Source organism: Sulfurospirillum sp. hDNRA2 (assembly GCF_024206095.2).
GTDB lineage: Bacteria > Campylobacterota > Campylobacteria > Campylobacterales > Sulfurospirillaceae > Sulfurospirillum.
In genome coordinates this window covers 2,066,363-2,181,705 of record NZ_CP159800.1, presented here as the reverse complement: position 1 = coordinate 2,181,705, position 115,343 = coordinate 2,066,363, and the positions used below count along the sequence as shown (strand labels likewise).

General features: G+C 43.3%; 118 protein-coding genes, 6 tRNA genes, 1 other RNA gene and 1 riboswitch (2 of these 126 running past the window's edge). Of the genes, 86 read left to right on the top strand and 39 right to left on the bottom strand.

Going from position 1 to position 115,343, the window contains the following annotated elements; all coding sequences use genetic code 11:
• From NL930_RS10725 to NL930_RS10685, 9 genes are all read right to left on the bottom strand, one after another.
• Positions 1–815, bottom strand: partial view of a sce7725 family protein gene (locus NL930_RS10725; RefSeq protein ID WP_254376672.1) — the 5' portion only. 121 nt of this gene lie to the left of the window's left edge; 815 of the gene's 936 nt are visible here — the first part of the coding sequence; the start codon lies at positions 813–815; the stop codon falls past the left edge of the window.
• A 4-nt stretch (positions 816–819) separates the two neighbouring features.
• Positions 820–1,701: a sce7726 family protein gene (locus tag NL930_RS10720; RefSeq protein WP_254376671.1), complete on the bottom strand. Its 882-nt coding sequence runs from the start codon at positions 1,699–1,701 to the stop codon at positions 820–822.
• 99 nt (positions 1,702–1,800) lie between these two features.
• The gene (locus NL930_RS10715; protein WP_254376670.1) at positions 1,801–2,553 is read right to left on the bottom strand and encodes an NERD domain-containing protein; all 753 of its coding nucleotides are present in this window, start codon (positions 2,551–2,553) and stop codon (positions 1,801–1,803) included.
• A gap of 50 nt (positions 2,554–2,603) precedes the next feature.
• On the bottom strand, positions 2,604–2,810 hold the full coding sequence (locus NL930_RS10710) for an RNA-binding S4 domain-containing protein (protein ID WP_254376669.1): 207 nt from the start codon (positions 2,808–2,810) through the stop codon (positions 2,604–2,606).
• A gap of 21 nt (positions 2,811–2,831) precedes the next feature.
• Entirely contained in the window at positions 2,832–3,500 is a 669-nt protein-coding gene (locus NL930_RS10705; RefSeq protein WP_254376668.1) for a nucleotidyl transferase AbiEii/AbiGii toxin family protein, read from the bottom strand.
• A complete protein-coding gene (locus NL930_RS10700) occupies positions 3,493–3,942 on the bottom strand; it encodes a hypothetical protein (RefSeq protein WP_254376667.1) in 450 nt (149 codons plus the stop codon). The genes NL930_RS10705 and NL930_RS10700 overlap by 8 nt, the downstream gene beginning before the upstream one ends.
• A gap of 228 nt (positions 3,943–4,170) precedes the next feature.
• Positions 4,171–4,545 carry a nuclear transport factor 2 family protein gene (locus NL930_RS10695; RefSeq protein WP_254376666.1) on the bottom strand — a complete coding sequence of 125 codons (375 nt, stop codon included), beginning with the start codon at positions 4,543–4,545 and terminating at the stop codon, positions 4,171–4,173.
• 111 nt (positions 4,546–4,656) lie between these two features.
• Entirely contained in the window at positions 4,657–5,943 is a 1,287-nt protein-coding gene (locus NL930_RS10690; RefSeq protein WP_254376665.1) for a cytidylate kinase family protein, read from the bottom strand.
• A 137-nt stretch (positions 5,944–6,080) separates the two neighbouring features.
• Positions 6,081–6,296 carry an RNA-binding S4 domain-containing protein gene (locus NL930_RS10685; protein WP_254376664.1) on the bottom strand — a complete coding sequence of 72 codons (216 nt, stop codon included), beginning with the start codon at positions 6,294–6,296 and terminating at the stop codon, positions 6,081–6,083.
• A 115-nt stretch (positions 6,297–6,411) separates the two neighbouring features.
• On the opposite strand from NL930_RS10685, the gene NL930_RS10680 reads away from it, so the two are divergent.
• The gene (locus tag NL930_RS10680; protein ID WP_254376663.1) at positions 6,412–7,647 is read left to right on the top strand and encodes a DEAD/DEAH box helicase; all 1,236 of its coding nucleotides are present in this window, start codon (positions 6,412–6,414) and stop codon (positions 7,645–7,647) included.
• 20 nt (positions 7,648–7,667) lie between these two features.
• Here the strand turns inward: NL930_RS10680 and NL930_RS10675 are convergent, their stop codons facing one another.
• Complete coding sequence (locus NL930_RS10675; RefSeq protein WP_254376662.1) at positions 7,668–9,290, bottom strand: YcaO-like family protein; 1,623 nt, start codon at positions 9,288–9,290, stop codon at positions 7,668–7,670.
• Between the two features lie 166 nt (positions 9,291–9,456).
• Between NL930_RS10675 and NL930_RS10670 the strand changes: the two genes are divergently transcribed.
• Positions 9,457–10,743: a hypothetical protein gene (locus tag NL930_RS10670; RefSeq protein WP_254376661.1), complete on the top strand. Its 1,287-nt coding sequence runs from the start codon at positions 9,457–9,459 to the stop codon at positions 10,741–10,743.
• Positions 10,744–10,790: 47 nt separating this feature from the next.
• Here NL930_RS10670 and NL930_RS10665 read toward each other — a convergent pair whose 3' ends face one another.
• The 3 genes from NL930_RS10665 to ssrA form a co-directional block, all read right to left on the bottom strand.
• Positions 10,791–11,708, bottom strand: a complete 918-nt coding sequence (locus NL930_RS10665) for an SPFH domain-containing protein (RefSeq protein ID WP_039672237.1) — start codon at positions 11,706–11,708, stop codon at positions 10,791–10,793.
• Between the two features lie 10 nt (positions 11,709–11,718).
• Complete coding sequence (locus NL930_RS10660; RefSeq protein ID WP_039672238.1) at positions 11,719–12,162, bottom strand: NfeD family protein; 444 nt, start codon at positions 12,160–12,162, stop codon at positions 11,719–11,721.
• A gap of 54 nt (positions 12,163–12,216) precedes the next feature.
• Positions 12,217–12,594: a transfer-messenger RNA gene (gene ssrA, locus NL930_RS10655) on the bottom strand.
• A 68-nt stretch (positions 12,595–12,662) separates the two neighbouring features.
• Between ssrA and NL930_RS10650 the strand changes: the two genes are divergently transcribed.
• On the top strand, positions 12,663–13,202 hold the full coding sequence (locus tag NL930_RS10650) for a hypothetical protein (protein ID WP_060826547.1): 540 nt from the start codon (positions 12,663–12,665) through the stop codon (positions 13,200–13,202).
• 92 nt (positions 13,203–13,294) lie between these two features.
• Here the strand turns inward: NL930_RS10650 and NL930_RS10645 are convergent, their stop codons facing one another.
• On the bottom strand, positions 13,295–14,893 hold the full coding sequence (locus NL930_RS10645; RefSeq protein ID WP_254376660.1) for a cache domain-containing protein: 1,599 nt from the start codon (positions 14,891–14,893) through the stop codon (positions 13,295–13,297).
• 95 nt (positions 14,894–14,988) lie between these two features.
• On the opposite strand from NL930_RS10645, the gene NL930_RS10640 reads away from it, so the two are divergent.
• The 13 genes from NL930_RS10640 to NL930_RS10580 all read left to right on the top strand — a co-directional run bounded on the left by NL930_RS10640 (position 14,989) and on the right by NL930_RS10580 (position 30,037).
• Positions 14,989–15,663, top strand: a complete 675-nt coding sequence (locus NL930_RS10640) for a response regulator transcription factor (protein WP_254376659.1) — start codon at positions 14,989–14,991, stop codon at positions 15,661–15,663.
• Between the two features lie 162 nt (positions 15,664–15,825).
• On the top strand, positions 15,826–16,812 hold the full coding sequence (locus NL930_RS10635; RefSeq protein WP_254376658.1) for a TRAP transporter substrate-binding protein: 987 nt from the start codon (positions 15,826–15,828) through the stop codon (positions 16,810–16,812).
• 11 nt (positions 16,813–16,823) lie between these two features.
• A complete protein-coding gene (locus tag NL930_RS10630; RefSeq protein ID WP_041962116.1) occupies positions 16,824–17,390 on the top strand; it encodes a TRAP transporter small permease in 567 nt (188 codons plus the stop codon).
• Positions 17,377–18,660, top strand: coding sequence for a TRAP transporter large permease (locus NL930_RS10625; RefSeq protein ID WP_041962115.1), 1,284 nt, complete (start codon positions 17,377–17,379; stop codon positions 18,658–18,660). Before NL930_RS10630 ends, NL930_RS10625 begins: the two co-directional genes overlap by 14 nt.
• A gap of 202 nt (positions 18,661–18,862) precedes the next feature.
• Positions 18,863–20,107 carry an OprD family outer membrane porin gene (locus NL930_RS10620; protein WP_254376657.1) on the top strand — a complete coding sequence of 415 codons (1,245 nt, stop codon included), beginning with the start codon at positions 18,863–18,865 and terminating at the stop codon, positions 20,105–20,107.
• Between the two features lie 175 nt (positions 20,108–20,282).
• Complete coding sequence (locus NL930_RS10615) at positions 20,283–21,497, top strand: OprD family outer membrane porin (protein ID WP_254376656.1); 1,215 nt, start codon at positions 20,283–20,285, stop codon at positions 21,495–21,497.
• 155 nt (positions 21,498–21,652) lie between these two features.
• Positions 21,653–22,771: an ABC transporter substrate-binding protein gene (locus tag NL930_RS10610; RefSeq protein WP_254376655.1), complete on the top strand. Its 1,119-nt coding sequence runs from the start codon at positions 21,653–21,655 to the stop codon at positions 22,769–22,771.
• Positions 22,772–22,875: 104 nt separating this feature from the next.
• Positions 22,876–23,772, top strand: coding sequence for a branched-chain amino acid ABC transporter permease (locus NL930_RS10605; protein WP_231563851.1), 897 nt, complete (start codon positions 22,876–22,878; stop codon positions 23,770–23,772).
• A 1-nt stretch (position 23,773) separates the two neighbouring features.
• Positions 23,774–24,805: a branched-chain amino acid ABC transporter permease gene (locus NL930_RS10600; RefSeq protein ID WP_060826541.1), complete on the top strand. Its 1,032-nt coding sequence runs from the start codon at positions 23,774–23,776 to the stop codon at positions 24,803–24,805.
• Positions 24,802–25,569: an ABC transporter ATP-binding protein gene (locus tag NL930_RS10595; RefSeq protein WP_254376654.1), complete on the top strand. Its 768-nt coding sequence runs from the start codon at positions 24,802–24,804 to the stop codon at positions 25,567–25,569. The genes NL930_RS10600 and NL930_RS10595 overlap by 4 nt, the downstream gene beginning before the upstream one ends.
• Positions 25,562–26,257 carry an ABC transporter ATP-binding protein gene (locus NL930_RS10590; protein ID WP_060826539.1) on the top strand — a complete coding sequence of 232 codons (696 nt, stop codon included), beginning with the start codon at positions 25,562–25,564 and terminating at the stop codon, positions 26,255–26,257. Before NL930_RS10595 ends, NL930_RS10590 begins: the two co-directional genes overlap by 8 nt.
• Before the next feature lie 119 nt (positions 26,258–26,376).
• Positions 26,377–29,529 (top strand): cytochrome c biogenesis protein CcsA, encoded by a 3,153-nt coding sequence (gene ccsA / locus NL930_RS10585; protein WP_254376653.1) that lies wholly within the window; start codon positions 26,377–26,379, stop codon positions 29,527–29,529.
• A gap of 64 nt (positions 29,530–29,593) precedes the next feature.
• The gene (locus NL930_RS10580; protein ID WP_254376652.1) at positions 29,594–30,037 is read left to right on the top strand and encodes a hypothetical protein; all 444 of its coding nucleotides are present in this window, start codon (positions 29,594–29,596) and stop codon (positions 30,035–30,037) included.
• Positions 30,038–30,051: 14 nt separating this feature from the next.
• Here the strand turns inward: NL930_RS10580 and NL930_RS10575 are convergent.
• The 7 genes from NL930_RS10575 to NL930_RS10545 all read right to left on the bottom strand — a co-directional run bounded on the left by NL930_RS10575 (position 30,052) and on the right by NL930_RS10545 (position 31,802).
• Positions 30,052–30,126 (bottom strand) — tRNA-Glu (locus tag NL930_RS10575).
• Between the two features lie 25 nt (positions 30,127–30,151).
• Positions 30,152–30,227 (bottom strand) — tRNA-Lys (locus NL930_RS10570).
• Positions 30,228–30,280: 53 nt separating this feature from the next.
• Positions 30,281–30,357, bottom strand: a tRNA-Asp gene (locus NL930_RS10565).
• An 8-nt stretch (positions 30,358–30,365) separates the two neighbouring features.
• Positions 30,366–30,441, bottom strand: a tRNA-Val gene (locus NL930_RS10560).
• Between the two features lie 28 nt (positions 30,442–30,469).
• A tRNA-Glu gene (locus NL930_RS10555) sits at positions 30,470–30,545 on the bottom strand.
• 15 nt (positions 30,546–30,560) lie between these two features.
• A tRNA-Lys gene (locus tag NL930_RS10550) sits at positions 30,561–30,636 on the bottom strand.
• A 71-nt stretch (positions 30,637–30,707) separates the two neighbouring features.
• On the bottom strand, positions 30,708–31,802 hold the full coding sequence (locus NL930_RS10545) for a CinA family protein (RefSeq protein WP_041962109.1): 1,095 nt from the start codon (positions 31,800–31,802) through the stop codon (positions 30,708–30,710).
• Between the two features lie 131 nt (positions 31,803–31,933).
• On the opposite strand from NL930_RS10545, the gene ileS reads away from it, so the two are divergent.
• From ileS to NL930_RS10460, 17 genes are all read left to right on the top strand, one after another.
• Positions 31,934–34,696: an isoleucine--tRNA ligase gene (gene ileS / locus NL930_RS10540; protein WP_254376651.1), complete on the top strand. Its 2,763-nt coding sequence runs from the start codon at positions 31,934–31,936 to the stop codon at positions 34,694–34,696.
• Positions 34,689–34,817 (top strand): hypothetical protein, encoded by a 129-nt coding sequence (locus NL930_RS10535; RefSeq protein WP_256497245.1) that lies wholly within the window; start codon positions 34,689–34,691, stop codon positions 34,815–34,817. The genes ileS and NL930_RS10535 overlap by 8 nt, the downstream gene beginning before the upstream one ends.
• Positions 34,814–36,172: an Asp-tRNA(Asn)/Glu-tRNA(Gln) amidotransferase subunit GatA gene (gatA, locus tag NL930_RS10530; protein ID WP_254376650.1), complete on the top strand. Its 1,359-nt coding sequence runs from the start codon at positions 34,814–34,816 to the stop codon at positions 36,170–36,172. The genes NL930_RS10535 and gatA overlap by 4 nt, the downstream gene beginning before the upstream one ends.
• 11 nt (positions 36,173–36,183) lie before the next feature.
• The gene (gene guaB / locus NL930_RS10525) at positions 36,184–37,632 is read left to right on the top strand and encodes an IMP dehydrogenase (protein WP_254376649.1); all 1,449 of its coding nucleotides are present in this window, start codon (positions 36,184–36,186) and stop codon (positions 37,630–37,632) included.
• A gap of 40 nt (positions 37,633–37,672) precedes the next feature.
• Positions 37,673–38,782: a homoserine O-acetyltransferase gene (locus tag NL930_RS10520; RefSeq protein ID WP_254376648.1), complete on the top strand. Its 1,110-nt coding sequence runs from the start codon at positions 37,673–37,675 to the stop codon at positions 38,780–38,782.
• 2 nt (positions 38,783–38,784) lie between these two features.
• Positions 38,785–38,988 carry an exodeoxyribonuclease VII small subunit gene (gene xseB / locus NL930_RS10515; RefSeq protein ID WP_041962105.1) on the top strand — a complete coding sequence of 68 codons (204 nt, stop codon included), beginning with the start codon at positions 38,785–38,787 and terminating at the stop codon, positions 38,986–38,988.
• Positions 38,985–39,776 carry a carbon-nitrogen hydrolase family protein gene (locus tag NL930_RS10510; RefSeq protein ID WP_039672258.1) on the top strand — a complete coding sequence of 264 codons (792 nt, stop codon included), beginning with the start codon at positions 38,985–38,987 and terminating at the stop codon, positions 39,774–39,776. Before xseB ends, NL930_RS10510 begins: the two co-directional genes overlap by 4 nt.
• A complete protein-coding gene (locus NL930_RS10505) occupies positions 39,773–40,459 on the top strand; it encodes a ThiF family adenylyltransferase (protein ID WP_254376647.1) in 687 nt (228 codons plus the stop codon). The genes NL930_RS10510 and NL930_RS10505 overlap by 4 nt, the downstream gene beginning before the upstream one ends.
• A 12-nt stretch (positions 40,460–40,471) precedes the next feature.
• Positions 40,472–41,425 (top strand): HTH domain-containing protein, encoded by a 954-nt coding sequence (locus NL930_RS10500; protein WP_254376646.1) that lies wholly within the window; start codon positions 40,472–40,474, stop codon positions 41,423–41,425.
• 31 nt (positions 41,426–41,456) lie between these two features.
• Positions 41,457–42,587, top strand: a complete 1,131-nt coding sequence (locus NL930_RS10495; RefSeq protein ID WP_254376645.1) for a succinyldiaminopimelate transaminase — start codon at positions 41,457–41,459, stop codon at positions 42,585–42,587.
• A 37-nt stretch (positions 42,588–42,624) separates the two neighbouring features.
• Positions 42,625–43,935: a UDP-N-acetylmuramate--L-alanine ligase gene (gene murC, locus NL930_RS10490; protein ID WP_254376644.1), complete on the top strand. Its 1,311-nt coding sequence runs from the start codon at positions 42,625–42,627 to the stop codon at positions 43,933–43,935.
• The gene (locus NL930_RS10485; protein ID WP_254376643.1) at positions 43,935–44,282 is read left to right on the top strand and encodes a hypothetical protein; all 348 of its coding nucleotides are present in this window, start codon (positions 43,935–43,937) and stop codon (positions 44,280–44,282) included. Before murC ends, NL930_RS10485 begins: the two co-directional genes overlap by 1 nt.
• Complete coding sequence (locus tag NL930_RS10480; protein ID WP_254376642.1) at positions 44,282–46,489, top strand: endonuclease MutS2; 2,208 nt, start codon at positions 44,282–44,284, stop codon at positions 46,487–46,489. Before NL930_RS10485 ends, NL930_RS10480 begins: the two co-directional genes overlap by 1 nt.
• 73 nt (positions 46,490–46,562) lie before the next feature.
• Entirely contained in the window at positions 46,563–47,675 is a 1,113-nt protein-coding gene (dapE, locus tag NL930_RS10475; RefSeq protein WP_254376641.1) for a succinyl-diaminopimelate desuccinylase, read from the top strand.
• Positions 47,672–48,043, top strand: coding sequence for a RidA family protein (locus NL930_RS10470; protein WP_254376640.1), 372 nt, complete (start codon positions 47,672–47,674; stop codon positions 48,041–48,043). Before dapE ends, NL930_RS10470 begins: the two co-directional genes overlap by 4 nt.
• 88 nt (positions 48,044–48,131) lie before the next feature.
• The gene (locus NL930_RS10465; RefSeq protein WP_039672266.1) at positions 48,132–49,472 is read left to right on the top strand and encodes an FAD-dependent oxidoreductase; all 1,341 of its coding nucleotides are present in this window, start codon (positions 48,132–48,134) and stop codon (positions 49,470–49,472) included.
• 37 nt (positions 49,473–49,509) lie between these two features.
• The gene (locus NL930_RS10460; RefSeq protein ID WP_254376639.1) at positions 49,510–50,196 is read left to right on the top strand and encodes a class I SAM-dependent methyltransferase; all 687 of its coding nucleotides are present in this window, start codon (positions 49,510–49,512) and stop codon (positions 50,194–50,196) included.
• Here NL930_RS10460 and NL930_RS10455 read toward each other — a convergent pair.
• Positions 50,193–50,681 (bottom strand): hypothetical protein, encoded by a 489-nt coding sequence (locus tag NL930_RS10455; protein ID WP_041962097.1) that lies wholly within the window; start codon positions 50,679–50,681, stop codon positions 50,193–50,195. The genes NL930_RS10460 and NL930_RS10455 overlap by 4 nt on opposite strands.
• An 84-nt stretch (positions 50,682–50,765) precedes the next feature.
• Here NL930_RS10455 and NL930_RS10450 point away from each other — a divergent pair, with 84 nt between their 5' ends.
• A complete protein-coding gene (locus tag NL930_RS10450) occupies positions 50,766–51,227 on the top strand; it encodes a GNAT family N-acetyltransferase (RefSeq protein ID WP_254376638.1) in 462 nt (153 codons plus the stop codon).
• A 49-nt stretch (positions 51,228–51,276) separates the two neighbouring features.
• Complete coding sequence (locus NL930_RS10445; protein ID WP_254376637.1) at positions 51,277–52,446, top strand: S41 family peptidase; 1,170 nt, start codon at positions 51,277–51,279, stop codon at positions 52,444–52,446.
• Between the two features lie 46 nt (positions 52,447–52,492).
• On the opposite strand, the gene NL930_RS10440 is transcribed toward NL930_RS10445, so the two are convergent.
• On the bottom strand, positions 52,493–53,530 hold the full coding sequence (locus tag NL930_RS10440) for a chemotaxis protein CheX (RefSeq protein ID WP_039672271.1): 1,038 nt from the start codon (positions 53,528–53,530) through the stop codon (positions 52,493–52,495).
• A gap of 135 nt (positions 53,531–53,665) precedes the next feature.
• On the opposite strand from NL930_RS10440, the gene NL930_RS10435 reads away from it, so the two are divergent.
• The 28 genes from NL930_RS10435 (at position 53,666) to NL930_RS10300 (ending at position 76,000) form a co-directional block, all read left to right on the top strand.
• Positions 53,666–54,109 (top strand): hypothetical protein, encoded by a 444-nt coding sequence (locus NL930_RS10435; protein WP_254376636.1) that lies wholly within the window; start codon positions 53,666–53,668, stop codon positions 54,107–54,109.
• A 79-nt stretch (positions 54,110–54,188) separates the two neighbouring features.
• Complete coding sequence (gene pyk, locus NL930_RS10430) at positions 54,189–55,634, top strand: pyruvate kinase (RefSeq protein ID WP_060826523.1); 1,446 nt, start codon at positions 54,189–54,191, stop codon at positions 55,632–55,634.
• 85 nt (positions 55,635–55,719) lie between these two features.
• Positions 55,720–56,028, top strand: a complete 309-nt coding sequence (gene rplU, locus NL930_RS10425; protein ID WP_039672274.1) for a 50S ribosomal protein L21 — start codon at positions 55,720–55,722, stop codon at positions 56,026–56,028.
• A 35-nt stretch (positions 56,029–56,063) separates the two neighbouring features.
• On the top strand, positions 56,064–56,324 hold the full coding sequence (gene rpmA / locus NL930_RS10420; protein WP_039672275.1) for a 50S ribosomal protein L27: 261 nt from the start codon (positions 56,064–56,066) through the stop codon (positions 56,322–56,324).
• Between the two features lie 142 nt (positions 56,325–56,466).
• Positions 56,467–57,573, top strand: coding sequence for a GTPase ObgE (gene obgE, locus NL930_RS10415; protein WP_254376635.1), 1,107 nt, complete (start codon positions 56,467–56,469; stop codon positions 57,571–57,573).
• A complete protein-coding gene (gene proB, locus NL930_RS10410) occupies positions 57,554–58,321 on the top strand; it encodes a glutamate 5-kinase (RefSeq protein WP_039672277.1) in 768 nt (255 codons plus the stop codon). The genes obgE and proB overlap by 20 nt, the downstream gene beginning before the upstream one ends.
• A gap of 79 nt (positions 58,322–58,400) precedes the next feature.
• Positions 58,401–59,321 carry a methionyl-tRNA formyltransferase gene (fmt, locus tag NL930_RS10405; RefSeq protein ID WP_254376634.1) on the top strand — a complete coding sequence of 307 codons (921 nt, stop codon included), beginning with the start codon at positions 58,401–58,403 and terminating at the stop codon, positions 59,319–59,321.
• A complete protein-coding gene (locus NL930_RS10400) occupies positions 59,302–59,937 on the top strand; it encodes a biotin--[acetyl-CoA-carboxylase] ligase (RefSeq protein ID WP_039672483.1) in 636 nt (211 codons plus the stop codon). The genes fmt and NL930_RS10400 overlap by 20 nt, the downstream gene beginning before the upstream one ends.
• Positions 59,934–60,719: a ParA family protein gene (locus NL930_RS10395; protein WP_039672279.1), complete on the top strand. Its 786-nt coding sequence runs from the start codon at positions 59,934–59,936 to the stop codon at positions 60,717–60,719. Before NL930_RS10400 ends, NL930_RS10395 begins: the two co-directional genes overlap by 4 nt.
• A 1-nt stretch (position 60,720) precedes the next feature.
• A complete protein-coding gene (locus NL930_RS10390) occupies positions 60,721–61,575 on the top strand; it encodes a ParB/RepB/Spo0J family partition protein (protein WP_039672280.1) in 855 nt (284 codons plus the stop codon).
• A 142-nt stretch (positions 61,576–61,717) separates the two neighbouring features.
• Positions 61,718–62,140: an ATPase gene (locus tag NL930_RS10385; protein ID WP_039672281.1), complete on the top strand. Its 423-nt coding sequence runs from the start codon at positions 61,718–61,720 to the stop codon at positions 62,138–62,140.
• Between the two features lie 9 nt (positions 62,141–62,149).
• Complete coding sequence (locus tag NL930_RS10380) at positions 62,150–62,662, top strand: F0F1 ATP synthase subunit B (protein ID WP_039672282.1); 513 nt, start codon at positions 62,150–62,152, stop codon at positions 62,660–62,662.
• On the top strand, positions 62,662–63,192 hold the full coding sequence (locus tag NL930_RS10375) for a F0F1 ATP synthase subunit delta (RefSeq protein WP_039672283.1): 531 nt from the start codon (positions 62,662–62,664) through the stop codon (positions 63,190–63,192). Before NL930_RS10380 ends, NL930_RS10375 begins: the two co-directional genes overlap by 1 nt.
• A gap of 57 nt (positions 63,193–63,249) precedes the next feature.
• Positions 63,250–64,755, top strand: coding sequence for a F0F1 ATP synthase subunit alpha (gene atpA / locus NL930_RS10370; protein ID WP_039672485.1), 1,506 nt, complete (start codon positions 63,250–63,252; stop codon positions 64,753–64,755).
• A gap of 9 nt (positions 64,756–64,764) precedes the next feature.
• Positions 64,765–65,649, top strand: coding sequence for an ATP synthase F1 subunit gamma (gene atpG / locus NL930_RS10365; RefSeq protein WP_254376633.1), 885 nt, complete (start codon positions 64,765–64,767; stop codon positions 65,647–65,649).
• A 34-nt stretch (positions 65,650–65,683) separates the two neighbouring features.
• Positions 65,684–67,081, top strand: a complete 1,398-nt coding sequence (gene atpD / locus NL930_RS10360; protein ID WP_039672285.1) for a F0F1 ATP synthase subunit beta — start codon at positions 65,684–65,686, stop codon at positions 67,079–67,081.
• Between the two features lie 16 nt (positions 67,082–67,097).
• The gene (gene atpC / locus NL930_RS10355; protein ID WP_039672286.1) at positions 67,098–67,493 is read left to right on the top strand and encodes an ATP synthase F1 subunit epsilon; all 396 of its coding nucleotides are present in this window, start codon (positions 67,098–67,100) and stop codon (positions 67,491–67,493) included.
• Between the two features lie 5 nt (positions 67,494–67,498).
• Positions 67,499–68,086, top strand: coding sequence for a MotA/TolQ/ExbB proton channel family protein (locus NL930_RS10350; RefSeq protein ID WP_039672287.1), 588 nt, complete (start codon positions 67,499–67,501; stop codon positions 68,084–68,086).
• A gap of 2 nt (positions 68,087–68,088) precedes the next feature.
• Complete coding sequence (locus NL930_RS10345; RefSeq protein WP_370695876.1) at positions 68,089–68,478, top strand: ExbD/TolR family protein; 390 nt, start codon at positions 68,089–68,091, stop codon at positions 68,476–68,478.
• Between the two features lie 43 nt (positions 68,479–68,521).
• A complete protein-coding gene (locus NL930_RS10340; protein ID WP_039672289.1) occupies positions 68,522–69,262 on the top strand; it encodes a TonB C-terminal domain-containing protein in 741 nt (246 codons plus the stop codon).
• A gap of 4 nt (positions 69,263–69,266) precedes the next feature.
• Positions 69,267–70,535: a Tol-Pal system protein TolB gene (gene tolB / locus NL930_RS10335; protein ID WP_254376631.1), complete on the top strand. Its 1,269-nt coding sequence runs from the start codon at positions 69,267–69,269 to the stop codon at positions 70,533–70,535.
• Positions 70,536–70,601: 66 nt separating this feature from the next.
• Positions 70,602–71,105 carry an OmpA family protein gene (locus tag NL930_RS10330; RefSeq protein WP_039672291.1) on the top strand — a complete coding sequence of 168 codons (504 nt, stop codon included), beginning with the start codon at positions 70,602–70,604 and terminating at the stop codon, positions 71,103–71,105.
• 134 nt (positions 71,106–71,239) lie between these two features.
• Entirely contained in the window at positions 71,240–72,091 is an 852-nt protein-coding gene (locus NL930_RS10325; RefSeq protein ID WP_354672755.1) for a tetratricopeptide repeat protein, read from the top strand.
• Between the two features lie 113 nt (positions 72,092–72,204).
• Entirely contained in the window at positions 72,205–72,822 is a 618-nt protein-coding gene (locus NL930_RS10320; RefSeq protein WP_254376629.1) for a peptidylprolyl isomerase, read from the top strand.
• Positions 72,716–73,573 carry a Fis family transcriptional regulator gene (locus tag NL930_RS10315; RefSeq protein ID WP_254376628.1) on the top strand — a complete coding sequence of 286 codons (858 nt, stop codon included), beginning with the start codon at positions 72,716–72,718 and terminating at the stop codon, positions 73,571–73,573. The genes NL930_RS10320 and NL930_RS10315 overlap by 107 nt, the downstream gene beginning before the upstream one ends.
• Before the next feature lie 47 nt (positions 73,574–73,620).
• Positions 73,621–74,559: an ACP S-malonyltransferase gene (fabD, locus tag NL930_RS10310; protein ID WP_254376627.1), complete on the top strand. Its 939-nt coding sequence runs from the start codon at positions 73,621–73,623 to the stop codon at positions 74,557–74,559.
• Positions 74,556–75,248, top strand: a complete 693-nt coding sequence (locus NL930_RS10305; protein ID WP_254376626.1) for a 5'-methylthioadenosine/adenosylhomocysteine nucleosidase — start codon at positions 74,556–74,558, stop codon at positions 75,246–75,248. Before fabD ends, NL930_RS10305 begins: the two co-directional genes overlap by 4 nt.
• A complete protein-coding gene (locus NL930_RS10300; RefSeq protein WP_254376625.1) occupies positions 75,245–76,000 on the top strand; it encodes an ATP-binding protein in 756 nt (251 codons plus the stop codon). The genes NL930_RS10305 and NL930_RS10300 overlap by 4 nt, the downstream gene beginning before the upstream one ends.
• On the opposite strand, the gene recO is transcribed toward NL930_RS10300, so the two are convergent.
• Positions 75,997–76,614, bottom strand: coding sequence for a recombination protein RecO (recO, locus tag NL930_RS10295; RefSeq protein WP_254376624.1), 618 nt, complete (start codon positions 76,612–76,614; stop codon positions 75,997–75,999). The two genes, NL930_RS10300 and recO, sit on opposite strands and share 4 nt — an antisense overlap.
• A gap of 228 nt (positions 76,615–76,842) precedes the next feature.
• Here recO and gltB point away from each other — a divergent pair, with 228 nt between their 5' ends.
• Genes gltB through NL930_RS10250 form a run of 9 tightly spaced genes read left to right on the top strand, consistent with a single transcriptional unit; the run spans position 76,843 to position 89,224 of the window.
• A complete protein-coding gene (gltB, locus tag NL930_RS10290) occupies positions 76,843–81,267 on the top strand; it encodes a glutamate synthase large subunit (protein WP_254376623.1) in 4,425 nt (1,474 codons plus the stop codon).
• Position 81,268: 1 nt separating this feature from the next.
• Positions 81,269–82,651, top strand: coding sequence for a glutamate synthase subunit beta (locus NL930_RS10285; protein ID WP_060826509.1), 1,383 nt, complete (start codon positions 81,269–81,271; stop codon positions 82,649–82,651).
• A 6-nt stretch (positions 82,652–82,657) separates the two neighbouring features.
• A complete protein-coding gene (locus tag NL930_RS10280) occupies positions 82,658–83,383 on the top strand; it encodes an inositol monophosphatase family protein (protein WP_254376622.1) in 726 nt (241 codons plus the stop codon).
• A 22-nt stretch (positions 83,384–83,405) separates the two neighbouring features.
• Positions 83,406–84,284: an acetyl-CoA carboxylase, carboxyltransferase subunit beta gene (accD, locus tag NL930_RS10275; RefSeq protein ID WP_060826507.1), complete on the top strand. Its 879-nt coding sequence runs from the start codon at positions 83,406–83,408 to the stop codon at positions 84,282–84,284.
• Complete coding sequence (locus NL930_RS10270; RefSeq protein ID WP_041962077.1) at positions 84,281–84,736, top strand: 23S rRNA (pseudouridine(1915)-N(3))-methyltransferase RlmH; 456 nt, start codon at positions 84,281–84,283, stop codon at positions 84,734–84,736. Before accD ends, NL930_RS10270 begins: the two co-directional genes overlap by 4 nt.
• A gap of 41 nt (positions 84,737–84,777) precedes the next feature.
• Positions 84,778–85,137: an RNA polymerase-binding protein DksA gene (gene dksA / locus NL930_RS10265; protein ID WP_039672304.1), complete on the top strand. Its 360-nt coding sequence runs from the start codon at positions 84,778–84,780 to the stop codon at positions 85,135–85,137.
• A 30-nt stretch (positions 85,138–85,167) separates the two neighbouring features.
• Positions 85,168–86,178, top strand: coding sequence for a fatty-acid--CoA ligase (locus NL930_RS10260; RefSeq protein ID WP_254376621.1), 1,011 nt, complete (start codon positions 85,168–85,170; stop codon positions 86,176–86,178).
• Positions 86,175–87,122, top strand: coding sequence for a tRNA-dihydrouridine synthase (locus NL930_RS10255; RefSeq protein ID WP_060826504.1), 948 nt, complete (start codon positions 86,175–86,177; stop codon positions 87,120–87,122). The genes NL930_RS10260 and NL930_RS10255 overlap by 4 nt, the downstream gene beginning before the upstream one ends.
• A 35-nt stretch (positions 87,123–87,157) precedes the next feature.
• Entirely contained in the window at positions 87,158–89,224 is a 2,067-nt protein-coding gene (locus NL930_RS10250) for a diguanylate cyclase domain-containing protein (RefSeq protein ID WP_254376620.1), read from the top strand.
• Position 89,225: 1 nt separating this feature from the next.
• On the opposite strand, the gene NL930_RS10245 is transcribed toward NL930_RS10250, so the two are convergent.
• The 5 genes from NL930_RS10245 to NL930_RS10225 form a co-directional block, all read right to left on the bottom strand.
• Positions 89,226–89,579: a hypothetical protein gene (locus NL930_RS10245; protein WP_254376619.1), complete on the bottom strand. Its 354-nt coding sequence runs from the start codon at positions 89,577–89,579 to the stop codon at positions 89,226–89,228.
• Positions 89,576–90,502, bottom strand: a complete 927-nt coding sequence (locus tag NL930_RS10240) for an AEC family transporter (RefSeq protein WP_254376618.1) — start codon at positions 90,500–90,502, stop codon at positions 89,576–89,578. Before NL930_RS10240 ends, NL930_RS10245 begins: the two co-directional genes overlap by 4 nt.
• A 6-nt stretch (positions 90,503–90,508) precedes the next feature.
• Positions 90,509–91,378: a hypothetical protein gene (locus tag NL930_RS10235; protein ID WP_254376617.1), complete on the bottom strand. Its 870-nt coding sequence runs from the start codon at positions 91,376–91,378 to the stop codon at positions 90,509–90,511.
• A complete protein-coding gene (gene fliN / locus NL930_RS10230) occupies positions 91,375–91,686 on the bottom strand; it encodes a flagellar motor switch protein FliN (protein WP_039672309.1) in 312 nt (103 codons plus the stop codon). Before fliN ends, NL930_RS10235 begins: the two co-directional genes overlap by 4 nt.
• A 98-nt stretch (positions 91,687–91,784) precedes the next feature.
• Positions 91,785–92,549 (bottom strand): exodeoxyribonuclease III, encoded by a 765-nt coding sequence (locus tag NL930_RS10225; RefSeq protein WP_254376616.1) that lies wholly within the window; start codon positions 92,547–92,549, stop codon positions 91,785–91,787.
• Between the two features lie 106 nt (positions 92,550–92,655).
• Here NL930_RS10225 and NL930_RS10220 point away from each other — a divergent pair, with 106 nt between their 5' ends.
• Positions 92,656–93,081 (top strand): ArsC/Spx/MgsR family protein, encoded by a 426-nt coding sequence (locus NL930_RS10220; protein WP_039672311.1) that lies wholly within the window; start codon positions 92,656–92,658, stop codon positions 93,079–93,081.
• Positions 93,066–93,365 (top strand): hypothetical protein, encoded by a 300-nt coding sequence (locus NL930_RS10215; protein ID WP_039672312.1) that lies wholly within the window; start codon positions 93,066–93,068, stop codon positions 93,363–93,365. The genes NL930_RS10220 and NL930_RS10215 overlap by 16 nt, the downstream gene beginning before the upstream one ends.
• On the opposite strand, the gene NL930_RS10210 is transcribed toward NL930_RS10215, so the two are convergent.
• On the bottom strand, positions 93,362–94,288 hold the full coding sequence (locus NL930_RS10210) for an AEC family transporter (RefSeq protein WP_254376615.1): 927 nt from the start codon (positions 94,286–94,288) through the stop codon (positions 93,362–93,364). The two genes, NL930_RS10215 and NL930_RS10210, sit on opposite strands and share 4 nt — an antisense overlap.
• Positions 94,289–94,390: 102 nt before the next feature.
• On the opposite strand from NL930_RS10210, the gene NL930_RS10205 reads away from it, so the two are divergent.
• Complete coding sequence (locus tag NL930_RS10205; protein ID WP_254376614.1) at positions 94,391–94,873, top strand: HugZ family protein; 483 nt, start codon at positions 94,391–94,393, stop codon at positions 94,871–94,873.
• 54 nt (positions 94,874–94,927) lie between these two features.
• On the opposite strand, the gene NL930_RS10200 is transcribed toward NL930_RS10205, so the two are convergent.
• Both NL930_RS10200 and NL930_RS10195 read right to left on the bottom strand, forming a co-directional pair.
• Positions 94,928–95,455, bottom strand: coding sequence for a GNAT family N-acetyltransferase (locus tag NL930_RS10200; RefSeq protein WP_254376613.1), 528 nt, complete (start codon positions 95,453–95,455; stop codon positions 94,928–94,930).
• A 269-nt stretch (positions 95,456–95,724) separates the two neighbouring features.
• Positions 95,725–96,651 (bottom strand): AEC family transporter, encoded by a 927-nt coding sequence (locus NL930_RS10195; RefSeq protein ID WP_254376612.1) that lies wholly within the window; start codon positions 96,649–96,651, stop codon positions 95,725–95,727.
• 130 nt (positions 96,652–96,781) lie between these two features.
• On the opposite strand from NL930_RS10195, the gene NL930_RS10190 reads away from it, so the two are divergent.
• The 4 genes from NL930_RS10190 to NL930_RS10175 all read left to right on the top strand — a co-directional run bounded on the left by NL930_RS10190 (position 96,782) and on the right by NL930_RS10175 (position 98,629).
• Positions 96,782–97,396, top strand: coding sequence for a LysE family translocator (locus NL930_RS10190; protein ID WP_254376611.1), 615 nt, complete (start codon positions 96,782–96,784; stop codon positions 97,394–97,396).
• A gap of 120 nt (positions 97,397–97,516) precedes the next feature.
• The gene (locus tag NL930_RS10185; protein ID WP_254376610.1) at positions 97,517–98,002 is read left to right on the top strand and encodes a HugZ family protein; all 486 of its coding nucleotides are present in this window, start codon (positions 97,517–97,519) and stop codon (positions 98,000–98,002) included.
• Between the two features lie 58 nt (positions 98,003–98,060).
• Positions 98,061–98,342 carry a BrnT family toxin gene (locus NL930_RS10180; RefSeq protein ID WP_254376609.1) on the top strand — a complete coding sequence of 94 codons (282 nt, stop codon included), beginning with the start codon at positions 98,061–98,063 and terminating at the stop codon, positions 98,340–98,342.
• Positions 98,339–98,629, top strand: a complete 291-nt coding sequence (locus NL930_RS10175; protein WP_254376608.1) for a hypothetical protein — start codon at positions 98,339–98,341, stop codon at positions 98,627–98,629. The genes NL930_RS10180 and NL930_RS10175 overlap by 4 nt, the downstream gene beginning before the upstream one ends.
• Before the next feature lie 93 nt (positions 98,630–98,722).
• Here the strand turns inward: NL930_RS10175 and NL930_RS10170 are convergent, their stop codons facing one another.
• The 4 genes from NL930_RS10170 to thiC all read right to left on the bottom strand — a co-directional run bounded on the left by NL930_RS10170 (position 98,723) and on the right by thiC (position 102,469).
• A complete protein-coding gene (locus tag NL930_RS10170) occupies positions 98,723–99,385 on the bottom strand; it encodes a hypothetical protein (protein WP_254376607.1) in 663 nt (220 codons plus the stop codon).
• A gap of 10 nt (positions 99,386–99,395) precedes the next feature.
• Positions 99,396–99,827 (bottom strand): DUF488 family protein, encoded by a 432-nt coding sequence (locus NL930_RS10165; RefSeq protein ID WP_254376606.1) that lies wholly within the window; start codon positions 99,825–99,827, stop codon positions 99,396–99,398.
• Positions 99,827–100,444, bottom strand: a complete 618-nt coding sequence (locus NL930_RS10160) for a DUF488 family protein (protein WP_254376605.1) — start codon at positions 100,442–100,444, stop codon at positions 99,827–99,829. Before NL930_RS10160 ends, NL930_RS10165 begins: the two co-directional genes overlap by 1 nt.
• Positions 100,445–100,600: 156 nt before the next feature.
• Complete coding sequence (gene thiC, locus NL930_RS10155) at positions 100,601–102,469, bottom strand: phosphomethylpyrimidine synthase ThiC (protein ID WP_254376604.1); 1,869 nt, start codon at positions 102,467–102,469, stop codon at positions 100,601–100,603.
• Positions 102,468–102,583: riboswitch (TPP riboswitch) on the bottom strand. Its footprint overlaps the gene before it by 2 nt.
• Before the next feature lie 173 nt (positions 102,584–102,756).
• Here thiC and NL930_RS10150 point away from each other — a divergent pair.
• From NL930_RS10150 to NL930_RS10120, 7 genes are all read left to right on the top strand, one after another.
• Positions 102,757–103,506, top strand: coding sequence for a sulfite exporter TauE/SafE family protein (locus tag NL930_RS10150; RefSeq protein WP_254376603.1), 750 nt, complete (start codon positions 102,757–102,759; stop codon positions 103,504–103,506).
• Complete coding sequence (gene uvrA, locus NL930_RS10145; protein ID WP_254376602.1) at positions 103,503–106,325, top strand: excinuclease ABC subunit UvrA; 2,823 nt, start codon at positions 103,503–103,505, stop codon at positions 106,323–106,325. Before NL930_RS10150 ends, uvrA begins: the two co-directional genes overlap by 4 nt.
• A gap of 146 nt (positions 106,326–106,471) precedes the next feature.
• Positions 106,472–107,806: a cation:dicarboxylate symporter family transporter gene (locus NL930_RS10140; RefSeq protein ID WP_254376973.1), complete on the top strand. Its 1,335-nt coding sequence runs from the start codon at positions 106,472–106,474 to the stop codon at positions 107,804–107,806.
• 158 nt (positions 107,807–107,964) lie between these two features.
• Positions 107,965–109,281 carry a cation:dicarboxylate symporter family transporter gene (locus tag NL930_RS10135; protein WP_254376601.1) on the top strand — a complete coding sequence of 439 codons (1,317 nt, stop codon included), beginning with the start codon at positions 107,965–107,967 and terminating at the stop codon, positions 109,279–109,281.
• Positions 109,282–109,371: 90 nt separating this feature from the next.
• Positions 109,372–110,181, top strand: coding sequence for an HDOD domain-containing protein (locus NL930_RS10130; protein ID WP_254376600.1), 810 nt, complete (start codon positions 109,372–109,374; stop codon positions 110,179–110,181).
• Between the two features lie 24 nt (positions 110,182–110,205).
• Entirely contained in the window at positions 110,206–112,863 is a 2,658-nt protein-coding gene (polA, locus tag NL930_RS10125) for a DNA polymerase I (RefSeq protein ID WP_254376599.1), read from the top strand.
• The gene (locus NL930_RS10120) at positions 112,860–113,399 is read left to right on the top strand and encodes a manganese efflux pump MntP family protein (protein ID WP_254376598.1); all 540 of its coding nucleotides are present in this window, start codon (positions 112,860–112,862) and stop codon (positions 113,397–113,399) included. Before polA ends, NL930_RS10120 begins: the two co-directional genes overlap by 4 nt.
• A 32-nt stretch (positions 113,400–113,431) precedes the next feature.
• Here the strand turns inward: NL930_RS10120 and NL930_RS10115 are convergent, their stop codons facing one another.
• From NL930_RS10115 to dnaJ, 3 genes are all read right to left on the bottom strand, one after another.
• Positions 113,432–114,046, bottom strand: a complete 615-nt coding sequence (locus tag NL930_RS10115) for an outer membrane beta-barrel protein (protein ID WP_254376597.1) — start codon at positions 114,044–114,046, stop codon at positions 113,432–113,434.
• Positions 114,047–114,134: 88 nt separating this feature from the next.
• The gene (locus tag NL930_RS10110; RefSeq protein WP_254376596.1) at positions 114,135–114,749 is read right to left on the bottom strand and encodes a M48 family metallopeptidase; all 615 of its coding nucleotides are present in this window, start codon (positions 114,747–114,749) and stop codon (positions 114,135–114,137) included.
• Positions 114,742–115,343, bottom strand: the 3' portion of a protein-coding gene (dnaJ, locus tag NL930_RS10105) for a molecular chaperone DnaJ (RefSeq protein ID WP_039672324.1). The gene runs 532 nt beyond the window's last position; only the last 602 of its 1,134 coding nucleotides appear in the window; its start codon lies off the right edge, out of view; the stop codon is at positions 114,742–114,744. The genes NL930_RS10110 and dnaJ overlap by 8 nt, the downstream gene beginning before the upstream one ends.

Here is a 115,343-nt window from a genome sequence, read left to right as displayed (position 1 = left end):
CTTGCTTTGGTATTAAAAAATTTATTTTTATTTTCATCTGCTACCAAATAATTGAGAGCTTCTAAAAATTTACCGCCAGCATCTTTATTGTCATCTTGTCTATCAGATACGTAATGATTAATAAACATATTTTGTTCTTTATCCAAATATGTCATATGAATTGCCACCGACCACGCAGGTCCACCGCTCTCAGAATAATCATTTCCAACAGTTAAAAAATCGCCAAAACCATCAACATTTTCTTCTTCATATGTGATATGTAAATCAGAAAAATGCTCATTTTTGGGGTAATGTGCATTTTTTAGTTGCTTTTTGAATCCATCTCTTATTAAAATTCTTTCTCCTAATCCTTTGAAATGTTTCTGATATAGCTTGTTAGGTTCTTGGGAGACAAAAATGTTGTATTTTATATTTGAGAAGTTACTACATAAGGCAGCTAAGTCTTTGCCGTTACTAAATCCATGATGAAGTATTGCAAGCGGAAACTCGTCGTACATGTTTAATAATCGTTCAAATTCAGATAAGGAACTATCTTCTTTGACTATCAATCCAACAGCAATTGATTCTTTATCTAAGGTTTGTATAAAATCAAAAAGAGGTGTACTGTTTCTTGTAAAATCTCCATTAGTAGGGTTGGCAATTAAAATGTAATTTGCATTAGCTTCATTCAATGATACTAATGCTCTTTCAAGAGGGTTTAAATTTAATTTTACAGGTTCAATAATAGGTATAATCTTATTATCAGTTAATAATTGTGCTTGTTCTTTAATCAACACTAACTCGTATTGTTTTCCTCTAAAATAAGGATAGTACATATATTTACCCCTTGTGAATCAAATGTTCAATGTCTTTTTCCAAAATTTCTAAAAATTTTATTCTTTCTCGTGATGATAAAATATTGTTAATTGCCCTAGCTTTAAGTGATTTTGGTACTTTCATAATAAAATCTTTTAAAGCTTGTTTATTGCCTCTTTGTTTAAGATGAAAAATCACCTCATTATATGCCTTACTTTTATCTATATTACAAAACAATTCTTTACATGTAAGATATATTTTTGTATTTGGAACATTTGGAAGATAACCATAGAAATCTTTAATAATTTTTGTATATTCAGATTGGCGGAGAGAATCAAAAATTATTCCTAAATCCAACGATTCAAATTGTGATTGAGCATCAAAAAGCGTTGAAATTTGACCATTTTGGTTATACCGCATAATCCCAATACCTTGATTTTTCAGGTAATCAAGTTTATCAACATGCTTGTCAGCAGTAATAATATATATTTTCTCAAATACTTTTTTATAATCGTCTAATTGTTTATCTAATCGTTTAAAATTATCATAGGCTGTTTTTATTTCATAAACGGTCAACGTACCATTTACAACTACACAATCAACTTTTGATTTATTTGCTCTAAATTCATTAAGCATAAAAGACGTATTTAAATTATGTTTTCCTAACAAAATTTTATTTGTAATTGCATTTTTATATACATACTCATTTGGATAGTTTTTTGCTAATAATTCATAGCTATAATCGAAGAATGATTTTAAATTTTTTGATTTTACACTATCGAGTAAATCTGTATCTCGTAAAATTCTATACAATTTTTCCGAATAATCAAATTTGAGTAATTCTTTAATGATGGTCGGTGAAAATATATTCGATAAAATATTTAATTGGTTTTTTGATATTTCCACAATAAACTTTCCCTTGGTTACTTTTTAATTTAAATATTATACTGGATAATAGCAAAAACTAAAAAGGCAAATGGTACGATTTTAATTTTTACCGATTCATTAGCCATATATCTTAACAACATTCCGACACTTCGGATACCCACTACACCCGTAAAATGCTTCTCCCGTTTGTCTATTGTGTCTTAAAACCATCTTTTTGCCGCAACGTGAGCATGTTTTTGTTAATGATGTGTGAGCTGGTTTTGCGTTGTGTCGTTCTTGTATGTTAGCAACATGTTCTCTATCGGTTGCAAAGCTTTGTTTGAGGCGCTTTTGGTTTAGGGTTTCTATCGTCATGTCAAATTGATAGGCAGAGAGTTTTTCTTCTTTGAAAGATTCGATGTAAGACGTGTATTTTGCATTGACAAAAACATTATTTGGCATAGCGGTTTTAAATTTGCAATCACCGATGAAAACAACGATGGGGATAAGGCTTTCTGAGGGCAATGCCAATATCTCCTCTAAGGCTTTGCTATGTCGATAGTTTTGGCGTAAAGGGTTTTGAAAGCGATGCTTTTCTTTGAAGATTTGCTGTGTCCACATGCTTTGGTGTTCATCGCCAAAAATCCATCCTTTCATATTTTTTGTCTCAATCACAAAAACACCATAGCGAGAGACAATGACATGGTCTATTTGCGTGGTTGATCCGTCATTGAGTTGTAACGTGATGTTTTTAATATTGACATATTCGTCTTTGTTGAGATGCAAAGAAGTCGCAACATTGACCGTAAATTCGCCAACTTTGCCTTTCATCCACGGCGTTTTGAATAAAACACCTAGCACAAAAACCGAACCAATTAGCCAAAAAATCATTTTATTTTCCTTTACATGTAAAAAATAAAATTACGCTATTGTATCTTTTTTCAATCCTCAACCTCTATCACTTCACCACCCATTTCAATTCTCTCACCTGAAATTATCTTTGCGCGTTTCCTTGTCTCGACTTCACCGTTTCGTTTCACTGCTCTCTCTTCGATGAGCATCTTCGCGTGTGCGCCACTCTCTGCTACGCCCATGACTTTGAGCAGTTTAAACAACTCGATGTATTCTTCGTCCAGTTCAAATTTCATTTTATTCCTTTATTTGTGCAATCATGCCCTAAAAGCCTGCAAGAGCTTTTCAAGTAAAAATTTTGGTGCATTGAGTGCTAGTTCTTTGTACTGTGGCGCAGGGTCGATGAAGTCTATCTCCATCTCATAGATCTGCATCAAATCTTGAGATATGACAATAGCTTCAAGCGTCTTTATTAAAGCGTTGATATGCTCTTTTGAAAATGCACCATACTCGAAAGCTTCTTGAATGAACAAAGGGTTTTTCGCCACGCCTAAAGCAATGTCAAAGATGTCACGGGTATTGCCTTTGTCGCCTCTGAAACGAATCTTTTTGGTAAGAATTTCTTCAACACTCTCGATGTAAACATTTTCAAATCCCCACAAATTGGTGCAAATACGAGGTGATTTTGTGCGTGGCGATGTTTCAAAAAACTGTATCTTTTCACTCGGGCTAAGATGTACCTCTACATAATGCCCAGGAAAACGGATGTCATACTTTACATGTAAAGATGCAAAGTAGGTGCGTATGTCGTTTAAGGTATTGGAATTGTCGATGAACAGGTCGATGTCAGTGGAGTAGCGATGCTCCCAATAATAAGCACTTAGTGCCGTTCCTCCTCCCAAACTGGCATCTTCATAAATACCTATAGATTTTAACGCGTCAATAGCAAGGGCTAACATTCGTGCTTGTTTGGAAAAGTCATACATGTGAAAGTTCCTGAGTAAGTCTTGCTTCAAACGAAGAAAATGCGTCAAGCTTCGCAAACGGTGAACCGTGAAAGAGATGTAAAAATGCCTTTTGTGTGGTGACTTTGTGTGAGAAGAGTTGTGCTAGTGTTTCATCATCGTCTAGTTCACGCACTAATTTGGCAAAGGCTACGCGTTCTCTTGGGCTTAGTTTGGCGTAACTTTTTTTGGAGAAAAGCTTGAAGATCTCATCATTTTTAAACTGCTCTGTCTCTTTAATATTGCGATTAAGAAGCGTCAAGATGGGCGTTGGGATGCTTTGTGTTATGGCTTGAAGGGCACGTTTGGCATCGGTGTGTTTGATGAGCAAGTAGAGTTTATGCTTGGCATGTTCAGGCTTACTCCACTCTTTGAGCGTACTTCTAGGAATGTTTAAAAGTTTCAGGGCTTCACTCTCTTGCATGAACTACTCCTTTTTTGTAAAATTATAGCCTATTATCGGCTATTAATCAATGAATATATTAATCTTGTGAATAAAGTAAAAGCACCCAAGGTGTGCGGGCATTCCGCCGAGGAAAACTTAGCGTTAGCGTAGCTTGTCGAGCTTTGCTTGAAAAGAAAAATAGGGGTCAGAAAAATAGGAAGGTTAAACTTTTTACTTCTCCGCTTATCTCTTTACATGTAAAACCCATCAAGCCCTATCGACAATGCTTACGATCTTTCCATCGCGAAAGGTAAACTCTGAGTTTCCTTGGAGTTGGAGGAGCTCGCCTGCTTTGAGTCCGTTGGGGAGGTCGACGGCGAGGATGGCTTCAAATGTGACGTCGATGCGTGTTTGGGACTCGTTGGTTTCGACATTGGTGATGGTCTGTTTGCGAGATGCAAAAAGCCCTTTGGACTGTTCGGCGAGGGTGCGGAAAGCTTCCATACCGTGTGTTTCGGCGTTGATTTCGCCGTTGGAAATGTTTTGAAATGCGATGTCAGGGTGAAGTGTGCTCATCATCGTTTCGATGTCAAAGGTGTTGTATGCTTCGATGTAGCGTTTTATCAGCTCTAAATCGTTCATGATCGGTTCCTCAAATAATTGTTAAGAGCCAATTATATCAAATGTGATGCGTGAGTAAGCGGTTAAACGCTCAAGCTTTCGCCCCTTATCTACTCTTTACATGTAAAGACGTTAATGCTCAAAATCCTTCAACAGTTCGATGATCTTTTGAGCCGCTTTTTCGGAACCATACAAAGAAGCATCAAGGCTGACATGGTAGTTGGTCGCATCTTTCCAGTCGTGTTTGGTGTAGTGTAGGCAGTAGTTGGCACGATTTTTATCGGACATCTCCAAGTCTTTGTCGCTGCACGGTGGGGTGGCTCCGTATTTTTCATTGACTTTTGTTTTACGGTACGCCATGTTAGCGTGAATGAAAACATTGAAACAATTGGGGTCATCTTTTAAGATAAAATTGGCACAACGACCGACGATCACGCATGCCCCTTTAGCACAAATATCGCGGATAATCTTACTTTGCACCATAAACAAAACATCGGCAGGCGGAAGTTGGTTATCTACATAGGCGTAGTTTTGCTCGTAAAGTTCATAAAGGAGTTCACTGGCTAAATGTTGTTCGTTGGCTTGAATGTATTCAGTCGTGTAGCCCGTCTCTTCGGCGGTCAGTTTGATAAGCTCTTTGTCGTAAAAAGGAATGCCAAGCTTTTGGGCGATCATCGCTCCTATCTCATGCCCGCCGCTACCGTACTCTCTTGAAATGGTAATGACCAGAGAGTTGAGCGCTGTTTCTTGGGTGCTTTGTGTTTGAGGTGCGGTGTATGTTCCTAGCCATCGCTCGACAAACACCAATTTTGTACTGTAAAATTTAATCAACGCTCCAACAAGCAATGCCGCAACAACACTGCCTTCGCGTATGCCCTCCAAGCGATTTAAAAAAGCAAAAGAGCTGATGACACCGATGATGACCATGGTGCTGTCTAAACTGATTTTGACTTTGCCAAATTCTTTATGATACGTGTGTGAAATGGCAACTGCCAAACCGTCGAGCGGTAAATAGGTCAGACGTGTTTTTAAGAGCAAAAAGATACCAAATGCCAACACACAACACGCCACTAAACACCAAAAAACTTGCGCGACATACGATGTGGGAGAGAGCGAGGAGAGCAGATGCATCGTAAAGTCAATGCAGTACCCAAAAACGATGACGGAGGGGAGTTGAACCAGTTGTGCCCATTGGTAATTTTTGCGTAAAACCGCCATTTGTGAGACAATAAAAACAAGGTTGAGCAAAATGGTCAATTCGCCCAAACTGAGTGACATCGTTAAGCTGTACACATACGGTACACACGAGATTGGCGAAACTCCGAGGTTAGCTTTAACCGAGAGTGAGACACCTAACGCCATAATGAATTGCCCTAAGATAAAAACGACAATTCGCTTCGTTTTGTTTAAACTGAGCATCGTTGAGTCATCCTTTATGAATGCAGTAGCGACAAAAAACATTTTGAGGGTGCATAGGAGTGTGTAAAATGAAGAAGGTACTATACTCCACATTACATTAGAGAAACAAAAGTTTTTTAAAGTAGGTGTGTCCTATTTCAGCTAGAAATGGCTTCAACTTCGATGATTTCACCACACGCTTCGATCTTTTCTCCTGAAACGATCTTCGCGCGTTTTCTCGTCTCCACTTCACCGTTTCGCCTCACCTGTCCTTCTTCGATAAGCATCTTCGCATGTGCGCCACTTTCGGCAACTCCCATCACTTTGAGCAGTTTATACAACTCGATGTAATCTTCGTCTAGTTCAAATGTCATCTTTTCTCCTTTATTAACGCGCCATCATAGCCGAAAATGTCTTTACATGTAAATCTCAAACCTCGGCTAAAGTGAGATTATCTTACAATGGCATAAAGACTTAAAGGACGCATGTATGCCATTTTCAAAACTCTCTTTGCCTCTTCAAAAAGCGCTTGTGGAAGCACGCTTTAGCACAGCGACGCCGATTCAGAAAAAGGTGATTCCGCTTGTGTTGGAGCGTAAAGACATCATGGCACGAGCGCAAACGGGAAGTGGCAAGAGTGCTTCGTTTGTATTGCCCATTTTGGAGTTGTGGAGTGCGAGCAAAAATGAAGGCAAAGCGAAGATCAAGGCATTGGTTTTAACGCCTACGAGGGAGCTTACGGTACAAGTCTCTGAGGCGTTTGCGAGCTTTGGAAAATGTTTACATGTAAAGCCAAAAGTGGTCAGTGTCATCGGTGGCGAGAAGATCGGCGAGCAACTCTATGACATCCAACAAGGGTGCGACATTGTGGTGGCGACTTCAGGGCGATTGCTAGACATCATGCGTAAAAAACAGATCGATCTTTCGCGCGTGGAGTTCTTTGTACTCGATGAGGCAGACAAGATGCTCGACCTTGGGTTTGAGCAAGAGTTACGTTCTATTCTCGAAGTATTGCCAGAAAAACGCCAAAATCTTCTCTTTTCCGCAACCTATCCTGAAAAGATGCAAGCCATCGCTTCTAAGATAACCAAAAGTGCGGTGGAAGTGAGCATTGAAGCGGAAGCGCCAACGGTGGAACGCATACACCAGCGTGTCATTGAAGTGAGTCGTGAAAACCGAGCGCCACTATTGCGCCAACTGCTTCGTGAAAACAACTGGGAATTGGTGTTGGTCTTTATGGCAAACAAACGCGCGTGTGACAACATTGCCGTCAAATTTCGCAAGCACGGTTTTTTAGCCGAATCGTTTCATGGCGATCTCATTCAAGAAGACAGAGCATGGACATTGAAGTCCTTTAAAGAGCGCAAGATTCGTGTGTTATTTGCCACGGACATCGCCGCGCGGGGACTGGACATCGAAGATGTAAGTTGCGTGATCAACTTTGACCTTCCTCGCTCCACCGAAGATTACATTCACCGCATCGGACGAACGGGGCGTGCGGGCAAAGAGGGGTTGGCGATCTCGTTTATCGACCATGAAGACAAGGCGCATTTTGCACTCATTGAAAAACGGTGTCGCATCAAGCTTGAAAAAGAGCAAGTCAAAGGGTTTGAACTTGAAGGTACTGCTCCTCAAAAAGAAAAAGGCAGTGCGCCCATCAAAGGCAAACGCAAAAGTAAAAAAGATAAGTTGAGAGAGCAGGCGGCCTCACAACCTGCTTCTTAACTCTTTACATGTCAAAGTGTTTAAGCCACCATTGCCGCTTTTTTAACGTCCAATCTGTCGTACATATCAAGGATATTGACATAGTGTTGGTGTAAGCTTACATCTATGAAGTAAGCTTTACCGTCTAAAATATTGAGGGCGTGTTCAACGTTCGCTTTACCAAAAATGTCCCCAAAGGCACTTTCGTAGTCACTCCAAAGATGTTCTTGAGCTTTGAGGGAGAGGATTTCACATAAAAGTTTACTGATAGGTTTTTCACTCAAGGCAAGTAGCATTTGAGCCTCTTCATAATTTTCCAAAAGCAGATGCATTTGCGCCTTAAGGTCGATCATCTGAAAGTTTTGCTCGAAAATGACACCGATGTATTTTTCCATATTGAGTGAATCTTCGAGCGGTTCGATAATTTCTAACAGTGCCTCATGGTTTTCTTCTTTGAAATTGAGTACGAAGGAGCGAATGAATTTGCCGCTGTTGCGGTTTTGATAGACCATATCTTCGATAGGATAGACTTCTGAGACACTAGGGATGATCATCTGACACGAATAAAAATTTAAGTAGGTGTATTCACGCAAATAAATTTCTTTGCCCATGGACTGCACGATGTCGCATAAAAAGACGTATTCGTCGCTACTTCCTTCACCCTTATACTGCCACGGTGCATACTCAAAACTTTTGGCGGCACTTAGAAAACCAAAGCCCATTTTGCCGTTCGAGTCGATGAAATGCGCCTCAAGGTTGAAGCTATCTCCTACCAGAGCCATGTCAAAGGTTGGCATTTCAAACGTGTCAAGATTGTCAATGCCCCTTCCTTGCATCAGCTCGCTCATGGTGCGCTCCAAAGAAACCTCTAAAATCGGATGAGCCCCGAATGAGACAAACAGCGTGCCGTTACGCGGGTTAATAAGAGAAATGGCGGTGACGGGAAACTTTCCGCCCAAGGAGGCGTCTAAAATTTCGATGATAAACCCTTCTTTTCTAAGTTCAAGTACGTCTGCATGAAGTTTAGGGAATGATGCGATGGTGTCCTCTGGGTATTTAGGGAGCGCGTAAGCGTTTTTGATGATCTCCATTTTGGCATAACGCTCGAAGATTTCGCTGAGTGCTTGCACTTTGGCTTCATCAGGTGTATTTCCGCTGGCAAGTCCATTACTCACGTAAAGATTGCTTAAAATATTGAGGGGAATATAAACCTTTTCTTTGCCAAAAACACTTTGAAACGGAAGCGCTACGATTTTGTCATGGTAATCGCTGTTAAAATCCACCCAGTCTTCACGGCTCATTTCATTGGACGGATTGTAAATGACATGTAAAGAAGGACTCAGATATTCACCGCCAAACTCAAACACTTTTTGGTCTGGGTAGTACGCGCGATTGGGAAGATGAAAGTCGATGAAACAGTTATTGGTTTGAAGTCGTTCGATGTATTCGCCAAGCGCACTCGCTTTGGAAGAGAGCGAAAGAGTGCCTTTCCCGTTAGAATAAATATGATGAGGTGCCTCAACGGAAGCAAGATTGACGGAGTAGCAGTTTCTTAGCGGATTTTTTTCGCTTGCAAAGGTAACGGCACAGCCCAGATCGTCTAAAATCGTTTGCATTTTTGCGATGGAAGTGCTTAAGGGTGCATTTTTGGAGAGCGGATTCATGAATGAGGATGTCCTTTGGAGAATTGGGCATTGTAACATAATAAACGCGTGAAGCGCAAAAGTGGGCTTTGAAAACATTTGGTAACTTTTTATCGTCAGCCCTAAGTACGATCGTAGAATATTTTGGTAAAATAGGCACAACGAACCTTTTTTATTGACGGATAAAATGAATAATTTTCTCGAGAACCCCAATGACGGTAGCCTTAGATTTAGCGATGTGGAAGTGCGATTAGCCGAATTTTTAAAGACGTTTGATCCCGAACCCTACAAGGTGCATCTTAGTTTATATTATTTTGAAGAGAACGTTTTCGGTGAAATCGTCGCGTCGTTGCGTAATTGCAAGTTGCCCAAACATTTTCTCTCCTACAAGGACGTTTTGCGGGAAAAACTGATCGAAAAGCTCGGTTTTAGCACGCAAGATTTGATTTTGTGTACCGACGGCATCGTTTACGCCAAACGCTTTTTTGCCGTCGAAGCTTTGGGCGAAGGTGCCGAAAGACGCGCATGCGGACTCGATCCTGCCGGACTGGAAGCGTATAAGCAAAAATTTTTTCCCAACGAGTTACATGTCGAAAAAACGTTAGAGCTTTTGCCCTATCTGGTTGAAGAGGTTTTAAATTTTCGCAAAATCACGCCGATCAAATTTAAAAAACTGTTTATCACGTCGTTTATCAACCTGATGGATATTATCGTTTTGGCGTACACGGACATCAGCGATCCTAAAGTCGTGCGCGGCTTGAGCTTGTATCTGTTGCGTGAAGTGTTCGATCGTTTGATGCTTTTCATCGCATCGGATATTTTATTTCACTTTTCCAACGCCGATCGCAAGGCCATCGAATTTTTAAGCTTTTTTAGCGTTAACGAGAGTATCGACGCGCGCGGCAATCGCTACAAGGCCAATCCGATTTTGGATGAAAGCAATCATGCGTGGAATATTACGACGATTCGCTCGACCTTGCTTCAGCACAAAAAAGCCAAACAAGCCGTTTACGATAAAAGAAATGCGCTCATTAGCATCAAAACGAAATTAGAAGGCTTTAAACTAGACCAACAAGAGTATGCCTTGCAAAAGGCCAAGATTAACGAGCAATGGTCTCATACGGAAGCCGTGATAAACGGAATTCATAAAACATTGCGAAAAGTCCAAGAGTCCGAAGACGAAGAGGTACGTTTTAACGAAGACGGCGAAGAGAAAGTTTTTCCTCGAAAAGTCTTGATTACGCGCTTATTTAAGAAAGAAGACAAGTTGCTAAGCGAGAGGACGAAGTGCCAAAAAGCCATTGACGAGATTGAACTAAGAATCGCCAATAAACAAAAAGATATCGATATTTGGGAAAAAAAATATGCTGAAAATCAAGAGGTTTTAACGGCATTTGAGGCGAAAGGTCATCCGATGGATAAGCAGTACGAGCGAATTCAACGGGCTTTGGCAAAAACTTTGGCATCGAGGTAGCACGCCAAAAAGACCGTTTAAAGTCTCTTTTTGGCGTGAAATTGCACTTATTTGACCGCGGAAAAAAGTGTGCTAAGATTGCCTGCGACGCCTTCTAACGAGTGTTTGAGATCGGATGGAACAAAGACGACTTTACTGTTGGCGGAGTTTGCCAACGCTTGAACGCTGTCGATGTAGCGTTGCGCTAAAAGGTAACTCGGCGCATCGCCGTTTTTAATTTGTGATGCTATCGCTTCCATAGCCGCTTGGTCGCCATTTGCAAGTGCGACTTTGGCTTCAGCTTCTCTACGAGCAGCTTCGAGTTTTCCTTCTGCTTCTAAAATCATAGACTGTTTAAAACCCTCTGCTTTTGCGATGGCAGCTTGTTTCTCGCCTTCGGCTTTCATAATGAGTGCTTTTTTCTCACGTTCGGCGGCGGCTTGTTTTTCCATCGCTTCTTGTAAACTGTCGCTTGGGCGAATATCTTGGACTTCGACCGCGGTCAACGATAATCCCCATTGTTCCAAATGGTCGCTGATCTTTTCCGAAACGGAGGCTTTGATGGCTTCTCGGCCTGAAAGCGAAGCGTCGAGTTCCATATTACCGATGACGGAGCGAAGCGTCGTTGCCGCCATATTGGCGACGGCAAGCTCAAAATCGTCGATCGAATAAACCGCTTTTGCCGGATCGCTGATTTTATAAAAGACCACTGCACTGATAATCACGACGGCATTGTCTTTTGTGATGACTTCTTGGGCTTTCATTTGTTGAATCAACTCTTTGGTGTTGAGTTTCACTTGAACTTGATCGAGTACGGGAATGAGAAAGTTGAGTCCCGGTTTTAAGATGGAGTGAAACTTCCCGAGTCGCTCGACGACCCACTCTTCGCCTTGCGGTACGATGCGCACCATTTGGTAGAGAAGGTAACCGCCCGCTAAGAGCAAAATAATAAAAAACGAAAGGCTAAGGTCGATAGAGGTATGCACGCAAACTCCTTTAGTTTGAAATAGGTTTGACGATTAAAAAATGACCGTGGATAGAGACGATTTCAATATTTGTGCCGATCGCGATCGTTGCGTCGGTTGCACTTTGCGCGTTCCATTCGCTGCTACCCAAAACGGGAGCTTGCAACTTTACGCGCCCTTGCGCATCGGGCAGGATTTCGTTGAGGACTTTACCTTTCGTGCCGATAAATTCGTCGGATTGTCCGATTTTTGAAGCGGGTGCATTGGCGACTCTTTGACGTTTAAAAACGACCGCGCCGACGAACATACCTAAAAGGGCTACGAGGATTTGAAGAATAAGAGAGTTTTCCGTGAAATACGCCAAGAAAGAAGAACCAAAAAACCCAAGACCGATAAAAAGAGCAAAAAACGAGGGACTCGCGATCTCGAAAACGATAGCAAAAACGCCTAAGATCGCCCAAAGATACCATACCATCAAAACTCCTTTGCGAAGAGGATGGGGTATTATACTGAAAACACCTACAAATTATGGTGGAGCTGTGGGGGATTGAACCCCAGTCCAAAAATAGCCGCCTATGACGTCTACATGCTTAGATATTGTTGATAGTGTTTAATTTTGCTTCGTACAACAATCAGAAAACTACGCAAAACGAGCCTTTAACTTCGCTACATGTAAAGGCGTTCATGTAGTATAGCTATCGAAGCTATGATACTCTCCGAGACCTCCTAAGATAGCATCGAAGGGGAGAGCAGTCCGTTATTTATTAAACTTACGCAGCTAGAGCGTAAGCAGGACGATAGTTACTGTTGTTAGCAGTTATTGTTTGAGGGTTGTCTAACGCAAGACCCTCACTCGCGACATGCAGCCATAAACTAAAACTACTCCTGTCGAAGCCATGTCAGCCCCATAGATAGTAGGAGCGTAAGTTTAGCATATTTTGCTATAATTCGCAAAAAGTATTGAAGGAAACTATTTTGAAAAGAATTATTTCGTATCTTTGCGTAGCATTTTTCGTCTTTTGGATACAAGGATGTGCATTTAACCAACAACCGCAAAAACCGCAAGCCAATACGCAAAACGTCTCCGCACAATCGGCGCAAGATACCAATCCTAAACTTTCGCGTTTGGTCGGCAAAAACTATATTAAAGGCGTTGTATTGCATTTGACGTATGATCCTAACACGCTTTTATGGAACTACGAAATCGACGGCATTGAAACGACCAACGGAAAATTACCGTACGTGAACTTTAACCATAAAACGGTACTTGCCAACGAAGGCGATTTGGTCTATGCGTCGTTTAACGGGATGCGTTTGGAAGAGCTTTTCGTCATCAAAGCCGGTTATTTTAAAAACGGTAAGATTTCGCAAACGGCTCCTGCGTCAAAGCCGATAACAAGTGCAAGCAGAAAGAAAAATACGAACGCTAAGACATCTGAACCGGACGAACCGGGCGTACGCAATAAAGCACATCAGGTCATTAGCGTTCCGCAAGAAGAGACGATTCGTTTCTAGTGTTAAAAGGTTTACTATTGTTAACCGATCGTTTACTTTGAATTCCTATACTTTCAGTAGCAAATTTCATATTTTCTTCCGAAAGTATCTTCTCAAAGAGGTGTTCCGCCAAGCGCCTCTTTGAACTCTTTTTCTATTTCAATCGTAAAAATAGCCCCTTCTTTTTCGTTCCGAGCACTTAGCTTTCCGCGCATACTTTTTTCGATAATCAACTTTGACATGTAAAGTCCGATGCCCGTTCCTTCGTTTTGCTCTTTCGTACTGACGTAAGGTTCGAAAATACGCTCGATCGGCTCTATTTTAATGCCTCCGCCGTTATCTTCCACCCTCAAGTAAATGCTTTTTTCGTCGCTTTCCAACGTAATGCGAATATACCCCTCGGCTCTTCCCGATGCGAGAATGGCGTCTTTGGCGTTAGAAAGAAGGTTTAAAACGACTTGTTCGTATTCGCTTTTGTAACCGACGATACTTTCATCGGATTCGATGCGTACGTCCACGACGATGTTGTGATGAATAATCGCCTCTTGAATGATGCGCAACACCTCGTCGACGGAATTTTGAATCGAAAAACGTTTTTTGTCTTTATTGGGCATAAAAAAATTACGAAAATCGTCAATCGTATGCGACATGTACTCGACGATGTTTTCCGCTTCGACGCATTTGATCTCCATCGAGCTTTTATCGAGCATATCTCGATTGTATTTGAGTTTGAGGGTCATTAAAAGCGCGGAGAGTTGGGAGAGCGGTTGTCGCCACTGATGCGCGATATTGCTAATCATCTCTCCTAAAGCGATAAATTTGGATTTTTGGATGAGGAGTTGTTCTTGCTCCCTGTTTTTTTGAATCTCTTCTTGCACGCGGCTTTCGAGTGTATGGTTGAGTGTTTCGAGTTCTTGGGCTTTTTGTTGCACTTGCGCGTGGTAGCTTTTTAAAAAACGCTCGATGCGTTTTCCGAGCATCAGCGCAAACGCATTGGCGACGAGAGCGAAGAGCAGAAAGATAATGATTGCGGAGGTTGCTTCCATCTTCACTTTTTCTTGAAATTGTGTTTTTGCCGCTTCAATCTCTTGGTCGATGTCGTCTAGATAAACGCCTGCGGCGATGATGATATTCCACGGTTGGTACAATTTAAAGTACGAAACTTTGGGGCGAGCGAGCTTTGTTCCGGGTTTTTTGTAGAGGTACTCTACAAATGAATAACCGTGATCGAGGATGTCGTGCAAAAAGATTTTGCGAAATGCCTTGCCGTTTTCGTCGGTGTACGCATCGGAGATATACTCGCCTTCCAAGTCGGGACGGTTGGGGTTAATTAACATTTTGGCAAAGCGATCGCCGCCGCCGATATGGTTGATCTCGTAAACGAAAATATAATTATGTTCTTGTCCGCCGTAGCGAATATGCCGAATCCACTCAAAAGCCTCCTGCTTGAGCGCGGCTAGGTCGTTTGGTGTATCGGAAGCGGCGCGATGCAGTTTAAATTCGATAAAGCTGATAATCGAATCGACTTCGCGCTGAAGTAAAGCGCGTTTATTCGTCTCAAACGTTTTTCGCGTATCTTCGATTTGCGCGTCTAGCAGTTCGTATTGCTTGGTAATAAAAAAATAACCGTTAAAAAGCATTAAAGAGGTAATGATAAAAACGGTACTTAACGTAATGATTTTCGAGATATTGCTCTCTTTAATAATTTTCACAAAAAACTCCCGTTGCAACTGCTATAATATAAAAGTAAGAAATTTTAGAAAGAGAGTAGCGTATCTCTTCTTTTAAGAAACGTAAAGGTTCGGTTATGGATGAAAAAATGATGAAAAAGCTTTCAAATTACCGCGTTTTGTATGCCGAAGACGATGTGGGCGTACGCAAAAACGTTTACGAGCTTTTATGCTTGCTTTTTCAAGAAGTCTATTTGGCAAGCGACGGCGAAGAGGCGTATGCGCTTTTCGTGAAATATGCACCCGATTTGGTGATTACCGATATTAAAATGCCCCATCTCGGCGGCATCGACTTGGTGAAGAAGATTCGCGAACATGACGAAAAAGCCCATGTGATTATTATCACGGCGTATACCGAAGTCGATTACATGTTAGAAGCTATCGAACTCTCTTTACTACGCTACATCGTCAAACCCATTACCGAGCCGAAATTGTTTGACGCATTGGAAAAATTTTTACAGTCTAAAGAAAAAAGCCATCTGCAAGAAATTGCCTCGGGATGGTATTACGATGCTTCGCAAAAGAGCATCACGGACGGCACGGAAGCGTATGAGTTAACCAAAAAAGAAGCCAAGCTCATCGAACTTTTATTGGAAAAAGATTCCATCATCACGTACGAAGAGATTGAGACCTATTTGTGGGAAAACGAGTATATGAGCTTGAACGCGCTTCGTTTGATGATTAAAAACTTAAGAAAGAAACTTCCTGAGGGAACTTTAAAAAATATTCAAGGTATAGGTTACAAATTGTAACTTAGTAAAACCATAAAAAGCCTTTACATGGCGCAAAGGTTACTAAAAGAAACTTTTACGCCTAAAATCTGACTTCGAACGAATCCTAACGCTTTTATTACATAATTTTGACATAACTTTCACCTATAATCGACACAGAAATACATCGATAAAGGAGTTGACATGACAAAATTACTCAAAGTGGTAGCGGCCGCTACGCTCTTAGTTTCATCTGCGATTGCCGCAGAGTATACGATTAAGCTCACGCACGTCGTAAGCCCGAATACACCCAAAGGTATGGGTGCCGACTTCTTTGCAAAACGCGTCGGCGAATTGACAGGCGGTAAAGTTGAAGTCGTCGTTTTCCCTAACTCACAACTTTACGGAGACGGCGAAGAGATGAAAGCGTTGAAGCTAGGAAACGCACACATTGCGATGCCGAGCTTTTCAAAATTTACGAGTATCGTTCCGGAGATGCAGCTTTTCGACTTACCGTTTTTGTTTAGAGACAAAGACCATCTTTACAAAGTTCTCGACGGTGAAGTAGGTAAAATCTTGAAAGACAAAGTGACGGCAAAAGGCTTTGTCGCACTGGATTATTGGGATGCCGGATTTAAACACCTTTCCGCCAATAAGCCGCTTTTGAAACCCGAAGACGCTTCCGGACTCAAATTTCGTATTATGAGTTCACATGTACTCGAAGCACAGTTTAAAGCAGTCAATGCCAATCCGCAAGTATTACCGTTTTCGGAAGTCTATTCCGCATTGCAACAAGGCGTCGTCGACGGTGCGGAAAATCCGCTTTCCAATTTTTATACTAAAAAATTCAACGAAGTTCAAAGCGATTTAACCCTCTCAGATCACGGTTATTTAGGGTATTTGGTCATTATGAGCGAGAGTTTCTGGAAAAAATTCCCGAACGATCTTAAACCGATGGTGCTTCAAGCAATGAAAGAGGCAACGGAATATGAGCGCAAACTTGCGTCCGAAGACGATGAGGCGATCTTGGCAAAACTCAAAGAGTATGCTAAAACGTCCGGCAATCTCAAAATTCATACGTTAAACGCGGAGCAAAAAGCGGCATGGCAAAAAGCGATGGAAGCGATTTATCCCAAGTTTTATAGCGTGATCGGCGAAGATTTGATTAAAAAAGCGCAAGCCGCTAAATAGAAAGCAAGGCAATGAAAAAGTACTTTACAATTTTAGACCTCGGCGTCATGGCGATTAATAAAAATATCGCCGTGTTCGGCATATCGCTGGGCGTTCTTCTTGCCTTCGCCAACGTTGTGCTACGTTATTTTTTTGATATGAGCATTACGTGGGCGGGAGAGCTGACCAACTATCTTTTTATGTGGTCGGCACTCTTCGGGGCGGCATACGGTTTTAAAAAAGGGGTGCATATCTCCGTTACGATGCTTTTGGAAAAACTGCCCGTTATGTTGGCAAAAATCATCTTGATGGCGGCGCACCTTTTTAGTTGTTTGTATCTTGTGCTAATGGCGTATCTAGGGTACGAATTGGTGTTGATGCTGATTGATTTCGGCGAAATGAGCATCGATTTGCGCGTACCGATGTGGATACCGCATTTGGTTTTACCTTTTGCCTTTATCGGCGCGGCGTTTCGTGCCGGAGAAAAAGTGTTTGAAGTCGCCGCGACCGATGCCGACAAAGTTATCGTCAACAGCGAACTTGAAACGCTTCACGATTCTTTGGAAATGAGAGGAGTAAACTCACATGTTGATGCTTAGTCTTTTCGGTTTACTCTTCCTTTTAATGTTTTTGGGCGTTCCCGTTTCGGTAGCCTTAGGGTCGAGTACCTTGATAACGGCGTATTTTTTTACCGATATGGATTTGATGGGCATCACGTCGCACGTCTTCGACGGGCTCAATAAATATTCGCTGATGGCGATTCCGATGTTTATTTTAGCGGGATCGTTTCTCTCCAAAGGCGGTGCGGCACATCGTATCATCGAGTTTGCGAAGTCTATCGTCGGGCATTTGCCCGGAGGTCTTCCGATCTCGGCGATTTTTGCGGCGATGATTTTTGCGGCGGTCAGCGGAAGCTCTCCGGCAACCGTTGCGGCTATCGGCTCGGTTATGTTCGGAGCGATTCAAGAAGCGGGCTATCCCAAAGGCTATGCTATAGGAACGATCGCAACTTCGGGGAGCTTGGGTATTTTGATTCCTCCGTCCATCGTGTTTATCGTGTACGGCGTTACGGCGGATCTTTCCATCGGAAAACTCTTTATGGCGGGCGTCGTTCCGGGGCTTTTGATCGGCTTTATGTTGATGGGATTGACCTATGTCGGCGCGGTGCGTTTAGGCTTTAAAAAAGGCACGCCGGCAAGTTTTAAAGAACGACTGGTCAAATTTAAAGAGGCGTTTTGGGCGTTGATGCTTATCGTCATCGTTATCGGCGGTATTTACGGCGGTTTGTTTACGCCGACCGAAGCGGGTGCGGCAAGTGCCGTCTACGCTTTCATCGTCTCCGTTTTTGTCTACAAAGACCTTAAAATGAAAGACGTCTATAAGATCGTTTTAGAGTCGGCATTGACAAGTTCGATGATATTTTTCGTCATTGCAAACGCGATGATTTTCGCGCACTTTTTAACCGATGAGACGATTCCGCAACAAATCACGAAGCTGATTATGGATGCGAACGTCGGACCGATTATGTTCTTGGTTATCGTCAACGTTTTGTTGCTCTTGATGGGGCAGTTTATGGAACCGAGTTCCATCGTTATGATTACCGTTCCTTTGCTTTTACCGCTCATTGTGGCACTCGGCATCGATCCGATTCATTTCGGCGTCGTCTTAGTCGTCAATATGGAAATCGGTATGATAACCCCGCCCGTGGGCCTCAACCTTTTTGTCGCCGCGGGTATGACGGGACTTAGCCTTAAAGAGGTTGTCGTTGCCTCGCTTCCGTGGGTCGGCGTCTTGTTCGTCGGATTGTTGATCGTCACTTATATTCCGATCATTTCGTTGTGGTTACCGCAACTGATGTACGGAATGTAAAATCTTTACATGTAAGACTGCTCGGGAATGCTACAATGCCTTCCCGACGCTCTTTTAGAGCCCAAACACCTCTTCCTTCGGATTCTTTTAATCGCGTGAACCGAAAATCGGACTTTGCGTGACATTTTCCCCCTAATTTATTGTAATTTTCTCGTTTTTGTGATAGACTTATCTCGCCTTCAAAAAATTCAAAGGAGAAAATATGAAATTAGCTAAACTTAGCTTGGCGGCTATGGTAGTTGCTGGTCTTGCATCCAGCTCTTTTGCGGCAGACACATTGGCTGACGCATTTAAAAACGGTAAAGTATCAGGCGAATTAAGAGCATGGTATTTCGACAGAGAAGGTTCAGCAACCGCTGCTGAAAATTCAGCTTCTTCAACATCTGTTAATGCCGACATCTTCAACGTAGGCGTTATTCTTGGTTACGTAACGGATTCTTTCTACGGTTTTAAATTGGGTGCAACGGTTCAATCTAACTATGCGCCGTTTGCCGACAGCGATGCAAAAGCAGATTTCAAAGGTGACGAATACGGTTCAGGTGCCGTTCTTTCTGAAGCGTATATCCAATACTCTATCGGCAACACGACGGCAAAAGTCGGTCGCCAATTTATCTCTACGCCATTGGTTAACGGTTCTGGTTCACGTATGATCAAACAAGCGTTTGAAGGTGCCGTATTATTGAATACCGATCTTCCTCAAACAACTTTGGCAGCGGGTGTTGTAACAAAATACCAAGCAAGAACAACCAATAGTCTATATTCAAAATACGGCGTAGGTAGTTCAACCGGTGGTGATGTTGCTGATTTTGTAAACTTAGAGACATTAGCTGATGCATATGCTTATACATTGCTTGCTATCAATAAATCAATCCCCGGTACAACTTTAACGGCACAATGGGCAGGACTTGATAATTTTGCTGACTTCTACTATTTAGAAGCAGCATATGCCGGTAAAGCAGGCGAAATCTCTTACGGTTTGGCGGCAAACTACGAGTTAAAATCTCCTGATGCAGGCGAAGACGGTAAAATGTACGGTGCAAAAGTTGACTTAGGTTACGGCGATTTGAAAACATACGTAGCCTATACAAAAATTACCGATGATGCAGATGTAGACGGTTTTGACGGCGGTGCCGGTTTCGGCGGCGGTGCACAAACGGCGTTTGCAAAAGCATACTCAAGCAAAACGGGAACGTATGATAAAGACTCAAAAGCATACTCAGTTGACGCAAACTACAACTTCAAAGCTATCGGTTTGTTAGCAGGTGCTAGATATACGGGCGTTAAAGTAGATTCTTCAGCTGTACAAGACAGAGGTTATACCGATGTTTATATGCAATATGCATTTTCAGGCGCACTTAAAGGTTTTTCAACAGACGTTTCTTACCAAGACTGGTCAAAAGATGTTGACGGACACGATTTCTGGTTCAAAGCAAACTATAAATTCTAATTTATACGTTGCCTAATCGTCGAACAGCGGTATTTTTACCGCTGTTTCTCTTCTTAAATCTGCATTTTTCTTAAAAAGCTTACTTTTTCATCACTTTTTTTAGTTGACTTTCTATTTTTTTTTTGTATACTTCGCTTTGTAATCATTTAGTAATCTAAATTTTCAAGGAGAAAATATGAAATTAGCTAAACTTAGCTTGGCGGCTATGGTAGTTGCTGGTCTTGCATCCAGCTCTTTCGCGGCAGACACATTGGCTGACGCATTTAAACAAGGTTCTGTAAACGGTGAGTTAAAAGCTTACTATTTTTCACACGATGACGATAGCATGGATAGAGCGGATATTTTTAGTACGGGTATCATGCTTGGTTATAAAACGGCTTCATTTTACGGTTTTAGCTTAGGTTTAACAGCTCAAGGAAGTGCTTCTCCATTTGCCGATTCTGATGGTAAAGCTTATTATAATAGTGATATGTACGGTTCAGGTGCTGTATTGTCTGAGTCTTATCTTGCATATTCTGCCGGTAAAACAACGGCAATGGTCGGTCGTATGTTCTTAGATACGCCTCTTGTAAGCGGAAGCGGTTCAAGAATTATCAAAGAAGCATTTGAAGGTGCTGCTATTATCAATACGGATCTTCCAAATACGACATTGATTGCCGGTTATGTTCAAAAATGGCAATCTCGAACAGACGGTGATGGTAATGTAGGCAAGTTCTCACGAAAAAATGTTTCAACTAATACAGCAAGTGTTGATATTAATGATGGAGCATATACAGTTGCTGCTATTAATAAATCAATTCCGGGTTTAACGTTAACCGGTGCTTATGCTTATGCTGAAGCTTTTGATACGGTCGATGTAAATATCGTATATGTCGAAGCTCTTTATGAAGGCAAAGCAGGCGAGATTGGCTATACGTTAGGTGTTCAAGATTACTACAATGCATTTGACAATGCCGGTACACCAGACGATACAATCAATCTATACGCTGTTAAAGCAGGCTTAAGCTTTAAAGGCATCAACGGAACGGTTGCATTCTCTCAAGTAAGTGACGATGCAGTTTTCGGTAATACTATTGCTTCCGGTTTAGGCAACGGCGCAGATCTTCTTTATACCGATCCTGTTATTGCTATGAACGGCTATCATAGAGATACGAAATCTTACCTTATCGACTTAAACTATGACATTACAGCTGCTGCAAATATCGGTGCTCGCTATGTTTTAGCTGAAATGGGTACAGGTATTAATGAAGATGTATCTTCAACCGCAGTATACGGTACTTACAAATTTGACGCGGCTCTTAAAGGTTTTAGCCTCGGTGCTCAATATGAGAAACAAGGTCAAGACGGCGACGGCAATGACGTTTGGGTAAAAGCTAACTATAAATTCTAATCATGCCTTGATAACTTCGCCTCGTTATGAGGCGGAGTTTCTTTTTTACTCCTTTTCTTAACTGTCTATTTTTTATACACAACTTCACTTCTTTTAGATTCTTGCTTAAGTAACTTTTCTGTAATATTGTTTGATTACTACTACAAGGAGTATACATGAGAAAACTATCTGTTCTAGCCGCTTCCGCTCTTCTTTTAGCAAGCTCTTCTTTTGCGAAAGAGATTAACGTCGGTGTCGTTATGTCGATGAGCGGCCCGCTTGCCGCATACGGACAAACGTGCAACGAGGGTATCGAATTTGCACATTCGTTACAACCGAAACTTAAAAACGGAGATACCGTCAAATTGGTATTGATCGACACGAAAGGCGATAAAGTCGAGTCTGCCAACGCAACGACGCGTTTGATTAGTTCCGATAAAGTCGTCGGTATCATCGGCGAATTGACCAGCACGAATACCGCGCAAGTCATGGCTATTGCCGATAAAAAAGAGATTCCCGTCATTGCTCCCGTTGCAACGAACGACAAATTGACCGAAGGTAAAAAATTTGCTAACCGCGTTTGTTTTACCGATTCATTCCAAGGTGCAGTCGTTGCCAACTATGCGGCAAAAGACTTGAAACTTAAAACGGCGGTCATCGTAGTCGATCAAGCGCAAGTGTACTCTTTAGGCCTTGCCAAAGCTTTCAAAGACGCATTTAGCGCTGCCGGCGGTAAAATCGTTAAAGAGATCAAAGTGAGCTCCGGCGATAAAGACTTTAAAGCCGTCGTTTCTCAAATCAAAGCGGCAAATCCTGATTTTATGTTCTTGCCGATGTATCACCCCGAAGTTTCTATGATTGCACGTCAAGCAAAACAAATCGGGCTTAATAAACCGATGTTCTCGGGAGACGGCGTTGCCAATCAAACCTTTATCGACTTAGGCGGCGATGCGGTTGAAGGCTACATGTTTACGGATTTCTTTGATTACGGTGCTCCTCCGACAGAACGTTCAAAAGAATTCATCAAAGCGTATGCCGCCAAAACCGGTAAACAAGAAGTCAACTCGTTTGTCGCCCTTGGTGCAGATGCCTACAACTTAATGGTAGACGCAATGAACCGTTGTGCTAATCCCGAAGACAATATTTGCGTCAATAACGAAATCAAAAAAACCAAAGGTTTTGAGGGCGTTTCCGGCGTGATCTCCATGGACGAACTCGGTAACTCTACGCGTTCAGCGGTTATCAAAGTCGTTCAAAACGCAAAAGCCGTTTACAAAGCAACCGTCAATCCTTAAAAGAACGACGTTTTTCTCTCCTCGTTTCGGGGAGAGAATTTTAGACAAGTTACCATACATGTCAGAGTATGGTAAGTTTTTTAAAATTTTTTAGGAGCATCTATTTGGATTTTACAATGTTTATGCAACAGATGATCAACGGCTTTAGCCTTGGTAGTATGTATGCGCTGATCGCAATCGGGTATACGATGGTGTACGGCGTACTTCGCTTGATCAATTTCGCGCACGGCGATATTATGATGGTCGGCGGATTTTTAGGATTTTTCGGTGTAGCCGTTTTGGAACTCCCGTTCCTTGCCGCCGTTTTATTGGCGATCGTCGGTTCAGCACTCTTAGGTATGGCAAGCGATAGAATCGCCTATCGACCGCTTCGAAGCGCCCCCAAAATTTCTTTGTTGATTACGGCGATCGGCGTCAGCTTTTTTTTAGAAAACGCATTTAACGTTTTTTTCGGCGGCGTTCCAAGAGCTTTCCCCGTTCCGAGCGTTTTGGAAGATATCTTAGAATTCGGTGGACTTACGATTCCCGTATCGGCCTTGATCGTACCGATTTTGACGGCTATGTTATTAGCGATTATCTTGTGGGTTTTGTTTAAAACCAAGTATGGCATGGCGATTCGCGCCCTTGCGTTCGACGTCGATACGGTCAATCTTATGGGGATTGACGCCAATCGTATCATCACCATTGTTTTTGGGATGGGCTCGGCACTGGCGGCGGTCGGCGGTATATTTTGGGTCGTAAATTATCCTTCCGTTGATCCGATGATGGGTGTTTTAGTCGGGCTTAAAGCGTTTGCGGCGGCGGTAGTCGGTGGCATCGGAAGCGTCGGCGGTGCCGTTTTAGGAGGGTTGATTATCGGATTTACCGAAGTGGTCGTGATTGCTTTTTTCCCGGAGTTGGGCGGATACAAAGATGCATTTGCGTTTATCTTTCTGATCTTAATTTTATTGTTCAAACCGACCGGTATTTTAGGAATTGATTTTGAAAAGAGTAGGTTTTAAGATGACGGTAAAAAAAGATCAATGGATTAACCTTTCATTCGTGTTCGGCGTTATCGGATTTATCGGTATCGCCAATAGTTTTTTTGACGAATATACGATTCGTATTTTAAACAATATCGCTATTTTTACGATTTTGGCGGTCAGTTACAATCTGATTAACGGCGTTACGGGGCAGTTTTCGCTCGAGCCGAACGGTTTTGTCGCTATCGGCGCTTACGTCACCGCGCTTTTATTGGTTTCTCCCGAAGCCAAACAGTACCAATACGCGATCGTCGATCCGTATCCTTTCGTGTTAAGCTTGCATGCCAATTTCGTGGTTGCGTTAGTGTTGTCGGGATTTTTTGCGACATGTTTGGCGTTGGTACTCTCTTTCCCGGTTTTTAGGGTTCGAGGAGACTATTTGGCGATCGTAACGCTTGGTTTTGGATTTATCATCAAAATATTTGCGATCAATTATCCCGAAGTAACCAACGGTTCTTTAGGGCTAAACGATATTCCCGAATTTTCTAATCTGTATTGGACGGGCGGTATTGCGATTATCGCGGTTATAACGGTTTTGAACATCGTCAATTCTAAATTCGGACGTGCTATGAAAGCGGTACGCGACGATGAAGATGCGGCGATTGCGATGGGTGTCAATACTTTTAAAGCCAAAACCTTTGCCTTTTGCACGAGTGCTTTTTTTGAAGGCGTCGGCGGCGGGCTTTTGGCGGCATTGCTAACAAGCATTTCACCTGATCTTTTTGACTTTTTCTTTACGTTTCAATTGTTGATTATTATCGTGCTCGGAGGACTCGGCAGTACGACGGGTGCGATTGTCGGAACGATTTTAGTGATGGGCGGAAGCGAATGGATGCGCTTTTTGGACGAACCGATGAAATTTTTCGGTTATACGACGCCGGCAATGCCCGGATTGCGTATGGTCGTCTTTTCGTTAATCTTAATTTTTATTATGCTCTTTGCCCGAGAAGGCATTATGGGTAAGAAAGAGCTAAAAGATCTTTTCAAAGGCCGTAAAAGGAGTGCGAAATGATCTTACATGTCAATAACGTCACTAAAAATTTCGGCGGCGTAACGGCGATTAAAGAGACGAGTTTTAGCGTCGATCGAAAAGAGATTTTCGGACTGATCGGGCCTAACGGCGCAGGTAAAACGACGATGTTTAACATCATCACGGGAAATTACGAACCAAGTTCAGGAGAAGTCATTTTTCGAAATGAGATGATTCACGGATTGAAACCGCATTTAATCGTTCGCCGCGGTATTGCTCGAACGTTTCAAAACATTCGTCTTTTTTCGAGCATGAGCGTTTTGGATAACGTTTTGATCGGATTTGACTTCCAAGCACGCTACAGTTTCTTTGAAGCTATTTCGCGTTTTCCGCGTTTTATCGGCGAAGAAAAACGCATCAAAAAACGCGCATTCGAGATTTTGGATTATTTTGGAATGAGTGCGTTTGCCTATGCCAAAGCGGTCGATTTGAGTTACGGACAGCAACGTAAAGTCGAGATTGCACGTGCATTGGCGACCAATCCGGAATTGTTATTACTCGATGAACCCGCAGCGGGTATGAATCCTTCCGAGACGGAAGAGTTGGGAAACATCATCAAAAAAGCGCGTGAAGATTTCGACTTAACGGTACTTTTGATCGAACACGATATGAAATTCGTCAATCAATTGTGCGACAAAGTGTTGGTGCTTGATTACGGTAAAACCATTTTCGAAGGAAAGCCCAGCGACGCGATTCAAGATTCTGAAGTGATTTCGGCGTATTTAGGAGATTTTCATCATGATTAACGTTAAAAACCTACATGTCTATTACGGACTGATCGAAGCGGTCAAAGGGATCGATTTTGACGTGAAAGAGGGGGAAATCGTCTCGTTGATCGGTAGCAACGGTGCGGGTAAAAGTTCGACCTTGAAAGCACTGCTCAACAGCGTCAAAAAAACGGGAGATATTAATTTTTTAGGTTTCGATACCAAACACCATAAAACGCATACGCTCGTTCAACACGGACTTTCGCTGGTTCCGGAAGGTCGTAAAATCTTTATCAACCTAACGGTTGAAGAAAATTTACGTATGGGCGCGTTTAATAACGACGAAAATTACGAACATCTGCGCGATGCGATGTACGGGCTTTTCCCTCGTATCAAAGACAAACGCTATCAACTCGCGGGAACGATGAGCGGGGGAGAGCAACAAATGTTGGCGATTTCGCGAGCCTTGATGGGCGAACCGAAACTCTTGATGTTGGATGAACCGAGCCTCGGTCTTGCCCCTAAAATCGTCGGAGAGGTTTTTGAGACGATACTTCGCCTGAGAGACGAGGGCATTACAATCCTCCTCGTAGAACAAAATGCTTTTGCTGCGTTGAAAATTTCCGATAAAGCCTACGTTTTAGAAAACGGCAAAATCGTGATGAGCGGTAAAGCTTCCGAGATGATCGGAGACGACACGATCCGCAAAAAATACCTCGGTGGATAAGATTAAAACTGCTTACATGTAGCCTCTGAAACGATGAGGCTACCGCTTCTTTAATGATTTATAAATTATTTACTCTAAAAAGGTAACATACCCCTATTTTGTTACGAAGGAAATTTGGAATGAACGGTGTATTGAAGCAACTTTTATCGATGAAAGTTGCGATTGTTTTGCTCTTGCTTTTTGGCTTTTTTAGTGCCGTTGCGACTTTTGTGGAGAACGATTTCGGTGCCGAGACGAGTTGGGCGCTGATTTATACGTCATGGTGGTTTGAACTTCTGCAAATAGCTCTTGGTATCGTACTCATTTACAATATAATCCATTATAAAATCTACACACGCGATAAACTTCCTTCTTTGATGTTTCATTTTAGTTTTCTTTTGATTCTTATCGGTTCGGGGATGACGCGTTATTTCGGTTTTGAAGGCTCTTTGCACATTCGAAACGGTATGGAAGAAAACCGCGTACTCTCTTCGGAAGCGTTTGTACAAGCTTCCGCACTCAAAGAGGGGAAAAGCTATAGTTATGCGCATCCTCTGTTGCTTTCCCAAATGGGCGGGAATCATTTTAATTTTGGCTTGGACGTCGGCGGCGAAAAAGCACATGTAAGTTTTAAAGAGTATTTTCCGCGGGCGACTAAAAAAGTTGTTGACGATCCTAACGGCGTTGCGATGATTTCCATGATACTCAGTGCTTACGGGGAGAGTTTAAGTATTGCACTCAAAGAAGGCGAATTTTACGAAACACCCGATTATATTTTTAGTTTCAATGCGAAACTTGATAAACCGAGTAAGCCGATAGTACGCTTTTTTAGGGAAAACGAAAGCTTTTACATGCTCTCAGACGAAAACGTATCGTGGTTTAAAATGGCGGAAAATACGCGCGGAACGTTTGAGGCAAACCGTAAAGAAGCGTTCACGACGGGACAGCTTTATACCGTCGGTACTATGAATTTTGCACCGCGTTATATCGGCTTAAAAGGAAAAGAGAAAGTCGTTGAAGATAAAAATCCGATGATTCAAGCAGGTGTTGAGTCCGCGTTGGTCGTGACGGTCGAATTTAAAGGCGAACGACACGATGTTGCGATGTTCGGACAAGGCAAAGGTGCTAAAGGCGAGCCGACGAAGATAATAATTGCAGGCATTCCGTTTGTATTTGAATGGGGTTCGAAGACGTTTACGTTGCCTTTTTCCATTCAGTTGAACGAATTTCAATTAGATCGATACCCAGGTTCCATGTCGCCGATGTCATATGCCAGCGAAGTTGAAGTCGTCGATAAAGATCAAAACGTACGTTTGCCGTTTCGTATCTATATGAATCACGTCTTGGACTACCGAGGATTCCGTTTTTTCCAATCATCGTACGATAAAGACGAAAAGGGTACGATTTTATCGGTCAATAACGATCCGGGAAAAATTCCGACTTATTTAGGATACTTTTTGTTAAGTTTAGGACTTTTTTTAAACCTGCTCAATCCCCAAAGCCGTTTTCGCAAATTAGCGTTTATGATTCAGCGCGACACGGTTAAGATGAAATCGGTGCTTGTACTCGTAAGCGCGATGCTTTTAACGTGGACACAGCCTTTACATGCGTATACTACAGAAGAGTATTTAAGCTTTTTGAAACAGTACGACGTCAAACATGCCGATCGTTTCGGTAAAGTGTTGGTGCAAAGCGTGGACGGGCGTATCAAACCGATCGATACCGTTGCATTCGAAGTGCTTAACAAAGTATACGGTGGTTCGACGTATCAAGGTATGAATGCCAATCAAGTCGTTTTGAGCATGATGAGTTCTCCGGCGGAGTGGCAATCGCTTCCGATTATCAAAGTGTTTCATCCCGAACTCAAAAAGATGATCGGGATTCCCGACAATCAAAAATACGCGTCCTTTAACGACTTTTTTGAAAAAGAGGGTGATCACGGCTTTAAACTGGCGAAGTTTTCCGAAGAAGCCAACCGAAAAAAACCCGCATTACGCAACCAGTTTGATAAAGACGTCTTAAAAGTCGACGAACGCGTTAACATCTGTTATATGGTCTATACCGGAGAAATTTTTAAAATGATCCCGAAACAAAACGACCTCTCGAAACGATGGTTTGCACCTCAAGAAGCCGTAATGAATTTTTCAAAACAAGAGGGCGATGAAGTGCGGGCATTGTTGGGCGGTTATTTTGAAGCGATCGGAGAAGGCTTGGAAAAAAGCAACTGGGACAATGCCGACAAAGCACTGGATAAACTTCAGTCTTACCAAGAACAATACGGAGCCGACATTATTCCCGCATCAAGCCGCATTAAAGCGGAAATCTTTTTTAACCATGCAAAAATTTTCGATCGTTTGACGCCGCTTTATCTCTTAAGCGGGTTGATACTCTTATGCTTTATTTTCGCCAAAATGGTTAAACCAAAACTCTCTATCCAATGGATAGCCCAAGCAGTGTTAACGCTGACGGTTATCGGCTTTTTAGTTCACAGTGCCGGACTCGGTCTTCGCTGGTACATCGCACAGCATGCACCGTGGAGTGACGGATACGAATCCATGATCTATATCGCGTGGGCTATTGCGTTAGCGGGTATTTTCTTCGCACGCCAATCGGTGGTTTCTTTATCGTTAACGTCGATCTTAGCCGGTATTACGCTTTTTGTGGCGCATTTAAGTTGGATGGATCCGCAAATTACCAATCTGGTTCCGGTTTTAAAATCGTATTGGCTCAATATTCATGTCTCCGTCATTACGGCAAGCTACGGCTTTTTCGGTTTGTGCGCACTTTTGGGCTTTTTTACGCTCGTCTTATTTACTTTGCGTAGCGGTAACCAAGCCAAACATAACCGCAATCAAGAGTTGGATCGCAATATTATCGAAGCGACGCGTATCAATGAAATGGCGATGATTTTAGGACTTAGCCTTTTAACGGTCGGTAACTTTTTGGGAGGCGTATGGGCGAACGAGTCGTGGGGGAGGTACTGGGGTTGGGATCCGAAAGAGACGTGGGCGTTGGTTTCCATCTTAGTATACGCGGCCGTCGTACATTTTCGCTTCGTGCCGAAGCTCAATACGCCGTTTGTATTTGCCGTAGCATCGACCGTTTCGTTTGCTTCGATTATTATGACTTATTTCGGAGTTAACTTTTACCTTTCCGGTATGCATTCGTATGCGGCAGGCGATCCGATACCCGTACCGAGCTTCGTTTACTATACGATTGCTATCGTTGCATTAACGATTGCGCTTGCGTATCCTAAGCGAACGTTATATCAAGGAACGAAACCTTCCGCTTGAAAGAGGCCTAAGGCCTTTTTCAAGTTGTGCTATAATAGCCCCAAAAATCAGGAAGGCTATAGGTATGCAAGAGAATTATCTGATTCTTGCCATTGTTGCGGTTATCGCAATTGTCATTATCTCTTTATTTATCGTTGTCGCGAATCTTCAAAAAACCGTTGTGATCGAAACGATTCCCAGTCAAGTCGAACAAGAAAAAGCTCGCAAAATTGCTATCGAAGCGATGGTGGAAATTGCAGCTAAACGTAATTCGACGCGCAACGATCTAACCAATGCTATTTTACAAGTTGCCAAAGATTGTCCTTTCCCCGAAAAGCAAAAAGGAATGACTCCCAAAATAGCCAAAGTGTATCTCAATTTCGTCTTGTTGGTTGCGAGTCATCGCAATGCGGACGCGAAGTTAATCGCGTTTATGGACGAAGAGCTTAAAAAAGCCAATCCCGAATACAAACACGAAATCGATATTTATGAAAATGAGGGAATCAATCAACGAGGAAAAAGAATTTAATATAGGAAGGAAAATGGCGACCCCAGGGGGACTTGAACCCCCGTTCCCGCCTTGAGAGGGCGGTGTCCTAACCACTAGACGATGGGGTCGCACACGTGATTTTGTTTAGGACAATGGTGACCCGTGATGGATTCGAACCATCGACCACCTCCTTAAAAGGGAGATGCTCTACCTGCTGAGCTAACGAGTCATGCTCAGACGGTTTCATCGTAACGATAAGAAAGAGCTGAGGGAAATAAATCGTGGCGCGGCGGACGGGGCTCGAACCCGCGACCCCCGGCGTGACAGGCCGATATTCTAACCAACTGAACTACCGCCGCACACGAAATGGTGGTCGCTATAAGACTCGAACTTATGACATCCACCTTGTAAGGGTGGCGCTCTACCAACTGAGCTAAGCGACCAAAGGGACACTACGTAAAAAGAATTAAATGGCGACCCCAAGGGGATTTGAACCCCTGTAACCGCCGTGAAAGGGCGGGATCCTGGACCACTAGACGATGGGGTCGCACAAATAAAAAAGTGGTGACCCGTGATGGATTCGAACCATCGACCACCTCCTTAAAAGGGAGATGCTCTACCGGCTGAGCTAACGAGTCATTCACCGTTCTTCTCGTAATGAGGCTGAAATTATAGAGAAAAAAATTTCATTTGTCAAGAGAAATTTGCACTATTTTAAAAAAAGTGTTTCTCCGACATGTAAAAGAAGTTTAAAGGCGTGATACGCGCTTTGACGTTGGATATAGTGTCGATCGCCTTCTAAAAGGAGCCTTTCGATTAGGACGTTTCCTTCTTTGTCGCGGGCACCCACAAAAACCGTTCCGACGGGTTTTTCGATGCTTCCGCCGGTTGGTCCCGCGATACCGCTTGTGGCAATCGCATAGTCGGCCAAGCTAGCGTTTAAAACGCCCTCTAACATCTCCCTAACGCACAATTCGCTCACCGCACCGTGGCGTTCGAGGGTCTCTTCGTTGACGCCGAGCCATGATGCTTTGATTTCGTTGGCGTAGGAAACAATGCCGCCTTTAAAAACGGCGGAGACTCCCGAATGTTCGGTTAACATCGAAGCGATCAATCCTCCGGTGCAACTTTCCGCAACGCTTAAGGTCTTACCGTGCGTTTCTAAACAGGTACAAATATGTTCGATAACATCGGGATGCTGAATGACTTTTTGAGGTAAGAGCGATTTAACGGCTTTGAAAAAACTCTCCAAATTGCCGTATTTGTTTGAAACGGCTTCGACGCTTATCCATCCGTCGATGATTGTCGTCGGAGTGATGCGGATTTCGTAATTTTGTGCTAAGGGTTCGACGAGAATTTTCAAGGAATCTTCATCGATATTGATGATGGAAAAAAGGGACGATTCGTTGGTGTTATCGATAAAAATAGGCGGAAGTTTTTTATTTTCCGTCGCTTTTATGACGTTGATATATTTGCCCTCCCGCGCTAAAAGGTAGCTGTCGGTTTCATAACGAACGGCCTTAGAGGGGATCAACATACCGCCTTTGAGTTCCAACGTCTCTTCACCGAGCGTCGCGATAACTTTGTTGACTAGATTAAAACTGTCGTTGGAGGTGACGATAACGATTTCGTCGGCATGCGAAATCGATTCTTCTAACACAAAAAAGAGGTCTTTGTCGTTTTTATCGATATAGACGGTTTGATCGGGAAGATTCAAATGTTTCGTGATCGTGGAATGGATATAATTTAAAAACGGCAGATTGTATCGCAAGGCTTTTCCTACGACGATCAAAGAGCTTTTCATGCACAACCTTTTTTAGTTTGTATTATAGCATCTTGCGATGCGTAAGTGCTTCTTAAATCGTTTTTAGGTAAACTTGCCTCATTTTAAGATGCTTACATGTAAGAGTCTTAGCTTCCAAGGAGAGAGACTAAATGGACTATAAAGAGACCTTGCTTCTTCCTCAAACGGCGTTCCCGATGAGAGGCAATCTACCCCAAAACGAACCCGCTCGTTACGCTAAGTGGTTTTCAAAAGAGGAAAGCGCTTACGCACGCATGATCAAGAATCGCGAAAACAGTTCCAAGACGTTTATTTTGCACGACGGGCCTCCGTATGCGAACGGGCATATTCATATCGGACATGCACTCAATAAAATTCTCAAAGACGTTATTGTTAAGACGCACTATTTTTTCGGTGAGAAAGTTCGTTACGTTCCGGGTTGGGATTGTCACGGTTTGCCGATAGAGCAGCAAGTCGAAAAAAATCTCGGTAAAGAGAAAAAAGATACGCTTGCTAAAAGCGAAATCAGGGAATTGTGCCGTGAACACGCACGCAAATTTATCGATATTCAACGTGACGAATTTAAATCCTTGGGTGTTATCGGCGATTGGGATAACCCGTATATGACGATGAAATTTAAATTTGAAGCGGATATTTACCGTGCTTTGTGCGGCGTTGCGCATCAAGGATTACTCGTAGAACGCAGCAAACCCGTTTACTGGTCGTGGGCGGCGCGCAGTGCGTTAGCCGAAGCCGAAGTCGAATACGAAGATAAAGAGGATTACTCCATTTTCGTAGCGTTTGGGCTTAGCGACGAGGCGAAAGCCGCATTGAACGTGAGCGGCGACGTCTCGGTCATTATTTGGACGACGACGCCGTGGACCTTGCCCGCCAACGTCGGTATTGCGTTGAATCCTGAAGAAAATTACGTCGTGACGAGCGACGGCTATATCGTTGCCGAAGCCTTACATGTCAAGCTTTTGGAACAAGGCGTTTTGAGCGGAAAAATCGTTCAAACGTTTCGAGCTTCACTTTTGGAAAACACCTTGGCGATCAATCCGCTTAACGGACGCCCTTCTCGAATCGTTTTAGGCGAACATGTCACGATGGACGGCGGTAGCGGCTGTGTTCATACCGCTCCGGGGCACGGCGACGATGACTATAAAGTCGGACTGAAATACGCCCTAGAGGTTATTATGCCGGTAGACGAACGCGGCTGTTACGACGAGACGGTAGTTCGATTAGGCTTATTGCCCGATGCGCAGAGTTTCGTCGGCGAGCATATTTTTAAATGCAATGAGCGTATTTTAGAGCTTTTAGGCAAACATTTGCTCAAATGTTCCAAGTTTACCCACTCTTATCCGTTTTGCTGGCGTACGCATCAGCCGATCATCTACCGTGCGACTAAACAGTGGTTTGTTGCAATGGACGAAGCGGTCGGCGGACGCGCGAGCCTTCGTAAAATGGCGATGGATGAGCTTCAAAAGGTTCGTTTTTACCCCAAATCAGGTATCAACCGCTTGGGTTCGATGATCGAAAATCGACCCGATTGGTGTATCTCACGACAACGTGATTGGGGTGTTCCTATTGCATTTTTTAGGGATAAAACGACGGGTAAACCGATTTTTGATGCCAAAGTCGTCAACCATATTGCCAACATCTTTGAAGAAAAAGGTGCCGATGCGTGGTGGGATTTGGAGATTGCAGACCTTTTAGTCGAAAATAGCGGCTATAAAGCGGAAAACCTTGAAAAAGTCATGGATATTTTGGATGTTTGGTTTGACAGCGGCAGTACGTGGAAAGCCGTTTTACAGTCCGAAGAGTACGATGCTGGCGATTATCCGGCGTCGATGTATTTGGAAGGAAGCGACCAACACCGCGGTTGGTTCCAAAGCTCGCTTTTAGTCAGCACCGCCAATAACGGCATCGCTCCGTACGGTAAAATTTTAACGCACGGCTTTACCATGGACGAAAAAGGCGAGAAGATGAGCAAGTCCAAAGGTAACGTCGTCTCTCCGATCGATGTCGCCAAAAGCCACGGTGTCGAGATTTTACGTTTGTGGGTCGGAACAAGCGAATACACGACCGATTTGAAAATTAGCGATAATATTTTAAAACAAGTCAGCGAGCAGTATCGAAAAATCCGTAATACGTTTCGTTTTTTACTTGCCAATATCAACGACTTGGAAACGCTTTTGCCCTACGAGCAGATGGGGGCGTTGGATCGTTGGATATTATCCCATGCCAAAGCCGTTTTCGATGAGGCGGAAGGCTATTTTAGGGAGTACGAATTTTCCAAAGGCTTTGCGCTTTTGAACCATTTTATTGCGGTGGAACTCAGCGGTATTTACCTCGATATTTCCAAAGACAGGCTCTATTGTAACGCCAAAAACGACACGATCCGCCTCTCCGCACAAAGCGCGATGGCACTGATTACCGAGCGTATGATGGCTTTATTTGCGCCGACGCTTACGTATACGATCGACGAAATGATGGAGTATGCGCCGAACATCGTGAAACAAGGCGGTACCGGTGTTTTTGATCTGGTCTATCAACCGCTACCGGATCATACGTCTTCGTTTGACGAAGCTTACATGATCGAAGCACGAGAGAAATTTTTTGAAATCGTCGATAGTTTGAAGAAAGAAAAAGTGATTAAATCGACGTTGGAATTGGTCATACAAACGGCGTCCGCAAAAATCATCGCACTCGATAAGGTCGATGCGGAAGATTGGTTTACGGTCAGCCGCGTGATCGAGCATGAAGAAAGCGGCGAAATCGGCGTTTTTGAAGTCGAAAAAGATCGTTTTAAAATTTTAAAAGCTCCTAAATGCAAATGTCCACGTTGTTGGAAATACCGATCAAAAAGCGAAGAAGAGCTATGCCACCGATGCGCCGAGGCTCTCAATGGTTGATTTGAGCGCTCCCGTACAGCTTAGCTTTATTTTCGAAACCGTCGGCGCTATTTTTATCGTCATCGGCGTGTGCGTTTACCTCGTCAATCGACGAACGAAACAGTTAAAGGAACATCATTGATTACGCTAAAAGAAGCATTAACCCTTCCTGCCGAAGCTTTGAAAGAGATTCGAGACGACTTAAAAAAAGAGATTGCAGCCAAAAAAGAGCTGGGTGCATACGTTGAACAACTTACCAATCAACCGATCGGCGAGTACGGCGAGGGAATTCCTATCGCGTTGAAAGACAATATTCAAGTCAAAGGCTGGGGAGTCACCAGCGGTTCGAATATTTTGCAAGGCTACGTCGCTCCTTACAACGCAACCGTCGTCGATAACATGTTACGTCACGGTCTTGCACCGTTTGGGCGTACGAATATGGATGAATTTGCGATGGGAAGCTCCACGGAATCGTCTTTTTACGGCAAAACCTTGAATCCGCATAATCCCAAATGCGTTCCGGGCGGCAGTAGCGGCGGAAGCGCGGCGGCCGTTGCGGCGGGCATTGCTATTGCGGCTCTTGGCAGCGATACGGGCGGAAGTATCCGTCAGCCCGCGGCTTTTTGCGGTTGCGTCGGGCTCAAACCCACTTACGGAAAAGTGAGCCGTTACGGTTTGGGTGCCTATTCGAGCTCTTTGGATCAAATCGGACCGATTACGCAAAACGTCGAAGACGCCGCAATTTTGTACGATATTATCGCGGGACACGAACCTAAAGATTCTACGAGTGCCGCTATGGCGCATGAGAGCGTTGCCGATAAACTCAATCCCGATCGTAAAATGACGATTGCCGTCATCGAAAATTACCTCAATGAAGCAAGTCCCGAAGTACGCGAGAAGATGTTAGAGGGGATTAAAGCACTGCAAAGTGCCGGACATACGATCGTGTATCGCAATTTTATCAACTCCAAATACGACATCGCAACCTATTACGTGATCGCAACCGCGGAAGCGAGCGCGAACTTAAGCCGTTATGACGGCGTACGTTACGGCAATCGACACAACAGCGATTCGTTAAAAGAGATGTTCATTCAAAGCCGAAGTTTGGGTTTCGGCGAAGAGGTCAAACGAAGAATTTTACTCGGAACGTTTGTCTTGAGTAGCGGTTACTACGACGCGTATTATATTAAAGCGCAACGTGCACGCCACTTTATCAAAGCACAATACGAAGCGATTTTTCAAGAAGCGGATCTGATTTTTATGCCGGTGACGCCTACCGCGGCGTTTGAGTTCGGCTCTAAAGCGGATCCTTTAGAGATGTACTTAAGCGATATTTATACGATTTCACTGAATCTTGCCGGATTACCCGGTATTTCGGTTCCTTTGGGTAAAAATCAAGAAGGGCTACCCATCGGCGGACAATTGATAGGACAAGCCTACGGTGAGCAAGCGTTACTGGATGGTGCGCTGAGCTTAGAGCGAGCATTAGGGTTATAGGAGAAGCACACATGAAAATTAGAAAAAGAGCGTTGACGTTTGAAGATGTTTTATTGGTACCGAAATATTCGGAAATTTTACCCAAAGAAGTGGATATTAAAACAAAATTAACGAAGAATATCACGTTGAACATTCCGTTAATTTCCGCGGCGATGGATACGGTAACCGAACACCGTGCGGCGATTATGATGGCGCGGCTCGGAGGTCTAGGCATCGTGCATAAAAATATGGACGTCGAATCGCAAGTACGCGAGATCAGACGCGTGAAAAAAAGCGAAAGCGGCATTATCATCGATCCGGTTTCGATCAAAGCCAGCGCGACGCTCAAAGAAGCTTTGGAAATTATGTCGGAGTATCGAATTTCAGGCGTTCCCGTCGTAGACGACACCAATACCTTGATCGGTATTTTGACCAACCGCGACCTTCGCTTCGAAAACGATTTTAGTAAAAAAGTTGAACAGTTAATGACGAAAATGCCTTTGATTACCGTCAAAAAAGGCACGACTTTGGACGATGCCGAAGCGATTTTTAGAACAAATAAGGTCGAAAAACTTCCCGTCGTCGACGAGCATAATAAACTAGCAGGATTGATTACGATCAAAGACTTGAAAAAACGTCAAGAGTATCCTAACGCCAATAAAGACGCGTTTGGCAGGCTTCGTGTCGGCGCGGCGATCGGCGTGGGTCAGTTGGATCGTGCGACGGCACTCGTTGCCGCGGGTGCGGATGTCTTGGTTCTCGATTCGGCGCACGGACACTCTAAAGGTATTATCGATACCGTGAAATTGATCAAAAAAACGTTAGACGTCGATATTATCGCCGGCAATATCGCAACGTCCGAAGCGGCGGAAGCTTTAGTCGAAGCCGGCGTTGACGGCATTAAAGTGGGTATCGGACCTGGAAGTATTTGTACCACGCGTATCGTCTCGGGTGTGGGCGTACCGCAAATTTCAGCCATCGAAGAGTGCTCGGCGGTAGGTAAAAAACACGGTGTTCCGGTGATTGCCGACGGCGGCATTAAGTATTCGGGCGATTTTGCCAAAGCCTTAGCCGCAGGTGCTCAAAGCGTGATGATCGGAAGTTTATTGGCCGGAACGGATGAAAGTCCAGGCGAACTTATTACGTATCAAGGACGTCAATATAAAACCTATCGCGGTATGGGAAGCATCGGTGCGATGACCAAAGGCAGCAGCGATCGTTATTTCCAAGAAGGAACGGCGGCGGATAAGCTCGTACCTGAAGGCATTGAAGGGCGCGTACCGCATGCGGGATCGATTCGCGACGTTATTTTTCAGCTCGTCGGCGGACTTCGCTCCTCTATGGGCTACGTCGGTGCTCGCGATATCGTCGATTATCAAGAAAAAGCGGAATTCGTGGAGATTACGAGTGCGGGACTTAAAGAGAGCCACGTACACGACGTTATCATTACGCACGAAGCACCCAATTACCGTGTGAATTAAACGCGCGTTTTTAGTAACGCGCTTACATGTAAGGATTACGGTGAAAATACAAACCTCTATCGAACGTTTCGACGAGCCGCTTTACCTAGAAAGCGGTCGTATTTTAGAGTCGTATCAACTTGCCTACGAAACGTACGGAGAGATGAACGACGATAAAAGTAACGTCATCGTCGTTTTTCACGCGCTTACCGGAAGTCACCATGCCGCAGGTCGTTATGAAAATGAGACCAAAGCCGGATGGTGGGACCCGATGATCGGCGATCGAAAAATTATCGATACGACCCGATATTACGTTATTTGCGTCAATATTTTGGGCAGTTGTTTCGGTTCGAGCGGTCCTATGAGCCCTCAGGGAAAAAACCAAGAGCCTTTGCGTCTTAAATTTCCGGTATTAACGATTAGCGATATGGTTAAAGCGCAAATGAATCTCTTCGCACGTTTAGGCATTCAAGAAGCGTATGCGATTATCGGCGGATCGCTTGGCGGAATGCAAGGGCTTTGCATGTCGATCGAGTATCCTCATTTCGCGAAACGGGTGATTTTGCTTGCGACGACGTATGCAACGGGTCCTTGGGCAATTGCGTGGAACAAAATCGCAATGGAAGGAATCGTCAAAGACGAACGCTTTAAAGGCGGTAACTACGATAAGGACGATTTTACGGAAGAGGGCTTGCAGAGTTTTGCCATCGGGCGTATGGCGGGGCACATCAGTTTTTTAAGTCCCTATTCGATGAACAAAAAATTCGGTCGTAATTATGTCGAGACGGACGGTTTGTACGAGCTTTTCGGGCGTTTTCAAGTTGAACGCTATATGGAATACAACGGCTATAGCTTCGCCAAACGTTTCGATCCTTTAAGTTATTTGTACATTATCAAAGCGATGAATATTTTTGATGCAACGCGTAATTACGATTCGCTGGAAGATTCGCTCAAACACATCAAAGCCAAACTGACGTTGATTTCGTTTAAAGGCGATTTTTTGTTTATGCCCGAAGAGATGGAGTTCATCAAAGCGACGATGGACAATATGGGACGAAGCGAACGGGTGGATTATTATTGTATCGACAGTCGTTACGGGCACGATGCCTTTTTAGTCGAATACGATACGTTTGATTTTTATATTCGAAAAGCCTTAGAGGCAAAGGTCTAAATATGGAAGCAAAAAACGAGAGTTTTGAAGTAAAGTTAGAACGTGCCAAAGTGATTTTGGAGCAACTCTCCAATCCCGAACTCTCCTTGGAAGAGGGAATGAAGCGGTATCAAGAGGGAATTTTGGTTCTGAAAGAGGCGAGCGCGATGATTGAAGAAGCCAAATTGACGTATGCCAAATTGCAAGAGAAGGAAGAGAAGGCATGAAAATAGCCGCTTTACAGTTAAGTACGCTTCCGATGAGCGAAGCAAAATTGGATTACTATTTTCGTATTTGCCAGCAAAAAGAGGTGGAAGTCGTCTTGTTGAGCGAATATGCGCTCAACAGCTTTTTTAAAGAGTTGGAGACGATGCCGATCTCAATGATCAAAGAGCAATCCAACCACAAAATCGAAACGCTCAAAAAGCTTTGCGCCGAATACAACCTTCACGTCATCGCGCCGATCGTCAACGTCAAAGGGGATTTTTGTTACAAGAGCAACGCGCATTTTTCGCCCAAATCGGTGCATTTTTTCGATCAGCAATTTTTGATTAATTACAAGCATTGGAACGAAGAGAAGTTTTTTGCCAACGCGATCGCCAAATACACGTTGCCGCTCTTTTTGCACGGCGGTTTGCGCTTTGGGATCGTCAGCGGGTATGAGCTTCACTTTGATCTGGTATGGCAAGAAGTCATGCGTAAAAACGTCGATGTGGTCTTGAGTGCTACTTCTTCGACGTTTGATTCGGCAAAACGTTGGGAAGAGCTTTTAAAAATGCGTGCGATGCTAAACAATGTTTATATTTTGCGCGCCAATCGCGTCGGCAGTTACAAAGAGGAAGAGACGTGGCAGTTTTACGGTCAAAGTGCTTTGATTTCCCCTTACGGCGAAGTCGAAGTGAGCCTCGGGGATAAAGAAGAGATGATCGTCGCGACCATCGACAAAGACGTCTTAGCCGAAGCGCGAAAGCTCTGGGGTTGGAAAAAACAGGTGAGTAAGCGAGAAAACGTATGACGCACTATTTTCACCGACAGATTCAGCTTTGGGGCGAAGCGACGCAAGAGAGACTTCAAAGTAAAAAAATCGTCATCATCGGTTGCGGCGGTTTGGGAAGCTCTTTAGCGTATGCACTGGGAAGTTCGGGGATAGGCGAAATCCATTTGGTCGATTTTGATGAGGTAAGTGTGCATAATATTCACCGCCAAATTGCCTTTAAACTGGGCGATGAGGGAAAATTCAAAGCCGACGTGGTGAAAAAAAGCATCGAAGAGCGTTGTCCTTTTGTAAAAGTTACGGCGCATATCGGTCGCTTGGAAGACTTTACATGTAAGGATATTGCGGTCGATCTCATCATCGACGCTACCGACAATTTGCCCTCACGCGCCGCCATCGATGCGTATGCTAAAAGCGTGAATACGCCGTGGCTTTACGGTTCGGTCGAGGCGTTCAACGGGCAGGTCTGTTTTTTCGAGCAGAGTAGTTTTAAAGCCTTTGTCATCAGCACTAAAACGCCCGCAGGCATTGCCGCACCCATCGTGATGCACATCGCTTCGTTGCAGGCAAATCTAGCACTTCGTTATTTGGCAGGTTTGAGCGTGAAAAAAGATTGGCTCTATTATCTCTACTTTAACGACGAAGGCGAGCTGATCACGCAAAAATTTGCGATGCCTAAGATGCAATCCAGTGCTGCTAATTGAGGAGAGTATAGGATGACTATTAAAGATAGCATATTGAAAGCACTTGAAAACTTTAAAAAGCCTGTTTCTTATCAAGAAGTCACAAAATATATTTTAGATAATAAATTATATGCGTTTGAAGGACAAACACCTCATGCAACGGTATCTGCTTTATTGGGTGATTTTATTCGTAAAAATGATACGAGAGTTGCTAGGGTTAAACAAAACGGTGCTTATTTTTACTATCTGACGAAAAACGATCTTTTAGCAGTTGAAGAAGCGAATGTGCTTTTGCAAGATGAAAATGGCTCTAAAAAAGGTACGAAGGCTTGCTTCTCTGAGAGAGATTTGCATGTTTTGTTTGTAAGCTATCTTAAAAGTCTAGGTATTTATGCCAAAACGATTTTACACGAAGAGTCGAAAAATAGTAAAGACGACACGCAAAAATGGGCGCATCCCGATATTATCGGCGTGAAGTTTGCGAAATTTAAAAGTGCAACAAGCAGTAAGTTATTGAAAACACTTGAAAGAAAAGACTCTTGTGAAATCATTTCCTATGAGATTAAAAAAGAGATCAATTCAGATTATGAATTAAAAAAATATTACTTTCAAGCCGTTTCAAATTCGACATGGGCAAATTTAGGTTATTTGGTGGCTTTTGAAATTAATGATAATTTGAAAGAAGAGATGGAGCGATTAAATAAGTCTTTTGGAATTGGGGTAATTAAACTTCATGCAAATCCGTTTGAAAGCCAAATTCTTTTTCAATCTTCTTATAAAAACTTAGACTATCAAACGATTGACAAGCTGTGCCATATTAACGAGAAATATCGCCAATTTATAGAACAAATTGAAAAAATATTAAGTGCGGATGACAAATATGTCAATTCGTCTTTGTTGGAATTAGAGAAAGAATGTGACATGTATTATGAAAAAGATGAAGATATCTTGAATTATTGCACATCTAAAAACATACCGATCGAATAAAAATATTTTAGTTTTGACTAAAGGAAATTCATTGCATTTTGAACCCTATCCGTTTGAAAAATTAAGTGCGTTATTGAACGACGTAACGCCCAATCCGCAGTACGAAGCGGTCAATCTGACCATCGGTGAGCCGCAGTTTGAAACCCCGATGTTTATCCAAAACGCACTCAAAGAAAACAGCGCACTTTTAAATAAATACCCAAAATCATCCGGTGAGGGTTACGTCACGGAAGCACAGCGCACTTTTGTTCAAAAGCGTTTCGGCGTTGCGCTCAAAGAGAGCGAACTGCTCTGCACATTCGGTACGAGAGAAGTGTTGTTCAACTTCCCGCAATACCTTTTGCACGATAAACCAAATCCCGTGATGGCGTATACCAATCCGTTTTATCAGATCTACGAAGGTGCGGCGATTGCCAGTCGCGCTAAAGTCGTGCATTTAAACCTGACAAAAGAGAATGCGTTTAAACCCGACATTACGCTTCCCCAGCTTAAAGAAGCCGATTTGATCATTCTCAATTTTCCCAACAATCCGACCACATCGACTCTTTCGTTGGACGAGTTGGGTGAGTGGGTCAAATTTGCACTCAAATACGACATCGTGCTTTTAAATGACGAATGTTACAGCGAGATTTACGTCGATGAAAAACCCGTTTCGCTTCTGGAAGCTTCCTTACATGTAGGAAACGAGAGTTTCAAAAACGTCTTGGTCATCAACTCCATCTCCAAACGAAGCTCCGCTCCGGGACTTCGTTCAGGCTTCATCGCAGGCGATGAGAAGATTTTGAGCGGCTATATGAAGTATCGTACGTACATCGGAGCGGGTATTCCTTTGCCGTTGCAAAAAGCCTCTGCGGCTGCATGGAGCGATATGGCACATGTGGAGATCACGCGCCAAGAGTATGCGAAAAACCTCCGTTTGGCCGAAGCGATTTTAGGCATCGATGCGATTGCTTCGACCTTTTACGTTTGGTTGGAAGTCGGAGACGATTTAGGCTTTACATGTAAGCTTTATCAAGAGAAAAATATCAAAGTTTTACCTGGAAGATTTTTAGGGCGCGGCGGTATGGGGGATGGATTTGTGCGTATCGCCTTGGTCGAAAACAGCACGAAAACGGAAACGATTTTAAAAGAGATACGAGATTTTATGGCGACTTCAAAGTAAGTGTGTCAAAAGTAAAAGATTTTTGTAAAGGGTTGAATTGAAAAAAGTACATTTTGTAGGTATCGGTGGTATTGGACTTTCGGCATTGGCACGCTATCTTAAACAAGAGGGCTATACGATTACGGGTTCGGATATTAAGGCGACGAAAATTACGGCACGTTTGGAAGAAGAGGGCATTTCGGTGGTCATTCCGCACGATCCCTCTTGCATTAACGATCAAGATTTGGTGGTGTATTCGGCGGTTATCAAACCCGATAACGTCGAGTTGGTACGAGCGCGCGAAAAAGGAATCGCGATTATGTCGCGTTCGCAAGCTTTAGTGTTCATTTTAAAGAACAGACGGGTTTTTTCGGTGTGCGGCGCACACGGCAAGAGTACCACCAGTGCGATGCTGGCGTCTTTGATCGAAGGTTCGGTCGTCATCGGAGCCGAAAGCAAACAATACGGCACCAACATGTACTATAAAGAGGGCCATAACGTTATTTTCGAAGCGGACGAAAGCGATGAGAGTTTTTTAAATTCCAACCCTTACGTTGCGGTCGTGACCAATGCCGAACCGGAGCATATGGAGCATTATAACTACGATTTGGAACGCTTTTACGGCGCGTATCGTCGCTTTTTGCAAAGTGCTACGATTCGCGTCATCAATGCCGAAGATCCTTTTCTGGCGACGCTTGAAGAGATGGACGCGATTCGTCTGTATCCGAGCAGGGATATTCAAGCGATCGAAACGACGATGCATGAGGGCGAGCCTTATACCTCTTTCGTGCTCAAAGATTTAGGACGTTTCGAGGTTTGGGGTATCGGAGCGCATATGGCGTTGGACGCTTCTTTGGCGATTTTGGCGAGCCTTGTGGAAGAAGACGTGGAAATCGTACGCGAAAAGCTGAAACGTTATAAAGGAATTAAAAAACGATTCGATATTATTGCTAAAGAGGATAATTTCGCTCTTATCGACGATTACGGACACCATCCGACCGAGATTAAAGCAACGCTTGCTTCGGCAAAAACCTATGCACATTTGACGGGTCTTAAAACGATCACGGCGATTTGGCAACCGCACAAATATTCACGTACGATCGACAATCTCGAAAGTTTCGTCGAATGTTTCGAAGGGGTAGACAAGCTGGTTATTTTACCGGTATGGAAAGCCGGCGAAAAAGAGGTGTTTATCGATTTTGAAAAAGCGTTTTCGCGCTATGCTCCCGTATTCGCACCCAGAGTCCATCGCAAAGACGCTGCGATCGAAATTTTCCCGAACGAAGACGGTTACGAGCGTTTTGACGAAGGCGTGGTGATTAGTTTCGGCGCGGGCGACATTACGTATCAGCTTCGAGGAGTCGTCTAATGCAATTTTTGCTCTTTTTAGTGTTAATCCTTCTGCTAGCCGCGGTATTGTACACCAAAAAAGAGACGCTCTCTTCACGCATGAAAAAGACGTTGATCGGCTCGATGGTCGTACTGCTCGCTTCGGCAATCGGTTACGAGAGCTATCAATCGTCCCAAAGCGAACAACGCCGCTTGATCGTCAATGCCTTTAAACAAGGAAAAACGCTGACATGTCAAGGCGGCGTTACGGTTGATCTTAAACGGTTTATTTACGTGAGCGGAACGCAAAGTTTCATCCCGAATGAGATCAACGAAAACGATAAAGGTACGGTAATCGAAGTGAGTACATGTAGGATTCTTCCCTAATGGAAAAGCTATTTGCTAAACTCGATTTGAGCGATTATCAAGAGAGTTTTAAACACTTTTTGGCGCGAGAAAAGCCTTTGTTTATGGAAGGCGACGCGCATTTGCATTTTAAATTGATTCACGAACTTCTCGCAAAAGACCGCCTAAAGCCGCTTCCGGAAGTACCCAATCTTGATACGGCAATCGCGCATTTAAGTAAAATGGGCGTTTTGCATCTTTCGGAGATTTTCGCGTTCGTCAAAATCGTTAATTATACGACCTACCTTCAAAGCGTTCTGCTCGATCAAGCGTTGGGGGAATGGATCGCACGTATCGTTATTCCGGTTGAAATCACGCGCATTTGCGACTATTTCGACGAAAAAGGCGAATTAAAATCGAGCGTCGACGAACAGTTTGAGGACATCAACAAAAACCTCAAAAGCATCAAAGACGAGATGAATGCGACCCTTCGCCGCTTGATATCAACCGAAAAAATCGCGTTATACCTTGCCGACAAACAGATCCATTATATCAATAATCAAGAAGCCCTCTTGGTGCGCGGCGGATTCAATCACGTCTTAAAAGGCAACGTCGTAGCACGCAGTAGCAGCGGTTTTTTCTACGTCGTTCCCGAAGCTTTAGCAAAATTGGTCGCCAAAGAGAGTGAATTGATCGACAAAAAAGAGGAGTTGATTTATAAATACGCGAAGCAAATCTCCTCCGTGTTCGCCAAACAGCTTAAATTTCTAAGCTTTATCAACAAAGAGTTTGATCGTTTCGATGCTTACTACGCACGCGTCGCGTTTGCGCGCGAAAAAGAGATGGAATTCGTACTCGCTTCTTCCAAATCTTCCGCCATCGTGCTCGAAAACTTTTCGCATCCCGCATTAGCCCATCCTAAACCTATTTGCGTCGATTTTTCCAAACGCGTTTTGATGATTACGGGCGTTAATGCGGGCGGAAAAACGATGTTGTTAAAATCGATTCTCTCCGCGGCACTCTTGAGCAAATACCTTCTGCCCATGAAAATCGACGCCGCGCATTCGACGATCGGTTCGTTTAAAGAGCTTTACGCCGTTTTAGACGATCCTCAAAGCGTTAAAAACGACATTTCAACGTTTGCGGGACGGATGAACGAGTTTAGTCAATTGTTCGGCAAAAAAAACGCTTTGGTCGGCGTCGACGAGATCGAGTTGGGTACGGACGCGGACGAGGCGGCAAATCTGTTTAAAGTCATGATCGAAAAACTGATCGAAAAAGAGATGAAGATCGTCATTACGACGCACCATAAACGCTTGGCTTCAATGTTGGCGACACATCCGGAAGTCGAACTTTTAGCGGCGATTTACGACGAAAAAAACGAACGCCCGACGTATGGATTTTTAAAAGGAACCATCGGGCGCAGTTACGCGTTTGAAACCGCGCTTCGTTACGGAGTTCCGCCTTCGCTTGTGAAAGAAGCGAAAATTTTATACGGCGAAGACAAAGAGAAATTGGGCGAATTGATTCAAAAAAATATTGATTTGGAATTGCAAATGCGCAAGACAAAAGAGGAGCTAGATGCGCGATTGCAAGAGGTTGAAAAGCTGAAAATTTCGCTCAGCGACGAAAAAGAACGCGTGAGAGGCGAATTTGAAACCGCTTACGGGAAGCTCTCCAAAGAGTTTAGGGATGCCGTATCGGAGGCGAAAAAAGCCATTAAAACTCAAGACGTTAAAGAGGCGCATCGGTTGTTGAACAAAGCCAATCTTTACCGACAAGAAAGCAAACGAAACGTTCCGGAAGTGCGCGCGGGTGAGCTTTTAAGCGTCGGAGAAAAGATCAAATACGGCAGTTCCAAAGGTGTGATCAAAAGTATCAAAAAAGAAGAAGCTTTGATCGAATGCGACGGTATTAGCATGCGCGTACCGCTTGCGTCGCTCAAACGAAGCGGCCCGCAACCGCACTCGCGCAAACAAAGCGTCGTGATCGCCAAAGAGACGACGGGCGGTTCGATGATTTTGGATTTGCACGGGCTTCGCAGCGACGAAGCGATTGAACGCCTCGATAAGTTCTTGAGCGACGCGCTGATCAACGGGTTTGACGAAGTTTTGGTTTACCACGGTATCGGAACGGGGAAATTGGCTTATGCGGTACGCACGTTTTTAAGTACGTATCCTTCCTTGGTTTCGTACGCCGACGCACCGCAAAACTTAGGCGGTTTCGGCGCGACGTTGATTAAACTTTAAAGCGGCTTGTCGCAAGACGATAATTTCAAAAAAGTGGAAACTTTAAAACAGACTTTTTTATAATTGAGGCATGATGTTAAGTACGAAAGAACTTTTTTTAACTTTATTGCGTTTTCCTTCGATCACGCCCGACGAAGCAGGCTCGTTTGCGTTTATTCGAGGCTATTTGGACGATTTTGAAGCGATTGAAGTTTCAATCGAATCGACGAAAAATCTTTTTCTTTTCAAAAAATTCGGCGAGGGCGAGCACCTTTGTTTTGCAGGACATGTCGACGTCGTTCCTCCCGGAGAAGGGTGGAAGAGCGATCCGTTTGAACCCTTGATCGAAGGGGAAAACATTTACGCCAGAGGTGCTCAAGATATGAAAAGCGGCGTAGCGGCAAGTATTCAGGCGCTTAAAACGACGCGCGATTTTAAGGGAACGCTTTCGTTACTGCTGACCAGCGACGAAGAGGGCGATGCCACGTACGGGACGATCGAAATGCTTCGTGAACTCGAGCGACGCGCTCTTTTGCCCGATTATGCCGTTGTTGCCGAACCGACGTCCGAGAAACTCTTCGGCGATGCAATCAAAATAGGCAGACGCGGTTCGATTAACGGCGTTATCGAAATTTTGGGCAAACAAGGCCACGCGGCGTACCCTGAAAAAAGCATCAATCCCGTTCATCAAATGGCACCGTTGCTTTCTCTTTTTGCGGGACATTTTTTAGACCGAGGCGATGATTTCTTTGCCCCCTCTCAGATCGTCGTTACCGATATACGAGGCGGTATGGAAGTTACCAACGTCACACCCAACTCGCTAAAAATCATGTTCAACGTTCGAAACTCGACTCAAACGAATCCAGAGAGCGTTCGATCGTACGCAGAAGGGGTCTTAAACGGACTGGATTATCGATTGCGCCTTCAAGAGAGTGCCCGCCCTTTTTTAACATGTAAAGATTCTAAAATTGTCGCAAAACTGCAAGAAGCACTCAAGGCGTGTAACGGTTTTGCCCCTAAACTTTCTACCGCAGGCGGCACAAGCGATGCACGATTTTTTGGAGGTTACGGTATTGCTACGGTGGAGTGCGGTGTCGTTAACGATACGATCCATGCTCCCAACGAGCGATGTTGCCTCGATGAGGTCGAAGCGTTATGTCGCGTGTTTTCGCATACGATAGAAAATTTTTCAAAGGATTTAAAATGAAAAGTATTGCAACCCTCAAGGCTCCGCAAGCGATCGGGCCTTATTCTCAAGCGATTGAAAGCAACGGGATGATTTATGCATCGGGTCAAATCGCTTTACGTCCGGACGGAAGCTTTAACGACGGCGATATTGAAGCACAAACGACGCAGGTGATGCACAACGTAAGTGCCGTTTTGGAAGCGGCGGGAAGCAGCTTACAAAACGTTGTTAAGACGACGATTTTTCTAACCGATATGGACGACTTTGCCGCGGTAAATGCGGTTTACGGCTCATTTTTTGCAGATCACAAACCGGCTCGCAGTACGGTGTGCGTCAAAGCTTTACCCAAAAACGCCCGTGTTGAAGTCGAAGTTATCGCAACGAAATAATCGTGAAAATTAAAACTTTTAAAAGTTTTATAGGCAAGAGTGTATTACAATAATAAACCCTAAATCTTAGAGTAGGAAGTTGTTCAATATGACAAAAAATCACTATGACGTTTTAGTCGTCGGTGGCGGAATTTCAGGTGCGGCTCTATTTTACGAGCTTGCAAGATACACGGATATTAAGCGTATCGCGCTGGTTGAAAAATATGAAAAATTGGCAAAGCTTAATTCTGCCGGAACGTCAAACTCTCAAACGATTCACTGCGGTGACATCGAGACAAACTATACTCTAGAAAAAGCGAAAAAAGTCAAAGAAACGGCGAGTATGGTCGCAAAATATTGCCTTCAATACGGTCATGAAGGAAAGTTTTTATTTGCACACCAAAAAATGGCAATCGGCGTAGGCGATACCGAAGTGGCGTATATGCAAAAACGTTACGAAGAGTTTAAAGAGTTGTATCCGTATTTGGAAGTGTTCGATAAAGAAAAATTGGCGAAAATCGAGCCGAAATTGATCTTCGACGAAAACGGTAAAGAACGACCGGAAAGCATTATAGGCGTAGGCGTCGAAGGCGGCGAGTACAGTACGGTCGATTTTGGAGCGATGACGGAAAGTTTGGTCGAAGAAGCGCAAAAAATCGAAGGAAAAGTTGCGGACGTATACTTAAATGCGCAAGTGACGAACATTACAAAACTCGGCGATATGTTTGTCGTGATGACCAAAGACCATACTTTTACGGCGGATTTTGTTGTCGTGAACGCCGGAGCACATTCGCTTTATTTGGCGCATCAGATGGGATTCGGACTAGATTTTGCGTGTTTACCGGTTGCGGGAAGTTTTTACTTGACGAAACAAAAGATGCTCAACGGTAAAGTTTATATGGTTCAAAATCCAAAGCTTCCGTTTGCCGCATTACACGGCGACCCTGACGTTTTAGCCGGCGGCTGTACGCGTTTTGGTCCAACGGCGCTGGTTTTGCCGAAATTGGAGCGTTACACGGGCGGTACGTATCTTGATTTTTGGCAAACGTTGCAATTTGACGGAAAAGTCGCAAAAGTGTTCTACGATTTGCTCAAAGATAGCGATATTAGAAACTATATTTTCCGTAACTTTTTATTTGAAGTGCCTTATTTCAATAAAGGGCTTTTCTTAAAAGATGCACGAAAAATCGTTCCTTCGTTGCAATTAGACGAAATTGAATACGCAAAGAATTTCGGCGGCGTACGACCGCAGGTCATCAACAAAAAAGAACAAAAGTTAATGTTAGGCGAAGCGAGCATTAATCCTGGTATCGGCATTATTTTCAACATGACGCCAAGCCCAGGAGCGACGAGCTGTTTAGGCAATGCCCGTCGGGACGTTAAACTGGTATGCGAACATCTCGGTCGTACGTTTAACGAAGCCTTGTTTCGACAAGAGTTATTAGACTAAAAATCTTCGAGGGCATAACGCCCTCGGAAAGTTGCGCATGAATCCACTCGATCTTTACGCCAAAATTGAACCTTTCATCGGTTTTTACGACCAATATGAAATTCTCTATAAAACGTACCTTCGGTATTTAAGCTCTTATTCTATCGGTTCGGTTTTAGATGTGGGATGCGGGAACGGAAAGTTTTTAAAGCATCTTTTAGAGCGACATATCGACGCGGAAGGGATCGATCGGAGTGCTTCTATGGTTCAGCGTGCCAACGAGATCGGCGTTCGAGCATCGTGTAAAGAGTTGGAGGATTTTGAGGCGGAATGTTTTGACTGCGTTACGGCGGTCGCGGACGTGCTCAATTACATACCGCCTAAAGAGTTGGCGGGTTTTTTTCACGCGATTAATCGCGTGTTAAAACCCAAAGGCTATTTTGTGTGCGACGTCAATACTTTGTACGGATTTGAAGCCGTTGCGGAGGGCGTGATGCGCTTTGAAAACGAAACGCAGTTTTTATGCATCGAAGCCAATTATGCCGACAAAGAGCTTTTAACGCATATCGCATTTTTTGAAAAAGAGGGCGAGCTTTACCGTAAACACAGCGGTCAAATCCGACAATATTTTCACACGCTCGGCGAACTCAAAAAACAAGAAGGGTTTCGATTGGAGACAACCGAAGCCCTGAGGCTTTTTGGCGATTCACCCGATAAGACCTTGTTAGTGTATCGGAAACGTTAAGCTAAATCTTGCAAAAACGTACCGAGCATCGTATTTTGCTGATCGAGCTTATCTTCCGCTTGCATTTTTTCTTGGAGTTGTTTTCGGTAGGCGTCGAGCATATCGTCAAGGCTCGTCAACGCATCTTCGCGGGCTTTACCGGTAAGCGGCGGTTGCGTGGATTCTCCTAGACCTAATTTTTCAGTAAGTTCCGCTTTCTTTTCTTCGATTAGTTTCTCAATTTTTTCAAAATTGTAGTCTTGGTAAAATGCAAGAGCACCTTTGGTTTTTAGATCTTCTAAAAACGTTTCAACCGCAGGATCCCTCTGCGTCGTCTCGGAATCTTTGATCGTCGAGGCTTCATTATCGGTTGAAAATTTGGCTTTAATTTCGTCGGCGAGTGTTTGTGCAAACGAGCTCGCATCTTCCAGACCGTTTTTAACGCGTGTCGTCGTCGAATCAAGAAGCGACTGATACGTTTTTTTCGTTTGGTCGTCAATCATCATCGTTTACTCCTTGTCGTGATAATAAGTACAAGCAAAAATGATTCCTATGTTACAATACGTTTACCAATTGAACAAGGAACGATGATGTTAAAAATCCGTCAAGCAACGATTGAAGATTGCGATAAACTCGTAACGTTACTTCTACAACTTTTCGAGCAAGAGACCGAGTTCATCCCGAATCGATCTTTACATGTTAAAGGGCTTGAAAGCATATTACGCGATGCTTCGATCGGCGTTATTCTCGTAGCCGAAAACGAAAAAAGCATCATCGCAATGGTCAGTCTTTTATGGAGTATCAGTACGGCGTTAGGTGCTAAGGTCGCGTGGCTGGAAGATATGGTCGTTGATAACGCGTTTCGTTCCGAAGGTATCGGTTCTGTTTTAATCCATGAAGCGATTGCGTACGCGCGAAGCGTCGGATGCCGTCGTATAACGCTCTTAACGGACGGGGATAATATACCGGCGCGTCGTTTTTATGAGAAATACGGCTTTCAAGCCTCGTCGATGCAACCGTTTCGATTGCTCTTAAGTGACGTTTCTTGTTAAAAAAAGGCAAAAACGCTACTATAGTATTCGGAAAAAATAAAGGATTGACGTGAAAAGGTTTGTGTACGGTATGCTCGTAACGGTATCGTTGGTATGGGCACAATCTTCCAAAACGGTTACGCCGGAGGAAGCTATGCTTGCGTATCAAGAAGTCGTTAAAAAACTAAAAGACGAATTTGTTCAACCGATTGACGAAAAAAGATTGATGGACAGTTGTTTGGAGGGTATGGTTAATAGCGTTGATAAAAACGGACGCTATTTTAACGAAGAAGAGTACGAAACGCTCTATTTAAGCAATACGCCCGTAGCGGGCGTCGGGCTTTTTTTGGCGCAAAAACGACATCATATTTTTGTTAAGTCCGTCGTCGAACACTCTCCGGCGTATAAGGCCGCTTTGCAAAAAGGCGATGAAATTATTCAGGTCGGCTCCTATTTGGTACGTGATCTCAATTTTGAAGAGGTGATTGCCGAGCTAAGGGGTGCTCCCAACAGTAAAGTGAAAATAACGTTTTTAAAGCCCAATACGACAAAGCCAGTAGAAGTGACACTCACGCGTAAAGAGGTCAATATTAACGCAGTTACGTCGTTAATGTACGAAGGAGATATCGCATACGTCAAAGTCAGTTCGTTTATGCAAGAAGGCTTCGGCGAAATGCTTGAAGATATACGTTATCTCTACGATGCACAAGAACAGCGGATTAAAGGGATGGTATTGGATTTACGGGATAATCCGGGCGGCAATCTCAATATCGGTTTAGCGGTTACGGGACTGTTTTTGGAGAACGACAAACTTATTTTAAACGTTAAAAGTCGCAACAAAGACGACAAACGCTACTATAAAAACCGTTTAGAAGAGTATGAAATGAGCGATTATGCGGAAAAAATCGAAAAACTCTCGTTTTTAAAGACGGTACCTCTGATTGTTTTGGTCAATCGTGACTCCGCAGGCGGTGCGGAAATCGTTGCGTCGGTTTTACAAGAGTATCAACGAGCAAAAGTCATCGGAACGCCGACATACGGAAAAGATACGTTTGCGACGCTTTTCCCTTTGAGTAGTCGTGTCTCGGCAGTAAAATTTGCGACGGCTCGTTGGAGTACGCCCAAAGGAAAAAGCGTTTGGCCAAGCGGTGTCGTTCCGAATATCGAAGTCAAACCGAGCAACGACGCTTCGGAAGATAACGTCTTAGACCAGGCCTTAAGTATTTTGCATCAAAAATAACGAAAATCGCTCAATGCTGTATTTTGGAAGAGTGGTGATTCGAAGCTTATTTGGTGATAAACATGTAAAACGGTTTGTTACTAAGTTGCATGTCGATCCATACGCCGTTGGTTCCGGTAGAGGCATTGAGGGCGACGTTAGGCGATAGATAGGTTTTAGGTAGCTCAAATAGAACTTTGATCTGTTTTGTCGAGAAAATCGTTTTTGCCGAACCCGTGATAATATTGCAAAATTCGGCGACGCCGTCCGTGATTGCGGCGGTATCGTCGCCGTTGACATGTTCTCCTAGCATAGCCTCCAAAGCCGCAACGGCAAGTTCTCTTGGAAAAACTAAAAAGAATGTACCGCTGACGTCGCCTTTAAATTTCATTGCCGCGATAATGACCTGTGCCGGAATTTTCTCGTTAAAAGGGCGAATTTCGTGCTTGATTTTTTGTGCTTCCAATCCGGTAATCGTGACCAACGTATTTACGGCGGTATCGATAAAAACGGGTAAGTTGACAATCAATTGCTTTGAAAGCGATAAATTGGGAATTGAGGGAGCGGAACTTGCTTTTTTAACTACCGTATGCGTAATGGTCATATCGTATTTTTTTGCCATCGCTTTTAGTTTAAAGTCTTCGGCATCGTAAGCATGTACGACGCTATAGCCTAATTTTGTCAGTTCGGAAGAAATTTTATCGGCGTTGTCTTTATCGGTATCGAAGAGAAGAACGCAGAGTTCTTTTTTAAACGACGAAGGATTGAAAAATAAAATAGCGACATTAACGTTTTGAAAAAGTTGAACCGCCGTATCGGCACTCATTTGTTTGAGATGCTCGAAAGACTCTTTTTTATAATCGCCTAAAGCCGTCGGGATATTTAGGGCTTGCGAAAGTTTTTCCAACACTTTAATCAGGTGCCCAAAAGATGCATTTTGCGTAGAGGGTGCATTTTTTAGGGAGATATAGATGCCCTTAATCCCTTTTTCTTTTAAGAGGGCATTTTGGCTGACGATCGTATTGAACAAAACCGTATTTCGGCTCTCCAAGACCGCCTCGTTATAGTCGACGATAAAAATAGCATGTTGAATCGTATGTGTCATGATGTTGTGTTCGCATTAAAGAAATGAGATGAATTTAAAACGCAAAGATAGTACCATAGAAAGCTTTTAATTTTATTGAAACAATCTGACGCTATAATTAAAATTACACAAAATAACAAGGAGGCATCGAGCGTCATGAATACGTCGTTTGAAGACATCGATGCCGCAATAAAACGTTATGTCGAAGATGAAATCGCGCATGAAATTACCCAAGAGTTAGAAGACTTGATCTTTTTCTCAAGCTATACGGTCAACTTTGACGTTTTTCAAAAAGCAACGCACAAACTTAAAAAAATGGCACGGCACCAAGAGGGATACGGCGAACACGTTTGGCGAGCGGATGCTCACAAACTAATAACACGTTACGGCCTAGACGTCGCGATACCGAGCGAACGCTATGCTTACATGTTAAAATTATTGCTGCAGGCGCAAATTCAAATCAACGAGTCGGTGATACGCCATTTTAAAGATTTATGCCAAAGAGCCCATTCTCTAGAATACCTCCAAACCCGTACCGAAGCGATTTATCGACTTTTGTTTGACGAGAAGGTATGTTCAAATCTTCAGCATGTTTTTTAGGTAGGATGAACCCTTCTCGTGATATAATTTTGTAACAATCTCAAAGTACAATAGAACTTATTTTAACGAAGGAAAAAAGATGGATAAAAAGACAAAAATCCTCGCAACCGTGGGACCGGCCAGTGACAGCGTAGAAATTTTAGAAGGTATGATTAAAGCCGGCGTGAACGTCTTTCGTCTTAATTTTAGCCACGGAAGCCATGAATACCATGCGGGAACCTTAGCCAAAATACGCGAAGCCGAGGCTAACGTCGGCAAAAAGATCGGTGTCTTGCAAGATATTTGCGGCCCAAAAATCCGCGTCGGAAAGCTCGAAGACGATTTTTATTTGGAACCGGGCGACAAGCTTTATTTTACGAAAGAGCAAATCGTCGGCAAGAAAACCGCCGAACACGGTTATACGTTATGCATTAATCAACCGCAAATTTTAGACATGCTTCAAGTGGACGAGTATATTTACCTCTATGACGGCAATATTCGCGCTAAAGTCATCGAAATCGGTGAGCATATCGTCACGGAAATCGAAAACAACGGAAAGCTCTCTTCCAATAAAGGGGTCAATTTCCCCAATACGGTCATTAACATCGAAGTCATTACGCCCAAAGACGAAGCCGACCTTGCATGGGGTGCGCAAAACGGTGTGGATTTTGTAGCCGTTTCTTTCGTACAAAGTGCTAAAGATATTTTACATGCTCGCAGGATTTTAAAAGAGCATAAATCACGCGCGCACCTTTTCGCAAAAATCGAAAAATTCGACGCGGTGGAAAAAATCGACGAGATTTTAGAGGTCAGCGACGGTATTATGGTCGCACGCGGCGATTTGGGAATCGAAGTTCCGTATTACAAAGTACCGAGTATCCAAAAGAGATTGATCGCAAAAGCCAATGCGGCGTCAAAACCCGTCATTACCGCAACGCAAATGTTGCTTTCTATGGCGGAAAAAGAGATGGCGACGCGTGCGGAAATCAGCGACGTTGCCAATGCCGTTTTAGACGGAACCGACGCCGTGATGCTTTCCGAAGAGAGTGCTATCGGTAAAAATCCGATTCACGTCGTTGAGGTTATGGCCAATACGATTCGTGAAACGGAAGCGATTTATCCCTACAGCAAATTTGAAATGTATCCGTTCTTGGATGAAACCGATATTATCTCTTCATCTACGGCACGCCTTGCCGATCGCTTGGGTGTAGAAGCGATGATTTCGCTGACGAGTTCGGGTAAATCGGCCAAAAAATTGGCGCGTTATCGCATTCGTGCCGATATTTATGCCGTAACGCACGATGAGAGAACGGCGCGTTCTTTGACGATTGCATGGGGTATTAAGCCCATTATGAACATTGAAGCGAGCAACTTAAATATGATGCTCGGAAAAACGCTTCAAAAAGGAATCGAAAGAGGTTTAATCAACAAAGACAAAACCTATATCGTTACCGCAGGTTATCCGGCGGGCGTCGAGGGTAGCACGAACTTTATTCGTATTTTAAAACGCGAGCAGATTGAGTACTACACCGATATGGTTTTATAAGATTAAGAGAGTTTTATATTGGCTTAAAGGTTTTTTAGATAAAATCCAAGCCTTAAAATAAATCTCTCCCAAGAAGGACATACGCATGTATGCAATCATTAAAAATGGCGGGAAGCAGTATAAAGTTCAAGAAGGCGACTATTTAAATGTCGACAAACTTGACGCTCAGCCACAAGAGAAAGTAGTTGTGACAGAAGTTCTTGCCGTCAATAACGGTGAACTGAAAGTGGGAAATCCATTCGTCAGCGGTGCGGAAGTAGAATTGGTCGTTGTAACTGAAGGTAAAGACAAAAAAGTCATTACGTTCAAAAAACGTAGAAGAAAAGACTCTAAAGTAAAACGCGGTTTTAGAAGACAGTATAGCAGAGTCAAAGTTGTAAGCATTAAAGCTTAACTTACACACGACGCAATAAAGATTAGGAGTAATCAATGGCTCACAAGAAAGGTCAAGGTAGTACCCAAAATAACAGAGATTCAGCAGGTCGAAGACTCGGCGTTAAAAAATTCGGCGGCGAGTTTGTCCGTGCGGGAAATATCATTATTCGCCAACGCGGAACCAAAGTACATGTAGGAAACAACGTCGGTATCGGCACGGATCATACGATTTATGCGTTAATCGACGGCTATGTTCAATTTCAACGTAAAGACAAAACACGCAACAAAGTTTCCGTTATCCCCGCTAGCTTATAATTCATCCGGTGAAGCGTTTAGCTTCACCGCTTTTCTTCTTTCATAAAAATGAATGACGTTACCTCTTGTGATTATCATCGTTTACGCTTACATGTAATGATCAGAGGTATACTGACGAACTTACTATACAAAAGGTTTGACGATGTTTATCGATAATGTACTACTGACTTTAAGCTCCGGAAAGGGCGGGCCGGGTTGTATCTCGTTCCGTAGGGAAAAACACGTGATCCAAGGCGGGCCTGACGGCGGTGACGGCGGACGCGGAGGGAACGTCTATTTTCAAATCGATCGCAACACGCACACGCTTTCGCATTTTCGCACCAATCAACATCTAAAAGCCAAAAACGGCGAACAAGGCATGGGGCGCAAAATGTACGGAAAATCCGGCGAGCATTTAGTCTTAAGCGTACCCCCCGGAACACAAATTATCGATGCTGAAACGGGCGAGATTTTACTTGACATGTTAGATCAAGACGAAAAACAATTGTTTCTAGAAGGCGGGCTAGGCGGATTGGGAAATACCCACTTTAAAAGCTCGACCAACCAACGCCCCGAATTTGCGCAACAAGGACGCCCCGGCGTTACCCGTAACGTTCGTTTGGAATTGAAATTGATCGCCGATGTTGGATTGGTAGGATTTCCGAACGTCGGAAAATCAACCCTGATTTCGGTACTTTCCAATGCACAGCCTGAAATCGCGAATTACGAATTTACGACCTTGACGCCAAAACTGGGCGTCGTCGTAACCGAAGATTACCGTTCGTACGTAATGGCGGATATTCCGGGGATTATCGAGGGAGCAAGCGAAGGTAAAGGTCTTGGAATAGACTTTTTGCGTCATATCGAACGTACGCAGTTTTTACTGTTTATGATCGATCTAGCCAATTACCGCGATTTAAAAGAGCAATATTTTACCCTCAAAGAAGAGTTGGAAAAATTTTCCGAAGAACTCTCTTCCCGAAATTTTGCGATTGCATTGACGCGTTGCGATACGATGAGCGTGGAAGAAGTTAATGAAAAAGTCGATTCTTTTTTGAGCTTATTGCATTTACAGCCCAACAAGGGTGCGGATAAATACAAAGTGCGTGAAGATCTGCACGCGTATGCTCAAGACGTTTATGAAAGAGACGCCGCATTGCCGTTTTTCGTCATACCGATCTCTTCCGTTTCAAAAATAAATATCGATGCGGTGAAATACGCATTATCAGACGTTATAACAAAGGTTCGTGATGAAAAGAGTCGTCGTTAAGGTCGGTACGCACGTACTAAGCGAAAACAATCGCTTATGTAAAGAGCGCATTTTAAATTTAGTCGAGTTTTTAGTCGCTTTAATGCAAAAATATGAAGTCATTTTAGTCTCTTCGGGAGCCGTTGCGGCAGGGCATTCTCTTTTAAAATTAGATAAAAACCTCTTGCACAATCGCCAAGCCATCGCAGCGGTCGGGCAGCCGCAATTGATGGCGACGTACAACAAAAAATTGGAAAAATTCGGTAAGAACGGCGCTCAGCTTTTGCTCACGGCGGATGATTTTGACTCGAGAAAACGCTGCTATCACGCCAAATGCACGATTGATACGCTTCTTCAAAACGGCATTTTACCCATCATTAACGAAAACGACGCTACGGCAACCGAAGAGTTGGTCTTTGGCGATAACGATCAACTCTCTTCGCGCGTCGCATACTATTTCGGAGCCGACATGTTAGTATTACTTTCCGATATCGACGGCTATTACGATAAAGATCCGCATCAATACGAAGACGCTAAAATGCGAAAAGTCGTACACGCGATTGAACCTTCCGAGCTGGAAGTTGAAAAAGCGGCACATTACGCTTTTGCTACCGGCGGCATCGCTACCAAACTGAAAGCCGCCCACTTTTTATTGGAGCATCGAAAATCGATGTTTATCGCCAGCGGTTTTGATTTGAGCGACGTGAAAAGCTTTATGCTTGAGGGCGTCCATAAAGGCGGAACACTCTTTACATGTGAAAACCGTTAAATCAAAGTGAATTTTTTCACTTTGATAGGTTTGGAACCGAAGCATGTATGTGAAGAATGAACCTATGCGAAGGAATACAATGCGAATTGTTTTTATGGGAACGCCTGCATATGCGACACGAATTTTAGAAGCATTGATGCAAGCTATCGAGTATGACGTTGTTTTATTGGTTACGCAAGAAGACAAACCCGTGGGACGTAAACAAATTTTGACGCCTCCGGATACGAAAGCATGGGCGCAAGAGCATTTTCCAAATCTTGAAGTTTATCAACCCAAACACCTAAGAAACGACGAAGCGGTCTCTAAAATTGCCGCTTGTCGTGCGGATTTTATCATCGTCGCGGCGTACGGACAAATTTTACCCGCATCGATTTTAGCGTTGGCTCCGTGTATTAATCTGCACGCATCGCTTCTTCCTAAATACCGAGGCGCAAGCCCGATTCAATCTACTTTGTTAGCCGACGAAACTTATGCGGGCGTGACGTCGATGCTGATGGAAGAGGGGCTTGATACGGGAGCGATGCTCGGATTTTCATACTTACATGTTAAACCAGACGATACATCAGAACAGCTCTTTGAAGCGTTATCGGATGCGGCGGCGTCTTTAACGCTAAAGACGTTAGCCCATTTTGAAAAACTCCACCCTTGGAAACAAGTCGATGCCGCTATGACGCATTGCCGCAAAATCAAAAAAGAAGACGGTTTAGTTTCATGGCAGGAAAAAGCGCAAACGCTGATGTGCAAATACCGGGCGTTTACGCCTTGGCCGGGGATTTATCTGGCATCGGGATTGAAACTGACGGAGCTTTCGTTAATCGACGCGGCAGGCAAAAACTCTCGCATCGGGTGCATTGAGCGCATTACGAACGAAGGCATTGTCGTAGGGTGTACCCAAGGTTCGCTTTTGATTTCAAAAGTGCAACCCTCTTCCAAAAACGCAATGCCTGTTTTGGACTATATTCGCGGAAAAAGGCTGACATGTGGTGATTCAATGGTTTGAGCGTATCGATTCGACGCACCGTTATTTGATCTCTAAACTTCGCGAAGGTACACTTCTTGCACCTTATGCGATCGGTGCCGTTGAGCAAACAGACGGTATCGGGAGTCGAGGCAATGCGTGGCAAGGCGGCAAAGGAAACTTTTTTTTCTCCTTTTGTGTAGAAGAGAAACAGTTACCCGAAGATTTACCGCTTGCTTCCGTTTCCATCTATTTTTCTTCTTTAGTGAAGCATATTTTGGAAGAACAAGGCTCGCATGTATGGTTAAAATGGCCGAATGATTTTTATCGGAGCGAGAAAAAAATCGGCGGATTGATTACGACGAAAATCGCCGGTACGATCGTCGGTTCAATAGGCCTGAATATCAGCTATGCACCCGAAAATTTTGATGTTTTAGACATCGATATCGCACCTCAAATTCTGGCTGAACGTTTGATGCAAGAGGTTGAGAAAAAAATATCGTGGAAGAAAGTTTTTAGTAAATATAAGATAGAATTTGACAAAAATCGAAAGTTTTCTTTCCATTTAGACGGCAAATTGGTCTCTTTGAACGATGCGGTATTGTGTGATGATGGCTCTATCGAGCTAGAAAATAAAAAGGTGTATAGTTTACGATGAGTGAGATTATAGCGATAGCAAATCAAAAAGGCGGCGTGGGTAAAACGACGACCGCTATTAATTTGGCTGCCTCTTTAGCCGTTGCCGAAAAGCGCGTGTTGTTGATCGATATTGACCCTCAAGCCAATGCTACAACGGGGCTCGGTTTTCACAGAAGTGACTACGAGTACAATATCTATCATGTTCTAATCGGCCGAAAGCGACTCTCGCAAGTCATATTGGAAACTTCGCTTTCGACGTTACATGTCGCACCCTCCAACATTGGGCTTGTGGGTGTCGAAAAAGAGTTTTACGATAACAACACCAAGGGTAGAGAGCTTATTTTGAAAAATAAAATCGAAGAGATCAGCGATCAGTACGATTATATCATCATCGATTCGCCGCCGGCATTAGGAAGCATTACGATCAATGCTTTAAGTGCCGCCAATTCCGTTATTATTCCGATTCAATGCGAATTTTTCGCATTGGAAGGTTTAGCGCAATTGCTCAATACCGTGAAATTAATTAAAAAAACCATTAACCCTACGCTTGAAATCAAAGGGTTTTTACCAACGATGTACAGTACGCAAAATAATCTTTCGAAGCAGGTTTTTGCCGACTTGAAAGAACACTTTAAAAGTAAACTGTTCGTCGACAAAGAGAACGCTTCATACGTCGTTATTCCGCGTAATATTAAGTTGGCGGAATCTCCGAGTTTCGGTAAACCGATTATCTTATACGACGTCGAATCTCCCGGCTCCAAAGCGTATCAAACGCTCGCCAATTCGATTTTAGTGAGTTAATATGAGCAGTGCGAAGAAAGTTTTAGGTCGAGGGCTGAGTGCTATTATTGAAGACGTTGAAGAGGCGTATAAGCAAGATATCGAACAGGCGAAAGATTTAGTCCGCGAAATCGATATCGAACGTATTACGCCCAATCCGTATCAACCGAGAACCCATTTTAACGAGGTCGCTCTCAAAGAACTCAGCGAATCGATCAAACGCCACGGTTTATTGCAACCGATTATCGTCGTGGCAAAAGACGATGCTTACATGTTACTCGCAGGAGAACGTCGTTTACGCGCTAGCAAATTAGCGGGCTTGACGAAAATTAAGGCGATCGTTGCCGATATCGAGTCTAAAAACCTCCGCGAATTGGCACTGATCGAAAATATCCAAAGAGAAGATTTAAATCCTGTCGAGTTAGCCATTGCGTATAAAGAGCTGATTGAAGAGTATAAAATTACTCAAGAGGGTCTTTCGGAAATTATTCATAAAAGTCGTACTCAAATTACCAACACGATTCGTCTGCTCAGTTTGAGCGAACAAACCAAAAAATACCTCTCTGAAGGTATTTTGTCGCAAGGGCATGCCAAAGTCTTGGTCGGACTCGATAGCAAAGACGAAGCGACGATCGTCAATACGATCTTGGGACAAAAACTAAGCGTTCGCGAAGCCGAAGCGTTAATTAAAAAATTGAAAAACGGCGAAGAGACGGTTGTGGCAGCAAAGAGTGTTCGTAGTGTTCCCGAAGAACTACAAACGCTTCAAAAACGATTGGACGAACTAGGTTTTAAGACCGTCGCAAAAAATAATAGCATTACGATTCATTTTAATAACGGCAAAGCAATTGATACCTTTTTTGAATTTTTAAAATAATTGAATTAGTTTTTGGCCTTAATTTAATAAACTATTTTCCTTGGCTGTGATAAAATTCGCGCAGATTTTACCGTGGCCGCTTGATAGATAGCAAAAAATCTACAAAAATGAGACTGATCTCGAACTTAAAGGAGCAAGAAATATGTTGGATATTATCCCGGCGCTATTACTGACGACCGGAACTGTATTTTTAGTTTTGTTGGTGATTTTGAACAAAACTCTCTACAAACCCCTTTTAGAATTTATCGACAATCGCAATAATTCTATTAATCGTGATTTAGAGAATGCAGGGAAAAATGCCAGTGACGTTGTCGCATATTACCAAGAAATCGAAAGCATTTTATCCGAAGCCAAAATCGAAGCGGCAAAGATAAGAGAAGCCGCGTTGAGCGAAGCAAAAGAAAAAGCCCTCAAACGTATCGAGCAAAAAAAGAGCGATCTTGACGTCGAAAACGCAACGTTTTTGAAAACGCTTGAAACGGAAAAAGAAGAATTCAAAGCAGGCTTATTAGCGCAAAAAGCTCTTTTCAAAGAGACGATTGCCGCTAAATTGAGTCATATCTAAGGAGAAAAGATGTTCAAATATCTTTTAATGTGTGTTGCTCCGATAGCGCTTTTGGCGAGTGGAGGCGCGCATAGTGGCTCGACCGATATTATCCCTAGAGCGATTAACTTTTTGATTTTTGCCGCTATTTTATACTACTATATTGCCGAGCCGGCAAAACAGTGGTATTTAGGACGCAAAAACGAGATAGCGGACAAATTAGACTCGATTCAAGTCAAACTTAAAGAGTCTCACAGTAAAAAAGAGACGGCTTTGGCAAAAGTCGAAGAAGCGAAAGTCAATGCCAAAGCATTGATCGAGACGGCAAAAAAAGAAGCGGTTCTTTTAAGTGAAAAAGTATCTCTCGAAGCTGATCAAGAGATCACAAATCTTGAAAAAGCGTTTCAAGATCGCACGACGATTGAACGACGCAAAATGCAACGCGTTATCGTCAGTGAAATTTTAGACGAAGTGTTCCAAGAGGGCTCTATTTCTCTCGATAATAATGAAATCGTCAAAATCGTTAGTAAAAAGGTTGCCTAATGAGTGGAGCAATAGCAAAAAAATACGTTAACGCTTTAATCGGTAGTTGTAACGATGCGGAATTGGTCGAAATCACGACTTCTTTGGTTCAGCTAGAAGCGGCGTTTCATTTGGAAAAATTTAATCATATTATTCTCTCTCCGGATGTCAATGCGCAGGCAAAAGAGTCGTTGGTACTCTCTTTGGTTGAGAACGGTAGCGACAAATTGAAAAACTTCATGAAGATCGTCAGTCGTAACGACCGTTTGAGCCTTATCCCTTTAATGGCGAAAGAACTTAAATATCAACTCTCTTTAAAAAACAATACTTATGAAGGCAAAATCTTAACGAACTTTGCGGTTAGCCCTTCTCAAGTAGGAGAGTTGGAATCAAATTTCAGTAAAAAATTTAATGCAACAATCAAATTAGCGGCACAACAAGAACAATATCCTGGCATTAAAATAGAGTTAGACGATCTTGGGGTTGAAGTAAGCTTTTCGTTAGAGCGTTTGAGAGCTCAAATGACAGAGCATATTTTAAAAGCAATTTAAATCCAAAATAAAGAATATAGATAAAAGAAAGTGAAGGAGTAGTTTGTGGGAGCAAAAATGAAAGCTGATGAAATCAGTTCTATCATTAAAGAACGTATCGAAAACTTTGAACTTAATGTCGATATCGAGGAGACGGGAAAAGTTATTTCCGTTGCCGACGGTGTTGCTAACGTTTACGGTTTAAAAAATGTTATGGCTGGTGAAATGGTCGAGTTTGAGAGCGGCGAAAGAGGTATGGCTCTTAACCTTGAAGAATCAAGCGTCGGTATCGTTATTCTCGGTAGCGGTAGCGAAATTAAAGAAGGCTCTTCCGTTAAACGTTTAGGAAAACTTTTACGCGTTCCCGTCGGTGAAGCACTCGTCGGACGCGTTGTCAACGCATTAGGCGATCCTATCGACGCCAAAGGACCGATTGCAACGACGGAAACTCGATTCGTCGAAGAAAAAGCACACGGTATTATGGCACGTAAATCAGTTCATGAACCGCTTCAAACGGGTATTAAAGCGATTGATGCCCTTGTTCCGATCGGACGAGGACAAAGAGAGTTAATTATCGGCGATAGACAAACCGGTAAAACGACGATTGCCGTCGATACGATTATTAACCAAAAAGGTCAAGACGTTATTTGTATTTACGTTGCGATCGGACAAAAACAATCAACCGTAGCGCAAGTCGTTAAAAAATTAGAAGAACACGGTGCTATGGCGTACACGATCGTTGTTAACGCAAGTGCTTCCGAATCTGCAGCAATGCAATTCTTGGCACCGTATGCGGGCGTTTCAATGGGCGAATACTTTAGAGATAGTGCACGCCACGCATTGATTATTTACGATGACCTTTCAAAACATGCGGTTGCTTACCGTGAAATGTCTTTGATTTTACGCCGTCCTCCGGGTCGTGAAGCGTATCCCGGCGACGTTTTCTATCTCCACTCTCGTTTGTTGGAACGAGCGGCAAAAGTCAATGATGAACTCGGTGCGGGTTCTTTAACGGCGCTTCCGATTATTGAGACGCAAGCGGGTGACGTATCGGCATACATTCCTACGAACGTTATTTCGATTACGGACGGTCAAATTTTCTTGGAATCGGATCTCTTTAACTCCGGTATTCGTCCCGCAATCAACGTCGGTCTTTCCGTATCACGCGTCGGCGGTGCGGCTCAGATTAAAGCGACGAAACAAGTTGCTGGTACGTTAAGACTCGATCTTGCCCAATACCGCGAGCTTCAAGCGTTTGCGCAATTTGCAAGCGATCTTGACGAATCAAGTCGTAAACAATTGGAACGCGGTCAAAGAATGGTGGAAGTTTTAAAACAACCTCCATATGCACCGATTGCCGTTGAAAAGCAAATTTTGATTATTTTTGCCGGTGCAAAAGGTTATCTTGATAGCATCGATCTTAAATCTGTCGGTCGTTTCGAAGCGGAACTTAATTCTTACGTCGAAGCAAAATACCCTGAAATTTTTGAACAACTCAAAGCAAAAAAAGCTATCGATAAAGAGTTAGAAGAACTATTACATAAGGCATTAGGCGAGTTCAAAGCGACGTTTGCAGTCAAGTAAGGATAAGCTATGGCAAACCTTAAAGAAATAAAACGAAAAATCAAGAGTGTTCAAAATACTCAAAAGACAACGCGTGCTATGAAGCTCGTTTCAACGGCAAAGTTGAAACGAGCGGAAATGGCCGCTAAGCAATCTCGTGTTTATGCGATTAAAATTAACGAAGTCCTCTCTGAGATAGCGTATAAAATTAATCAATATAAAAACGGTGCGGTTGAAAGTCGTTTTTTTGATAAAGATGAAACACCTAAAGTCGTTGACGTGATTTTTGTAACGGCGGACAAGGGTTTGTGCGGCGGTTTTAATATTCAAACAATTAAAGCGGTTCGTAAACTTTTGAGTGAGTATGCGGAACAAAAGATAACGGTTCGTTTGCATGCCGTAGGTCGTAAAGGTATCGCTTTTTTTAATTTCCAAGGGATTGAATTACACACTTCGTATGCCGGAGTAAGCTCGTCTCCAAGTTATGAGAAAGCGCAAGAAATTGTTCAAAAAGCGATTCAAGATTTTATCGATAAAAAAACGGATAAAGTGATTTTAGTGCATAACGGATATAAAAATATGATTTCGCAAGAGCTCAAAGTGGTTGACGTCGTTCCAGTCGATTCACCGCTTGAAGTTCTTGAAACAAACTCTCTCATGGAATTAGAACCTGATGAGAGCGGCGAAGAAATTTTAGATTCGTTGTTACAAAAATACTTTGAGTATAACATGTACTATGCATTGATCGATTCATTAGCGGCAGAACATAGTGCTAGAATGCAAGCAATGGAAAATGCAACCAATAACGCCAAAGAGCGCGTTAACGTTTTGACGTTAGCGTACAATAAAGCACGACAAGAGTCTATTACCACTGAACTTATCGAAATTATCAGTGGTGTAGAATCTATGAAATAAATTGTTTTGTGAAAAAATATAAGGAGAATATTCAATGAATGGATTAATTAGCCAGGTTATGGGTCCAGTTGTTGACGTCGATTTTAATGGCTACCTTCCAAAAATCAATGAAGCGATTGAAGTAAATTTTGATGTTGAAGGCAAGAAACAAAAATTAATTCTTGAAGTAGCGGCACATTTAGGCGACAACAGAGTTCGAACAATTGCGATGGATATGAGTGAAGGTTTAACGCGAGGTCTTGAAGTTAAAGCACTCGGCAATCCTATCCAAGTTCCGGTAGGCGAGGAAGTTTTAGGACGTATTTTTAATGTTGTCGGTGATATTATCGATCAAGGACCCGAAGTTACATGTAAAACAAAATGGTCGATTCACAGAGAACCGCCTAAATTTGAAGAGCAAAGTACCAAATCGGAAATTTTTGAAACGGGTATTAAAGTCGTTGACCTTCTTGCACCATATGCTAAAGGCGGTAAAGTCGGACTTTTCGGCGGTGCCGGTGTCGGTAAAACCGTTATTATTATGGAATTGATTCACAATGTTGCCTTTAAACACAGCGGTTATTCCGTATTTGCAGGCGTAGGTGAAAGAACCCGTGAAGGGAACGATCTTTACCACGAAATGAAAGAATCGAACGTTTTGGATAAAGTTGCACTTTGCTACGGACAAATGAGTGAACCGCCGGGAGCACGTAACCGTATCGCGCTTACGGGTCTTACGATGGCTGAATATTTCCGTGACGAAATGGGGCTAGACGTTTTGATGTTTATCGATAATATCTTCCGTTTCTCCCAATCAGGTGCAGAGATGTCCGCACTTCTTGGCCGTATCCCTTCAGCCGTTGGTTACCAACCGACCCTAGCAAGTGAAATGGGTAAATTCCAAGAGAGAATCACATCGACGAAAAAAGGTTCAATTACCTCCGTACAAGCGGTTTACGTCCCAGCGGACGACTTGACCGATCCAGCTCCTGCAACGGTTTTTGCCCACTTAGACGCTAAAACCGTTTTGAACCGTTCTATCGCGGAAAAAGGTATTTATCCTGCGGTTGATCCTTTGGATTCCAGTTCACGTATGTTAAGCCCTGAAATTCTAGGTGAAGAGCATTATACGGTTTCTCGCGGTGTTCAAGCGGTACTTCAAAAGTACAAAGACCTTCAAGATATTATCGCGATTCTCGGTATGGACGAACTTAGCGAAGAAGACAAAGTAACGGTTGCACGTGCTCGTAAGATCGAGAGATTTTTATCGCAACCTTTCTTCGTTGCCGAAGTTTTTACGGGAAGCCCCGGAAAATACGTTACGCTTGAAGAGTCTATCGCCGGATTTAAAGGTATCTTAGAAGGCAAATACGACGATTTACCGGAGGCCGCTTTTTATATGGTCGGCGGTATCGAAGAAGTCATAGAGAAAGCTGCAAAATTAAAAAGCTAAGAAGCAAGGTTAAATTATGAACACATTAAAATTAGAAATTGTGACTCCAGAAGGTCAAATTTTTTCTAACGATGTAAAAAGTGTTACGCTTCCGGGAAAAGAGGGTGAGTTTGGAGTTCTTCCAAACCACGCTTCTTTAGTAACGCTTTTGCAAGCGGGCGTGATTGATATTGAGCTTAAAGACGGCAATCACGACATCGTAGCTATTAACTGGGGACACAGTAAAGTCGATGAAAATTCGGTAACGGTTTTAGCCGACGGTGCTGTTTCTATCGGTGGAAGCACGGAAAGCGAAGTTGCCAAATCTTTGGAAGCGGCAAAAGCCCTTCTTAAGAGTATCAGTGATTCCGATGTTGCTATTGCTATTGCGACGGCAAAAATGGAATCTTTTGCTAAAACGAGGAAATTTTAAGACGAATGTCAGCTTTTGAATTGTTTGTGAACTTTGCCGCGAGAAGCGGCTTTTTCACATGGGTGATTATGATTTGGTTATCGATTTATTTTATTATAACATTTGGAATCTTATTCAGTCGCTATCTTTATTTAGGATATTGGCTATCGATTGAAAAGAGTTCGCTTGAATCTATGCTTATGGGTGCAAAAAACGTTCGCGACGACTCTATCTTGCGAAAATGTTCTAATGCCTCGGGTGCTTCGGAAAAACTTTTAAATGTTTGTAAAAATGTTGCGGAAAAGAATGCCACAAGCGGCTTATGGATGCTTTCTATTATTGCCTCGACAGCACCTTTTATCGGACTTTTCGGTACAGTTGTCTCTATTTTGCAAACGTTTAGCGGGTTGGGACAATCGGGAAGTGCATCTTTAGGCGTTATAGCACCCGCAATTAGCGAGGCACTCGTCGCAACCGCTACAGGTATTTTCGTAGCGATTCCGGCATACAGCGCCAACCTCTTTTTACGTCGTAAAGCATATGAAGTGATTGTTTACGTGCAACGAGAAGTCGATATATTACTCTCGGCACATGAAACGAAACGAGATAGCTAATGATGAGCCAACTTGACGAAGTGCCTGAGCTTAATATCACGCCTCTCGTTGATATTATGCTGGTGCTTCTTGCTATTTTGATGGTAACGACTCCGGCGTTGGTCTATGAAGAGATGATTAAACTTCCAGACGGTAGCAAATCGTCCGTTGTTAGCAAAATGCCGGAGCTTGAGATTCGTGTCACTAAAGATAAAAAAGTGTTTATTAAAAGTGAAAGCTTTATGCTTGCAGAATTTGCGGATAGCTTTATGATGCAAAAAAGTAAATATCCTCTTAAAAGCATTGTTTATATAAAAGCCGATGAGGGCCTTTCATATAAAGATGTTATGTTTGTACTTAAGACGATTAAACAAGCCGGATTTACGAATGTTTCATTAGAAACGAACGGATAGTTCTGTGTCTAGCGTGAACAAATATGCCTCCGTAGGGTGGATAATGTCCATCCTTCTCTATGTGTTTTTACTTCTGGTGCTCGGTTATATTCTGGCGACTCAGCATCCGACCATTAAAAACTATACTTCGAACAAAAATCCTATCAATATTGCTTTAGTCGAACGTAAAAAGAACGATTCTGAAAAACCGAAAGAAGAGCGAAAAAAAGAAGAAGTAGAAAAACCGGTTGAAAAACCGCAAGAAAAACCGGTTGAAGAGAAAAAAGTTGTGGCTTCTTCTCCAAAAGAAGCTGTCAAAAGTCAATCGCTTCGAGGATTGTTTGAAGATATTAACACCTCAAAATTGCCGCCGGACGCCAAAGAACAAAAAAAAGATCAAAAACAACCGACGCGTATCAAACCTAATAAAGTAGAAGAGACAAAAGAAAAAAGTGAAAATGTTGCTTCTAAAATTGCAAATTCTCTTAATTTCGCAGAGCAAAAACATCTTACCGATATGAATAAAGGGGGCGAATACGATCCTTTTATCGGCAAAGTACAAGAAATATTGGAAGAGAATTGGCAAAAGACGGTTGATACGGAAAACGGTAATGTTGCTAAAGTTATCGTCAAAATTAGTAATACCGGTACTTTTAGTTATAAAATAGTTTCGTTAGCTTATAATAACGAGTTCAATACGAAGCTTAAAGAGTTCCTTAAAGCTATGGAAAGTACGGTTTTTCCAAAATACGAAAAGGGACCTTTGTTTGAGATGCAAGTAGAATTTAAAGATATGCTGGAGTAATTACATGTTAAAACAAATGATAGTATGGCTATGTACGGCCTTATTCGTTTTTGCGGCCGATGCGACGGTAGAGGTTGTCAAAAAAATCGATGTTTTGCCCAAAGTTGCCGTGCAAGACGCCAGTGCGAAAACAATCGATAGTGAAATGAGAAGAAGTTTTTATAAACTGATAGCCAATGACTTACGCGTCAGTAGCCATTTTAATGTTTTAGACGAATATTTGCAAAGCAGTTATGAGGGCGGTCCTCTTGAGAATTTTTTAGCGGATAAAAAAGTAGATATGATCGTTCGTTTTAACATTGTTCAAGACACCGCTAATTTGGCCGTTAACGTTAAATTGATTAATGCGAGAACGGGAAGCACGACATTTGAAAAAGCGTATAATTTAAGTGATAAAAAACGTTATCCGTTTTTGGCACATCGAGTCGTGATAGATGTAAACGACCAAACCGGTTCGCCGTCGATTGCATGGATGGAACAATCGGTTATTTTTGCAAAATATACGGATGCGAAGAAAAGTGAAATCGTTATATCCGACTATACGCTTAACTATCAAAAAGTTATGGTATCGGGCGGCTTGAATGTTTTCCCGAAATGGGCGAATAAAGAGCAAAGTGCTTTTTTCTATACCTCCTATAGTGGGGCAGAACCGACAATTTATAAATTTGATTTACGAACGGGAAGTCGATCCAATATTATTTCCAGCCCCGGTATGATTGTATGTTCTGATGTTTCCCAAGACGGCAATAAACTTTTATTAACGATGGCACCTAAAGATCAGCCTGATATTTATCTCTACGATTTGAGAACCAAGAAAATTCAAAAAATAACGGAGTATTCGGGCATAGACGTCAACGGCAATTTTATCGACAATGATACGCGTATTGCCTTTGTCTCCGACCGTTTAGGTAACCCTGACATTTTTGCACAAGGTCTTAACGATAAAAGTTTTGAAAAACTTGTCTATCACGGAAAAAATAAAAATTCGATTTCAACATACGATAATTATATTGTGTATTCCAGCAGGGAAGCAGACAGCGAGTTCGGTCGAAATACCTTTAATCTTTACTTGATTTCGACAAAAACGGACTATTTACGTCAATTAACGGCAACAGGTGAAAATTTATATCCGCGTTTTGCGAAAGATCCTGATACAATTATGTTTATAAAACAGTTTGGAAATCAGAGTGCATTAGGGATAATTCGCCTTAGTGCTAACAAAACGTATCAGTTTGCATTGAAAACTGGTAAATTACAGTCGTTAGACTGGTGATTTTTTAAAAAAAATATGCTATAATTCCGAAGTTTTTAAAATTGAACTTTTACAAAGGATCTAATAATGGGTAAATTAGCTTTAACAAGCTTAGCGGTAGCGGTTTTGGTTTTAACAGGTTGTAGCCAAAAAAGTCCAGAAGTCGATATGACTAAAAGCTCTGGCGACACAAAAGGTGCAGCAGTTAACGACGGTATGAGTGCTCTTCAAAAATTGATTGCTTCTTTAGAGGCTAACTCTAAAAAAATCTATTTTGATTTTGACAAATACAACATCAGAAAAGATCAACAAGCAAACATCGATGCAAATGCTGCATTGTTCAATTCAGCTGAAGCTAAAAGCTTTTCAATCAAAGTCGAAGGTAACTGCGACGAATTCGGTACAGACGAATACAACTACGCACTTGGTCTTAAAAGAGCAAAAAGCGTTAAAGACGGTTTAGTTGCTAAAGGTATGGTTGCAGACAGAATTACCGTTGTTAGTTACGGTGAGAGCAATCCTGCGTGCAGCGAGCACAACAAGGATTGTTGGGCACAAAACAGAAGAGCAGAATTCAAAGTACTTCCATAATTTCTGCTTGAATGAAAAAACAGATTCTTTTATATTCGCTAGCGCTACTATCCGTAGTAGCGCTAGCGAGCGAACCCTCCGCTTTCGGAAGTTATGATTCCTCTTCTAGCCCAAGTGCTACTTCTAGTTCTTCGGTGAACAACTCAACGTATAGTATTACGTCTTCCGATGTCGTAACTCCTTCTAGTACGCAAAGAACGGAAAAGACAGCTCCGACACCTTCTTCATCAAAGTCTACTGCAGTCTTTAGTGGCAATAATAACGCTAATAATGCAGAACAATACGAAATTTTGCGCTCCGTTATGGATAGTTATGAAACGAAAATTGCTAAACAAGATGAGCGTATACGTAAACTTGAAGAAGAAAATCAAAAGCTTCAAGGCATTAAAGAGTATGTGGAAGAGAGTCGAAGAATTCAAAATGAAAATCAGGAAAAAATTAAAACCGTCGTCAGCGAATTGGGCTCTTTAATTGATTCTATTAATAAAAATTACGTTCCGAAAGAAAAATTTGATCAGTTAGCCAATGAAGTACACGGTAATAAATCCTCTTCAAAGGTGACGCCTGCAGCCAATGAGTCTTCTAAAAAAGAGACTTCAAACGATGCGGCGGCTGCTGTTTCTGCGAAAGCATTAGCGGGCAAAGATAGTGCGACGTTGCTCAAAGAAGCCGACGATTTGTATGCAAAAAAATCTTATAACGATGCACAAACTTATTACAAAGAATTGCTCAATAGGAATTATAAGCCGGCAAAAGTCAATTTTACGCTAGGCGAAATTGCATATACCCAAAAAGCCTATTCTGGTGCGATCGAATACTACAAAGCAAGCATTGCCTTGCATGACAAAGCCGCTTATATACCGACTTTATTGTATCACACGGGTTCTTCTTTCGATAAACTCGGCAAAGGTAAAGAAGCGCAAAGTTTTTATAAAGCACTGAAAGAAAACTATCCTACCTCTCCTGAAGCAAAAAGCGTCAAATAACGTTTTTTTAATCAATTTACTGTTCAAAAAATAACCTATTTCCCTACTCTTCTAAGGGCATATAAAACTAATTTATGCTACAATCAGCCGTTATTAGAATTAAGGGAGAAATTATGAGTATTCAAGATAATCAAGTAGTCTCGATTCATTATGAACTAAAAAGTGTTGATAATGGCGAGATTTTGGATAGTAACCTTCAAGGTGCACCCCTTTCTTTTATCGTTGGAAAAGGTCAAATTATTCCAGGATTAGAAGAAAAAATTAAAGGTTTAAAAGCCGGCGATAGTGCTAATATAGAGGTTGCAGCAGCCGATGCATACGGTGTTTATGATGAAAATGCCGTTCAAACGCTCCCAAAGGAGCAATTCGCAGGACTTGAACTGAATGTCGGTATGACGCTTTACGGACAAGGTGAACATGGCGAAACGGTACAAGTGATTGTGAAAAGCTTTAACGACGAAAACGTGGAAATTGATTTTAATCATCCTTTGGCGGGACAAGACCTTTTATTTGCAATTACCGTAGCAGAAGTCAGAGAGGCAACTGCCGATGAATTAGCAAACGGATATGTCGGTCAAGCACACAGCTGCGGATGTGGCTCAGGCGGATGCGGTTCTCACGATCATGACGACGATGAATGTTGCGGCGGTCACGGTCATGAACACGGCGAAGGCGGATGCTGCGGCGGTGAAAGTCACTCTCACGGTGGCGGTTGTTGTGGATCGCACTAACTTTATAGCAAAATCTAGAGCCTCCATGGAGGCTCTTAAATCTGCAAATTTACTTAAAAGCGTTACCATTAACGCTCTCATCCTCGGTGAAAAGGGTGTGGGAAAACAGACGCTAGCGCAACATATTATTACGGCTCCCGTTGTCGATGCAACCTCTTTTAACGAGTTGTTAGCTTTAATCGAAACGCATTCGAGCCTTATTGTAAAAAACTTTCATAAAATAACCAATTATAAAAAATTAAAAGTGGCACTAGACGTCCACAAAACACGTATTATCGGTACATCGAACGTGATGCTCAGCGAGACGCTCATGGACGAATTTTTTAGCCTCAAAATCGTTTTACCGCCTTTAAGAGAACGTCTTGAAGACGTGACTGCCCTGATTGAAAAATTTGCGCTTGAAGCGCAGGCGACTTTTGACGGCGAAGCAAGCGAAATGCCTATCTTAGAAGAGATCGTTCCGGATTTAAGTAAAAACTGTTACTCTCTCAAACGTTCCGTTTACAATGCCTATTTGATGAACTCTTTCGGCGAAGCGGAAATTTTGACGATGATGGAACGTTTTTTGATGCAACGTATCGGCGGTCGAAACGATTATCGCGACTTACTCTATTTATTTGACGTCCCGATGATTAAAAGCGGCTATGCTAAGTTTGGATCGCAATTGGCGATTAGCGAAAAGTTTGGACTCAATCGCAATACGCTACGAAAAAAAATAAACGACTACAAAGACCAATTAAAAATAGATTAAAAAAATGAGAGTGTACAGGATGTTTCATCCTTACATGTAAAAGGTATATGATGAAGTATATAGGAATATTTCCCGGTCAAGGAAGCCAAAAAGTCGGTATGGGCAAAGATTTTTACGATCATTCTACGCTAGCGAAAGAGATGGTCGAAGCTTCAAGCGAACGTTTAGGTTTTAATATGGCACAGTTGTTGTTTGAAGAAAACGATCGATTGGAGCAAACGGAATTTACGCAGCCCGCAATTTTACTGGTCAGCTTGATGGCGTATCGTCTATTTGCAGAACGTTTTTCTCAAACGCCCGTTTCATTTTTAGGGCATTCTTTAGGTGAATTTAGCGCTTTAAGTGCCGCCGGTGCGATGGATTATTTAGATGCGATCGAGCTTGTTCATCAGCGCGGATTATTAATGAAAGAGGCATGTAAAGATCAAAATGCCGGTATGATGGCACTTTTGGGACTTGACGATGCAACGGTTGAATCTTTAACCCGTCAAATGCAATTGGAGGGTAAAAAAGTTTGGACGGCAAATTATAACGGAGACGGGCAAATCGTTATTGCCGGTAATAAAGCGGATTTAATCTCTATCGAACCTCTTTTTAAAGAAGCCGGTGCTAAAAAGGCCGTCGTCCTTGCGATGTCCGTAGCGAGCCATTGCCCGATGCTTTCATCCGCACAGCCGATGTTGAAGCAGTATTTAGGCCAATGGTTGCATGAAACATTTCATGCGCCGATTATCTCCAACGTCACGGCACAAGCGTACAACACGAAAGAAAAGGCCGAGCAATTGCTGTGCGAACAACTCATCTCCCCCGTCAAATACAAACAATCAATCTTACATGTAGAAAACGATACGGATTGTTTTATCGAATTTGGCGGTACGGTCCTCAAAGGGCTTAATAAACGTATTTCGCAAAAACCGACGTACAGTATCGTCGATAGAAGCAGTTTAGACGAAGTGTATACTTTGCTTACAAAGGAAAATGCATGAAAATAGCGATTATGGGTGCAATGTACGAAGAAATAACGCCTCTTTTGGAGTTTTTTAAAACTTACGAAACGATCGAATATGCAAACAATCGTTATTATAAAGCATCCTATCAAGGGCTAGAGCTCATTATCGCGTACAGTAAAATCGGTAAGGTCAATGCCAGTTTGACGGCTTCAACGTTAATCGAAAAATTCGGTGCCGAAAAATTGCTCTTTTCAGGTGTCGCAGGCGCACTCAATCCGACGTTAAAAGTCGGCGACTTGATTGTCGCGACCCGACTAGCGCAACACGATGTCGATATATCGGCTTTCGGGCATCCTTTCGGGTATATTCCGGAGGGGTGCGTTTACGTACAAACCGATGAAACTTTGGTTCAAATTGCGCATAAAGTTGCAAAAGCGCAAGGGTTAAAGCTGGTTGAAGGCATTATTGCTACGGGCGATCAGTTTATTTGCGATTCTACGAAAAAAGAGTGGATACGCTCTACGTTTCAAGCCGATGCTACCGAAATGGAAGGGGCATCCGTTGCGGTTGTCTGCGATGCGCTTCATGTACCTTTTTGCGTCTTTAGAGCGATTAGCGATGCCGCCGATATGGATGCAGGTTTTAGTTTTGACGAATTCTTGGTCAGTTCCGCGCAAGAGAGTGCAAAATTGATTTTGGCGATGTTGGACGAATTAAAACGATGATAGAGCTTAGTAAACGTCTTTTGCGCGTCGTAGGGCGTACGAATGCGCATTACGGCTTAATTCAAGAAAACGATAAATTGCTTCTAGGGCTCAGCGGAGGGAAAGATTCCCTTACGTTGGCGCATATTTTAAAACATATGCAACGCGTCGCACCTTTTCATTTCGAGTTTAAAGCCGTGACGATCGCTTACGGTATGGGCGAAGACCTTCAAACCTTACATGCGCATTGTTTAGAGCATGAAATTGATCACGAAATCGTCGATACGTCAATTTTTGAGCTGGCGCAGGAAAAGATTCGTTCCAATTCTTCGTTTTGCAGCTTTTTCTCTCGTATGCGACGCGGAGCGTTGTATACGTACGCATTGAATAATGGTTACGCGAAATTAGCGTTAGCTCACCATTTGGACGATGCGGCGGAGAGCTTTTTTATGAATTTTTCCTATAACGGAGCACTGCGTTCTATGCCTCCGATTTATAAAGCACAAAACGGACTGGTCGTGATTCGTCCGTTGATCCACGTGCGAGAGCGACAATTGCGAGAATGCGCCAAAGAACACGATATGCCCGTTATCGGCGATGAAGCATGTCCCGCTATGCGCTTTGACGTCAAAATGCCCGTGATGCGTGCCAAAACGAAAGAGATGTTAGCGGCGATGGAAAAAGAAAATCCGGAATTGTTCGTTTCCCTTAAGAAAGCGTTTGAGAGCTTACAGGTTTCAAGCTTTTGCGATGAACGTTATTTAGATCGTTAAAACCCTTCAAGCATAATTTTCCAAAGGCTTTCGACTTCCTCGTCGTCAAATGCTATCGTGCTATGTTCTTCAAACAAGGTTTTGACATGTAAGCGTTCGAATGTTTGATTCCACGCACAATGCTTGTGCGCAGGTAAAAAAGCGCGAATCAGCGTCAAATCCTCTTTGATCGGTTCTTCACAATTAAAGCAAATCAAATCATCGTGCAATCGTCCCTCAAAGCGCAAAAGTTTACTATACGCTTCAATGGCGATACGTTTAGGATTTTGCTTATGCCAAATATCGGCGCAAGATTCTAACAGGTCAAAATAAAAAGTATCGATAAGAGCGATATCTTTGAGGTGCAGGTAAAAAAGGCGAATGAACGCCTGCCATGCGAGCATTCGCTCACGATGAATGTTCCAAGGGGTTCCTAAATGGAGTACCGAACGTAGTTGCGGTATCGTCGACTTGAGCGATGCGAGAGATTCAAAATCGATTTTATAGCCCAAATGAATCGTCGAATGGCGAGCGCCGTAAAAACGATAAAGGGTCTTAATACTATCGTGTGTTAAAATGACGACGATAAGATCTTCGTCTTTAACCCGCGTAATGTTGATGATATAACCTTGCATAAGCAATTTTAGCATCTCAAAAATTGAATTTTATTAAATATAAAAATTAATTATTTTATTTTAGATATTAAATTTATTGAAAAATTATATTATTTATGGTAAGAAAACTCTGAAAACACCATAAAATAGTCGTTAATTGAAATTTAATAATTTTTAGAGTAATATCCGTCGCTTTTAACTTAAAATTTGTCAAAAAACTTGATGAAAATTCCACAAAAGGCTTGTGAGATGGATCTAATAAGAGGATTTAAAGACAATTGCGGTTTCGGTTTAATCGCAAATATTAAAAATACTCCTACCCATGAAAATGTTGAAGATGCGATTACGGCGTTAGAGCGCATGATGCATCGAGGGGCAATTGCCGCGGACGGGAAAAGCGGAGACGGAAGCGGTCTACTTTTTTCGATGCCGGTCGACTTCATGAAAAAAGAAGCACACAAATTGGGAGTGGATTTACCCAAACAGTTTGCCGTTGCAATGATTTTCCTGCATACGCAAGAGCAAAAACGTATTTTTGAAGAGACCTGTGAGCAAAACGACCTCAGAGTTCTCCTTTACCGAGACGTACCCGTCAAAACCAAAGCATTGGGAAAATTAGCACTCGACTCGCTTCCTCAAATCGTTCAAGCGTTTGTTACGTCCGCTTCATTGGTCGCGACAAAACGTTTTGAAGCTCTTTTGTATTTAACGCGCAAAACGGTTGAAAAAAGATTGGCACATGAGAGTGAATTTTATATCGCCTCTTTTTCCAGCAAAGTGATTTCGTATAAAGGGTTGGTAATGCCGACCTATATTAAGACGTTTTTTCCCGATTTAAGTGATGTCGATTTTAAAGCGACGTTTGCACTGTTTCATCAACGTTTTTCAACCAATACGCTACCGAAGTGGAAATTGGCACAACCTTTTCGCACTTTGGCACACAACGGCGAGATCAATTCGATTTCCGCCAATCGCTTTAACACGCAAGTAAAAACAGAATGTATGAAAAGCGGCGTTTTCTCGGACGAAGAGTTACAAAAATTGTATCCTTTAACGACTAACGACGTGAGCGATAGTGCCAGCTTGGATAACATGTTCGAATTTATGCTCCTCAACGGATTTGACTTTTTTAAAGCCGTACGTTCGCTCATCCCTGCTCCTTGGCAAAATGCGCCACATATGGATTCGGGGTTGCGAGCGTTTTACGAATTTTCAAGTATTAATTTCGAGCCGTGGGACGGCCCTGCCGCGATCTCTTTAACCGATGGTCGTCATATTGCCTGTGTTTTAGATCGCAACGGATTACGTCCGGCAAAATATATTATTACCAAAGACGATCGCATCATTATCTCAAGCGAATACGGCGTTTTAGATATTGAGGAAGACAACATTATTGAAAGAGGCCGTTTACAAAGCGGTCAAATGATCGGACTCGACCTCAAATTCGGCAAAATTATGAAAAATGACGATATCAACGATTATCTTGCCAGCTCAAATACCTATACCGAGTGGCTGAACAAAGGTCTTGTGTACCTTCAAGAGTTCGTCGATATTCCTTTTTCACAAACAACCGACTACGTGCGTGAAAATTTGGAATTGGAGCAACGCTATTTCAACATTACGCAAGAAGTAAAAAATATGGTCATCGAGCCGATGATGAAAGACGGCAAAGAGGGTGTCGGTTCAATGGGCGACGATACGCCGATGGCGGCTTTTAGCCATGTTCAGCGTAATTTTAGCGACTATTTTAAACAAAAATTCGCCCAAGTGACCAATCCACCGATCGATCCTATCCGTGAAAAAGTGGTGATGAGCCTTAATACGAGTTTCGGAGAGATACGCAATATTCTTGAGGAGAGCCAAGAACACGCCGTTCGTATCAAATCGATTTCGCCGATTATGATGCAAGAGAAATTCGATATTTTAGACTCTTTCGGCGATAAGAGCAAACCGCGCTATAAAGATGAATACAAAAATCGCTATTTCTCGACACTTTTTGAAGATAACCTCAAAGGAAGTTTGGAAGATTTGGCATACGATATTGCGCAGGCGGTTAAAAATGAAGGCGTGCGTATTATTTTCCTTGACGATCGAGGTATGACGAGCAAGCTCAAACCGATGCCGATGATTATGGTCATCGGGCGCGTCAATCAAGTTTTATTGGATGAAGGCGTCCGCTCTTTAGCCTCCATCGTCGCGATCTCCGCCGAAGCGATCGATACGCATTCGTGTGCATGTATGATCGGTTTTGGAGCCAGTGCAATCTATCCTTATTTGCTCTACGCAACCGTTTTAGACGAATGCAAAAAAAGCGATATGGGATCGTACGAGATCAAAACCAAACTGAAAAACGTCAATCATGCCATTGGGCAAGGCTTACTCAAAGTGATGTCAAAGATGGGTATCGCAACGATTGCGTCGTATCGTAACTCGGCATTATTCGACGTTTTAGGCTTGGGAAGCGAAGTGGTTCAGGAGTGTTTCAACGGAGCCATTTCGTTGATTCCGGGGCTCGGTTACGAAGACATCGAAGAGCGTTTGGTACGTAATCATCATAAAGCGTATGAACTCAATCTCAGTAAAAAGCTTTTTCCGTTGGAAATCGGCGGTTTTTACAAATACATCGACGGGCAAGAGTACCATGATTATCATCCGCAGGCGATTCATGCGATTCACAAAGCGACCGTTACGGGAGAAAAAAAAGATTTTCAAGAGTTCACGAAGCTGATTAACAATCGCGGATTTAAAATGATACGCGACTTTTTCGAACTTAAATCCGATCGTGAACCGATTGCCATCGAAAAAGTCGAATCCAAAGAGGCTATTTTTAAACGTTTTGCTACCGCGGCGATGAGTTTAGGCTCCATCTCTCCCGAAGCGCACGAAGCTTTAGGCGAGGCGATGAATCGTATCGGAGGTATGAGTAACTCAGGAGAAGGCGGCGAAGCACCTGATCGCCTTAAAACCAATAAAAACTCTAAAATTAAACAAATCGCGTCCGGACGTTTCGGTGTCACACCGGAATATTTACGTTCGGCAACCGAAATTCAAATCAAAGTAGCACAAGGCGCAAAACCGGGGGAAGGCGGACAGTTACCCGGTCATAAAGTGACTTCGTTAATCGCCAGCCTTCGTTATACGATTCCGGGCGTTACGTTAATTTCTCCGCCGCCGCACCATGATATTTACTCGATTGAAGATTTGGCGCAGCTGATTTTCGATATGAAGCAAATTAATCCAGATGCCATCGTGACGGTCAAACTCGTCTCTACTGCGGGTGTGGGAACGATTGCAGCGGGTGTCGCTAAAGCGTATGCCGATAAAATTATTATCTCGGGTGGCGACGGAGGAACGGGTGCCGCACCGTTGACGTCGATTAAATTTGCCGGCAATCCATGGGAAATCGGTCTAAGCGAAGCACACAATGCTTTAAAGGCCAACCATTTACGCGATAGCGTTCATTTGCAAACCGACGGTGGACTCAAAACGGGACTCGATGTCGTAAAAGCGGCACTTTTAGGTGCGGAAAGTTATGCATTCGGTACGCTTTCGTTAACGATCATCGGATGTAAAGTCTTGCGTGTTTGTCATTTGAACCGTTGTTCGGTGGGCGTTGCGACGCAAGACGAAAAGTTAAGGGAACATTTCGTCGGAACGGTCGACAAACTCGTCAACTTTTTTACGCTTTTGGCCGAAGACGTACGCGAAATTTTGGCGCATTTAGGGTATACGCGTTTGGAAGAGATCATCGGACGAAGCGATCTTTTACATGTCATCGATGATACGTTCGCGAAAAAGTTTGACTTTTCGTCCGTTTTGATGCGCTTGGAAGGTCCCGATACCCATAGCGGCAAATCTAACGATCCTTTCGATAAAAACGCGTTTGAAAAAGAAATTTTAAAAGAAGTCTATAAAGTTATCGAAAATCCGGACGAGAAAATCGTTTTGCATCGCGAGATTTGCAATACCAATCGAAGTTTCGGAACGCTCATTAGCGGTGAAATCGCAAAATTTTACGGCAATAAAGGTCTTAAGGACGATAGCATCGTTTTCAGACTTAACGGGGTTGCAGGACAGTCTTTGGGTGCATTTTTGGCCAACGGGTTGAGTATTAATCTCAAAGGTACGGCAAACGATTACGTCGGTAAAGGTATGAACGGCGGTAAAATCGTCATCGCGCCTAAATTTCAAGGCAGGGGATACGCGTGTGCCGGTAACACCTGTTTGTACGGTGCAACGGGCGGTAAACTTTACGTTGCCGGAATCGTGGGAGAACGCTTTTGCGTGCGAAACTCCGGTGCCGTCTCCGTGGTTGAAGGAACGGGAGATCATGCTTGCGAATATATGACCGGCGGCGTCGTTGCTATCTTAGGCAATACCGGCGTGAACTTCGGGGCGGGTATGACCGGCGGTGTGGCATTCGTGTATGACGAAACGCGCGACTTTATCGATAAACTCAATCAAGAACTTGTGATTGCCGAGCGTATCGATACGGATGATATGGACGAGGCACGGCATTTCTTGAAGCGTCTACTTCGTACGCACATCAATGAAACGGCAAGTTTTAGAGCCACGCAAATTTTAGAAGATTTTCGCCATGCGGTCAGGGACTTTTGGATCGTTCGTCCTAAAGATATGACCAAAGTACCACTCAATCCGGAGCAAGGAGACTAAGATGCAAAATTTTGTGAATGAAGAGAGATATGAGCCTAGAAAACGCTCAACCGGAGATCGCGTTAAAGATTTTAAAGAAATTTACGAAATTTTTAGTAAAGAAGACGCTTCCGCACAAGCCGATCGTTGTATTCAGTGCGGCGATCCGTTTTGCCACAGTAAATGTCCGTTACACAATTATATTCCGTTTTGGTTAAAAGCCACGAGCGCAATGAAGCGGGAACTTGCTTTTAATCTTTCCAACGAGACCAATCCGTTTCCCGAAATTACCGGACGTATTTGTCCTCAAGATCGTTTGTGCGAAGGAGATTGTACGCTAAACGACGGTCACGGAGCGATTACGATCGGCGCAATTGAGACGTTTATTTCCGAAGAGGGATTTAAAAAGGGCTTTAAACCGAGCTTCCCGGGAATCACGACAAAGAAAAAGGTAGCGATTATCGGTGCGGGACCTGCGGGCATCGCCTGTGCAACCTACCTTCTTCGTGCCGGTATCGGCGTTAGCATGTACGATAAACAAAACAGAGCCGGTGGACTTCTAACGTACGGGATTCCGGGATTTAAGCTGGACAAAGAGGTGGTCGCAAGGCGCGTAAGATGGCTTCAAGACGCCGGTTTGACGTTGCATACCAATACGCAAGTCGGGAAAGAGATCGGATTTGACGAAATTGCGCATAGCCACGACGCTATTTTCTTGGCGATCGGTGCGGAGAGCCCTCGTAAAGCCAATATTGCCAATGAAAACGCAAGCGGCGTTTTTACGGCAATCGACTTTTTACGCAATATTCAAAAGAAGCAATTTAACGAGAGTTACGATAAAAAATTTGAAGTTAAAAATAAAAACGTCGTCGTTGTCGGCGGCGGCGATACGGCAATGGATTGTTTGAGAACGTCGATTCGCGAAGGGGCTAAAAGCGTGACATGTTTATACCGTCGCGATAAATACAATATGCCCGGTTCTAAAAAAGAGTTTAAAAATGCGATCGAAGAGGGTGCGGAATTTATGTACAACGTCTCTCCCAAAGAGATTTTGGTAAACTCCGAAGGTCAAGCGATCGGTATCGATATGCAAAAAACGATTTTAGGCTCAAAAGACGCCTCTTCAAGGCAAGTCGTTGAAATCGTAAAAGGCGGCGATTTTAGAGTCGATGCCGACATTATCATTTTTGCTTTGGGCTTTATTCCTTCCGTGCCGACGTTTTTAGCGGAAAATGGTATTGAAGTCAACAAATCAGGCTGCATTGTCGTGAATAGCGAATACCAAACGACCAAATCGGGCGTCTTTGCCGGCGGCGATTGTAAACGCGGATCGGACTTGGTCGTCACGGCCGCCAAAGAGGGCAAAGAAGCTGCCAATGCGATCGTCAAAAAGTTGTTAGGTTAAGCAAGCATGAACGTGATCGAAGCCGCACTGCAAGCCAACAGAGTACTGTATCGGCGTTTACGAACGCAAGGCTTGCATGCGGACGATCACCTCTGTTTTGAACAAGGTGCGGGAGGCGATCGAAGTTCGGCGATCGATTTAGAAGCCGAACGTATCTTTATCGAGCATTTGCTTCCTTTTGGAACGATTATTTCCGAAGAGAGCGGAACGATTGAAAATCCTTACATGTCATCGTATATCGTTCTTGATCCCATCGACGGAAGCGACAACCTTTTATCGCATTTACCCTATTACGGTACGTCGGTTGCCTATTTCGAAGAAGGAAAATGCACCAAAGCCGTTATCGCGAATTTAGCCAACGGCGATTGTTTTATGAAAGATCAAAACGGACTCAAACGCGCTCACCTCGACGAAAAAAATTTCAGCGACGTTTGGTGCAATCCGTTTAGCAAAGTGGGTATTTTCGAGCGCGCTTACGCATCTTCCCGTCTGCATCCTTTATTGCAAAAAGCAGGACTCAAATACCGTTCTCCCGGAGCATTTGCACTCTCTTTGGCGTATGCGAGGGAGGTTTCGTTCGTGCTGTATGAGGGAGCTATCCGCTCATACGACGTGGAAGCTGGACGCTTTATGTGCGAAGATTTATACCTTTACGAAACGCAGGAGCTTTTTCTCGTAAGCAAAGATAAGGAAATTTTCGATAGAATAATTGACTTATTTATAAGCAATTAGCTTTCAAAGAGGATGCATACGTATGGGATTTGCCGAAATCTTCAGTAAAATAAGAAAGACACAATCCGCTCCGAGCGAAGCACCAAGCCATTGGGTGAAATGTAGCGCGTGTCAATCATTAATGTATTATAAAGAGGTCGAACAACGTTTTAACGTCTGCCCAAAGTGTGGATTTCATATGCGAATTTCTGCCACAAAACGTATTGAGCAATTAAGCGATGAAGGAAGCTTCGTCGAGTTTGATGCCAATTTGATCCCCGTCGATCCTTTAAAATTCGTGGATAAAAAATCGTATAAAAAGCGTATCGAAGAGGCGGAAGAAAAAACGGGAAAACATTCCTCCGTGATTTGCGGCACATGTACGATCGAAGGCGTGAAAGTTCAACTTGTCGTATTTGATTTTGCGTTCATGGGCGGCAGTTTGGGGTCGGTCGAGGGCGAAAAAATCGTTCGAGCGATTCATAGAGCGATTGCGGACAAAGAAGGACTTGTGATCGTCAGTGCCAGCGGCGGTGCCCGTATGCAAGAGAGCACTTTTTCTCTGCTTCAAATGTCCAAAACGTCTGCAGCGTTAGCAAAACTTGCCGAAGCAAAACTACCTTACATTTCGATCTTAACCGATCCGACGATGGGCGGGGTGAGTGCATCGTTTGCATTTTTGGGCGATATTATTATGGCGGAACCGGGTGCATTGGTCGGTTTTGCGGGACAAAGGGTTATCAAACAAACGATCGGTGCCGATTTGCCCGAAGGCTTTCAAAAAGCGGAATTTTTATTGGAACACGGTTTGATCGATATGATCGTTACGCGCGAAGAGATGAAAAAGACGGTTGCGGATTTGATGAAGCTTTTGGGAGCGCATTGTAAAAGTGATGATTTTGAGCTAAGACTCAAAGCATGAACATCACGGTTTACACGATTGAAAAAAGCAGCGACAAATCACTCGACGCGCTAGCGTCGGAGTATATCAAAATGATTTCACGCTTTGCCAAAGCGCAAGAAGTCAAGATCTTTACAAAACAGATAGCCTTAGCACAAACCATCGGCGAAAAAGAAGCGAGAGCTTCTTATACGAAAGCGTACGAGCCTTTTTTAAAAGGCTACAACATCGCTTTAGACGTACAAGGAACGCTCGTAGACAGCGAAACGTTTAGCCTTTTTTTTGATGAAGACGTCCATATTAATTTTTTTATCGGAGGTGCATTCGGTTTTGATGAGGCTTTTTTGGGGCAAACTCAAAAGATTATAAGTTTAAGTAGATTAACATATGCGCACAAAATTGCGAAGGTGGTTTTATTTGAACAGATTTATCGGGGATTGTGCATAAAAAACAACCATCCCTATCATAAATAGTCGATTATAATGCAGGGCAACTTTTCTAAAGGAAACAAAGGATGAGAGAGAACGAGTTAAAGCATTTTGAGGATCTTCTAAAAGAAAGAAAGGTTCAAATCAAAAAAAACATCGAAGATTCTATGCGTGAGATCGATGATCTCAAAGACAGTGAAGTCGGAGATGAAGCCGATCATGCCTCCGTTAGTACCGATCGTATGATAGAACAAGCGATTAGTACGCAACAAATGAAAGAGTTGAACGAAATTGAATTTGCACTCAATAAAATTCGTAACGGTACGTACGGTATTTGCGAAATGTGCGAAGAAGAGATCGGATTTCAGCGTCTTAAAGTCAAGCCGCATGCAAGGTATTGTATCGTATGCCGCGAAATTATAGAGAAGTCGGCAAAAAACAAATAAACGAGAAAATTATTCTAAAAGTAGGAAAAGATGGGCATTAAACGTTATATCCTTTTATCACTGATTTATATGGTGGCTCTTGGGCTTTACGTATATAGCTTTAGCGCTGAAAGCTATGCGCTGACGCTTTTGGGAGTCTCTTTAAACTTACCGGTGGCATTATGGATTACGATTCCCGTATTGGTTCTCGTCTTAGGATCGATCGTTCATCTCGTTTTCTACAATTTTAAAGATTTCCTCTACAAACGTGCACTTAAAAAGGATTTTGAGTTGTTTCAAGAAGCGGCAAAAAATCGTATTTTAGGCGAAGAAGTAACGCATAATTATAAAACGGACGGATTCAAATTCGCAGGACGCGTATTAAGCTGTATGCGATTCGATCCGACTTTGCCGACCTCTTTTATCGAAGAAGAGGTTGCAAAGGCGTGTGCGTTGACGGTGAGTATCGAAAACGGTAATTACGAAGATATGAAAAAATACCGTTTAGCGAAAACCAATCCTTTAGCCGTTAAAAATACGATCAACCGATTGAGCGTAGAGCCGAAATTTGCGACGGAAGTTTTGAAAAATTGTAAAGACCTCCAAAGCGAGTTATGTCAAAAAGCCTATAACGCGCTTTTAAATTTTGCCAGTTTCAATGAAATCAAACGCTACGATTTCGCTACCGATAAAAAAGCGTTTCGCCGTATGATGGAGCGTTATTTGGACGCGGATGATAGTTTTGATATGGATTTAAAATCCATCGAAGATATGCTCGACCAATGCGCGGCGGATAGGATCGATTATTTGGACCTTGCCCGCGAAATTAAAGCCAAACTCTCTCCCGATGCTTTAATCGCCTTGTTCGAAAAACTGTACAATACCAAAGGAAGCGTTGCGGCCGATGCGTATTTGTATGTTTTATACGATCTTCAAATGATCGATAAAATTCGTGAGATTTTAGTCAATTCCGATCGTGACGAGTTTGTGCGATTTAAAACCGTCCTCTTTTTAAGGGATAACGCTAAAAGCATTGATATTGACGCCTTTCTTCGCGTATGAGTTATGAGATAGATTTTGAGCGGGGCATTTTAGCCCTTGCTCCGCTTGCCGGTTTTACCGATCTTCCGTTTCGTTCCGTCGTCAAAAAATTCGGCGCAGACGTGACTTTCTCCGAAATGATCAGCGCCAACGCCTTAAAACACCATTCGGCAAAAACGTTTAAAATGCTAACGAAATCGCCGTTGGAAACTCCCTATATCGTACAGATTGCCGGCTCGGATTTAGCGGTCATTAAAGAAGCGGTTTTGATGCTAAACGACATCGAAGGCATCGACGGTATCGATCTTAATTGCGGTTGTCCCGTACCAAAAGTCGTTTCTCAAGACGCGGGTTCGTCGCTACTGCTCAATCTTCCTCATATGCAAAAAATCATCGAAACGATCAAAACGCATTCGAACAAACGCTATACCAGCGCGAAAGTTCGCTTGGGATTTACGACGAAAATCCCTGAGACGATTGCCAAAGCCTGCGAAGAAGCGGGGGTCGATTTTATGAGTATTCACGGCAGAACCCGTTCGGGCGGATATAAAGCGGAAGTGGATTATGAAGCGATTGCACGGGCACGTGCATCGGTTCGCATTCCCGTTATTGCCAACGGAGACATTACCGACTACGAAAAAGCCTTACATGTCAAAGCGGTAACAGGGTGCAATAGCCTGATGATCGGGCGTGGGGCGGTGGGAAATCCGTGGATTTTTTACCAAATCAAACACGCACTTCCTTTTGTCGATAAAACGAAAATTTTGGAGATCGTCTCCGAACATTTTGATGCCATGATCGAGGTTTACGGAAGACAGGGCGTTTCGCTTTTTCGAAAGCATTTGCACACCTATTCCAAAGGCTTTCGAGAAGCTTCGGAATTTCGCGACCGCGTCAATCGAATCGACGACGTCGACGCGATGCGCGAAGCTATTGACTTTTTCTTTACAAATGCACTATCATAAGGATTCGTTAGCGTAAAAACTCTTGAGGAAGAGCTATGTTACAGGGATTACGGGCACGTAGCATTTTACTGAGTATCGTAGCTTTTCTTATCTTAGGCAGTATCAGCCTTGCCTTTACCTATCAGTTAACGCGGGATCTCAGACTGACGTTCGGTGAAAAATATGCGATCGAACATGCTCTTCGACACAGTCAACGCATTGCCGATATGCTTGCTCTCAATATTCGTCTAGCCGAACATACTACGACCTCGGATGCTTTGCATCGATGGTTGTCGAACGAGTCGGATGAAACGGCGAAAGAAGAGAGTTTAAAACTTCTTAACGACTCGCTTCGTATGGCAAAAGCTGATAGTTGGTTTGTTGCCTTTGCCGGCAGTGAACATTTTTATTACGAAGATATTAACCGCAGTTATCACGCCTTTCAACCGCTGAAAAAGCTCTCCTCTTCCAACACGAACGACGGGTGGTTTTACCATACGATGCGCTCGGCAGATACCTTCAATTTAAATATCGACTACGACGAGGCGGTTAAAGCGACGAAGTTATGGATGAATATCCTTGTTCGCACGGAACAAAATGCTTTGGGCGTTACGGGTTTTGGGATTGATCTTGCACAATTTATCGATGCGTATGTTTTAACAAAAACTCAAGGCTTTCAAGCGATTATTTTAAATAAACAAGGTGTGATCCTCGGGCACCCCGACTTTAGCAAAGTCACGCATAACGTTCACACGAGCGCGTCAAATACGTGGAAGACTATTTGGCCGTATCTTGATACGAAGAGCCAAAAAGAGCTTCGCCGTTACATGCAAGACCTTCCTTCTCATGCATCGGATGTTTTTACATGTAAATTGCGATACGATGGAAAAGAGTATACGGTGGCGTTGGCATATATGCCCTACGTGGATTGGATAGGACTTTCGATGGTCGACGTGAGCACGCTTTTGACGCTGTACGATATGCGTATGGCATTTACGGTGTTGATCGTTTTGGGGTGTTTGAGTGCTTGGATCGCTTACGTTCTTTCTCAGTCGTATCTCTTAACCCCGATTCGCTATCTTAGCTCCGTCGTGAAAGCCGTGCGTGCGGGTGATTATACGCAAAGAGCACCCTTGAATAAAGAAACCGATGAACTCTCGGCGCTGAGCCGCGACGTTAATGCCATGATCGATATGGTGCAAGAAGCTCAAAGTGCAACGATTCAAAGGTATCGTTGGTTGGCGGAAAATTCGCATGACGTTATCTGGGTGATGGGCGTGGACGGCAAATTTGTTTATGTCAGTCCTTCCGTGAAACGATTACGCGGATTTAGCGCGGAAGAAGTGATGGAGCAATCGTTTGAAGAGGTTATTTGCGAAGGATCGCGGCAAACGGTTTTGCATCTCATGGAAATGGCGATCATGGAAGCGGCAAACGGTGTGATTCTTGACGCTAAAACCGTTTTAGTCGAACAACCGTGTAAAGACGGCAACACGGTTTGGACGGAAGTCAATGCTCGTCTGGTCGTTAATCAACAAGACGGCTCCATGCAGTTTATCGGCATTACGCGCGATATTACGGAACGTTTGGCGGCAGAAGAGGAGATCAAAAAGCTAGCATTTTACGACCCTTTGACGCACCTTGCCAACCGAAGGCTTTTTGTGGATAAGTTGGAAAGTAGCCTTGTTACATGCAAAAAAGAGCATACGTTCGCAGGCGTCATTTTCCTTGACTTGGATGATTTTAAGCCTTTGAACGATACGTACGGGCATCAAGCCGGCGATGAACTGCTCATCGAAGTTGCACGTCGCTTAAGGGAAACGGTTCGTACAACGGATACCGTAGGACGTTTCGGCGGCGACGAATTTGTGATTTTAGTGACGCAATTAGGCTTTACCCGCGAGGAAGCTTTCCCTACGGTTACGCGCATAGCGCACCAAATCGCCGCGCTCATCGCGCAACCGTACCCGCTTTTGTCAACCGAGTATACGCTCAGTGCTAGCATCGGCGTCTTGCTTTTTAATGAGAATCAAAACGATGCAAAAACGATTCTTGATGAAGCCGATAGCGTGATGTATCGAGCAAAAGATGCGGGTAAAGCGTGCGTGATCGTCCAAGTATAATCTAATATCCGTCGTCAAAGCCGCGCGTTTTATGCTTTTCTTTTTTGTAGCTACCGCGGTATTTCTCTTTTTCCAACAAGTTCGCCTCTTTTAAAAGACGTTTATGTGCGGCATCTTTGTCGGCATTTTGGGTTTCTATCGTCGAGACGACAAAATTGGCGTAGGCTTCGAGCGTATGCGTGTAAGTTGAATCGAGCCGCACGGCTTGCACTTTGTGTAAAGTTTTGAGACTTTTTTGCGCACGTTTGACAAACAGATCGTAATCAAACTGTTCGTTTTTCAGCGCACTGACGCAACTGCTTAAGAAACGCTCTAACGCGCGAATGTATTTTACTCTGGCTTCTTTATCGTTCATGGCAGATTCACGATATTTAAAAAGTGTAACAACTGGCTAACGAGAATAAAAAACGGAATAAACACCAAAGACGTAACAAAGACGAGCATCGTAACGTCTAGCGGCTTGCATTCGTACAGTGCCGCCAAGTTGACGTTGGTAACGGCTAAGGGAACGATCAACTCCAAAAAGATCAAAGTCGCGACTATCGGCTCCAAATCAAGAGCGTAAAATAAAATAGCACCTGCGATCAGCGGCGTCAGTAAAAACTTAATCATTCCGACATGTAAGACCAATGTGACGTTCATGCTTTTGAGATGAATGTTGTAAAGGTACATGCCAAAGACGATCAACTGAATGACCATCGTACAGTACGCGCCCATTTCCATGGAACGCATCAGTGCCGGATGAAAACGCACGCCGGAAAAATTAAGGATCAACGCTAAAAACGCAAACCAGATGACGGGAAGTTTAACGATATTAAAAAGCGACTCTTTGATGCTAAAGTTGCCGCGTGAATAGAAAAAGACGCCGAGCGTATAGACGATAAAAACGTTGCTAATATTGATCATGCTGGTGTAGATAATGGATGCGTCGCCAAAAAGCGCAATACCCAAAGGAATACCTAAATTGCCCGTATTGCCGATAATGACACAAATCGTGACAATCGATTTTTCTTTGATGTCGGTAAAGAAAAGACGTGCGATAACAAAGCTCACCAAAACGCAAAAGAGTGAAATCGCCACATACCAAAACGGTACTTGAAGCAACGATAAGTCGATTGGACGGGAAGAGAGTCCCCAAAACGAGAGCATCGGTTGCAAAAAGTAGATGGAAAGCAACACCATGCCTTTTTCGTTCATCTCTTCTTTGAGCACTTTTTTGGACATAAAGCCTAAAAGGATAAAGGCATAAATCGACAGAATGGAGATAGCGATCGTCATCGAGGCTTAATGCTCTGCCTCTTCAAAAGGAGGGTAATCCGCTGAAGCTTTATTTTTGTAAGTGCTAAGTTTGTTATCTTGCAGTTTCAAGTAGTCGTCCAAACGCCTACGATTTTCCTCAAAGACTTTTTCAAAATCGTTGTCGTCTTTGACTTCGCCGTTTTGAAATTTTTCCAAAAGAACGTTGGTATTTCCGGTCATAACGAGGTAACGAATGCTACCGTATTCAAATAAAACAACGCTGTTTTGCGTATCGAGCTGTTTTTTATGCAGCAAATTGACCTCTTGACCGACACCCGTTTTAGGGTTAAAAAGCCAAGATTTCCCCGCTCCGCCGCTTTTTGCGGGACGAATCGTTCGTACGCCGATGCGACGTTTGATCCAGAACATCAACGCAATTAAAAACAGTAAAACGATAATAACGACGATATAGCGCGTATCGATCAAATCGCTTGTCGGGCTCGAAGACGAAGGCGAAAGCGATGGAGCGGCGGCTTCGGTATCGGACGTTTTGGCTTGCATAATACTTCCGCGAATGCGAAGACCAAAGCCGTCGACGGTTTTAGAGGCGACGACGCTGATGCGTTTATCGCTTTTGAGCACCACTTTAAGGGCATTGTTTTTTTCCGGAATAATCACGAGCTCTTGAATAATCGCCGAGTTGATACTCTTCTCGATCATCTTGTCGTAGCCTAAATCGTTAATCGTTAACGTAATGGAAGACGCATCGTTTTTTTGCGAAATACTGCCTTCGTGCGGCGCGTCAAACGAGAGCATCACATCGACGCGATCGCTTCTTTCATAGACGTTGTAGGTTAAAAGGTTGGAAGCGCAAAGCCAAGAGGAAAGAGCAAACAGAACGTATAAAAGTCTCATAGGCTCTCTTTTTTAAAGTATTGGATAACGGTTTTGGAGTCTAAAATCTCGTTAATACGAATGGCAAGGTTTTTTTCGTAAACCATCACTTCGCCTTTACCGAAAATCTTTCCGTTGATGTAAAGTTCGACGCTCTCTCCCGCAGGTTTTTCCAAGTCGATGACCGAGCCTTTTTCCAGTTTTAAAAGTCTTTGAATCGTGATATGCGTCGTTCCAAGCTCCGCTACGAAATCGACACTGATATCTAAAAGATTTTCAAATCCGGAGAGCAGTTTGCGTGCGACGTACTCTTGATCGGCTGCGTCCAATGTTATTCCTTTGAAGCTTCGTTAGCGTAATAAAGCAAAAACTCTTCCAAAACCTTTGGTAATGCTCTTATTATAATGGATTTTGTTTAAAGTATCGATTAAAGTTCGATGTCGATTCCGACGGGACAGTGGTCGGAGCCTTGAATCTCGGGCAAAATAAACGCATCTTTGAGTCTTGGCGCAAGTTCTTCGGAGATGAAAAAGTAGTCGATTCTCCAGCCCACGTTTCTGCTTCTCGCTCCCGCGCGGTACGACCACCACGAGTAAGCATCTTTTTGATCGCCGTGAACGTGACGAAACGTATCGACGTAACCTACATGTAAAAGCGTGTCGATCCATGCGCGTTCAACGGGTAAAAAGCCCGAAGTATTTTCGTTGGCTTTGGGGTGGGCGAGGTCTATTTCGCGGTGGGCGGTGTTGACGTCGCCGCAAACAATGATACTTTTGCCTTGTTTGCGAAGCGTTTGCATGTGCTCCAAAAAGTCGGCGTAAAAGCGCATTTTGTGTGCGAGGCGTTCTTCGCTTTGTTGTCCGTTGGGAAAATAGACGTTAAACAAGACCGTGTCGCCGAAACGGTGTTCCAATATTCTTCCTTCTTCGGTATGATCGATCTGTAGGTCGGTTGAGGTATCCGCAAAAGGGATGCGCGAAAGGCTCATCGTCCCCGAGTAGCCTTTTTTCTTTGCGGAGTTTACGTAACGATGCGTGAGCGGATGAGTAAAAAGATCGGTCGGGATTTGTTCGTATTCGGCTTTGATCTCTTGCAAGCATAAAATATCGGGTTGGTAGGTGTCGACCCACGAAAATGCATTTTTCGAGGCGACGGCGCGAATGCCGTTGACGTTCCACGAGATGAGTTTCATCAAAAATCCTTTCTAAAAACGTTGCGTATCTTAACACGCGATCTTTTAAAACGACCTATAGCGGCATACAATTTGCATAAGTCCCTCCAAAGCAAAGGAGCAAACGATGGTCTTTACGCCTCACCGACGAATCGTCTTTTACGAAAAAACGGGTTGTAGCGGCAATGCCCGCCAAAAGGCACTTTTACGTGAATACGGGATAGAGATTGAGGTACGTAGTTTGTTGGAAACTCCGTGGGACAAGCCTACGCTTGAGGCCTTTTTTGAAGGGCTTACGCCGCGTGAGATGCTCAATCCGTTTGCGCCGCAACTTAAAGACGGTACGTTTAAGCTTGCAGAGTATACGAAAGAGAGCCTGATCGAAGCGATGATACGCACACCGATTTTGATTCGCCGTCCGCTCCTTCAAATAGGCGACGTAAAGCTCTGCGGTTTTGATATTGCGCGCCTGAACGAACTCTTACATGTCACGATGCCCGTACCCGAAAATATCAACGCCTGTTTAAGCAGTGACGCATGCAACAATGCTTAGAATACATTTGTCGGGAATTTGAAAAAGTCAAGGACTATTTGCATCGACCGACGCGTGAAAAAGAGCGGATCATCGACAACCTTTTTGCCAATTTTATGCAGTGCTTTTCGGAGTACCCGTTTGAAAAAAAACGCTATCCTAAAGAGTTTTTGGAAGCGGCAAATCTCTACAACGCAGGCGATGCGGTAGTACGTCAACGCTTTGCGGACATCGGGATGCGCTATTTGCTCTTAAGCGATTTTTACGATTACGTGAAGATTACGCATCTTGATCGCAAGGTTTAAGCAAAACTGCCCAGCGAAAAAGCGGAGAGTATAAAGGCGGCGAGCATTAAAAACGGGATAAACCATAGCGACGTAAAAAAGATAAGGCTCGCCACGTCGAGTGCCCGACAGTCGTAGAGCGCGGCAAGGTTGACGTTGACGACGGCGAGCGGAACGATGAGTTCCAAGAAAAGCACCGAAGCGACAAACGGCGTGATCGGTAAAACGAAAAAGAGCAACCATACCGTCAAGACGGGCATTAAAACGAATTTGAGCAGATGTACGTGCCATAAGAGTTTGACGTTGAGCTCTTTGAGTTTGACGTTATAAAGGTACATACCGAAAATCATCAACTGAATGACGATCATGCTGTACGCTCCCATCTCCAACGACTGAAACAAAACGGGATGAATGCGAACCCCCGAAAAATTTAACGCAAGTGCCAGCATCGCCGCCCAAATAATCGGCAGTTTAAAGATATTGACGAATGCTTGTCGCAGGCTTGAGCTCCCCGCCGAATAGAAAAAAACGCCCAGCGTGTAGGTCATGAGGGTGTTTGCGACGCTGATCATACTGGTGTAGATGATGGACTCTTCTCCCAAAAGGGCGATACCTAAAGGAATGCCGAGGTTTCCCGTATTGTTCAAAGCCGAGGCAATCGTCATAATCGAACGCTCTTTTTTGTCGTTGAAAAAAAGTCGAGCAATGAAAAAGCCGAGCGCAATCGTTAGAAACGAAAACACAAGATAGTACGCCGGAACTTTGAGCAAGTCTAGACTGATAGGTTTGGTCGAAAGCCCCCAAAACGAGAACATCGGATGCAAAAAATAGACCGAGAGGATGACCATACCGCGCTCGGAGAGCTCGTCTTTGAAAATTTTTTTGGCGACGTACCCGAGCACGATAAAAACGTAAATTGCCGAAACGGAAAGCACGATGTTCATAAGTCAGCTTTACATGTCAAGATGTGAAAGAGGTATTGTAACGCAATTTTGCATCTTCATTTATGCTTTCGTGCTACAATGAAACGAAAAAAAAGAGTCTGGATGAAAAATTTTATAGCCGGCATTCAAACCGCCATCATCGGCACACTTGACGCGAAAGGAGCTCCTTTTAGCTCTTACGCACCTTACATGTACGATCAAAACCGTTTTTACGTTTATATCTCCGATATTGCAACACACGCCAAAAATATTCAAGCTAACCCCAAAGCTTCACTTTTCTTCGTGGAAGATGAGGGTATAACGGAGAATTTATTTGCCAGAAAGCGCGTCTCATTGCAGTGCGATAGTGTAAAAATAGCGCGAGGCAGTGAACGTTTTGAGGAAGTTTTAAGTCTGTTTGCAGAGAAATTTGATGCCAAAATGGTCGCAACGTTGAAAAAGATGACCGACTTTAATCTCTACGAATTCAAAGTGACGTACGGTGAAGCGACGTTTGGGTTTGGTAAAGCGTACTTCATCGGTGGAGAAAATATGGACGAACTGGTCGAGCGAACGGGAGATAATCCGCATCATGAGGTGAAGTGAAAAGTTTTACATGTAAAGGGTAAAGTTAAACGCTGAGCCATTTTTTTTCTCAAGTTATTTCATTATTTTTTCAAATCGGAAAAAATCTTCACTTACTGGGATATTCTGGTCATCCGGGAAATGCGTATCTATGTGATGTTTATTGAAGTATTCAACAATATGAAAACCACATTTATTGACATAAAAATGGATGTTGCGTTTCTCAAAATAAGGCGTATGTGTTTCCCAAACTTTTGTTTTAGGGTGCCTTTCTTCGATAGCTTTCCATGCTTGCGTACCCATGCCTTTGCCGTGTGCATTGACGCAGATAAAGAAGAAAGAGAGTGCATTGTGTTGGGTGAGTTCATTGATGGTTACGACCGCACCACCTACTTTTTCCCCGTTGGAGAGAATATGATAAATAACCGCACCCGATTCATTGAAAGAGGCTTCAATATCTTCATCTGAGGGAATCGGACCATCTAGTGTGGAACCAAACGTTTCAACCACTGCCACAGCAAAGGATGCTTGTAGGTCTTTTTTAAATTTGGGTAGTTCTTCTTTTTTTGCAATAGCCAATGTAACGCTATTTTCAATAATCATCTTCATGCCCTTCATAAAACTGTTTTACATGTAAAGTTGTTTTCGTGGTATTATAACGCAAGAAGTGTGAGGGAGTCATTGTTTTGAAGAGCTCATTTTTTAGATGCGTGGAGAAGTTAAAAGTCAAGCTCCGACCCCTTTTGTGCGACCCCTTTTGTGCGGATACCATTGACATTCCAAGAGATAAGTTTCATAAGATGTTCCTTTATTTGAGTGGAAAATCGTAGCATAGGCTTCTTGAAAGAGGACTTTACATGTAAGGAGATGTTTTAGCCAAAATGCTCAATGCCAAAAAAGCTCAAGGCAAAACTAACAATTAGCAAAAAAGGTACAAAAAGCAGTGAAGTGAAAAGAATGAGGCTTGCAACATCTACAGGCTTGCAGTCATACAGTGCGGCAATATTCACGTTGGTAACGGCGAGTGGAACGATGAGTTCTAAGAAAATCACCGAAGCAACAAACGGCTCAAGTGGAAGCACAAAAAAGAGTACCCATACCGTCATGATGGGCATAATGACAAACTTGATGAGGTTTACATGTAAAAGAAGTTTGAAGTTGAGTTCACCCAGTTTCATGTTGTAAAGGTACATACCAAAAATCATCAGCTGAAGCACAACGGTGCAGTAAGCACCCATTTCCAACGACTTGAAAAGTGTCGGGTGAATGACAACGCCTGTAAAGTTGAGCACCATCGCAAGCATCGCCGCCCAGATGACGGGCAGTTTAAAAATGTTCAAAAATGCTTGCTTCATGCTCGACGTACCAGCTGAGTAAAAAAAGACCCCCAGCGTGTAAGTCATAAGGGTATTGGCAACGCTCATCATGCTGGTGTAAATGATGGACTCTTGCCCAAAGATAGCGATGCCTAGAGGAATGCCTAAATTTCCCGTGTTGTTGATCGCCGTAGCGATGGTCATGATGGAGCGCTCTTTGACATCTTCAAAGAATATTCTTGCAAAAATAAAGCTTACCGCAATGGTCAAAAGTGAAAAAAGCACATAGTAAAGTGGTACTTGCAACAGTTCTAGGCTGATAGGTTTTGTGGAAAGCCCCCAAAACGAAAAGATAGGGTGCAGAAAATAGACCGAGAGAATGACCATACCACGTTCTGCTAATTCATCTTTGAAGATTTTTTTGGCAATGTAGCCGAGTAAAATGAAGACATAAATGGCGAGAATCGAGAGTGCTATGTTCATAGTAAAGCTTTACATGTAAAGCTTTTTAAAAAGGTATTGTAACGCAAATGGAAAGAAAGAGGTTATACTTTTTAAGATGTTTTGCGTTAGAGTACCCACAGTGGTTAATCTTTGAGTGAGGGTGGTAGTGATGAGTCTTTATCTGTTGTTTTTAGTTATGGCAACTTTAACCGTTTTAAGCCCAGGTCCTGGTGTCGTCATGACCCTTACGAACGCACTGCGCTATGGAGTGAAAGGTACCGTAGGTGGTATTTTGGGGATTGCTTTTGGGGCACTTCTTATTGCAGCTATTTCTGCGACCAGCCTTGGAATCGTCTTGGCAACTTCTGCGCTTCTCTTTACGGTTTTAAAGTTTATTGGGGCATTGTATCTTTTGTATCTTGGGCTTAAATTGTGGAAGGCACCACCGCTTAATTTAAATGCAGGCGATCTTCATAAGGCAAGTTTTAGCAAGCGTTTTTTTGAAGGTTTGTCTTTACAACTAACCAATCCTAAAGCAATTTTCTTTTTTCTCTCCATCTTCCCACAATTTATAGATAAAAATGAAGTTCACTACATTATGCAATTTTCAATTTTGGTTTTAACTTATAGTTCACTGGTTATTCTTATCCATTGTTTGTACGCTTTTTTTGCTCGTAAAGCACGCACTTGGCTCACCTCTGAACGAGGAGGAAGGTTAATCAACAAAGGCGCAAGTATAACGTTCATGTTCTTTGGCTTTTCACTTGCAACCGCAAAACAATAGTCCCATTCTTTTTTACATGTAAAGATTTTAGTAACGCAAATTGAAGCGAATGTTTTAATTTTTAGGGCACTTTAGCCCTTTAGTCGTAGCATGATAAAATGAAATCAAAAAAGAGAATTCATGAAACATTTTATCGCCAAGATTCAAACCGCCATCATCGGCACGCTGGATAAAAACAGCCACCCTTTTAGCTCATATGCACCTTATGTGTACGACATCAACCGCTTTTACGTTTACATCTCAGACATCGCCACTCACGCCAAAAACCTTCAAAGAAACCCAAAAGCATCGCTTTTTTTTGTGGAAGATGAGAGTAAAACAGAGAATGTGTTTGCACGAAAGCGTGTGAGTTTGCAATGCGATAGCCAAAAAATTGAGCGAGGCAGTAAGCGTTTTGAAGCGGTGCTAGACTTATTTGCCCAAAGGTTTGATGGAAAAATGGTGAGTACGCTTAAAAAGATGACGGACTTTAATCTCTACGAATTTAAAGTGACGTATGGCGAAGCGACGTTTGGGTTTGGCAAGGCGTATTTCGTGGGCGGGGAACATATGGACGAACTCATACCCAGAGGCGAAGCAAATCCGCATCATGGAACAGTCAAATAGTGTATTGACAAAACATCTACAAAATACTAAAATATTTCATCAACGATAAGGAAAAAGTGTGGATAAAATCATTCGTTGGGATGAAGCAAAAAATCAACTCTTGCAACTTCAACGAGGGGTCAGTTTTGAAGAGGTGCTTGAGAGAATTGAGCAAGGTAACATTTTAAATCGCCTCGTGCATCCTAACTATGAAAAATACCCGCATCAAGAGATTTTTGTTGTTGAGATGAAAAGCTACATTTGGTATGTTCCGTTCGTAGAAAATGAGAGTGAAATATTTTTAAAGACCATAATTCCCAGTCGAAAACTGGTCAAAGAGTTTGGAGGTAAAAAACAATGAAAACAAAAAAAATAGTCCTAGATGCCGAAGAAGCTGAACTCCTTAGTGAAATCGAAGCAGGTGAATGGCGTGAAAAACCTTTAGATAAACAAGCGTTAAGTACGTACCAAAACCATGCCAAATACACGAAATCATTGAATGAAAAAAGGCAAACCACCATTCGTTTTTCCGTCAGCGACCTAGCCGTTCTCAAAGCAAAATCCAAAGAGCTTGGCATCGGCTACCAAAACCTCATTCAAGCGTTGGTGCATAACTATGTTAAGGGTGATATTAAGTTAGAGGTGTGAGGGTTTAAGCTTTACATGTAAAGGGGAAGAGAGTAAAAAGTTAAAAGTTTAGCCCTGACCCTTGTTTTCCTTTCACTTCTTTTAGTCTTTTGATTAAATTATAGCTGCAATAATTTTGTAATAAAATCCGCGAAATTCTTCACCGAGACTTAAGCATATATAAACATCCTTAAGTTCATAGTTTCCAACAGCTTTTTCTTTATATTCACCCCAAATTTTTGGGTCAGTAATAGTTAGTCCTTCATATTTCACTTTATTATATGTAAATGAACCTCGTAATTTACGTTTTTCTTCGCTGTCAATTGTTTCAGTGCTCACTTGTAAACTTAATGCATCAATTTTAATTAAATAAAGTGATTGTGTAATGATAATTTCTTTTGAAGTAACAAGCTTTGATGTTAAACGGTTCGTATTCGTACTGGCATCTAGCCAGATATTTTGTGGTGCATCAACGTATTGCGCAAGATCATTTCTTTCAATTTTAAAGTTTGAAGTCCATTTCTCTTTCGATATTAAATAATTTTCTGGTTGTTGTGTTAAAGGAACATGCTTTGAAAATTCCATTGTGATTTTATCTAAAGGCTTTACTTTCCAATTGTTCTCTTTATTTACATATGACGACTGTTCATCTGATAAAGCTTCTCCAGCATCATTACTAACAGGTCTTACCCATTCTTTGGTATGAATATCTTTGCCAGCTACACAATGCAGATGATGTTTAACTGAATTTGCTAAAATTACTAAAGTTCTACTCATTTTAATGCCTTTATAAGTGTTTAATCTTTACGTTTTCGACATATTTCGCAATATATTCTACTGCCAACCGTCGATGGCACTGTTTAGCCGTTGGTTCACTGCACAACAAAACTGCATTTTCAAATTCCATAATAGATATATTTTTCAAAATATCTCTATTTACTAAAATTTGGTTGTATTGTTTTTCATACTCTAACCAATCAATTACTTTATTTTGATATCCATTTAAAAGCTCTTTTGTTGGCGCGAATTCCATTTTATACTCATAGGTAATATTATGAATCTTTAACAAATAGGGCAAATGTTTTGCATTCGCAAAACCTGCTAGTTGGGATTGGTTATTTAACCTAATATCAATTAATTTTATTACACCATTTTGAAGTAATGACGTAAAAAACTCTTCTGCACTTTTTTGAGTATACCCGATAGTAAATAGGTTCATTATTCGTCATCCCCTTCATTTGTAATGGCATTGTAGGCAATATCTATATTTCTTAATTCGTATGCTAATTTTAGTTGCTCTTCAATACTAACATTTGGGTGGAATAAATCGACAACTGGAATTTTTTTTTCATATTTTTTTAGTAATCTTTGTTCAAGTTCTTTATGTGGGATAATCTTATCAGGATAGATATGGTTGATATTAATTAATATCTTAGATAAGAACTCTGAAATCAGTCCAAATCTATGACAATCAAATGCCTCTTTTTCTGAACACATCAAAGAAATGTTATATCCCTTGTCGATACCTCTTTCTAATCTTAGAATACCATCTTGAAAATTTTTGGTTTCTTGAACCTTTTTAAAATTTACTTTTCCATCATCAAAAAGGAGATTTTTATCTTCGTATCTTGCACCTAACATATCTCCCATATAAATATAACAGATTGCATTTTGTTTCAAATACTGTTTTAATAACTCTTTATTATATTGTGGTGCAAATTTACTGTATGGAGTACTTCGCACATCTACAATAGTATTAATTTGGTTTTGTTTTAACAATCCTCCAAATTCTTCAATTTTATATATTGAATGCCCAATGGTATAAATTGTCTTCACAAATTTCCTTTTATTAGATAATTTTGGGATAAGTTTATCATAAGTCAGCTCACAAGATGGTTCAGTAAGATATTGAAGAATAAATGACGTGTTTGTCTTAATAATTGAATAATGCTAGTTTTAGATTAAGCCCTTGATTTCAAGGGCTTAATCTATTTACTGATAAATCTGTCCACCGCTCTCTTTAAAGTGTTCTGCTTGTTCTTCCAAACCTTTTTTAAGCGCAACACTGACATCATCCGTACCGATTTTTGCGGCGTAGTCACGTACATCTTGTGAGATTTTCATGGAGCAAAATTTTGGTCCACACATTGAGCAGAAGTGGGCGACTTTTGCACTCTCGACTGGCAAAGTTTTGTCGTGGTATTCGCGAGCCCTATCTGGGTCGAAGCCGATGTTAAACTGGTCGTACCAACGAAACTCAAAACGGGCTTTACTCATGGCGTTGTCGCGGATTTGCGCTCCTGGGAAACCTTTGGCAAGATCAGCGGCGTGGGCGGCAATTTTGTAGGCGATGATGCCTTCTTTCACGTCTTCACGGTTTGGCAAGCCTAAGTGCTCTTTTGGTGTGACGTAGCAGAGCATTGCTGTGCCGTACCAGCCGATTTGTGCCGCACCGATGGCTGAGGTGATGTGGTCATAGCCTGGAGCGACATCGGTCACTAGGGGTCCGAGGGTATAGAAGGGTGCTTCAAAACAGTCTTCTAACTCTTTGGTCATGTTCTCTTTTATCATCTGCATCGGCACGTGCCCGGGACCTTCGATCATCACTTGTACATCGTGTTTCCAAGCGATTTTGGTGAGTTCTCCCAAGGTTTCAAGTTCGGCAAATTGTGCTTCATCGTTGGCATCGTAGAGTGAGCCAGGGCGTAAGCCATCTCCGAGTGAAAAGGCGACATCGTAGGCTTTCATGATGTCACAGATTTCTTCAAAATGGGTGTAGAGGAAGTTCTCTTTATGGTGGTGCAGACACCATTTTGCCATGATGCTCCCCCCTCGTGAGACGATACCCGTTAAGCGTTTTGCGGTCATGGGTACATACGCTAATCGAACGCCTGCGTGAATGGTGAAGTAGTCCACACCTTGTTCGGCTTGCTCAATAAGCGTGTCACGGAATACTTCCCATGTAAGGTCTTCTGCGATGCCGTGAACTTTTTCTAACGCTTGATAAATCGGCACCGTGCCGATGGGTACAGCGGAGTTTCTTAGTATCCACTCTCTGGTTTCGTGGATGTTCTTACCTGTCGATAAGTCCATGACCGTATCGCCACCCCATCTCGTTGACCAGAGCATCTTCTCAACTTCTTCTTCGATGGAGGAAGTGGTGGCGGAGTTGCCGATATTGGCGTTGATTTTTACCATGAAGTTACGACCTATTATCATCGGTTCGGCTTCGGGGTGATTGACATTTAAAGGTAGGACGGCTCTGCCTGCGGCAATCTCTTGGCGGACAAATTCAGGCGTATAAATTTCTGGCAAATTTGCCCCAAAATGTTCACCCTTGTGTTGCTTGCCTAAAAGTTTGTTTTGGCGAGCCACTTCAAGGTTGCAGTTTTCACGAATGGCGACGTACTCCATCTCAGGGGTGATGATGCCCGCACGGGCGTAGTGCATTTGAGTGATGTTTTTGCCCGCTTTTGCACGGCGTGGTTTTTTAAGGTTGGGGAAGCGTAGGGCGTTTAGTTCTTGGTCATCGTGACGTTTATGAAAATAGATGGAGCTAAAATCGGCTAGTTGCTCCGTGTCATTTCGCTCCTCTATCCATTTCGCACGAATGGGTTTTAAGCCTTGATGCAAGTCGATGGTGACATTGGGATCAGTGTAAACGCCTGAAGTATCGTATACATGTAAAGGTGGATTTTCCTCCACTTTACCATCACCAAAAGCGGTGGCACTAAGGGTGATTTCACGCATCGGGACTTGAATGTCGGGACGTGAGCCTTGAATGTAAATTTTACGAGAACTTGGGAAGTTTTGAATGTAAGATGAATCTATTTTTTCAAGATTATCGAGGACTTTAGACATGGGTTTATCTCCTTATTTCCTACGCCGGCATTACCCGGATCAGGTTCGTGAAGCCACATTAATGGACTTCTTGGGGTATGATCTCAGCTTTTTACAGCACCCCCACAGACAACGGTATGGTTAAAGAAAAAGATTATACGCAAGGGAACTTAAACGGCGCGTAAGATGAGAACTTAGGTCTCGTCTTTTTTCAGTACGTTTCTTTTTGAAAAGGATCACGTTTGTTTTTAAATCGTTTATTAAGAGGGGTTCGAGTAAAATAGATCACTTCTTAAAAAGCGGGATAGATGGAAATAGGATTTGGACTTTTAGGCGTTTTTGTGGGTTTTGCTTCCGGTTTTTTCGGTATCGGGGGAGGAACGCTTTTAGTGCCTATTTTTCTTTACATGGGCTACGACATCAAAACCGCCATCGGTATTTCGGTCATGCAGATGATCTTTAGTTCTATATTCGGTTCGTATCACAATCACAAAGCCGGTATGTTGGCATTAAACAGCGGATTCGTTTTAGGGCTAGGGGCTTTTATCGGTGCGGCATTCAGCGGTATGATCGTCGATAAGCTTTCCCACTTGACGCTTTTGATCGTTTTTGGGGCTATTTTAGTGATGTCTATCTATAAAATGTTCACGGTAACGTTTGAAGTGCCTTTACAGCCCGTCGAATCTAAGGGGCTTTTATTGCTTATCGGTGTGATTGTGGGGGCGATATCGATCAGTACGGGAACGGGAGGTGCAATTTTCTTGACACCCGCTTTGGTCGGATTTTTGCATTGGGATATTAAAAAAGCGGTCGGTACGACGTTGTTTTTCGTCATTTTCGGCTCAATTTCGGGGTTTGCCAGTTTGGCGATGCATGGTTACGTGGAGTATCACGTGGGGACGGCGGTGAGTATAGGTTCGGTCATTGGCGTATATTTCGGCGTCAAAGCGTCACATCGCATTGAAAAAAAGATGCAAAGACGGGCATTATTGATCCTCTACGTCGTTATGTTTGTTTTAACCTTCAATAAAATTTTAAGCGAGATGAATGTTTTATGATCAAAATATACGGTGCAAAAGAGAACAATCTTAAAAATATCAACTTAGAGATTCCCAAAAATAAACTGGTCGTTTTTACGGGACTGAGCGGAAGCGGTAAAAGTACCTTGGCGTTCGATACGCTCTATGCCGAAGGGCAACGTCGTTATATCGAGTCGCTCTCCTCGTATGCCAGACAGTTTTTAGATCGCGTGGGCAAACCCGACGTCGAGAAGATCGAGGGTTTGACGCCCGCGATCGCGATTGATCAAAAAACCACGAGCAAAAATCCGCGCTCAACCGTGGGGACGATTACCGAGATTTACGACTATCTGCGGTTGCTTTACGCGCGCGTCGGGAAGCAGCATTGTCATATTTGCGGTCAAGAAATCTCGCAAATGTCGGTAGCGGATATTATCGAACAGGTTTTAAAATTGCCCGTAGAGACGAAGCTCTCGATCTTAGCGCCGTTGGTACGCGAGAAAAAGGGCAGTTTTGCCGATATGATCGAATCGTTGCGCCATAAAGGTTACGTGCGTGCTTTGATCGACGGCGTGATGGTACGGCTCGATGAAGAGATCGAACTTCTTAAAACCAAAAAACATACGATTAAAGTCATTATCGACCGCGTCGTCATTCGAGAAGAAAATCGTGATCGTATCGCCACCGACATTGAAAAAGCCCTTTTGGAGAGTTACGGCGAAGTCGAGCTTGACATCGCCAATGCCGAAGAAGTTGGACTTCTTGTTTCGCATATTCATTACAGCGAACATTTGGCGTGTTTTGACTGTAAAATCAGTTTTGAGCCGCTAGAACCGCTTTCGTTTTCGTTCAATTCTCCCAAAGGCGCATGTCCTACATGTGATGGATTAGGGATTCGCTACACGCTGGATTTGAAGAAAATTATTAATGAAAACGTGAGCATCGACGAAGGGGCGATTCGTATTTTTTACGGCTTTAACAAAAGCTTTTACGCCAAATTTTTAGAGGCGTATTGCCAAGCGGCGGGTATTAATACGCGCATTCCTTACGAAGAGCTCGAAGAGCACCAAAAGCGTGCCATTTTGCACGGCGGCGTCGAAGAAGCGACTTTCTTTTGGAAAAAGCATAAGCTCGTACGAAAATGGGAAGGCGTCATTAAAATTGCCTACGAGATGCTTAAAGACGAAAAAGAGCTCGGCGAATACATGAGCGAAAAGGTGTGCGACACGTGCGGCGGACATCGCTTACGTAAAGAGAGTCTTGCGGTACGCGTTGCCGGAAAACGTATCTCCGACATCTTGGAGCTTCCGATCGATCAATGTTTGGAATTCTTTAAAAACAATGAAAATTTTTCGTATATGTCGGCACAACAAACGATGATTGCCGCACCGATTTTAAAAGAGATCAAAGAGCGACTCTTTTTCTTATTTGACGTAGGCTTAGGCTACATCAGTCTCGGGCGCGATGCACGAACCATTAGCGGCGGCGAAGCGCAACGCATCCGCATCGCGTCGCAAATCGGAAGCGGCTTGACGGGTGTCATGTACGTTTTAGACGAGCCGAGCATCGGACTTCACGAACGCGATACGCTTAAACTCATCCGAACCTTACGCAATTTGCAGAAAAAAGGCAACTCCGTGATTGTCGTCGAACACGACAAAGAGACGATCAAAACGGCGGATTTTGTGGTGGATATTGGTCCGGGGGCCGGAAAATTCGGCGGTGAAATTGTTTTTGCGGGAACGAACGAAGCGCTTTTAACCAGTAATAGTCTCACCGCGCAGTACATCAACGGAACAAAAACGATCGATTATCGCCAGAACAGGGCACAAGAGCGTTGGATCGAGCTCAATCACGTCAGTATTAATAACATTCACGACTTAGACGTTAAAATTCCTTTAGGAAACCTCGTCGCGATTACGGGCGTGAGCGGTAGCGGTAAAAGTTCGTTGATTCTTCAAACCTTGCTTCCGGTCGCCAAAGAGTACCTTAATCGCGCTAAGAAGATCAATAAAGTCGCCGGCGTCGAATGCATAGGACTCGATCAACTCGATAAAGTCATCTACCTCGATCAAAGTCCGATCGGCAGAACGCCGCGCTCCAATCCTGCGACCTATACGGGCGTGATGGACGAAATCCGTGCCTTATTCGCCAAAACCAAAGAGGCACAGATTCGCGGATACAGCGTCGGGCGTTTTTCGTTTAACGTCAAAGGCGGAAGGTGCGAAAAGTGTCAAGGCGACGGCGAAATCAAGATCGAAATGCACTTTTTACCCGACATCATGGTCAAGTGCGACAGTTGTAAAGGGCAACGCTACAACGCCCAAACGCTAGAGATCAAATACAAAGGCAAATCTATTGCCGACGTTTTGGACATGAGCGTGGACGAAGCCCATGACTTTTTCAAAGCGATTCCGAAAATTAACCAAAAGATTCAAACGTTGGTCGACGTCGGTTTGGGATACATCACGCTTGGACAAAACGCCGTGACGCTGAGCGGCGGCGAGGCGCAACGCATTAAACTGGCTAAGGAACTTAGCAAAAAAGATACGGGCAATACGTTGTATGTTTTAGACGAACCGACGACCGGATTGCACTTCGCCGACGTCGACCGTTTGGTCAAAGTGTTACATCATTTAACAGATATGGGTAACAGCGTTTTGGTCATCGAGCACAACATGGATGTGATCAAAAATGCCGATTATCTTATCGATATGGGGCCTGAAGGCGGAAGCTACGGAGGGCGTATAATCGCGATGGGAACGCCGTTTGAAGTTGCAAGTAACGCCGAAAAATCGGGAAGCTATACGGGTAAATTTTTAGGAATGGAGATGGGTCTTTCAAACGAAAACGTTTAAACGTTTCTTTTTGAAACATTATTTTAAAAATAAAAAGCTCTAAAAGTCAAAGAAATGTCCTCTACATAAGATCGACATAACTGTTCATTATAATCGCTTTTGATCGAAACTTAATGAAAGGACATTTCTTGGAAGCAACAGCATCTATGGCGAGTAGCGTAGGCTCCTTGGAAGAGACAAAGAAAAAAGATTGGAAAAGCTATACCGTTAAAAGTTTAGCGTTTTGGGTTATCGTTGCAATTATTGCGGGTATTATCTTCGGGACGGTCGATCCTAAATTGGCGGTTCAAGCCAAACCGGGAATCGATTGGTTTATCCAAGCGTTGAAATGGTTGGTCGGACCGATTATCTTTTTAACGATTATTTCGGGTATCATCGGTTTGGAGAGCCTGAAAGAGGTTGGCTCTATCGGTTTAAAAGCGTTTATCTATTTTGAAATCGTCAGCACCTTCGCTCTTGCGATCGGCGTGTTATTCGGCAATTTCTTTGGTCCAGGACACGGAATGAATTTCGACGTCAACTCCTTGGATGCCAAAAGCGTTGACAAATACACCCATTCGACTCAAGACGTCGGTTCGTTTTGGTCGATTTTGAAAAATGCGATTCCCAGCGATCCTCTAACGCCTTTTTTAAACGGCAATACCTTACAGGTTTTGGTCATGGCGTTGGTCTTGGCGATTTTAATTTCGGCGTTCGGAGGCAAGTACAAACCGGCTATCCTTAAACCATTAGAAGTTGCGCAAGGATTTTTCTTTAAAATCTTGACGATTTTAATGTGGTTAAGTCCGGTTGCGAGCTTTAGTGCGATGGCATTTTTGATCGGCAAATTCGGTCTCGCTTCTTTGATCGGTATGGCAAGTTTGCTGGGGGTTATGTTGATCTCCGTTTTAGCGTTTATCTTCGGAATTTTAGGCATTATCTTATGGTTCTTCAAAATCAACGTCTTTAAATTTATGCGTTTTATCGCTAAAGAAGTCTTGATCGTATTTGCGACCTCTTCGAGCGAATCGGCGTTGGCTCCGTTGATGAAACGTTTGGAAGCTGCGGGCGTGAGCCGCGGAACGACGGGCTTGGTTATTCCTACGGGCTATTCGTTTAACTTGGATTGTACGAACATTTACCTTTCGCTTTCGATTATCTTCTTGTCGCAGGCATTCGGTATTCCTTTAACGCTTGGCGAAGAGTTGAGTATTATTTTGATCTTAATGGTTACCTCAAAAGGGGCCGTGGGCGTGACGGGTTCAGGGTTTATCGTTCTAGCCGGTACGCTTTCGGCGATGGGCGGTGCGATTCCGGTCGTGACCGTAGCGGCACTTTTGGGCGTGGATAAGTTTATGAGCGAGATGCGCGCGGTGGGAAATCTTTGCGGTAACGCGGTTGCCGCGGTCGTCGTCGGTGCATGGGACAAACAGATCGATATGGAAAAATTCCGTTATGCGCTCGATCACCCCGAATCCGTGGAAGACGCTATTCCGGGTTGATGCTTTTACGCCTTTAAAATGCTCGTGAGGGAATGTTACCGTTCGCCTCACGGGTACCTCTTTTTTTACCTCTTTTGACGCTCTTTTAGTTAAAAAATCTCATTTAAATCTCTTTTGCTATGCCATAATCAAATCAGTTTATCATTAAAGGGTTTGTGTTGGAAAAAACATCGTTTAAAGATTGGAAACGTTATACGATTAAAAGTTTAGCGTTTTGGGTTGTGGTCGGCATTGTTGCCGGAATTACGCTGGGTATGCTCAATCCGAGCTTGGCGGTTCAAGCCAAACCCGGCATCGATTGGTTTATCCAAGCGTTGAAATGGTTGGTCGGACCGATTATCTTTTTAACGATTATTTCGGGTATCGTCGGTTTGGAAAGCCTGAAAGAGGTTGGCTCCATCGGTTTAAAAGCGTTTATCTACTTTGAAGTCGTCAGCACCTTCGCCCTTGCAATCGGTATTTTATTCGGCAATCTTTTGAAGCCGGGACACGGAATGCATCTGGACGTCGAGTCTTTGGACGTCTCCGCGGTTTCAAGCTTTACCGCTAACGCTTCTTCGCAAACCGGCTCGGTTTGGGGCATTTTAAAAAGTGCGATTCCGACTGATCCGATTACGCCGTTTCTTCACGGCAATACGTTGCAGGTGTTAGTCATGGCGTTGGTCATCGCAATCGGCATTGCCGCGTTTGGAGAAAAATACAAAGAGGCGATTCTCGCTCCTTTGGAGAAAGTTCAAAACGTTTTCTTTAAAATCTTGACGATTTTGATGTGGCTCAGCCCTGTTGCTAGCTTTAGTGCGATGGCGTTCTTGATCGGCAAATTCGGTATTGCTTCTTTGATCGGTATGGCAAGTTTGCTTGGCGTTATGTTGATCTCCGTATTGGCGTTTTTATTCGGTGTTTTAGGTATCATCTTATGGTTTTATAAGATCAACGTCTTTAAATTTATGCGTTTTATCGCTAAAGAAGTCTTGATCGTATTTGCGACCTCTTCGAGCGAATCGGCGTTGGCTCCGTTGATGAAACGTTTGGAAGCCGCGGGCGTGAGCCGCGGAACGACTGGGTTGGTGATTCCTACGGGCTATTCATTTAACTTGGATTGTACGAACATTTACCTTTCGCTTTCGATTATTTTCTTGGCACAGGCTTTCGGTATTCCGCTCACGCTTTCGCATGAACTCAGCATCATTTTTATTTTGATGGTTGCGTCCAAAGGGGCTGTTGGCGTGACGGGTTCGGGCTTTATCGTGCTTGCCGGTACGCTTTCGGCGATGGGAGACGTGATTCCCGTAGCGACCGTAGCGGTACTTTTGGGTGTGGATAAGTTTATGAGCGAGATGCGTGCGGTGGGAAATCTTTGCGGTAACGCGGTTGCCGCGGTCGTCGTCGGTGCATGGGACAAACAGATCGATATGGAAAAATTCCGTTATGCGCTCGATCACCCCGAATCCGTGGAAGACGCTATTCCGGGTTGATACGATTCTTTCGTCTCGATGGGGCTTAGCCTCATCGGGATTTCAACAAAAGCGCGCTATAATCTATTTAAATCCTTCGAAAGAGACGGCATGTTAAAAGAAATAGCGGAGCGAATTCGCGCGTTACCTCCTTTACCCAAAACGTTTACGCAGATCAATGCGCTTTTTCGTGACGAACAGGCCAGTATCGCCGATTTGGCAAAATTGATCGAAGAAGACCCGATGCTTATCGCCAATCTTCTCAAAGTCGCCAACTCCCCTTTGTACGGTTTTCGCCGTGAAATCAAAAGCGTCTTACAAGCAGTCGGGCTTTTCGGTATGTCGACGACGCACTCGTTGGTACTTGACATGTCAATCAAAAAACTCTTAAGCGTCGATCTCGTACCGTATGCGATTTCGCCCGAAGAGTTCGCGCAGCTTTCGCACATGCAAAGCATGTTGATCTCTAAGTGGTACAAAAACGTCGATGCGGCTAGCGTTGATTTTCTCTTTTTATGTGCGTTGCTGCAAGAGAGCGGTAAAATCCTCATTGCCGACGAAATCGCAAAAAACGATGAGACGTATGCGTTTCGGTCCGAGCTTGAAAACGCGTTAAGCGTCGCGGACGTAGAGCACATGTTTGTCGGTGTTACGAGCAGCGAAGTTTCGGCGTTGATTTTCGAGCATTGGAAATTCGATAAACGAATGATCGAAGCCATTCGGTTTACCGAAAGGACGCAAGATGCACCCGCGACGATTCGCGCACAGAGCATCGCTTTAAAAATCGTCAAGACCGCCGTTGCGATTAACGCGCCTTTGAGCGAACGCAATATCAATCTAGCACTTATGCTTCTTAACAAAGAAGGTTTAGATTCCGCACCGTTTTTGGAAGCGGTCGAATCCATCAAAGCTTCATTTTAAACGCCCATATGCAAAGGCTCTTTCGTGAAAACACTCACTATTATCGATACGTTCGGCTTTTTTTTTCGTAACTATTATGCGCTTCCCGCATTGCGTAATTCCCAAGGTTTTCCGACGGGACTTTTAACGGGCTTTGCCCACTTTATCGCGGCTCTCAAAAAAGAGCACGATACCGATTACGTTCTTTTTGCGCTTGATAGCAAAGGTAAAAATTTTCGCCACGACATCGATCCCAACTATAAAGCCAATCGCCCCGAAGCACCGGAAGATTTTAAAAAACAGCTTCCCGTCGCTATTTCGTGGATTGAAAAAATGGGATTTAAAAGTTACGGCGAAGAGGGATTTGAAGCCGACGACATCATTGCTTCGGCGGTTAAATTTGCCAAACACCACGATATCAAAGTGCGAATCGTCACGCACGATAAAGATTTGTACCAACTGATCGACGACGGACGCGTCGTCATCTACGATCCGATGAAAAAGATCGAAATTACGACCGAAAAATGTTTTGAGAAATTCGGCGTTTATCCGGATCAAATCGGCGAGTACCTCTCTTTGGTCGGCGATACCGCCGATAATATTCCCGGCGTTAAAGGCATCGGACCCAAAGGGGCAAAAAAACTGCTTGACGATTTTAAGACGATGGAGGGCGTATACGCCAATCTCGACAAAGTCGCCAATCCGCGCATCAAAACGATGTTGGAAGAGGGCAAGCAAAGTGCTTATTTAAGCCGCCGTTTGGTCTGTTTGGACGATACGCTGAGTATTGCCGATAAGTTCGAGTCGTTTCACTATCCAGATGCCCAACCGCTCTCGTATATCGTGGAAGAACTGGAAAAATACGAACTTCGCCAAATCCTTACGCGCGTGAGAGCGGAAGGCTTACATGTAAGCGTGCAAACGCCTCCGACGCAAGGGTTTAAACCGATTTTGTTGGACGACGCTAAATTGCTTTTGCGCGTCGTTGAAGGCATCGAAGAGGACGAAATAGTTGCGTTTGATACCGAAACCGACGCCTTGGATGCTTACAACGCCAACATCGTCGGATTTTCGTTTTGCGTGAATACGCAAGAAGCGTATTACGTGCCGATTGCCCACCATTATTTGGGCGTGGGAAACCAAATTTCGCATGCAGAGGCAAAAGAGGCACTGACGCATCTGCTTTCCCGAAAAATCGTCGGACAAAACTTGAAGTTTGACCTTGCGGTCATTGAGCACAATTTCGGTCTTCAAAACGTGAATCTATATGCCGATACGATGATTTTGGCATGGCTTTTAAATCCTGAAAGTAACGTAGGACTCGATACGCTTTCCAAACGTTTTTTCAATCATGAGATGATCAAATTTAAAGACGTCGTCGCCAAAGGAGAAAACTTTAGCGGCGTCTCTTTGGAAAAAGCTTGCGAATACGCAAGTGAAGACGCATGGATGACCCTAAAGCTTTTTGAGAAGCTTAAAGAGATGCTCGATCCTTCGTTGTTGGATCTTGCGAAAAACGTGGAGTTCCCGTTTATTCGAACGCTGATGCATATGGAAAGAGAGGGGATTCAAGTCGACGCTGCTTATTTTGAGACGCTTTTGAAACGAACCGACCATGCGATAGAGGCATTGAAAGTCGAAATTTTTGCCTTGTGCAATGCAACGTTCAATCTCAATTCGACGCAACAACTGGGTGCGGTACTGTTTGAGCAGTTGGGACTTCCGTCGCTCAAAAAGACTAAAACGGGTTACAGTACCGACGAAAACGTTTTAAATGAACTTTCGGACAAGCATCCGAGCATCGCCAAAATTTTAGAGTATCGAGAGTTGTATAAGCTTCGTTCGACCTATATCGAACCGTTGTTGAAGCTCTCTAAAGCCTCTTCGCGCAGTCGGGTACATACGTCGTTTATGCAAACGGGTACGTCTACCGGAAGGCTAAGTTCCAAAGACCCGAACTTACAAAACATTCCCGTTAAGACGGCTTTAGGGCGTGAAGTACGCGGAGGTTTCGTCGCCAAAGAGGGGTATGTGCTTATCGGTATCGACTATTCGCAAATCGAACTTCGCTTGTTGGCGCACTTTAGCGGGGATGAGGCAATGGTGAGGGCGTTTCAAGAGGGTAAAGACATTCACAAAGAGACCGCGCTCAAACTGTTCGGCGAAGCGGAAGCGGATGCCAAAAGAGGCATCGCCAAAAGTATCAACTTCGGATTGCTGTACGGTATGGGACCTAAACGCCTCTCCGAGACGATCGGCATTACGACCAAAGAAGCCAAAAGCTACATCGACGGCTATTTTGCGACGTTTCCGACGATTAAGCAGTATCTTGCTTCCATTGAAGAACAAGCCAAAAAAGAGGGCTTTGTTCAGACGCTTTTGGGGCGAAAACGCTTTTTTGATTTTGAACATGCCAATGCGATGCAATATGCCGGATACCTTCGCGAGGCGGTCAATACGGTGTTTCAAGGCAGTGCCGCGGACTTGATTAAGCTTGCGATGAATCGTATTATGGCGACGTTGGTCAACGACGAGGCAAAATTGCTCTTGCAAATCCACGACGAATTGATCTTTGAAGTCAAAGAAGCGCACGCGGAAACGTTTGCGAAAGAGGCACGGCATGTGATGGAAGAGGTTTATGCTTTACGCGTACCCTTAAACGTTTCGATCGCTATCGGCGCCAATTGGGGAGTGTTAAAATGACGGAAGTGATTGCGTTGGCATTGGCATTGAGCATGGACGCCTTTGCGGTTTCCATCGGCTTGGGAACGAAACAAGCGACGGGGCACGGTGCATTGGCATTCAAAGCGGGGCTTTTCTTCGGTATTTTTCAAGCATTAATGCCGCTTATCGGGTATATCGGCGGGAAAGGCTTATTGGGATTTATCGATCACTATACGCGATACGTCGCTTTTGCTCTTTTAGTGCTCATCGGTGCCAAAATGGTGTATGAAAGTATGCAAGAGAACCTCGAAGAGGAAATTCAAAAAATTACGAATAAATTGATGTTAACGCTTGCGATTGCTACAAGCATCGATGCTATGGCAGCGGGATTTAGCTTAATGCTTTTGGATATGAATCCGCTTTTAGCCTGCGGATTGATCGGTTTCGTGACCTTTTGTATGAGCTTTTTAGGCGTTTTTGTTGGAAAACTCACGGGAAACTGGCTTGAGAGTAAAGCAGAACTCTTAGGAGGCATCGTTTTAGTGGCAATCGGCATACGTATCGTAACGGCTTAAGAGAGATCGGCTGCGCGATCTCTCTTGGTTTGCTAGAATTTGTAGTTTAATCCCAGATAGTATTGAATGAAGTGTTCATTTTCGCTTTTGACGTGAATGTTTGTCGTGCCGTCATCGTAGTTAAACGTATCGTCCACATCGCTCAAAAGATAGCGCGCGCCGATTTCGAGCTCCGTATGTGCGCCGAGTGCATACGTTAAACCGGCTTCGACACCGTAGTTGAACCCTTTGGGTTTATCGATTGAGAGTAATTTAGCGTTATCATTGTCGCTTTTTGACGTACTGTATGAAGCGGTAAGACCCAAAAACGGCGTGATCGCGGAAGCATTTCTGAACAGATAGTCGTAGGCAAGTCCGTACGTGAATGAGCTAATATCTTCTTTTTTGTTTTGATAGGCAAAGCTTCCGTAGACTCTGCCGTACTCAAAATATTTACCGACTTTCAATGCCTCGTACGTTGTATCGATTGATTCCGAAGAACTACCTTCTCGAAAAGAATAGCCGGAAAAAGATGACCTTTCCGATGCGGAAGTTTTTCCGTGAATACTCATACCCCCAAATTCACCGCCGACAAACCACGCGTTTGAGTCTGCCAAAACGGCAGAAGCCGCGAGGAGTAATGATGCCGCAACCAAAGATTTTTTCATAATGCCCCCTGAAATAAAAATGTGAATAAAATTGTAGAGCAAATAATATTATTATAATATTAAATTAAAAAGTTTTTATTTTGTAATTTTAAATCAGCGAGGGCGAAAATTTTTTGAGCGTTATCTCGTGGTTTTTGTACTCCGGCATAAAAGAGGCTACGCACTCCCAAAAGGCTTTTTGATGGTGCTTGTGCGTGATATGAGCGAGTTCATGAACGACGATATACGCGATGCACTCTAAGGGCAGTTGGGCAAGGCTGAGGTTAAAGCTTAGCTCATTGCGATAGCTACAGCTTCCCCACCGTTTTTTAGCTTGGCGGAAGCTGACTTTCGTCGGTTTGACACCCATGAGAAAACTCCACTCTTCGACCAGACGGTTCACCAACGGCGGAGTCTTTTCTTTGTAAAAGAGTTCGGGCGTTTGAAAAGAGCTCAAAAGGATCGCTTCACCCAAATAGAGGATTTTGCCTTCGTTTTCCAGCAAGCGGCCGATGTGCGTCCGTTCTTGTGCCGCGTGCAGTTTGGAGAGAATCCAAGAGGCTTTTTGAAGGAGAAGCGTTTCAATCGTGTCTATGGCGCTAAAAGGAGATTTGACGATAACCCCTTTGATAGGGTCGATCGTAATATAAAGATGTTTAAGCCGTCGGTTAACGAACAAAGAGTAGGAGAGTACGTGACCCTCGTACTCGATCGTTTTAGTCAAACCAACTTTTGATTTTGTCAAAGACGCTCTCAAATTTTTCATCTTTTTGTTTGGTCTCGATGCCGAATTCCGTTTGCAGCTGCTCAAGCAGTTCTCGTTGTTCTTTCGTGATTTTTTTAGGATAACGAATCGAAATTTGAGCGATCATACTGCCGAATTGGCGGGTATGGACGTTTTTAACGCCTTCGTTTTTAAAGATGAACTGTTGTTTATCTTTCGCGCCTATGGGCAGTTCCAGTTCCGTCTCACCGCGAATCGTCGGGATTTTGATCGTCTCTCCGAGTGCGACTTGCGTAAAGAAAACGGGCACTTCGATGTAAATGTCGTCGTTGTGGCGCACAAAGTGTTCGTCCTCTTTGACGCGAACCAAAATATATAAGTCGCCTCTCGTTCCTCTTTCGTCCACGTTACCGCGTCCGGCGACGCGAATGCGGTTGTTATTGTCGATACCTTCGGGAATGTCGATGGTGACTTTGTCCTCGACTTGGCTAAATCCTTTGCCGCGACAATCGGGGCACGGATTGGTGACGACCGTTCCTTTGCCGTTACATGCGGGGCAGGTTTGCGAAAAAGTCATAAAACCTTGGCGGTAAA

Excerpts from the sequence above, each read along its gene's own strand:
- NL930_RS10330 (WP_039672291.1), top strand. The coding sequence starts at position 70,602 with ATGGGTAAATTAGCTTTAACAAGCTTAGCGGTAGCGGTTTTGGTTTTA.
- NL930_RS10305 (WP_254376626.1), top strand. The coding sequence starts at position 74,556 with ATGAAAATAGCGATTATGGGTGCAATGTACGAAGAAATAACGCCTCTT.
- NL930_RS10460 (WP_254376639.1), top strand. The coding sequence starts at position 49,510 with ATGAATCCACTCGATCTTTACGCCAAAATTGAACCTTTCATCGGTTTT.
- fabD (WP_254376627.1), top strand. The coding sequence starts at position 73,621 with ATGATGAAGTATATAGGAATATTTCCCGGTCAAGGAAGCCAAAAAGTC.
- NL930_RS10200 (WP_254376613.1), bottom strand. The coding sequence starts at position 95,455 with ATGATTATTGAAAATAGCGTTACATTGGCTATTGCAAAAAAAGAAGAA.
- ccsA (WP_254376653.1), top strand. The coding sequence starts at position 26,377 with ATGAACGGTGTATTGAAGCAACTTTTATCGATGAAAGTTGCGATTGTT.
- NL930_RS10480 (WP_254376642.1), top strand. The coding sequence starts at position 44,282 with ATGGAAAAGCTATTTGCTAAACTCGATTTGAGCGATTATCAAGAGAGT.
- recO (WP_254376624.1), bottom strand. The coding sequence starts at position 76,614 with ATGCAAGGTTATATCATCAACATTACGCGGGTTAAAGACGAAGATCTT.
- ileS (WP_254376651.1), top strand. The coding sequence starts at position 31,934 with ATGGACTATAAAGAGACCTTGCTTCTTCCTCAAACGGCGTTCCCGATG.
- NL930_RS10315 (WP_254376628.1), top strand. The coding sequence starts at position 72,716 with ATGACGACGATGAATGTTGCGGCGGTCACGGTCATGAACACGGCGAAG.
- atpG (WP_254376633.1), top strand. The coding sequence starts at position 64,765 with ATGGCAAACCTTAAAGAAATAAAACGAAAAATCAAGAGTGTTCAAAAT.
- NL930_RS10620 (WP_254376657.1), top strand. The coding sequence starts at position 18,863 with ATGAAATTAGCTAAACTTAGCTTGGCGGCTATGGTAGTTGCTGGTCTT.
- pyk (WP_060826523.1), top strand. The coding sequence starts at position 54,189 with ATGGATAAAAAGACAAAAATCCTCGCAACCGTGGGACCGGCCAGTGAC.
- NL930_RS10255 (WP_060826504.1), top strand. The coding sequence starts at position 86,175 with ATGAGTTATGAGATAGATTTTGAGCGGGGCATTTTAGCCCTTGCTCCG.
- NL930_RS10220 (WP_039672311.1), top strand. The coding sequence starts at position 92,656 with ATGGTCTTTACGCCTCACCGACGAATCGTCTTTTACGAAAAAACGGGT.
- fmt (WP_254376634.1), top strand. The coding sequence starts at position 58,401 with ATGCGAATTGTTTTTATGGGAACGCCTGCATATGCGACACGAATTTTA.
- NL930_RS10485 (WP_254376643.1), top strand. The coding sequence starts at position 43,935 with ATGCAATTTTTGCTCTTTTTAGTGTTAATCCTTCTGCTAGCCGCGGTA.
- NL930_RS10615 (WP_254376656.1), top strand. The coding sequence starts at position 20,283 with ATGAAATTAGCTAAACTTAGCTTGGCGGCTATGGTAGTTGCTGGTCTT.
- NL930_RS10385 (WP_039672281.1), top strand. The coding sequence starts at position 61,718 with ATGTTGGATATTATCCCGGCGCTATTACTGACGACCGGAACTGTATTT.
- NL930_RS10450 (WP_254376638.1), top strand. The coding sequence starts at position 50,766 with ATGTTAAAAATCCGTCAAGCAACGATTGAAGATTGCGATAAACTCGTA.
- NL930_RS10705 (WP_254376668.1), bottom strand. The coding sequence starts at position 3,500 with ATGTATGACTTTTCCAAACAAGCACGAATGTTAGCCCTTGCTATTGAC.
- dapE (WP_254376641.1), top strand. The coding sequence starts at position 46,563 with ATGTTAAGTACGAAAGAACTTTTTTTAACTTTATTGCGTTTTCCTTCG.
- NL930_RS10715 (WP_254376670.1), bottom strand. The coding sequence starts at position 2,553 with ATGATTTTTTGGCTAATTGGTTCGGTTTTTGTGCTAGGTGTTTTATTC.
- NL930_RS10700 (WP_254376667.1), bottom strand. The coding sequence starts at position 3,942 with ATGCAAGAGAGTGAAGCCCTGAAACTTTTAAACATTCCTAGAAGTACG.
- NL930_RS10235 (WP_254376617.1), bottom strand. The coding sequence starts at position 91,378 with ATGAGACTTTTATACGTTCTGTTTGCTCTTTCCTCTTGGCTTTGCGCT.
- NL930_RS10190 (WP_254376611.1), top strand. The coding sequence starts at position 96,782 with ATGAGTCTTTATCTGTTGTTTTTAGTTATGGCAACTTTAACCGTTTTA.
- NL930_RS10120 (WP_254376598.1), top strand. The coding sequence starts at position 112,860 with ATGACGGAAGTGATTGCGTTGGCATTGGCATTGAGCATGGACGCCTTT.
- NL930_RS10580 (WP_254376652.1), top strand. The coding sequence starts at position 29,594 with ATGCAAGAGAATTATCTGATTCTTGCCATTGTTGCGGTTATCGCAATT.
- gltB (WP_254376623.1), top strand. The coding sequence starts at position 76,843 with ATGGATCTAATAAGAGGATTTAAAGACAATTGCGGTTTCGGTTTAATC.
- NL930_RS10435 (WP_254376636.1), top strand. The coding sequence starts at position 53,666 with ATGAATACGTCGTTTGAAGACATCGATGCCGCAATAAAACGTTATGTC.
- NL930_RS10470 (WP_254376640.1), top strand. The coding sequence starts at position 47,672 with ATGAAAAGTATTGCAACCCTCAAGGCTCCGCAAGCGATCGGGCCTTAT.
- NL930_RS10545 (WP_041962109.1), bottom strand. The coding sequence starts at position 31,802 with ATGAAAAGCTCTTTGATCGTCGTAGGAAAAGCCTTGCGATACAATCTG.
- NL930_RS10390 (WP_039672280.1), top strand. The coding sequence starts at position 60,721 with ATGAGCAGTGCGAAGAAAGTTTTAGGTCGAGGGCTGAGTGCTATTATT.
- NL930_RS10380 (WP_039672282.1), top strand. The coding sequence starts at position 62,150 with ATGTTCAAATATCTTTTAATGTGTGTTGCTCCGATAGCGCTTTTGGCG.
- proB (WP_039672277.1), top strand. The coding sequence starts at position 57,554 with ATGAAAAGAGTCGTCGTTAAGGTCGGTACGCACGTACTAAGCGAAAAC.
- rpmA (WP_039672275.1), top strand. The coding sequence starts at position 56,064 with ATGGCTCACAAGAAAGGTCAAGGTAGTACCCAAAATAACAGAGATTCA.
- NL930_RS10115 (WP_254376597.1), bottom strand. The coding sequence starts at position 114,046 with ATGAAAAAATCTTTGGTTGCGGCATCATTACTCCTCGCGGCTTCTGCC.
- NL930_RS10270 (WP_041962077.1), top strand. The coding sequence starts at position 84,281 with ATGAACATCACGGTTTACACGATTGAAAAAAGCAGCGACAAATCACTC.
- NL930_RS10225 (WP_254376616.1), bottom strand. The coding sequence starts at position 92,549 with ATGAAACTCATCTCGTGGAACGTCAACGGCATTCGCGCCGTCGCCTCG.
- atpC (WP_039672286.1), top strand. The coding sequence starts at position 67,098 with ATGAACACATTAAAATTAGAAATTGTGACTCCAGAAGGTCAAATTTTT.
- accD (WP_060826507.1), top strand. The coding sequence starts at position 83,406 with ATGGGATTTGCCGAAATCTTCAGTAAAATAAGAAAGACACAATCCGCT.
- NL930_RS10280 (WP_254376622.1), top strand. The coding sequence starts at position 82,658 with ATGAACGTGATCGAAGCCGCACTGCAAGCCAACAGAGTACTGTATCGG.
- tolB (WP_254376631.1), top strand. The coding sequence starts at position 69,267 with ATGTTAAAACAAATGATAGTATGGCTATGTACGGCCTTATTCGTTTTT.
- NL930_RS10170 (WP_254376607.1), bottom strand. The coding sequence starts at position 99,385 with ATGAGTAGAACTTTAGTAATTTTAGCAAATTCAGTTAAACATCATCTG.
- uvrA (WP_254376602.1), top strand. The coding sequence starts at position 103,503 with ATGATCAAAATATACGGTGCAAAAGAGAACAATCTTAAAAATATCAAC.
- NL930_RS10625 (WP_041962115.1), top strand. The coding sequence starts at position 17,377 with ATGTTGATGCTTAGTCTTTTCGGTTTACTCTTCCTTTTAATGTTTTTG.
- NL930_RS10300 (WP_254376625.1), top strand. The coding sequence starts at position 75,245 with ATGATAGAGCTTAGTAAACGTCTTTTGCGCGTCGTAGGGCGTACGAAT.
- dksA (WP_039672304.1), top strand. The coding sequence starts at position 84,778 with ATGAGAGAGAACGAGTTAAAGCATTTTGAGGATCTTCTAAAAGAAAGA.
- NL930_RS10240 (WP_254376618.1), bottom strand. The coding sequence starts at position 90,502 with ATGACGATCGCTATCTCCATTCTGTCGATTTATGCCTTTATCCTTTTA.
- NL930_RS10690 (WP_254376665.1), bottom strand. The coding sequence starts at position 5,943 with ATGCTCAGTTTAAACAAAACGAAGCGAATTGTCGTTTTTATCTTAGGG.
- NL930_RS10455 (WP_041962097.1), bottom strand. The coding sequence starts at position 50,681 with ATGATGATTGACGACCAAACGAAAAAAACGTATCAGTCGCTTCTTGAT.
- obgE (WP_254376635.1), top strand. The coding sequence starts at position 56,467 with ATGTTTATCGATAATGTACTACTGACTTTAAGCTCCGGAAAGGGCGGG.
- thiC (WP_254376604.1), bottom strand. The coding sequence starts at position 102,469 with ATGTCTAAAGTCCTCGATAATCTTGAAAAAATAGATTCATCTTACATT.
- NL930_RS10340 (WP_039672289.1), top strand. The coding sequence starts at position 68,522 with ATGTCCATCCTTCTCTATGTGTTTTTACTTCTGGTGCTCGGTTATATT.
- NL930_RS10660 (WP_039672238.1), bottom strand. The coding sequence starts at position 12,162 with ATGGTATGGTATCTTTGGGCGATCTTAGGCGTTTTTGCTATCGTTTTC.
- NL930_RS10320 (WP_254376629.1), top strand. The coding sequence starts at position 72,205 with ATGAGTATTCAAGATAATCAAGTAGTCTCGATTCATTATGAACTAAAA.
- NL930_RS10245 (WP_254376619.1), bottom strand. The coding sequence starts at position 89,579 with ATGAACGATAAAGAAGCCAGAGTAAAATACATTCGCGCGTTAGAGCGT.
- NL930_RS10345 (WP_370695876.1), top strand. The coding sequence starts at position 68,089 with ATGAGCCAACTTGACGAAGTGCCTGAGCTTAATATCACGCCTCTCGTT.
- NL930_RS10185 (WP_254376610.1), top strand. The coding sequence starts at position 97,517 with ATGAAACATTTTATCGCCAAGATTCAAACCGCCATCATCGGCACGCTG.
- NL930_RS10680 (WP_254376663.1), top strand. The coding sequence starts at position 6,412 with ATGCCATTTTCAAAACTCTCTTTGCCTCTTCAAAAAGCGCTTGTGGAA.
- NL930_RS10215 (WP_039672312.1), top strand. The coding sequence starts at position 93,066 with ATGCAACAATGCTTAGAATACATTTGTCGGGAATTTGAAAAAGTCAAG.
- NL930_RS10640 (WP_254376659.1), top strand. The coding sequence starts at position 14,989 with ATGGATGAAAAAATGATGAAAAAGCTTTCAAATTACCGCGTTTTGTAT.
- NL930_RS10210 (WP_254376615.1), bottom strand. The coding sequence starts at position 94,288 with ATGAACATCGTGCTTTCCGTTTCGGCAATTTACGTTTTTATCGTGCTC.
- NL930_RS10675 (WP_254376662.1), bottom strand. The coding sequence starts at position 9,290 with ATGAATCCGCTCTCCAAAAATGCACCCTTAAGCACTTCCATCGCAAAA.
- NL930_RS10510 (WP_039672258.1), top strand. The coding sequence starts at position 38,985 with ATGAAAATAGCCGCTTTACAGTTAAGTACGCTTCCGATGAGCGAAGCA.
- NL930_RS10165 (WP_254376606.1), bottom strand. The coding sequence starts at position 99,827 with ATGAACCTATTTACTATCGGGTATACTCAAAAAAGTGCAGAAGAGTTT.
- NL930_RS10140 (WP_254376973.1), top strand. The coding sequence starts at position 106,472 with ATGGCGAGTAGCGTAGGCTCCTTGGAAGAGACAAAGAAAAAAGATTGG.
- NL930_RS10440 (WP_039672271.1), bottom strand. The coding sequence starts at position 53,530 with ATGACACATACGATTCAACATGCTATTTTTATCGTCGACTATAACGAG.
- NL930_RS10260 (WP_254376621.1), top strand. The coding sequence starts at position 85,168 with ATGGGCATTAAACGTTATATCCTTTTATCACTGATTTATATGGTGGCT.
- xseB (WP_041962105.1), top strand. The coding sequence starts at position 38,785 with ATGGAAGCAAAAAACGAGAGTTTTGAAGTAAAGTTAGAACGTGCCAAA.
- NL930_RS10695 (WP_254376666.1), bottom strand. The coding sequence starts at position 4,545 with ATGAACGATTTAGAGCTGATAAAACGCTACATCGAAGCATACAACACC.
- NL930_RS10175 (WP_254376608.1), top strand. The coding sequence starts at position 98,339 with ATGAAAACAAAAAAAATAGTCCTAGATGCCGAAGAAGCTGAACTCCTT.
- NL930_RS10285 (WP_060826509.1), top strand. The coding sequence starts at position 81,269 with ATGCAAAATTTTGTGAATGAAGAGAGATATGAGCCTAGAAAACGCTCA.
- NL930_RS10590 (WP_060826539.1), top strand. The coding sequence starts at position 25,562 with ATGATTAACGTTAAAAACCTACATGTCTATTACGGACTGATCGAAGCG.
- atpD (WP_039672285.1), top strand. The coding sequence starts at position 65,684 with ATGAATGGATTAATTAGCCAGGTTATGGGTCCAGTTGTTGACGTCGAT.
- NL930_RS10205 (WP_254376614.1), top strand. The coding sequence starts at position 94,391 with ATGAAAAATTTTATAGCCGGCATTCAAACCGCCATCATCGGCACACTT.
- NL930_RS10670 (WP_254376661.1), top strand. The coding sequence starts at position 9,457 with ATGAATAATTTTCTCGAGAACCCCAATGACGGTAGCCTTAGATTTAGC.
- NL930_RS10635 (WP_254376658.1), top strand. The coding sequence starts at position 15,826 with ATGACAAAATTACTCAAAGTGGTAGCGGCCGCTACGCTCTTAGTTTCA.
- NL930_RS10195 (WP_254376612.1), bottom strand. The coding sequence starts at position 96,651 with ATGAACATAGCACTCTCGATTCTCGCCATTTATGTCTTCATTTTACTC.
- atpA (WP_039672485.1), top strand. The coding sequence starts at position 63,250 with ATGAAAGCTGATGAAATCAGTTCTATCATTAAAGAACGTATCGAAAAC.
- NL930_RS10500 (WP_254376646.1), top strand. The coding sequence starts at position 40,472 with ATGACTATTAAAGATAGCATATTGAAAGCACTTGAAAACTTTAAAAAG.
- NL930_RS10630 (WP_041962116.1), top strand. The coding sequence starts at position 16,824 with ATGAAAAAGTACTTTACAATTTTAGACCTCGGCGTCATGGCGATTAAT.
- NL930_RS10685 (WP_254376664.1), bottom strand. The coding sequence starts at position 6,296 with ATGACATTTGAACTAGACGAAGATTACATCGAGTTGTATAAACTGCTC.
- NL930_RS10395 (WP_039672279.1), top strand. The coding sequence starts at position 59,934 with ATGAGTGAGATTATAGCGATAGCAAATCAAAAAGGCGGCGTGGGTAAA.
- NL930_RS10535 (WP_256497245.1), top strand. The coding sequence starts at position 34,689 with ATGGTTGATTTGAGCGCTCCCGTACAGCTTAGCTTTATTTTCGAAACC.
- NL930_RS10150 (WP_254376603.1), top strand. The coding sequence starts at position 102,757 with ATGGAAATAGGATTTGGACTTTTAGGCGTTTTTGTGGGTTTTGCTTCC.
- NL930_RS10250 (WP_254376620.1), top strand. The coding sequence starts at position 87,158 with ATGTTACAGGGATTACGGGCACGTAGCATTTTACTGAGTATCGTAGCT.
- NL930_RS10710 (WP_254376669.1), bottom strand. The coding sequence starts at position 2,810 with ATGAAATTTGAACTGGACGAAGAATACATCGAGTTGTTTAAACTGCTC.
- NL930_RS10610 (WP_254376655.1), top strand. The coding sequence starts at position 21,653 with ATGAGAAAACTATCTGTTCTAGCCGCTTCCGCTCTTCTTTTAGCAAGC.
- rplU (WP_039672274.1), top strand. The coding sequence starts at position 55,720 with ATGTATGCAATCATTAAAAATGGCGGGAAGCAGTATAAAGTTCAAGAA.
- NL930_RS10505 (WP_254376647.1), top strand. The coding sequence starts at position 39,773 with ATGACGCACTATTTTCACCGACAGATTCAGCTTTGGGGCGAAGCGACG.
- NL930_RS10130 (WP_254376600.1), top strand. The coding sequence starts at position 109,372 with ATGTTAAAAGAAATAGCGGAGCGAATTCGCGCGTTACCTCCTTTACCC.
- NL930_RS10595 (WP_254376654.1), top strand. The coding sequence starts at position 24,802 with ATGATCTTACATGTCAATAACGTCACTAAAAATTTCGGCGGCGTAACG.
- NL930_RS10350 (WP_039672287.1), top strand. The coding sequence starts at position 67,499 with ATGTCAGCTTTTGAATTGTTTGTGAACTTTGCCGCGAGAAGCGGCTTT.
- NL930_RS10465 (WP_039672266.1), top strand. The coding sequence starts at position 48,132 with ATGACAAAAAATCACTATGACGTTTTAGTCGTCGGTGGCGGAATTTCA.
- NL930_RS10375 (WP_039672283.1), top strand. The coding sequence starts at position 62,662 with ATGAGTGGAGCAATAGCAAAAAAATACGTTAACGCTTTAATCGGTAGT.
- guaB (WP_254376649.1), top strand. The coding sequence starts at position 36,184 with ATGAAAATTAGAAAAAGAGCGTTGACGTTTGAAGATGTTTTATTGGTA.
- NL930_RS10600 (WP_060826541.1), top strand. The coding sequence starts at position 23,774 with ATGACGGTAAAAAAAGATCAATGGATTAACCTTTCATTCGTGTTCGGC.